This is a genomic window from Streptosporangium sp. NPDC023615, from assembly GCF_040640155.1.
GTDB lineage: Bacteria > Actinomycetota > Actinomycetes > Streptosporangiales > Streptosporangiaceae > Streptosporangium.
On sequence record NZ_JBFABE010000003.1, the window covers coordinates 137,775 to 253,117 of the forward strand.

Annotated in this window: 89 protein-coding genes and 2 pseudogenes (1 of these 91 only partly in view); 41 read left to right on the plus strand and 50 right to left on the minus strand. The window is 73.1% G+C overall.

The window, feature by feature from the left end; translation table 11 throughout:
* Positions 1 to 118: 118 nt before the first annotated feature.
* Entirely contained in the window at positions 119 to 1,663 is a 1,545-nt protein-coding gene (purH, locus tag AB0G16_RS03560; protein WP_362797962.1) for a bifunctional phosphoribosylaminoimidazolecarboxamide formyltransferase/IMP cyclohydrolase, read from the minus strand.
* A gap of 46 nt (positions 1,664 to 1,709) precedes the next feature.
* On the minus strand, positions 1,710 to 2,330 hold the full coding sequence (gene purN / locus AB0G16_RS03565; RefSeq protein ID WP_362797965.1) for a phosphoribosylglycinamide formyltransferase: 621 nt from the start codon (positions 2,328 to 2,330) through the stop codon (positions 1,710 to 1,712).
* Positions 2,331 to 2,409: 79 nt separating this feature from the next.
* Here purN and AB0G16_RS03570 point away from each other — a divergent pair, with 79 nt between their 5' ends.
* Positions 2,410 to 2,820, plus strand: coding sequence for a hypothetical protein (locus AB0G16_RS03570; RefSeq protein ID WP_362797968.1), 411 nt, complete (start codon positions 2,410 to 2,412; stop codon positions 2,818 to 2,820).
* 140 nt (positions 2,821 to 2,960) lie between these two features.
* On the opposite strand, the gene AB0G16_RS03575 is transcribed toward AB0G16_RS03570, so the two are convergent.
* From AB0G16_RS03575 to AB0G16_RS03590, 4 genes are all read right to left on the minus strand, one after another.
* A complete protein-coding gene (locus AB0G16_RS03575; protein WP_362797971.1) occupies positions 2,961 to 4,622 on the minus strand; it encodes a DUF6350 family protein in 1,662 nt (553 codons plus the stop codon).
* Positions 4,623 to 4,962: 340 nt separating this feature from the next.
* Positions 4,963 to 5,838, minus strand: coding sequence for a succinate--CoA ligase subunit alpha (sucD, locus tag AB0G16_RS03580; RefSeq protein ID WP_362797974.1), 876 nt, complete (start codon positions 5,836 to 5,838; stop codon positions 4,963 to 4,965).
* Positions 5,838 to 7,019, minus strand: coding sequence for an ADP-forming succinate--CoA ligase subunit beta (gene sucC / locus AB0G16_RS03585; RefSeq protein ID WP_362797978.1), 1,182 nt, complete (start codon positions 7,017 to 7,019; stop codon positions 5,838 to 5,840). The genes sucD and sucC overlap by 1 nt, the downstream gene beginning before the upstream one ends.
* Before the next feature lie 305 nt (positions 7,020 to 7,324).
* On the minus strand, positions 7,325 to 7,732 hold the full coding sequence (locus tag AB0G16_RS03590) for a cobalamin B12-binding domain-containing protein (protein WP_362797981.1): 408 nt from the start codon (positions 7,730 to 7,732) through the stop codon (positions 7,325 to 7,327).
* Between the two features lie 340 nt (positions 7,733 to 8,072).
* Here AB0G16_RS03590 and AB0G16_RS03595 point away from each other — a divergent pair, with 340 nt between their 5' ends.
* The 3 genes from AB0G16_RS03595 (at position 8,073) to AB0G16_RS03605 (ending at position 11,662) form a co-directional block, all read left to right on the plus strand.
* Positions 8,073 to 9,173, plus strand: a complete 1,101-nt coding sequence (locus AB0G16_RS03595) for a hypothetical protein (RefSeq protein WP_362797984.1) — start codon at positions 8,073 to 8,075, stop codon at positions 9,171 to 9,173.
* Between the two features lie 310 nt (positions 9,174 to 9,483).
* The gene (locus tag AB0G16_RS03600; protein ID WP_362797987.1) at positions 9,484 to 10,362 is read left to right on the plus strand and encodes a hypothetical protein; all 879 of its coding nucleotides are present in this window, start codon (positions 9,484 to 9,486) and stop codon (positions 10,360 to 10,362) included.
* 346 nt (positions 10,363 to 10,708) lie between these two features.
* Entirely contained in the window at positions 10,709 to 11,662 is a 954-nt protein-coding gene (locus AB0G16_RS03605) for a hypothetical protein (protein ID WP_362797990.1), read from the plus strand.
* 213 nt (positions 11,663 to 11,875) lie between these two features.
* On the opposite strand, the gene pcrA is transcribed toward AB0G16_RS03605, so the two are convergent.
* On the minus strand, positions 11,876 to 14,131 hold the full coding sequence (pcrA, locus tag AB0G16_RS03610) for a DNA helicase PcrA (protein WP_362798283.1): 2,256 nt from the start codon (positions 14,129 to 14,131) through the stop codon (positions 11,876 to 11,878).
* 125 nt (positions 14,132 to 14,256) lie between these two features.
* Here pcrA and AB0G16_RS03615 point away from each other — a divergent pair, with 125 nt between their 5' ends.
* Positions 14,257 to 14,976, plus strand: a complete 720-nt coding sequence (locus AB0G16_RS03615) for a PIG-L deacetylase family protein (protein ID WP_362798286.1) — start codon at positions 14,257 to 14,259, stop codon at positions 14,974 to 14,976.
* On the opposite strand, the gene AB0G16_RS03620 is transcribed toward AB0G16_RS03615, so the two are convergent.
* From AB0G16_RS03620 to AB0G16_RS03640, 5 genes and pseudogenes are all read right to left on the minus strand, one after another.
* Entirely contained in the window at positions 14,966 to 16,018 is a 1,053-nt protein-coding gene (locus tag AB0G16_RS03620; RefSeq protein ID WP_362797992.1) for a CPBP family intramembrane glutamic endopeptidase, read from the minus strand. The two genes, AB0G16_RS03615 and AB0G16_RS03620, sit on opposite strands and share 11 nt — an antisense overlap.
* A 304-nt stretch (positions 16,019 to 16,322) precedes the next feature.
* Positions 16,323 to 17,036 (minus strand): annotated as a pseudogene (locus AB0G16_RS03625) (neutral zinc metallopeptidase); the annotation flags it as partial.
* A 52-nt stretch (positions 17,037 to 17,088) separates the two neighbouring features.
* Positions 17,089 to 18,558 (minus strand): glutamate--cysteine ligase, encoded by a 1,470-nt coding sequence (locus AB0G16_RS03630; protein ID WP_362797995.1) that lies wholly within the window; start codon positions 18,556 to 18,558, stop codon positions 17,089 to 17,091.
* A 67-nt stretch (positions 18,559 to 18,625) separates the two neighbouring features.
* Positions 18,626 to 19,264 (minus strand): response regulator transcription factor, encoded by a 639-nt coding sequence (locus AB0G16_RS03635; protein WP_362797998.1) that lies wholly within the window; start codon positions 19,262 to 19,264, stop codon positions 18,626 to 18,628.
* A gap of 37 nt (positions 19,265 to 19,301) precedes the next feature.
* Entirely contained in the window at positions 19,302 to 20,522 is a 1,221-nt protein-coding gene (locus AB0G16_RS03640) for a PspC domain-containing protein (protein ID WP_362798001.1), read from the minus strand.
* Between the two features lie 141 nt (positions 20,523 to 20,663).
* Between AB0G16_RS03640 and AB0G16_RS03645 the strand changes: the two genes are divergently transcribed.
* From AB0G16_RS03645 to AB0G16_RS03690, 10 genes and pseudogenes are all read left to right on the plus strand, one after another.
* Positions 20,664 to 22,445 (plus strand): PspC domain-containing protein, encoded by a 1,782-nt coding sequence (locus AB0G16_RS03645; RefSeq protein WP_362798004.1) that lies wholly within the window; start codon positions 20,664 to 20,666, stop codon positions 22,443 to 22,445.
* Entirely contained in the window at positions 22,435 to 22,641 is a 207-nt protein-coding gene (locus tag AB0G16_RS03650) for a hypothetical protein (protein WP_362798007.1), read from the plus strand. Before AB0G16_RS03645 ends, AB0G16_RS03650 begins: the two co-directional genes overlap by 11 nt.
* Positions 22,642 to 22,751: 110 nt before the next feature.
* Positions 22,752 to 23,210 (plus strand): annotated as a pseudogene (locus AB0G16_RS03655) ((2Fe-2S)-binding protein); the annotation flags it as partial.
* A gap of 143 nt (positions 23,211 to 23,353) precedes the next feature.
* The gene (locus AB0G16_RS03660; protein ID WP_362798009.1) at positions 23,354 to 25,768 is read left to right on the plus strand and encodes a xanthine dehydrogenase family protein molybdopterin-binding subunit; all 2,415 of its coding nucleotides are present in this window, start codon (positions 23,354 to 23,356) and stop codon (positions 25,766 to 25,768) included.
* Positions 25,765 to 26,697: a xanthine dehydrogenase family protein subunit M gene (locus AB0G16_RS03665; protein WP_362798012.1), complete on the plus strand. Its 933-nt coding sequence runs from the start codon at positions 25,765 to 25,767 to the stop codon at positions 26,695 to 26,697. The genes AB0G16_RS03660 and AB0G16_RS03665 overlap by 4 nt, the downstream gene beginning before the upstream one ends.
* 293 nt (positions 26,698 to 26,990) lie before the next feature.
* Positions 26,991 to 28,190: an SRPBCC domain-containing protein gene (locus tag AB0G16_RS03670; RefSeq protein ID WP_362798015.1), complete on the plus strand. Its 1,200-nt coding sequence runs from the start codon at positions 26,991 to 26,993 to the stop codon at positions 28,188 to 28,190.
* A gap of 192 nt (positions 28,191 to 28,382) precedes the next feature.
* Positions 28,383 to 28,910: an NUDIX hydrolase gene (locus AB0G16_RS03675; protein WP_362798018.1), complete on the plus strand. Its 528-nt coding sequence runs from the start codon at positions 28,383 to 28,385 to the stop codon at positions 28,908 to 28,910.
* A gap of 128 nt (positions 28,911 to 29,038) precedes the next feature.
* The gene (locus AB0G16_RS03680; protein ID WP_362798021.1) at positions 29,039 to 30,313 is read left to right on the plus strand and encodes a Fic family protein; all 1,275 of its coding nucleotides are present in this window, start codon (positions 29,039 to 29,041) and stop codon (positions 30,311 to 30,313) included.
* Positions 30,314 to 30,428: 115 nt separating this feature from the next.
* Positions 30,429 to 33,215 carry a CDP-glycerol glycerophosphotransferase family protein gene (locus AB0G16_RS03685; protein ID WP_362798024.1) on the plus strand — a complete coding sequence of 929 codons (2,787 nt, stop codon included), beginning with the start codon at positions 30,429 to 30,431 and terminating at the stop codon, positions 33,213 to 33,215.
* Positions 33,203 to 34,315 (plus strand): glycosyltransferase, encoded by a 1,113-nt coding sequence (locus AB0G16_RS03690; protein WP_362798027.1) that lies wholly within the window; start codon positions 33,203 to 33,205, stop codon positions 34,313 to 34,315. Before AB0G16_RS03685 ends, AB0G16_RS03690 begins: the two co-directional genes overlap by 13 nt.
* Here AB0G16_RS03690 and AB0G16_RS03695 read toward each other — a convergent pair.
* From AB0G16_RS03695 to AB0G16_RS03710, 4 genes are all read right to left on the minus strand, one after another.
* Positions 34,305 to 35,348 (minus strand): sulfotransferase, encoded by a 1,044-nt coding sequence (locus AB0G16_RS03695; RefSeq protein WP_362798030.1) that lies wholly within the window; start codon positions 35,346 to 35,348, stop codon positions 34,305 to 34,307. The two genes, AB0G16_RS03690 and AB0G16_RS03695, sit on opposite strands and share 11 nt — an antisense overlap.
* Before the next feature lie 2 nt (positions 35,349 to 35,350).
* Positions 35,351 to 36,361: a sulfotransferase gene (locus tag AB0G16_RS03700; RefSeq protein WP_362798032.1), complete on the minus strand. Its 1,011-nt coding sequence runs from the start codon at positions 36,359 to 36,361 to the stop codon at positions 35,351 to 35,353.
* A gap of 25 nt (positions 36,362 to 36,386) precedes the next feature.
* Complete coding sequence (locus tag AB0G16_RS03705) at positions 36,387 to 37,490, minus strand: CDP-alcohol phosphatidyltransferase family protein (RefSeq protein WP_362798034.1); 1,104 nt, start codon at positions 37,488 to 37,490, stop codon at positions 36,387 to 36,389.
* A gap of 158 nt (positions 37,491 to 37,648) precedes the next feature.
* Entirely contained in the window at positions 37,649 to 41,113 is a 3,465-nt protein-coding gene (locus tag AB0G16_RS03710; protein ID WP_362798037.1) for a bifunctional glycosyltransferase family 2 protein/CDP-glycerol:glycerophosphate glycerophosphotransferase, read from the minus strand.
* Between the two features lie 488 nt (positions 41,114 to 41,601).
* Between AB0G16_RS03710 and AB0G16_RS03715 the strand changes: the two genes are divergently transcribed.
* The 3 genes from AB0G16_RS03715 (at position 41,602) to AB0G16_RS03725 (ending at position 47,519) form a co-directional block, all read left to right on the plus strand.
* Positions 41,602 to 43,170 carry an NAD(P)/FAD-dependent oxidoreductase gene (locus AB0G16_RS03715; RefSeq protein ID WP_362798040.1) on the plus strand — a complete coding sequence of 523 codons (1,569 nt, stop codon included), beginning with the start codon at positions 41,602 to 41,604 and terminating at the stop codon, positions 43,168 to 43,170.
* Positions 43,171 to 43,431: 261 nt separating this feature from the next.
* A complete protein-coding gene (locus AB0G16_RS03720; protein WP_362798043.1) occupies positions 43,432 to 46,242 on the plus strand; it encodes a CDP-glycerol glycerophosphotransferase family protein in 2,811 nt (936 codons plus the stop codon).
* A complete protein-coding gene (locus AB0G16_RS03725) occupies positions 46,239 to 47,519 on the plus strand; it encodes a glycosyltransferase (protein WP_362798046.1) in 1,281 nt (426 codons plus the stop codon). Before AB0G16_RS03720 ends, AB0G16_RS03725 begins: the two co-directional genes overlap by 4 nt.
* A gap of 102 nt (positions 47,520 to 47,621) precedes the next feature.
* Here the strand turns inward: AB0G16_RS03725 and AB0G16_RS03730 are convergent, their stop codons facing one another.
* Positions 47,622 to 49,235 carry a hypothetical protein gene (locus AB0G16_RS03730; RefSeq protein WP_362798049.1) on the minus strand — a complete coding sequence of 538 codons (1,614 nt, stop codon included), beginning with the start codon at positions 49,233 to 49,235 and terminating at the stop codon, positions 47,622 to 47,624.
* A 259-nt stretch (positions 49,236 to 49,494) separates the two neighbouring features.
* On the opposite strand from AB0G16_RS03730, the gene AB0G16_RS03735 reads away from it, so the two are divergent.
* Complete coding sequence (locus tag AB0G16_RS03735) at positions 49,495 to 50,361, plus strand: polysaccharide deacetylase family protein (RefSeq protein WP_362798052.1); 867 nt, start codon at positions 49,495 to 49,497, stop codon at positions 50,359 to 50,361.
* A 157-nt stretch (positions 50,362 to 50,518) separates the two neighbouring features.
* Here the strand turns inward: AB0G16_RS03735 and AB0G16_RS03740 are convergent, their stop codons facing one another.
* The 3 genes from AB0G16_RS03740 to AB0G16_RS03750 all read right to left on the minus strand — a co-directional run bounded on the left by AB0G16_RS03740 (position 50,519) and on the right by AB0G16_RS03750 (position 54,551).
* A complete protein-coding gene (locus AB0G16_RS03740; RefSeq protein ID WP_362798055.1) occupies positions 50,519 to 51,829 on the minus strand; it encodes an acyltransferase in 1,311 nt (436 codons plus the stop codon).
* Positions 51,830 to 51,944: 115 nt separating this feature from the next.
* Positions 51,945 to 53,495, minus strand: a complete 1,551-nt coding sequence (gene guaA / locus AB0G16_RS03745) for a glutamine-hydrolyzing GMP synthase (RefSeq protein WP_362798057.1) — start codon at positions 53,493 to 53,495, stop codon at positions 51,945 to 51,947.
* Between the two features lie 222 nt (positions 53,496 to 53,717).
* On the minus strand, positions 53,718 to 54,551 hold the full coding sequence (locus tag AB0G16_RS03750) for an SDR family NAD(P)-dependent oxidoreductase (protein WP_362798060.1): 834 nt from the start codon (positions 54,549 to 54,551) through the stop codon (positions 53,718 to 53,720).
* Positions 54,552 to 54,668: 117 nt separating this feature from the next.
* On the opposite strand from AB0G16_RS03750, the gene AB0G16_RS03755 reads away from it, so the two are divergent.
* Entirely contained in the window at positions 54,669 to 55,415 is a 747-nt protein-coding gene (locus AB0G16_RS03755) for an SDR family NAD(P)-dependent oxidoreductase (RefSeq protein WP_362798063.1), read from the plus strand.
* Positions 55,416 to 55,423: 8 nt separating this feature from the next.
* On the opposite strand, the gene AB0G16_RS03760 is transcribed toward AB0G16_RS03755, so the two are convergent.
* The 4 genes from AB0G16_RS03760 to AB0G16_RS03775 form a co-directional block, all read right to left on the minus strand.
* Positions 55,424 to 56,962, minus strand: a complete 1,539-nt coding sequence (locus AB0G16_RS03760; protein WP_362798066.1) for a DUF885 family protein — start codon at positions 56,960 to 56,962, stop codon at positions 55,424 to 55,426.
* Positions 56,963 to 56,972: 10 nt separating this feature from the next.
* Positions 56,973 to 59,732, minus strand: coding sequence for an AAA family ATPase (locus tag AB0G16_RS03765; RefSeq protein ID WP_362798068.1), 2,760 nt, complete (start codon positions 59,730 to 59,732; stop codon positions 56,973 to 56,975).
* A 169-nt stretch (positions 59,733 to 59,901) separates the two neighbouring features.
* The gene (locus AB0G16_RS03770; protein WP_362798071.1) at positions 59,902 to 60,885 is read right to left on the minus strand and encodes a zinc-binding dehydrogenase; all 984 of its coding nucleotides are present in this window, start codon (positions 60,883 to 60,885) and stop codon (positions 59,902 to 59,904) included.
* Positions 60,886 to 60,920: 35 nt separating this feature from the next.
* Positions 60,921 to 61,493, minus strand: a complete 573-nt coding sequence (locus AB0G16_RS03775; RefSeq protein ID WP_362798074.1) for an NAD(P)H-dependent oxidoreductase — start codon at positions 61,491 to 61,493, stop codon at positions 60,921 to 60,923.
* 219 nt (positions 61,494 to 61,712) lie between these two features.
* Between AB0G16_RS03775 and AB0G16_RS03780 the strand changes: the two genes are divergently transcribed.
* Positions 61,713 to 63,107, plus strand: a complete 1,395-nt coding sequence (locus AB0G16_RS03780) for an MFS transporter (RefSeq protein WP_362798077.1) — start codon at positions 61,713 to 61,715, stop codon at positions 63,105 to 63,107.
* Between the two features lie 193 nt (positions 63,108 to 63,300).
* The gene (gene lanL, locus AB0G16_RS03785) at positions 63,301 to 66,381 is read left to right on the plus strand and encodes a class IV lanthionine synthetase LanL (protein WP_362798080.1); all 3,081 of its coding nucleotides are present in this window, start codon (positions 63,301 to 63,303) and stop codon (positions 66,379 to 66,381) included.
* Between the two features lie 173 nt (positions 66,382 to 66,554).
* Here lanL and AB0G16_RS03790 read toward each other — a convergent pair whose 3' ends face one another.
* Positions 66,555 to 67,961 (minus strand): pyridoxal-dependent decarboxylase, encoded by a 1,407-nt coding sequence (locus tag AB0G16_RS03790; protein WP_362798083.1) that lies wholly within the window; start codon positions 67,959 to 67,961, stop codon positions 66,555 to 66,557.
* 296 nt (positions 67,962 to 68,257) lie between these two features.
* Here AB0G16_RS03790 and AB0G16_RS03795 point away from each other — a divergent pair, with 296 nt between their 5' ends.
* Together AB0G16_RS03795 and AB0G16_RS03800 are read left to right on the plus strand one after the other, a co-directional pair.
* Positions 68,258 to 68,536 carry a hypothetical protein gene (locus AB0G16_RS03795; protein WP_362798086.1) on the plus strand — a complete coding sequence of 93 codons (279 nt, stop codon included), beginning with the start codon at positions 68,258 to 68,260 and terminating at the stop codon, positions 68,534 to 68,536.
* Between the two features lie 89 nt (positions 68,537 to 68,625).
* Entirely contained in the window at positions 68,626 to 69,039 is a 414-nt protein-coding gene (locus AB0G16_RS03800) for a hypothetical protein (protein WP_362798089.1), read from the plus strand.
* 90 nt (positions 69,040 to 69,129) lie between these two features.
* On the opposite strand, the gene AB0G16_RS03805 is transcribed toward AB0G16_RS03800, so the two are convergent.
* Entirely contained in the window at positions 69,130 to 69,645 is a 516-nt protein-coding gene (locus AB0G16_RS03805) for an ATP-binding protein (RefSeq protein ID WP_362798092.1), read from the minus strand.
* 388 nt (positions 69,646 to 70,033) lie between these two features.
* On the opposite strand from AB0G16_RS03805, the gene AB0G16_RS03810 reads away from it, so the two are divergent.
* The 3 genes from AB0G16_RS03810 (at position 70,034) to AB0G16_RS03820 (ending at position 71,439) form a co-directional block, all read left to right on the plus strand.
* Positions 70,034 to 70,855, plus strand: a complete 822-nt coding sequence (locus AB0G16_RS03810; protein ID WP_362798095.1) for a helix-turn-helix transcriptional regulator — start codon at positions 70,034 to 70,036, stop codon at positions 70,853 to 70,855.
* Positions 70,846 to 71,058 (plus strand): DUF397 domain-containing protein, encoded by a 213-nt coding sequence (locus AB0G16_RS03815; protein WP_362798098.1) that lies wholly within the window; start codon positions 70,846 to 70,848, stop codon positions 71,056 to 71,058. Before AB0G16_RS03810 ends, AB0G16_RS03815 begins: the two co-directional genes overlap by 10 nt.
* A gap of 105 nt (positions 71,059 to 71,163) precedes the next feature.
* A complete protein-coding gene (locus AB0G16_RS03820; protein WP_362798101.1) occupies positions 71,164 to 71,439 on the plus strand; it encodes a hypothetical protein in 276 nt (91 codons plus the stop codon).
* A 22-nt stretch (positions 71,440 to 71,461) separates the two neighbouring features.
* Here the strand turns inward: AB0G16_RS03820 and AB0G16_RS03825 are convergent, their stop codons facing one another.
* From AB0G16_RS03825 to AB0G16_RS03840, 4 genes are all read right to left on the minus strand, one after another.
* The gene (locus tag AB0G16_RS03825) at positions 71,462 to 71,941 is read right to left on the minus strand and encodes a MarR family winged helix-turn-helix transcriptional regulator (protein WP_362798106.1); all 480 of its coding nucleotides are present in this window, start codon (positions 71,939 to 71,941) and stop codon (positions 71,462 to 71,464) included.
* Entirely contained in the window at positions 71,934 to 73,196 is a 1,263-nt protein-coding gene (locus tag AB0G16_RS03830; RefSeq protein WP_362798109.1) for an NAD(P)/FAD-dependent oxidoreductase, read from the minus strand. Before AB0G16_RS03830 ends, AB0G16_RS03825 begins: the two co-directional genes overlap by 8 nt.
* A gap of 63 nt (positions 73,197 to 73,259) precedes the next feature.
* Positions 73,260 to 73,820 carry a dihydrofolate reductase family protein gene (locus AB0G16_RS03835; protein WP_362798111.1) on the minus strand — a complete coding sequence of 187 codons (561 nt, stop codon included), beginning with the start codon at positions 73,818 to 73,820 and terminating at the stop codon, positions 73,260 to 73,262.
* Positions 73,821 to 73,911: 91 nt separating this feature from the next.
* Positions 73,912 to 74,553 (minus strand): NAD(P)H-dependent oxidoreductase, encoded by a 642-nt coding sequence (locus tag AB0G16_RS03840; protein WP_362798114.1) that lies wholly within the window; start codon positions 74,551 to 74,553, stop codon positions 73,912 to 73,914.
* A gap of 93 nt (positions 74,554 to 74,646) precedes the next feature.
* Between AB0G16_RS03840 and AB0G16_RS03845 the strand changes: the two genes are divergently transcribed.
* Both AB0G16_RS03845 and AB0G16_RS03850 read left to right on the plus strand, forming a co-directional pair.
* Positions 74,647 to 75,174, plus strand: coding sequence for a MarR family winged helix-turn-helix transcriptional regulator (locus AB0G16_RS03845; protein ID WP_362798117.1), 528 nt, complete (start codon positions 74,647 to 74,649; stop codon positions 75,172 to 75,174).
* A gap of 70 nt (positions 75,175 to 75,244) precedes the next feature.
* Positions 75,245 to 75,988 (plus strand): MerR family transcriptional regulator, encoded by a 744-nt coding sequence (locus AB0G16_RS03850; RefSeq protein WP_362798120.1) that lies wholly within the window; start codon positions 75,245 to 75,247, stop codon positions 75,986 to 75,988.
* A 164-nt stretch (positions 75,989 to 76,152) separates the two neighbouring features.
* Here AB0G16_RS03850 and AB0G16_RS03855 read toward each other — a convergent pair whose 3' ends face one another.
* Positions 76,153 to 77,847 (minus strand): GMC family oxidoreductase, encoded by a 1,695-nt coding sequence (locus AB0G16_RS03855; protein ID WP_362798123.1) that lies wholly within the window; start codon positions 77,845 to 77,847, stop codon positions 76,153 to 76,155.
* 6 nt (positions 77,848 to 77,853) lie between these two features.
* Positions 77,854 to 79,419, minus strand: coding sequence for a succinic semialdehyde dehydrogenase (locus tag AB0G16_RS03860; RefSeq protein ID WP_362798126.1), 1,566 nt, complete (start codon positions 79,417 to 79,419; stop codon positions 77,854 to 77,856).
* Between the two features lie 133 nt (positions 79,420 to 79,552).
* Here AB0G16_RS03860 and AB0G16_RS03865 point away from each other — a divergent pair, with 133 nt between their 5' ends.
* Positions 79,553 to 82,018, plus strand: coding sequence for a beta-propeller domain-containing protein (locus AB0G16_RS03865; RefSeq protein WP_362798129.1), 2,466 nt, complete (start codon positions 79,553 to 79,555; stop codon positions 82,016 to 82,018).
* A 201-nt stretch (positions 82,019 to 82,219) separates the two neighbouring features.
* A complete protein-coding gene (locus AB0G16_RS03870) occupies positions 82,220 to 85,126 on the plus strand; it encodes a M36 family metallopeptidase (protein ID WP_362798132.1) in 2,907 nt (968 codons plus the stop codon).
* A 169-nt stretch (positions 85,127 to 85,295) separates the two neighbouring features.
* Here the strand turns inward: AB0G16_RS03870 and AB0G16_RS03875 are convergent, their stop codons facing one another.
* The gene (locus AB0G16_RS03875; protein WP_362798135.1) at positions 85,296 to 87,038 is read right to left on the minus strand and encodes a glycerol-3-phosphate dehydrogenase/oxidase; all 1,743 of its coding nucleotides are present in this window, start codon (positions 87,036 to 87,038) and stop codon (positions 85,296 to 85,298) included.
* Between the two features lie 206 nt (positions 87,039 to 87,244).
* On the opposite strand from AB0G16_RS03875, the gene AB0G16_RS03880 reads away from it, so the two are divergent.
* The 4 genes from AB0G16_RS03880 (at position 87,245) to AB0G16_RS03895 (ending at position 90,515) form a co-directional block, all read left to right on the plus strand.
* Positions 87,245 to 87,874: a sigma-70 family RNA polymerase sigma factor gene (locus tag AB0G16_RS03880; RefSeq protein WP_362798138.1), complete on the plus strand. Its 630-nt coding sequence runs from the start codon at positions 87,245 to 87,247 to the stop codon at positions 87,872 to 87,874.
* Positions 87,858 to 88,673, plus strand: coding sequence for a hypothetical protein (locus AB0G16_RS03885; protein ID WP_362798141.1), 816 nt, complete (start codon positions 87,858 to 87,860; stop codon positions 88,671 to 88,673). The genes AB0G16_RS03880 and AB0G16_RS03885 overlap by 17 nt, the downstream gene beginning before the upstream one ends.
* 143 nt (positions 88,674 to 88,816) lie before the next feature.
* On the plus strand, positions 88,817 to 89,647 hold the full coding sequence (locus AB0G16_RS03890; protein ID WP_362798143.1) for an ABC transporter permease: 831 nt from the start codon (positions 88,817 to 88,819) through the stop codon (positions 89,645 to 89,647).
* Position 89,648: 1 nt separating this feature from the next.
* Positions 89,649 to 90,515: an ABC transporter ATP-binding protein gene (locus AB0G16_RS03895; RefSeq protein WP_362798146.1), complete on the plus strand. Its 867-nt coding sequence runs from the start codon at positions 89,649 to 89,651 to the stop codon at positions 90,513 to 90,515.
* A gap of 158 nt (positions 90,516 to 90,673) precedes the next feature.
* Here AB0G16_RS03895 and AB0G16_RS03900 read toward each other — a convergent pair whose 3' ends face one another.
* Complete coding sequence (locus AB0G16_RS03900; protein ID WP_362798149.1) at positions 90,674 to 93,802, minus strand: hypothetical protein; 3,129 nt, start codon at positions 93,800 to 93,802, stop codon at positions 90,674 to 90,676.
* A 142-nt stretch (positions 93,803 to 93,944) separates the two neighbouring features.
* Here AB0G16_RS03900 and nagA point away from each other — a divergent pair, with 142 nt between their 5' ends.
* On the plus strand, positions 93,945 to 95,081 hold the full coding sequence (nagA, locus tag AB0G16_RS03905; RefSeq protein WP_362798152.1) for an N-acetylglucosamine-6-phosphate deacetylase: 1,137 nt from the start codon (positions 93,945 to 93,947) through the stop codon (positions 95,079 to 95,081).
* A gap of 127 nt (positions 95,082 to 95,208) precedes the next feature.
* Here nagA and AB0G16_RS03910 read toward each other — a convergent pair whose 3' ends face one another.
* Together AB0G16_RS03910 and guaB are read right to left on the minus strand one after the other, a co-directional pair.
* Positions 95,209 to 96,327: a GuaB3 family IMP dehydrogenase-related protein gene (locus AB0G16_RS03910; protein WP_362798155.1), complete on the minus strand. Its 1,119-nt coding sequence runs from the start codon at positions 96,325 to 96,327 to the stop codon at positions 95,209 to 95,211.
* A 72-nt stretch (positions 96,328 to 96,399) separates the two neighbouring features.
* Positions 96,400 to 97,881, minus strand: a complete 1,482-nt coding sequence (gene guaB / locus AB0G16_RS03915; protein ID WP_362798158.1) for an IMP dehydrogenase — start codon at positions 97,879 to 97,881, stop codon at positions 96,400 to 96,402.
* 527 nt (positions 97,882 to 98,408) lie between these two features.
* Here guaB and AB0G16_RS03920 point away from each other — a divergent pair.
* Complete coding sequence (locus AB0G16_RS03920; RefSeq protein WP_362798162.1) at positions 98,409 to 99,455, plus strand: helix-turn-helix transcriptional regulator; 1,047 nt, start codon at positions 98,409 to 98,411, stop codon at positions 99,453 to 99,455.
* Between the two features lie 301 nt (positions 99,456 to 99,756).
* Positions 99,757 to 100,134, plus strand: a complete 378-nt coding sequence (locus AB0G16_RS03925) for a DUF5319 family protein (protein WP_362798165.1) — start codon at positions 99,757 to 99,759, stop codon at positions 100,132 to 100,134.
* Here AB0G16_RS03925 and AB0G16_RS03930 read toward each other — a convergent pair.
* The 4 genes from AB0G16_RS03930 to groES form a co-directional block, all read right to left on the minus strand.
* Positions 100,095 to 100,265, minus strand: a complete 171-nt coding sequence (locus AB0G16_RS03930) for a hypothetical protein (protein WP_362798168.1) — start codon at positions 100,263 to 100,265, stop codon at positions 100,095 to 100,097. The genes AB0G16_RS03925 and AB0G16_RS03930 overlap by 40 nt on opposite strands.
* A gap of 142 nt (positions 100,266 to 100,407) precedes the next feature.
* Entirely contained in the window at positions 100,408 to 101,046 is a 639-nt protein-coding gene (locus AB0G16_RS03935) for a sigma-70 family RNA polymerase sigma factor (RefSeq protein ID WP_344889898.1), read from the minus strand.
* A gap of 291 nt (positions 101,047 to 101,337) precedes the next feature.
* A complete protein-coding gene (groL, locus tag AB0G16_RS03940) occupies positions 101,338 to 102,960 on the minus strand; it encodes a chaperonin GroEL (RefSeq protein WP_362798171.1) in 1,623 nt (540 codons plus the stop codon).
* Between the two features lie 92 nt (positions 102,961 to 103,052).
* The gene (gene groES, locus AB0G16_RS03945) at positions 103,053 to 103,364 is read right to left on the minus strand and encodes a co-chaperone GroES (RefSeq protein WP_362798174.1); all 312 of its coding nucleotides are present in this window, start codon (positions 103,362 to 103,364) and stop codon (positions 103,053 to 103,055) included.
* Positions 103,365 to 103,607: 243 nt separating this feature from the next.
* On the opposite strand from groES, the gene AB0G16_RS03950 reads away from it, so the two are divergent.
* Positions 103,608 to 104,774, plus strand: coding sequence for a class I SAM-dependent methyltransferase (locus AB0G16_RS03950; RefSeq protein WP_362798177.1), 1,167 nt, complete (start codon positions 103,608 to 103,610; stop codon positions 104,772 to 104,774).
* A gap of 249 nt (positions 104,775 to 105,023) precedes the next feature.
* Positions 105,024 to 106,259, plus strand: coding sequence for a hypothetical protein (locus tag AB0G16_RS03955; protein WP_362798180.1), 1,236 nt, complete (start codon positions 105,024 to 105,026; stop codon positions 106,257 to 106,259).
* On the opposite strand, the gene AB0G16_RS03960 is transcribed toward AB0G16_RS03955, so the two are convergent.
* Positions 106,227 to 106,769 (minus strand): MarR family transcriptional regulator, encoded by a 543-nt coding sequence (locus tag AB0G16_RS03960; protein WP_362798183.1) that lies wholly within the window; start codon positions 106,767 to 106,769, stop codon positions 106,227 to 106,229. The two genes, AB0G16_RS03955 and AB0G16_RS03960, sit on opposite strands and share 33 nt — an antisense overlap.
* A 108-nt stretch (positions 106,770 to 106,877) precedes the next feature.
* Between AB0G16_RS03960 and AB0G16_RS03965 the strand changes: the two genes are divergently transcribed.
* Complete coding sequence (locus tag AB0G16_RS03965; protein ID WP_362798186.1) at positions 106,878 to 107,945, plus strand: alkene reductase; 1,068 nt, start codon at positions 106,878 to 106,880, stop codon at positions 107,943 to 107,945.
* Positions 107,946 to 108,084: 139 nt separating this feature from the next.
* Here the strand turns inward: AB0G16_RS03965 and tsaD are convergent, their stop codons facing one another.
* The 9 genes from tsaD to AB0G16_RS04010 form a co-directional block, all read right to left on the minus strand.
* Positions 108,085 to 109,116: a tRNA (adenosine(37)-N6)-threonylcarbamoyltransferase complex transferase subunit TsaD gene (gene tsaD / locus AB0G16_RS03970; RefSeq protein ID WP_362798189.1), complete on the minus strand. Its 1,032-nt coding sequence runs from the start codon at positions 109,114 to 109,116 to the stop codon at positions 108,085 to 108,087.
* On the minus strand, positions 109,109 to 109,540 hold the full coding sequence (rimI, locus tag AB0G16_RS03975; RefSeq protein ID WP_362798288.1) for a ribosomal protein S18-alanine N-acetyltransferase: 432 nt from the start codon (positions 109,538 to 109,540) through the stop codon (positions 109,109 to 109,111). The genes tsaD and rimI overlap by 8 nt, the downstream gene beginning before the upstream one ends.
* Before the next feature lie 17 nt (positions 109,541 to 109,557).
* Positions 109,558 to 110,247 carry a tRNA (adenosine(37)-N6)-threonylcarbamoyltransferase complex dimerization subunit type 1 TsaB gene (gene tsaB / locus AB0G16_RS03980; RefSeq protein ID WP_362798192.1) on the minus strand — a complete coding sequence of 230 codons (690 nt, stop codon included), beginning with the start codon at positions 110,245 to 110,247 and terminating at the stop codon, positions 109,558 to 109,560.
* 154 nt (positions 110,248 to 110,401) lie between these two features.
* A complete protein-coding gene (locus AB0G16_RS03985) occupies positions 110,402 to 110,956 on the minus strand; it encodes a class F sortase (RefSeq protein ID WP_362798195.1) in 555 nt (184 codons plus the stop codon).
* 6 nt (positions 110,957 to 110,962) lie between these two features.
* Positions 110,963 to 111,577 (minus strand): hypothetical protein, encoded by a 615-nt coding sequence (locus tag AB0G16_RS03990; RefSeq protein WP_362798198.1) that lies wholly within the window; start codon positions 111,575 to 111,577, stop codon positions 110,963 to 110,965.
* Positions 111,578 to 111,797: 220 nt separating this feature from the next.
* Positions 111,798 to 112,223, minus strand: a complete 426-nt coding sequence (gene tsaE / locus AB0G16_RS03995; RefSeq protein ID WP_362798291.1) for a tRNA (adenosine(37)-N6)-threonylcarbamoyltransferase complex ATPase subunit type 1 TsaE — start codon at positions 112,221 to 112,223, stop codon at positions 111,798 to 111,800.
* Between the two features lie 104 nt (positions 112,224 to 112,327).
* Entirely contained in the window at positions 112,328 to 113,461 is a 1,134-nt protein-coding gene (locus tag AB0G16_RS04000; protein WP_362798200.1) for an alpha/beta hydrolase, read from the minus strand.
* 20 nt (positions 113,462 to 113,481) lie between these two features.
* Positions 113,482 to 114,609, minus strand: a complete 1,128-nt coding sequence (alr, locus tag AB0G16_RS04005; protein ID WP_362798203.1) for an alanine racemase — start codon at positions 114,607 to 114,609, stop codon at positions 113,482 to 113,484.
* Positions 114,606 to 115,343: the end of an NAD(P)H-hydrate dehydratase gene (locus AB0G16_RS04010; protein ID WP_362798207.1), read on the minus strand. Its footprint extends 753 nt past the window's final position; 738 of the gene's 1,491 nt are visible here — the last part of the coding sequence; its start codon lies off the right edge, out of view — the gene reads right to left on this strand; its stop codon occupies positions 114,606 to 114,608. The genes alr and AB0G16_RS04010 overlap by 4 nt, the downstream gene beginning before the upstream one ends.

Genomic DNA, 115,343 nt, shown 5'->3' on the forward strand with positions numbered 1-115,343 from the left:
GGCACGGTCGTCACCGTCCGGACACGGTCGCCCCTTCGAGGCACGGCCGCCACGATCACGCGGCGGCCGTACCCCCGGCCCGGCTCCCGGTCCGGCCCCTGGCCCCGGTCGGGGAGGGTCAGTGGAAGAAGTGGCGGGTGCCGGTGAAGTAGAGCGTCACCCCGGCGGCCTCGGCCGCGGCGACGACCTCCTCGTCCCGGATCGAGCCGCCCGGCTCCACGATCGCCTTCACCCCGGCCTCGATGAGGATCTGCGGGCCGTCCGCGAAGGGGAAGAACGCGTCGGAGGCCGCGGCGGCCCCCCGCGCGCGCTCCCCGGCCCGGGAGACCGCGAGCCGCGCCGAGTCGACCCGGTTGACCTGGCCCATGCCGACGCCGACGCTGGCGCCGTCCGCGGCGAGCAGGATCGCGTTGGACTTCACCGACCGGCACGCCCTCCAGGCGAACGCCAAATCTGCGAGGACCTCGGCGGAGGCCGCCGGTCCCGCCTTCAGCTCCCAGGTGGACGGGTCGTCCCCGGGCGCGTCGACGCGGTCGGCGGCCTGCACCAGCAGCCCGCCGTCGATCCGGCGGAACTCCGAGGGGTTGGACGGCCCGCCCGGGCAGGCGAGCAGCCGGATGTTCTTCTTGGCGGTGAGCGTCGCCAGCGCCTCCTCGGTGAAGGAGGGGGCCACCACGACCTCGGTGAACACCTCGGCGATCTGCGCGGCCAGCTCCCCGGTCACCTCGGCGTTGACCGCGATCACGCCGCCGTACGCCGAGACCGGGTCGCAGGCGTGAGCCTTGCGGTGCGCCTCGGCGACGTCGGCGCCGATCGCGACGCCGCACGGGTTCTGGTGCTTGATGATCGCCACGGCGGGGCCGCCGAAGTCCCACGCGGCCCGCCAGGCCGCGTCGGCGTCCAGGTAGTTGTTGTAGGACATCTCCTTGCCGTGCAGCTGCTCGGCCGCGGCCAGGCCGTCCTTCTGGTCGGTGTACAGGGCCGCGCCCTGGTGCGGGTTCTCGCCGTAGCGCAGCGACGAGCGCAGCTCCCACGCGGCACCCATGTAGCGCGGCCAGGCACCCTCCTCGGCCGCGTACACCTCGGCGAACCAGGAGGCCACCGCGGTGTCGTAGGCGGCGGTGTGGGCGTACGCGGCGGCGGCCAGGCGGCGGCGCTCGGTGAGGGTGAAACCGCCCGCCTCGATCGCGGCGAGCACGTCGCCGTAGGAGGCGGGGTCGACCACGACCGCGGCGGTGGCGTGGTTCTTGGCCCCGGCCCGGATCATCGCGGGGCCGCCGATGTCGATCTGCTCCACGCACTCGGCGTCGGAGGCGCCGGAGTCCACGGTCTGCCGGAACGGGTAGAGGTTGACCACCACCAGCTCGAACGGCTCGATCTCCAGCTCCTCGAGCTGCTTGACGTGGGAGGGGTTGCCGCCGTCGGCGAGCAGGCCCGCGTGCACGCGCGGGTGCAGGGTCTTGACCCGGCCGTCGAGGCACTCGGGGAAGCCGGTCAGGGACTCGACAGGAGTGACCGGGACGCCGAAGGAGGCGATCCTGGCGGCGGTGCCCCCGGTGGAGACGATCTCCACACCCGCGGCGTCGAGGCCGCGGGCCAGTTCCTCCAGCCCGCTCTTGTCATACACCGCGATCAACGCGCGCCGGATGGCGATGCGGGTCACTTCGTGCTCCTCCTGGTTGTTTCCGGTTCTCTCCGGGGGGTCCGGCTCATTCGCCGGTGCGTCCGAATCGGACGGTCCTGCCGGTCACGGTCCAGCCCTCACGGGCCATCCGGCCGACGGTGTCGACGAGCAGGTGGCGCTCGACGGTCTTGATGCGCTCGTGCAGGGTGGGCTCGTCGTCGCCGTCCAGCACCGGCACGGCCTGCTGCGCGATGATCGGCCCGGTGTCGACGCCGGCGTCGGCGAGCATCACCGTGCAGCCGGTGACGCGCACCCCGTACGCGAGCGCGTCCCGTACGCCGTGCGCGCCGGGGAAGGAGGGCAGCAGCGCGGGATGGGTGTTCAGGACCGGGAAGGCCCGCAGGGTGGGCGTGCCGAGGATCTTCATGAAACCCGCGCAGACCACCAGGTCGGGCCGGTACCCGGCGATCCGGTCGGCCAGGGCCAGGTCCCACGCCCCGCGGTCCGGGTGGTCGGCCAGCCTCTCCACGAAGGTCGGCAGCCCGGCGCGCTCGGCGCGCGCCAGCCCCTCGATCCCGTCGCGGTCGGCCCCCACCGCCACCACGCGGGCGCCGTAGGTCTCGTCTGCCACGGCGTCCAGCAGGGCCTGTAGGTTGGTTCCAGAACCGGACACGAGGACCACAAGCCGAACGGCCTGGGATGACACCGACGCTCTCCATTCGGACGGGGACTCACGCCGCTGCAAGGGTATCGGCCTGTCCGTACGAACGATACAAGGAGGTCAGGTGACACTACCGGTCCAGGTGCGGCCCGCCGAGAGTGCCGGTCGCAGGGCGCTGTGGCTCGCCGTCGTCGCGGTGGTGATGACGCTGGTGCTCCCGCTGGCGGGGGTCTTCATGGCGCTCTTCGCCCTGGTCGCCTCGATCCGCGCGATCCGGACGCTGCGTACCGTTCCCAAACCCGTCGGCATCGCCGTGACAGGCGTCGTGCTGTCGGCCGGCGCGCTGGTGGTGTCGCTCGCGATGGCCGCGATGCAGTTCTACTTCAGCGACGAGCTGACCGCCTATGCCGAGTGCGGCAGGGGCGCGGGCACGGTCGCGTCGCAGAACGAGTGCGTCGAGCAGCTCGAACGGGCCATGGAGAAGAAGATGCCCTTCGTGCGGCCGGGCCAGATGCAGTTCCCCTTCCCGCCCTGAGAACCGCCCTGCAACCCCGCGGAGAGCCACCCGGGGATCCGCCCGGAGCGCTCACGGGAGATCTCTCGGACGACCGCGCCGCCCGCACCCGGTGACGGGTACGGGCGGCGGGGAGCGGCCGGCCCCGGGGTACCGGTGGTTCAGTCGCGGTCCCAGGCGTAGGGGTCGACGTAGATGACGTGACCGCCCTTGTCGTCGGTCTCGTCGACGATGTCGCGCCGGGGCGGGCGCGGGGGGTCGGGGCGCCGTGGGGTGGGCGGGCTCTCGGCGGCGGCCGAGGCGTGCTCGTCCTCCCAGTCGTCCCTGATCACGGGGATCGGCTGGGTGTCGCACTCGGTGGCGTCCAGCCAGTGGCCGGGGAGCCTGCGCAGTTCCTCCGGCTCGGCGAGACCGGCCTTGCCGGCCACGGAGCCGGCGGCCCGCGCGAGCTTGACACCGGCCTTGCGGACCGGGGCGGTGGCCGTGCCGACCTTGTTCGCCGCCTTGGTGACGGCCGTCCCGTGCCCCCGGAAGAGCAACCACCAGTTGGCCAGCCCGGCCGCGATCCCGGCCGCGACGCCCACCTCCAGCGTCACCGAGAGCATCACCTCCCAGGCCGCCGGGCCCACCGTGGAGAGCCGCGCGCCGCCGAGCGAGCCACCGGAGAGCGCCGCCAGCAGGCCCGCCGCCGCCCCGGTGACCAGCCCGCAGGCCAGCCCCCACAGCGGTGCCCCCTCGTACGAGGAGGAGGGCGAGATCCGGACGACCAGCACGCCCGCCACGGCACCGGCCACGAACGGCACCGCGACCACCGTCATCAACCAGGCCGGGGTCGGCCCCGCGTCCGGCAGCGCGCCCAGGATCGGCAGGCTCGGCACCGTGCCGAGCTGCACCCCGGTCGGCGCGACGAGCGTGCCGGTGCCGACCGCGAAACCGGGACCGGCGATGTAGGCCATCCCCCAGACGAAGGCGTTGAGCAGGTAGAGCCCCTGGATCAGCAGGAGCAGCAGCCCTCCCACGAACCCGGGGGCCAGGATGCCCGACAGCTCGCCGACCTGCTCGAAATTGGCCACGATGGCACCGACCACCAGGACGGCACCGGCCACGAGCATGATCGTCAACGCGGCCGACGTGCCGACCACGACCGAACGCAGCCGCTCGGGCAGCAGGCGCAGCATGGACCGCCAGGGCCCGATCGTCCTGGCGACGGCCACCGAGCCCGCGATGAAGGCGAGCACGAGATGGCTGATCAGCACGTCGCCGAGGAAGGGCTGGGTGATCTCGTTCCTGGTGACCAGCGCGATGAGGCCGGCCAGCAGCGCGTACGGCGCCGCCAGCGAGATGCCCGCCTGGGCGACCAGGACCAGCTGGGCCCTGCGGCGCGCGTTGGACACCTCCCTGGGGGTGTTCTTGGGCAGCCTGGCCGGGAGGCGGAGCCGCAGGTCCGCGTCCCGGGCCATCCACGTCCCCGCCCGGTACAGCAGGAACGCGGGCAGGACCGTCAGGCCGAGCGGGAGCAGTCCCACCGAACCGCCCGGGATCGCGAAACCCGCGTGATGGGCGGCGAGCCAGAGCTGGGACGCGGTACGGAACACCGCCGGCAGGCCGGCGCCGAGCGCGCCGCGCGGGGTGGCGATCCAGCCGACCAGCGTGAGCGTGGTGAGCACCGCCAGTCCCACGCCGAGCGTCCAGGCGGCGGCGAGCATCCCGGAGACGGGAAGCGGCCGGCGGACGTCGTCGTCGTCACCGGTGAGGCCGGGCAGGGGGATGCGGCTGAGGACGTTGCGGGGAGCCGTCCGTAGCTGATCGAAAAGGGCCGTCACAGTAGTCGATGGTCTCAGCATCTCCGGCGTGGAAGTGACTCCCGCGCCCCGCGTGTCGCGCACCGCTCCGCGGGACGGTCGTGTGGTATCCGGCTCCCGCCCGCTTGCCGTCCGGCTCCCGCCGCCCTCGCCGGGTCTCCGTCCGGTTCTCGTCGGGTTCCCGCCCGGTTCCCACTCGGTTCTCGTCCGGTGCTCGCGCGGCCTTGACAGGGGCCGGACGGCTCGGACCGGGAACCGGACGGCCGAGGGCGCCCGGCGAGACGCCGGACGCCCTCGGTGGTGCGTGGTCCTCGTGCGGCGCTCTCACCGGGTGCGGCGAGAGCGAGCCCTCCGGATCCCGTCAGAGGGCCTGGACGACCTCGCGCATCAGCCGCGCGGTCTCGCTCGGGGTCTTGCCGACGCGGACGCCGACCTTCTCCAGGGCGTCCTTCTTGGCCTGGGCGGTGCCGGCCGAGCCGGACACGATCGCGCCCGCGTGTCCCATGGTCTTGCCCTCGGGAGCGGTGAAGCCCGCCACGTAGGCGACGACCGGCTTGGTGACGTGCTGCTCGATGTAGGCCGCGGCCCGCTCCTCGGCGTCGCCGCCGATCTCACCGATCATCACGATCGCGTCGGTGGCCGGGTCCTCCTGGAAGGCCTTCAGCGCGTCGATGTGGGTGGTGCCGATGACCGGGTCGCCGCCGATGCCGACCGCGGTGGAGAAGCCGATGTCGCGCAGCTCGTACATGAGCTGGTAGGTCAGCGTGCCCGACTTCGAGACCAGGCCGATACGGCCGGCGCTGGTGATGTCGGCCGGGATGATGCCCGCGTTGGAGGCGCCGGGCGAGGCGATGCCGGGGCAGTTCGGCCCGATGATCCGGGTCTTGCCGCCCTTGGCCACCGCGTAGGCCCAGAACTCGGTGGTGTCGTGGACCGGGACACCCTCGGTGATCACCACGCAGAGACCGATCTCCGCGTCGATGGCCTCCCTGACGGCGTCCTTGGTGAACGCCGGGGGCACGAAGACGACCGACACGTCGGCGCCGGTCTCCTTCATGGCCTCGGCGACGGTGCCGAAGACGGGCAGGCCCTCGTGGACGGTGCCGGCCTTGCGGGCGTTGACCCCGCCGACGACGCGGGCGCCGGAGGCGAGCATGCGCCGGGTGTGCTTGGTGCCCTCACCGCCGGTCATGCCCTGGACGATGATCTTGCTGTTCTCGGTCAGCCAGATGGCCATTACGCACCTACCGCGGCGAGTTCGGCGGCCCGCTTGGCCGCATCGTCCATCGTGTCCACCAGTTCGACGCCCGAGAGCCCGGCGTCGGAGAGAGTCTGACGCCCGAGTTCGGCGTTGTTGCCGTCCAGCCGGACGACCAGCGGGCGGCTCACGCTCTCGCCGCGGGTCTCCAGCAGCTTGAACGCGGAGACGATGCCGTTGGCGACCGCGTCACAGGCGGTGATCCCGCCGAACACGTTGACGAAGATCGACTTGACGGCGGGGTCGGAGATGATGATCTCCAGGCCGGCCGCCATCACCTCGGCCGAGGCGCCGCCGCCGATGTCGAGGAAGTTGGCGGGCTTGGGCTTGCCCGGGAACGCCTCACCCGCGTAGGCGACGACGTCGAGGGTCGACATGACCAGGCCCGCGCCGTTGCCGATGATGCCGACGGAGCCGTCCAGCTTGACGTAGTTGAGGTCCTTGGCCTTGGCCGCGGCCTCCAGGGGGTCCTCGGCCGCCTTGTCCTCGAACGCCGCGTGGTCCGCCTGGCGGAAGACCGCGTTGTCGTCGAGGGTGACCTTGCCGTCGAGGGCCTTCACCTGGCCGTCGGCGGCCAGGATCATCGGGTTGACCTCGACGAGGGAGGCGTCCTCGTCGACGAAGGCGCACCAGAGCTTCTCGATGAGCTCGGCGGCACCGTCGAGCGCCGCCTCCGGCAGGCCACCGGCCTGGGCGATCTCGCGGGCCTTGGTTCGGTCGACCCCGTCCAGCGGGGAGACGGGGACCTTCGCCACCTTCTCGGGCGTGCTGTGCGCGACCTCTTCGATGTCCATGCCGCCCGCGGCGGAGCAGATGGCGAGGAACGTGCGGTTGGCGCGGTCGAGCAGGAAGGAGAAGTAGTACTCCTCCGCGATCGCGCTGGCCTCCTCGATCAGGACCTTGTGGACCGTGTGGCCCTTGATGTCCATGCCGAGGATGTCGGTGGCCTTCCGCTCGGCGTCGGCCGCGTCGTCGGCGACCTTCACGCCGCCGGCCTTGCCTCGACCACCGGTCTTGACCTGGGCCTTGACGACGACACGGCCGGTCAGCTGCTCGGCTGCCGCCCGGGCCTCCTCCACGGTGTGCGCGACGACGCCGCGCGGCACCGGGATGCCGTACTCCGCGAAGAGCTCCTTCGCCTGATGTTCGAACAGGTCCACGAGGGTCCGTCCTTGCTTGTCCGGCTGGTGTACAGATGTGAGCGGGCCGGCTCCACGATCCAAGGGGGAGCCCGGCGGTTTTGCGCCAATGAAGCCTAGCCCGCCTGGCGGCATGGCCAGGCAACCGGGTCCCTGATCACCCGGCCGAATGTTGTTCGTGACGCCCCGGCGGACCGTCGCACCGACCCGCCGGAGCTTCCGCCGGCGCCCCGGCGGAGGTGTCCGCACCGATTCGCCGGCGGTCCGCTACCGCCTCGGCCGGCGGTCGGGTACCGCCTCGGCCGGTCGCCCGGCGCCCGGGGTCGTCAGACCGGCGAGGGGATCGCGCTCCGGACCCAGTCGACGATCTCCTGCGTGGTGGCGCCCGGGGTGAAGACCCGCGCGACGCCCATCTCCCGCAGGGCGGGCATGTCGGCCTCGGGGATGATCCCGCCGCCGAAGACCACGATGTCGGTCGCGTCGTTCTCCTTCAGCAGCTCCAGCACCTTGGCGAAGAGCGTCATGTGCGCGCCGGAGAGGATGGACATGCCGATCGCCGCGGCGTCCTCCTGGATCGCGGTCCGCACGACCTGCTCGGGTGTCTGGTGCAGGCCGGTGTAGACGACCTCCATCCCCGCGTCCCGCAGCGCGCGCGCCACGATCTTCACTCCCCTGTCGTGACCGTCCAGCCCCGGCTTGGCGATGACGACGCGGATCCTCTGCACGGCATCCATCCAGACCTCCTTGTCTGCGCTCCCCCGCAACGTGGGAGCTGTCGGCAGCGTAACCGGCCCCGTCCCGGCGCGGCCTCCCGGCTACTTCGATTCCGCCCGGGACCCCCTTCCCCGGCCGCCTCGATTCTCCCCCGGAGCCTCCTGTCCGCACACTCCGATCTCCCGGGCGCCGCTCCCCGGGCCGTCGCCCTCTCAGGTACCGCCTTCCCCGCGCGGGTGACGCGTGGCCGGGACGGCTCACACGCGCGCAATCGGCGGGCGCGAGTTGTTGGCGCACGCCATAGCCCGGGGATCGGGGGTTGGCTAGCTTGGCGGATCCTGACTCCTGGGAGGGCATCCGATGAGACGGTGGGTCACTCTGCTCGCGGTCGTACTGGCCGGTTCGGTGCTGCCGATGCCGGCGGCGGAGACGGCGGGCGCGGCCACGGACTCGGGCGCGGCCACGGGCTCGGGCACGGTCACCGGCGCGGACGCCGGCTCCGTCTCGGGCTCCGTCTCGGGTTCGGGCTCGGGCTCGGGCTCGGGCACCGCCGAGGTGCCGGGGAGGGCGGCCGGAGCCCGGACGGCGTTCACGAGGCTCGCGGGGTTCACGGGGTCGTCGGGGCTCGTGGCGGTCCCGAGGTTCACCGGGTTCCCCGCGACCGCCACGTCCCCGGCGGCGGCGGTGTCCCCGGTGACGGCGCTGAGGAGGCAGTTCGGCGAGCACGTGGGACTGCGGATCTCCGACCTCGGACGGGTCTACCGGGCCGGCAAGCCGATGGTCACCATCTGGCGCAGGGGCCGGGTCGAGTTCGACGCCACCGGCGTGTACGGCACCGACACGACGGGGCGGACGGAGCTGGGCAGGGGGGCGGTGAAGGAGATGGAGAACCTGCTGGGACGGCGGCTCGGCTCGACCCGGGTGATCTGCTTCCCGGACGAGGCCTACCTGTCCGGTCCCGGCTACGAGACATGGCTGCCCGAGGGGAAGACCTGGCTCGGGCTGATCGGGCCGGCGAACATCAAGCAGACCGCGGCCCTGCCGCAGATCGTCGACATCTTCGAGCCCTCCACCCTGGGAACGCTGCTCTCGCACACCGCGGTACGCAGGAAGCTCCGCTCCGGCACCTACCTGCGGGGCACCGTGACCCTGCGCACCCTCTACCGCGCCTCCCCCTCCCTCCGGGACCGGCTGGCCGGACCGCCCAGGGGCAGGAGCGCCACGACCCCGGTGGGCTTCAGGCTGTGGCTGGACCGCTCGAACCTGGTCCGCCGGCTGAGCACCACCTGGAGGCAGCCGCTGCCGGGCGGCCCGCAGAAGTACACCACGACGCTGGTGGACACCCGCTACACCGGCTGGGGCTCCTCCGTCACCCTCGCCCCGCCGCCCCCGGAGGACACCGCCGACGCCGGCCGGGTGGGCGCCGACATTCCCCCGCCCGCGGTCCTGCCTATCGGCTGAACGCCCGCCGGGCACCGCATCGCTTTTCCCGCCCCGCCTCGCCGTTGAATTCCCGGAACGGCGGAAGAGAAAGCCCGACCCCGGCCGCGTGCGAAAACAGGAAAACAACGTTCCGTGACCGATCGGAAACAAGAATGGCCGTTCCGGCCTTCTTGGTGACGCCGGAAGTTCAGGGAGGATTCCTGCACCGAATGTGCACGATTAATTCAAGGCGACCCTCCACATGCGCTATCTTTTCGTGATCTCACACTGCGAGAGTGTGCTGATCCCTCGCCGTCAGGGCGCAGGGGACCACCAGGAGGATTTTCCCTTGAAGCGATACATCGCCGGGCTGGCGTGCGCCGCAACGGCCGTGCTGAGCGTCCCCGCGCTCGCGTCGACCGCGCACGCGCAGGCCGCCGATCCGATCACCGCGCTGAAGAGCCAGTTCAAGAACGGCCGTGGTGTCGCCTTCGTCGACACCACGAAGGTGCGCTACAACGGCCAGGGTGCGGTCATGGCTCAGCGCAAGGGGGCTCTCCAGTTCGGCGCCTCCGGAATCAGCGCGTCCGACCAGACCACCAAGCTGCGCATCAAGGCCAGCGACGTCGCCCAGATGTCCGAGGGCCTGGAGGAGGAAGAGGCGAAAGTGCTGGCCGGGCTGGCCAAGCCCGAGCGGGTCATCCGCGTGAAGAACACCTCCTACACCTCCGGCGGCATCTTCGGCGAATTCCTGCCCGAGGGTAAAACGTGGCTGCAATTGCCGGGCGGCATGATGGGCAACACCGCCAGGTTGAGCCAGCTCGTCAACCCCGCCGAGCCCGTGACGCTGAAGGCGCTCCTCGCGCACGCCACGACCAAGACCAGGACGGCGTACGCCGGAAAGATCACCTTTGGTGAGCTCTACAAGGTCTCACCGTGGTTCCGCGCCGGTGTCTTCCTCAAGCCGACCGCCAAGCAGGCCAAGAGCGTGGTGACCTGGAGGCTGGCTCTCGGCTCCGACCTGCTCCCCAGGCGCCTGACCACCAGCTACTCCGGGAGCGCGCTGGGCGCCGCCGGCGGGCCGACCCTGACGGTCGAGACCCGCTACACCGGCTGGGGTTCCAGGGTCAGCGTCAAGGCTCCGCCCGCCGACCAGGTCGCCAAGCCGGGCGAGCTGGAGGAAGGCGTGGAGGCCGACGCCCCCATCCCCCTGCTCGGCGGCAAGTGATCCTCCGGCGCTGAGCGCGCCCCGCGCTCCGGTACGCGCCCGGCGGCTCCGGCCCCGGGCGCGACCGCCCGCGAGAGGTGGGTCGCCCGGCGCCGCCCGGTCGCCCCGCACCCCGCCCCCCGGCAGACGTCACCCGCCGGGGGCGGGGTGCTCCCGTGCGGCATCGACGGGTCACGGACGACCGGTCCGGCTCCCCCGCGTTCACGGGCTCCCCGACCGGCCGTCGTTTCCGGCGCGTTCGACGGCTCCGCGATCGACCTCCGGTTCTTGATCCGTTGTTTCGCCGTACAGGCGAGAATCTTTTCCCTCCGCGACGACGCGCGGACACCTATGGGAGGACCCCCCGATGAGGCGAACGCTCGCCGCCCTGACCGGCGCCACCCTGGCGGCCCTGATCGCCCCCCTGCCGGCTCTGCCCGCCCCGGCCGAAGCCGCGAGCGGCCCGGCCACGGCGGCCCCGGCGACCCCGGCGGCCGCAACGGCCCCGGCGGCCGACCCGGTCGCGGCGCTCACCCGCCGGTTCAAACCCCACCGGGGCGTGCGGCTCGCCGAGAACACGAAGATCGTCGGAGAGGGGAAGAAGTACCGGGCGATCTTCACCCGGCGGGCCGGGACGCTGGAGTTCGGCTCCAAGGGCCTGGTCGCCTCGGACCTGACCACCCGGTTCACCGTTCCCGCGAAGAGCGACGGCGGGCTCGGACTCGCGGGGGTGTTCGCTCCCTCCCGGACCATCTCGGTGAGGGGAACGGCCTACACCTCGGGCGGCCTGTTCACCGACTCGATGCCCGAGGGCAAGAAGTGGCTGCGGACGCCCGGCGCCCCGAGCTCCCTGGTCAGCGCCGTCCAGCAGATCATCAGCACCGTCGAGCCGGGCACGCTGCGGGCGACCCTGGCCCGCACCGCCGCCAGGCGCCCGGGAGGGACCTGGGACGGCACCCGGACCACGGTCCACTCGGGCACGATCACGCTGGCCGAGCTCTTCAAGGTCTCCCCGGCCGTACGCGCGATGCTCGGCACGAGGCCGACCGGCAGGTCCGCCACGCTCCCGGTGACCTGGAAGATCTACCTCGGCTCCGACCAGCTGGTCCGCCGCGTCGTGTCGTCGTACACGGAGTCCACCAGGGGCCTGAACAGCACCGAGCTGACCTACGTCAACGACACCCGCTACACCGGCTGGGGCAGCAAGGTCACGATCAAGGCGCCGCCCGCCGACCAGGTGGCCGACTTCGACGAGCTCGCCATCGGCGCCGACGAGGCCCGGGACGCCCAGGACCCGGTCCGCGGCTACTTCGAGGACTGATCGGCTCCCTCGGGTCCCCCTGACCGTCCCGGCCGACCCGATCGTCCGGGCCGACCCGATCGCTCCGGGCGGTCCGGGCGGTCCGGGCGGTCCGGGCGGTCCGGCTCGCGCGGAGGTCCGGGGCGAGCCGGTCCACGTCGAACCCCCGGGCGGTCCGGCTCGCGCCGGACCCCCGGGGAGCGGAAACGGCCGCTCCCCGGGCCCGCGGAATCCTCAGAGCTTCTCCAGCGGCGCGTACGCCAGCAGCAGGGTCTTCTCCCCGCCGCCACCGAAATCGATCTTCACCTTGGTCTTCTCGGCGACGCCGTCCACGGACACGACCGTGCCCAGGCCGAACGCGTCATGGGTGACCCGGTCCCCCGGGGTGAGGTTGGGGATCGCCCTGCCGCCGGGCTTGCGGGCCGGGGCGGGGCGGGACTCGCGGCGGGTGGCGGCGCTCCAGGCGCTCTTCTCCGGGTCGCTGCGCCACTCCACCAGCTCGACCGGGATCTCCGAGACGAACCGGGAGGCCGGGTTGAACGCGGGCGAGCCCCAGGAGCTTCGGACCGCCGCCCGGGAGAGGTAGAGGCGCCGCTCGGCCCGGGTGATGCCCACGTAGGCCAGGCGGCGTTCCTCCTCCAGCTCCTTGGGCTCGCCGAGCGAGCGGGTGTGCGGGAAGACGCCGTCCTCCATGCCGGTGAGGAACACCACCGGGAACTCCAGGCCCTTGGCGGTGTGCAGCGTCATCAGCGTCACCACCCCCTGGCCCCCGTCGGCCGCCGGGATCTGGTCGGCGTCGGCGACCAGGGAGACCTGCTCCAGGAACTCCACCAGCGTGCCCTCGGGGTTGGCCTCCTCGAACTCCGAGGCGACCGAGATCATCTCGTCGAGGTTCTCCAGGCGGCTCTCGTCCTGCGGGTCGGTGGAGGCGGCGAGCTCCAGGCGGTAGCCGGTGCTCACCAGCACCTCCTGGGCCAGCTCCGAGGGCGACAGGTCGTCGGCCTTCACCATCAGCTCGTCCATCAGCGCGACGAAGTCCTTGATCGCCTTGAGCGAGCGGGTGGCCATGCCCGGCGCCTCGTCCGCCCGGCGCAGCCCCTCCCAGTAGGGGATGCGCTCCCTGGTGGCGAACGCCTCGACCATCGCCTCGGCGCGCTCGCCGATGCCGCGCTTGGGCACGTTGAGGATGCGGCGCAGCGAGACCACGTCGTTCGGGTTGGACAGGAACCGCAGGTAGGCCAGCAGGTCGCGGACCTCCTTGCGCTCGTAGAAGCGCACCCCGCCCACGACCTTGTACGGCAGGCCGGTCCGGATGAAGATCTCCTCGAACACCCGGGAGGCCGCGTTGGTCCGGTAGAACACCGCGACCTGGCCCGGCACCACGTCCTCGTCGTCGGTGAGCCTGTCGACCTCCTGGGCGACGAACATGGCCTCGTCGTGCTCGTTGTCGGCCACGTACCCGATGATCTTCGGCCCGGCGCCCTGGTCGGACCAGAGGTTCTTGGGCTTGCGGCCCTGGTTGCGCGAGATCACCGCGTTGGCCGCGGACAGGATCGTCTGGGTGGAGCGGTAGTTCTGCTCCAACAGGATCGTCGTGGCCTCGGGGTAGTCGCGCTCGAACTCCAGGATGTTGCGGATCGTCGCGCCGCGGAAGGCGTAGATCGACTGGTCGGCGTCGCCCACCACGCACAGCTCGGCCGGGGGCAGGCCGCCGCCGCCCTCCCTGACCGGCTCGCCGTCGGCGGTGAGCGGCTCGGCCCGGCCGGTGAGCTCGCGGATCAGCGTGTACTGCGCGTGGTTGGTGTCCTGGTACTCGTCGACCATGATGTGACGCCAGCGGCGCCGGTAGTGCTCGGCCACGTCGGGGAAGATCTGGAACAGCGTCACGGTCAGCATGATGAGGTCGTCGAAGTCCATCGCGCCGGCCTCGGTGAGACGCTGCTGGTAGTTCCGGTACGCCTCGGCGAGCTTGCGCTCCAGGTGGGTGGAGGCCTGCTCGGACGCCGTCTCGTAGTCGATCAGCTCGTTCTTGAAGTTGCTGACCTGGGCGGAGAACGCCCTGGGCGGGTAGCGCTTGGGATCGAGGTCCATCTCCCGGCAGACCATCGCCATCAGGCGCTGGGAGTCGGCCTGGTCGTAGATGGAGAACCCGCCGGGGAAGCCCAGGCGCTTGGCCTCGCGGCGCAGGATCCGCACGCAGGCGCTGTGGAAGGTCATCACCCACATCGCCGCCGAGCGGGGGCCGATGAGCCGGTCGACCCGGTCCTTCATCTCCCGCGCCGCCTTGTTGGTGAAGGTGATCGCCAGGATCTCCTGCGGGTGCACGCCCCTCTCGCCCAGCAGGTAGGCGATGCGGTGGGTCAGCACCCGGGTCTTGCCCGACCCCGCGCCCGCGACGATGAGCAGGGGGCTGCCGTGGTGCACGACGGCCTCGCGCTGCTGGGGGTTGAGCCCGTCGAGCAACGGGTGGGTCACGGAGGAGGCTGGGATCGACACGCCACCTAGGTTAGAGCGACCGGCCGACAACCGGGTCCGCCGGCCGCAAGGAATGCGGACGGACTCCCCGGCGGTTGTGGTGATCGAGCGATACGCGCAAGCGACGGAAAGGCGTTCCCATCGTGTCCGAGGACCAGATCAACCGCGTGCTGGTGGTCACCGCGCACCCGGACGACGTCGATTTCGCCGCCGCGGGCGCGATCGCGCGGTTCACCGATCGCGGCGTCGAGGTGACGTACTGCGTGATCACCGACGGCGACGCCGGCGGTTTCGACCGGGAGCTGGACAACGGCGGCATGGCCGAGCTGCGCCGGGCCGAGCAGTCCAACGCCGCCAAGGTCGTCGGCGTGACCGATCTGCGTTTCCTCGGCTACCGGGACGGGACCGTGGTGCAGAGCCTGGATCTGCGGCGCGACATCACCCGGGTCATCCGCCAGGTCAGGCCGGACCTGGTGATCACCCACAGCCCGGAACGCAACCACCGGTTCATCGCCCCCAGCCACCCCGACCACCGCGCGGTCGGCGGCTGCGCGCTGGACGCCGTCTACCCCGACGCGCGCAACCCCTACGCCTTCCCCGAGCTCCTGCGCGACGAGGGCCTGGAGGCGTGGACCGTCCGCGAGGTCTGGCTGAACGGCAGCCCGGCGCCCGACCACCACGTGGACGTCACCGACACCTTCGACCGCAAGCTCGCCGCGCTGCGCTCGCACGTCAGCCAGGTCGGCCACCAGGACGACTTCGAGGAGTCCCTGCGCGGCCACTTCTCCCGGATCGCCGTCGAGGCGGGTTTCGGCGAGGGCCGCTACATCGAGTCCTTCCAGCGCGTCGTCACCCTCTGACCTTCCCGCCCGGGGCGGGCCCCCGTCGCCCGGGTCCCTGTGACGCCGGGACGGGTCCCCGGGGCGGCGGGGCCGTCTCCGACGGGGTCGTCTCCGGCGGGGTCGTCTCCGGCGGGGCCAGGCGGGCGAAGAGGTACCCGAGGGAGTTGGTCGCCACGTGGAACATCGCGGGCGCGGCCAGTCCGCCCCTCCTGCGCAGCTCGGTGAAGAGCACCCCGGCGAGGCCCGTCGCGACCACCGAACCGGCCACGACGCGCGCCACGTGCCGGAGGGGAACGCCCGGCGCGATGGACCCGGCTGTGACCGGGGCGGTGGTCCCGGCGGCGGCTCCGGCGGTGCCTCCGGCCGCGGTCTCGACGGCGGAACCGGCCGTGGGACCGGCGGCGGACGCCTCCGCGGAGGTCGGCGCGGGCTGGACCGCCTCGCCGGAGGCCAGGCCGCTCAGGGCGGGGTTGGCGGCCATCATGTCGATGGCGGGCAGGACGTGCCAGAGCCCGAACAGGGCCGAGGAGACGGCGGTCGCCGTACCGTGGCCGTGGGAGCGGGCGACCAGGGCGTGCACCACCCCGCGGAAGCCGACCTCCTCCAGCAGGACCGTGCCGACCGGCACCTGGAGCAGGGCCTCCTCGATCGCGCGGCCACGGGAGAGCGACAGGGCCCGCTCGTCGCGGAAGAAGCGGCGGGTGGCCGGGATCGCGATGCCCGCGGCGTAGGAGACGGCCACCGCGGAGGCGAGCGCCCCGCCGATCCGCAGGCCGCGCGCCCGCTCGTGGAACCCCAGCTCGGCCCAGGAGAGCCCGGAACGGCGGGCCATCACGAGCAGCGCGCCGACGGCCGTGGCCGAGGTGAGCGGCGCCAGCCTCGGGGCCAGCCGGTTGTTGAGCACGTTGGCCGCCACCAGCACGGCCACCGCCCCGGCCTGGACGGCGACTCCGGAGGGGTCCCGCCCCGAGGCCGCGCGCGGGAATCCGGCCCGTGCCATACCGGCGGCCCGTGTCGTGCCGGCCGGCCGGGGCCCGCTCCCTGCCAGGTCGTGCTCCATGGTCGCGACTCCCTCGGACGTCGTCCCGCGTCCCGCATGCCGGGGCGCGCCGGGAGCCGCGCGGGCCGGAGGACCTTCCGGCCGCGCCCGACCCCGCACCTCTCGAATCCGACTAGAGGTTACGTGATCGCCGTTCAGCCTGCTGCGGCCCGGCGCCAGCCGCGGGGAAAGCGCAGCCCCCCGCGTTCCCTCACGGTCAGGCCACCCCAGATCCCCCCGATGGCCGCCGGCCCCGGACCAGGCGGGGCGTGCCGCCGGGGCATCAGCCTTCGGAGGGACGGCCGGGTACGCGTCGCGAGGTGTCTCAGCAGGCGGAGGTCCCCCGGTCGTAGCCCTTGGCGAACATCGCCTGGCGCTGTTCGGCCGTGCCGTGGGCGTCCGGGCGCAGCCAGTCGTCGGTGGGGTCGCCCGCCGCGGCGAGGTTGACCAGGAGCTCGTCCTCGTCCCCGGGCTCGGTCTGCAGCGAGCCGCCCTTGACCAGCGCCCCCAGTGTCCCCCCGGCGTAGCAGTCGGCCTGGAGCTCCCGCTCGACGTTCAGCCGGAAGGCGGTGTTCAACTGTGCCTGGACGGCGTGCCCGAACTCGTGCGGGATGATCACGTACACCGAGCCGTCGCCCATCCGCCGGTAGAGCTCGCGCATCCAGTTCTCGTCGTAGGCGATGAAGTGCCCGGCCGGGCAGTAGAAGGCGTTGTTCGGCACGGCCCGCTGCTCGCCGCAGGCGGGACCGTCGTCCCCCCGGTAGGCGATGAAGTCGTTGACCGGCCGGTAGGTCAGGCCGGACGCGGCGAACGTCCGGCTCCAGTACGCCTCGGTGAACTCCCTGGCCAGCTCGACGTCCGAGGCGAACGTCTGGCCTCGCGCCTCGGACGTGGCGATCCCCCCGTCACCCCGGGCACCCCCGCCGTCCTCGGCCGGATCGCCCTGCCCGCCCGGACCTCCGACCACGACCCCGCAGGCGGTGAGGGCCGCCGTCACGAGCACCAGGACAAGGAGGAGCGCTCTTCTCATGCCTCCATCGTGGCCGAAGGCGTTTCCCTCCGCGCGGGGGGACCCCCGCGGAAACGACGCGTCAGAGGGACGGCCAGGTGTGGACGGGCTCGTTGGTGTGCATGTGCTCGATGTAGCGCAGCGTCATCCGGCGCAGCGCCTCGTGCCTCTCGATGCCGCCGAGCGCGTCCACGGCCGCGATCTGCCAGCTCGCCCCGGTCGTACCGGTCAGGCAGCGCTGCTCGACGATGCCCAGCAGCCGGTCCCTGGACCCGGGATCGACGCCCCACAGGTCGAGCCCCTCGTGGGCGAGCGGCAGCAGGCGGCGCAGGATCAGCTCCGAGGCGGTCACCTCGCCGAGTCCGGGCCAGTAGAGCCGGGCGTCCAGGCCGTGCCGGGCCGCGGCGTGCAAGTTGTCCTCGGCCGCGGCGAACGACATGCGCGTCCAGATCGGGCGTTCGGCGTACGGCAGGACGCGCATGAGCCCGTAGTAGAACGCGGCGTTGGCCGCGACGTCGGCCACCGAGGGCCCTGCGGGCAGCACCCGGTTCTCCACCCGCAGGTGCGGGGTGCCGTCCACGACCGCGTAGACCGGCCGGTTCCACCGGTAGACGGTGCCGTTGTGCAGGGTCAGCTCGCCGAGCGCGGGGATGTTCCCCCGGGACAGTTCCTCGCGCGGGTCCTCCTCGTCGCAGAGCGGCAGCAGCGCGGGGAAGTAGCGGGCGTTCTCCTCGAAGAGGTCGAAGACCGAGGTGATCCACCGCTCGCCGAACCACACCCTGGGCCGTACGCCCTGGGCCTTCAGCTCCACCGGGCGGGTGTCGGTGGCCTGCTCGAACAGCGGGATCCTGGTCTCCTGCCAGAGCCTGCGGCCGAACAGGAACGGGGAGTTGGCCGCCAGCGCCACCTGGGGTCCGGCGATGGCCTGGGCGGCGTTCCAGTTGGCGGCGAACGCCTCGGGGCTGACCTGGAGGTGGAGCTGGAGGCTGGTGCAGGCCGCCTCGGGGGTGATGCTGTCGGCGTAGGTCTCCAGGAACTCGTCGCCCTCGATCGACAGGTGCAGGTCCTCGCCCCTGGCGGCGAAGATCTGCTCGTTGAGCAGTTTGTAGCGGGGGTTGGCCGAGAGCGTGCCCTCGTGGACGTCGCCCTCGCGCAGCGTGGGCAGGATGCCGACCATGACCATGTGCCCGCCGACGGTGTTGGCCCGCTCCTCGGCGTGGTTGAGGCGGTCCCTGATCACTTGCTCCAGCCGGGCCGCGCCGTCGCCCTCCAGGGACTGGGGCAGCACGTTGATCTCCACGTTGAACTGGCCCAGCTCGGTGGCCCAGTCGGGCTCGGCGATGGCCCGCAGCACCTCGCTGTTGCGCATGGTGGCCTCGCCGCGGTCGTCCACCAGGTTGAGTTCGATCTCCAGCCCGGCCTTGGGCCGGTCGAACTCGAACCTGGACTCGCGGAGCATCTGCGCGAAGACGTCGAGGCAGCGGCGCACCTTGTCCCGGTAGCGTCGCCTGTCCTCACGGCTGAACACCATCGCCGGTACATCACGTCCCATACTTCGCAGAGTCGCACATAAGTCACTACTCGTACAGGCGAAACCGGTCGATCGGACGGTGAGAATCTCAGACCAGGCGCCGCGCCGTGGCCCAGCGGGACAGCTCGTGGCGGTTGGAGAGCTGGAGCTTGCGCAGCACGGACGAGACGTGGGTCTCCACGGTCTTGACCGAGATGAAGAGCTCCTTGGCGATCTCCTTGTACGCGTAGCCCCGGGCGATCAGGCGCAGGACCTCGCGCTCGCGCTGGGTCAGCGAGTCGAGCTCGGGGTCGATCGCCGGGGCCTCGCTGGAGGAGAACGCGTCCAGCACGAACCCGGCCAGTCTCGGCGAGAAGACCGCGTCTCCCTCGGCCACCCGGCGGATGGCGTCGGTGAGCTCGCGCCCGCTGATGTTCTTGGTCACGTACCCCCTGGCGCCGCCGCGGATCACGCCGATGACGTCCTCGGCCGCGTCGGAGACCGACAGGGCCAGGAAACGGACCGCCGACCCCGAGCCCAGGACCTTGCGCAGCACCTCCTGGCCGCCGCCGCCGGGCATGTGCACGTCCAGCAGGACCACGTCCGGGCCGAGCTCGGCGATCGCCCTGACCGCGGAGTCCACGTCCTCGGCCTCCCCGATCACCTCGATGGAGTCGCCCAGCTCGGCGCGCACTCCCGAGCGGAACAGGCGGTGGTCGTCGACGATCAGTACCTTCACCGGGCTCATCGCGTCCCCCGCAGCCGTGTCATGCCTCGCCGCTCGTTCACGCCTTCTCCAGTTTCATGGTCAGCATCACTTCCGTACCCTCGCCGGGTTCGGTACGCACCCGGGCGCTGCCCCCGTGGCGCTCCATCCTGCCGACGATCGACTGGCGGATACCCATACGATCCTCGGGGACGGCGTCCATGTCGAACCCGGCCCCCCGATCCCTGACGAAGACCACGACCTCGTCCGGCTCGGTCTCGGCGTAGACGGAGACGACCTCGGCCCCGGAGTACTTGGCGGCGTTCACCATGGCCTGCCTGGCGGCCTGCATCATCGCGGTCAGCTCGGGGGTCAGCGGGCCGTCTCCGACGCAGACGACCTCGATCGGCACCCCGTGGGCGTCCTCCTCCTCGGCCGCGACCCGCCGCACGGCCGCCGCCACCGAGGCGTCGGCGTCCTGCTGGGGCTGGTACAGCCAGTTGCGCAGCTCCCGCTCCTGGGCGCGGGCCAGCCGCATCACCTCGCGCGGGTCCTGGGCCCTGCGCTGGATCAGCGTCAGCGTGTGCAGCACCGAGTCGTGCACGTGCGCGGCGACCTCGGCGCGCTCCTCCTGGCGGATGCGCTCGCGGCGCTCGCGCTGCAGCTCCTTCCACAGGGCGGCCAGCCAGGGGGTCGCGATCAGCGCGACGCCGCCCACCACCACCAGCGTGAACACGATGCCGGGACGCGCCTTGCCGAGCTCGTCGTTGGCCGCCAGGAAGCCGACCGCGCCGACCACCACGAGCACCAGCCCGAGGAACGTGCGGACCCGGTTCTGACGGACCTGCCCCACCGTGTGGCTCATCCAGCGCTGCCGCCGGTCGGGGTCGGCCTGCTGCCACAGGATCAGCGAGCCGATGCCGCCGACCGCGAGCGGCCAGGCGCCGAGCCCCGCCCCCGAGGTCCCGGTGAGCCAGCCCAGCGCGACGAGCGCCAGCCCGATCGCGCCGTACGCGGCGATCTGGCTCCAGTCCCTGGCGGGCTCCTTGCCCTCGTGGGGTTCGCGCGAGGTGAACATCCACAGGACGGCGTAGGCCACGGCGCCGAAACCGCCGTCCACCACGGTGAGCAGCACGAAGGTCAGCCGCAGCACGACCGGGTCGAGCCGGAGCTGGGCGGCGGCCCCCTGGGCCACCCCGGCCACCAGCCGCCCCTGCACCGGCCTCACGAGGCGGGGCAGGGGCGCCGCGTCCTTGGACGTCACGGGCGCCGTGTCGGGAAGTGTCTGTCGGTCAGCCATATCGTCAGCATCGTCACACGGACCAGCCTGTCACGCATCAGGCGTTCCCCTGAGGCGACCCTGAGGCGAGGGGCTCCCCTCCGGGGTGACTCAGGGGTCTCCCGGATGCGGCGGGGAGCGGGAAAGGCCACGATGGGGTGCATGAACGACACCGGCCGGGCCCAGGATCAGACGAGTGGCGTGCCCGGCCCCGAGCCCGCCTCCCCCGCGCAGGAGCGGGGTCTGCTGGGCCGCAGCGACCAGGGCCGCATGCTCACCGGCGTCTGCGCCGGTCTGGGGCGGTACGCCGGGGTCGACCCGGTGCTGGTGCGGGTCGGCTTCGCGGTGCTGGTGCTCGGCTCGGGGATCGGCATCATCCTCTACATCGCGGCCTTCCTGCTGATGCGCGAGACCGACGGCGGCCCCGGCCACCTGGAGCAGTGGACCAAGCGCGACTTCGACGGCGAGACGGTCCTGACCCTGCTGACCGGCGTCTTCGCCCTCGGCCTGGTGATCAACGTCTCCTCGGACGGCGTCGGCACCGGGACGATCGTGGTCGGCACCGTCCTCGCCATCGCCCTGCTCGCCGCCCACGCCCGGGGGGTCGACCTGCTGGCCGTGGCCCGGTCGCTGCCCGACCGGCTGCGCCGCGGGGAGCAACCCCACCGGAGCGGCTCCTGGCGGCCCTCGCCGCCCTCGCCCGCCTCCCCGGTCTCGCCCGCCTCCCCGTTCCCACCGGCCTCGCCGTTCCCACCGGCCTCGCCGGTCCCGCCGGACGCCCGGCCGGAGACGGGCGGGCGCTCCCGCCCCCTGGCCGAACACGACCACGTCACCCGCGCCACCTCGGCCACCGGGTACGCGGCCCCGCACGCGCCCGGAAGCATGTCCGGCGGCGGGCCCGCGAACACGGCCGGGAGCATGCCCGGGGACACGTCCGGGAACGCGCCCTGGAACATGCCCGGAAACGTCACCGGTGCCACCGGGGGGACCGTGGCGGGGGACACCGTGCCCCCCGCCTCCGAGGACGCCGCTCACCCCCCGGCCCGAGCCGTCGCCGGGCCGGGTGGTGAGACGGCCGCGGAACCGCCCACCCCCGGTTCCCCGGACGGGTACGTCCCCCACCCGGACGACCCCGGCCCGGGTCCCATTCCGTACGAGGACGTCCCGCCGGCCCCGTACCGTCCCCTGAGCCCGTCGTTCGACTCCTCGGGCGAGCCCTTCTCACCGTACGGGCCCTACCGGCCCCTGGACCCCCGCAGGCGGGAGCGGCTCCACTCCCCCTACGCCCCGCCCGGGTACGGCGCAGCGGTGGAGGCGCCGCCCAGACCCGGCCGGCCCCGATCGTTCGTCGGTGCCGTCACCATCGTCCTGGCCATGATCGTCGGAGGGGTCACCGTGGCGATCCAGTCCACCTCGGGATCGGTCGACATGACCGTCGCCGGGGGTGCCGCGCTCGCCGTCATCGGCACCGGCCTGCTGGTCGCCGCCTGGTTCGGCCGGGGAGCCGGCCTGGTCGTGATCGGCGCCGTGCTGTCGCTCGCCCTGATCGCCGGCTCCCTGCTGGGAGGGATGCCGAAGAAGTTCGGCAACTACCACTGGGAGCCCGCCGCCCTGTCGGAGGTGATCGCCGGCTACGAGGTGGGCGTGGGCGAGGGCGTCCTGGACCTGAGCGAGCTGGCACTGCCGCCGGGCTCGCGGACCGTCCTGGACGCGTCGGTCACGGTCGGGGAGATCAGCGTGGTCCTGCCGGCGACGGCCCGGGTCGAGGTGAACGGCTCCACCAGGTTCGGCGACGTCAAGATCGACCACACGGTGGAGGGCGGCGCCGACATCCGGTACAGCAGGATCCTGGAGCCCGAGGTGCCCCCGAAGGGGGACGTGGCGACCATCGTGCTGAACGTCAAGGCCGGTGTCGGGGACGTGGAGGTGCGCCGTGCGGCCTGACCTGGAGCGGCCCGCGCGCCGCCGCGCCCACCGCACCGACTGGATGGCACTGCTCAGCGGCATGCTGTTCGTCTCGGCCGGGATCGTGTTCGTGAGCCGGCCGTCCGTCGAACCGCTGATCATGCTCGTGATCCTGGTCGGCGGCCTGGGTGTGGCCGGTCTGATCACCATCCTGGCGAGGGTGATCCGGCGCTAGCCGAACGGCGCGTCCGGGCGTGGAGAGGTTGACCGGAAACGGCAGGAGCGTACGTTCACTTCTGTCGGCTTCCACAGTTCCATGCCCACCGGGTGCCACCGGGAGGACGTATGCCTCGAACATCCCTCACCGTCGACGGGGTCCGCTACGAGGAGGAGGTCGAACCGCGCCTCCTCCTCGTCCACCTGCTGAGAGACCGGCTGGGCAGGACCGGTACGCCCGTCGGCTGCGACACGAGCAACTGCGGCGCCTGCACCGTGCTGCTGGACGGGGTGAGCGTGAAGAGCTGTTCCGTCCTCGCCGTACAGGCCGACGGGAGCGACGTCGTCACCGTCGAGGGCCTGGCCGAGGGCACCGAGTGGCACCCCGTGCAGCGGGCCTTCCACGAGGAGCACGGCCTGCAGTGCGGGTACTGCACCCCCGGCATGATCATGGCCGCGATCGACCTGCTCAGGGACGACCCCGACCCGACGGAGGAGGCCGTCCGCGCGGGCCTGGAGGGCAACCTGTGCCGGTGCACGGGCTACTCCAACATCGTCCGCGCGGTACGGCGCGGCGCCCGGGAGATGTCACGGCCCGAGGCGGAGCGGACGGCGTCCGGCACGTCCGGCACGTCCGGTCCGGGCGCGTCCGACCCCGGCACGGCCGGGCACGGCACGGCCGGGCACGGCACGGCCGGGCGTGAGACGGCCGGAGGGCAGGTGCGGACGCCATGACCGAGCAGCTCGACGCGGGCATGGTCGCCGGGCGGATCGCCGAGAGCGACCAGCTCGGCACCCCCTCCGCCGGCCACGAGGTCGGCCGGGCGCGCAGGCGCAAGGAGGACGCCCGGCTGGTCACCGGCCGCACCACCTGGACCGACAACATCCAGCTCCCCGGCATGACGTACGTGGCCTTCCTGCGCAGCCCGATGGCCCACGCCAGGATCACCCGGGTCGACACCTCGGCCGCGCGCGGCCTGTCGGGCGTGGTCGCCGCCTACAGCGGCCGGGACCTCGCCGGCGAGCAGGGCAGCCTCCCGTGCGCCTGGCCGGTCAGCGAGGACGTCCTGATCCCCGACCACCCGCCGATGGCGGTCGACGAGGTCCGCTACGCCGGCGAGGCGGTGGCCTGCGTGGTCGCCGTCGACCGCTACCGGGCGGCCGACGCCCTGGAGGCGATCGAGATCGACTACGAGCCGCTGGAGGCCGTGCTCGACATGACCGAGGCGCTCACCGAGGGCAGCCCGAAGGTCCACGAGGGCGCGTCCGCCGGGAACCGGGCGTTCACCTGGAGGTTCTCCGGCGGCGACGTCGAGGAGGCGTTCCGCGACGCGCCGGTGGTGATCGAGCGCGCCTACGTGCAGCAGCGGCTCATCCCCACGGCCATGGAGCCCCGCGCGGTGGTGGCCACCACCGACGGCGACTCCTTCACGCTGTACTCGTCCACCCAGATCCCGCACGTGCTGCGCGTCATGCTCGCGCTGACCACCGGCATCCCCGAGCACCGGCTGCGGGTGATCGCCCCGGACGTGGGCGGCGGCTTCGGCTCCAAGCTCCAGGTCACCGCCGAGGAGGTCCTCGCCCTGCTGCTGACCCGGCGGCTGGGCAGGCCGGTGAAGTGGACCGAGTCGCGCTCCGAGGGCAACCTGACCGCGCACCACGGCCGCGACCAGCTCCAGCGGATCCGCCTCGCCGCCGACCGGGACGGGCGGGTGCGGGGCGTCCAGGTGAACCTGCTGGCCGACATGGGCGCCTACCTGATGCTGATCACGCCGGGCGTGCCGCTGCTGGGCGCGTTCATGTACAACGGGATCTACAAGATGGACGCCTACGACTTCACCTGCACCGGCGTCTTCACCACCAAGGTGCCGACCGACGCCTACCGGGGCGCGGGGCGGCCGGAGGCGACGTTCGCGATCGAGCGCGCCATGGACGAGCTCGCCCACGAGCTGGGCATGGACCCCGTCGAGCTGCGCCGCCGTAACTGGATCACCCACGAGGAGTTCCCGTACACCACGGTCTGCGGGCTGACCTACGACTCGGGCAACTACGAGGCCGCGACCGAACGGGCCCTGGCCCTGCTCGGGTACGACAGGCTCAGGGCCGAGCAGGCCGACCGCCGCGACCGGCGTGACCCGGTGCAGCTCGGCATCGGCGTCTCCACGTTCACCGAGATGTGCGGGCTGGCCCCCTCCCGGGTGCTGGGCAGCCTGAGCTACGGCGCGGGCGGCTGGGAGCACGCCTCGGTGAGGATGCTGCCCACCGGCAAGGTCGAGGTCGTCACCGGCTCCTCGCCGCACGGCCAGGGGCACGAGACCGCGTGGAGCCAGATCGTCGCCGACGCGCTGGGCGTGCCGTTCGAGGACGTCTCGGTACTGCACGGCGACACGGCCGTCTCCCACAAGGGCATGGACACCTACGGCTCCCGCTCCCTGGTGGTGGGCGGTGTCGCCGTGCTGGCCGCCTGCGAGAAGGTCAAGGACCGGGCCAGGCTGCTCGCCGCGCACATGCTGGAGGCCTCCGCCGACGACGTCGAGTTCGCCGACGGCACGTTCACGGTCCGCGGCACCGGGGTGGGGAAGACCATCCAGGAGCTGGCGCTGGCCACCTTCGCCGCGCACGACCTGCCCGAGGGGTTCGAGCCCGCGCTGGACGCCGACGCGACCTTCGACCCGGACAACTTCTCCTTCCCGCACGGCACCCACCTGTGCGCGGTCGAGGTGGACACCGAGACGGGCGCGGTGCGGATCCGGGCCTACGTGGCCGTCGACGACGTGGGGTCGGTGGTGAACCCGCTGATCGTCGAGGGGCAGGTGCACGGCGGCATCGCCCAGGGCGTCGCCCAGGCCTTGTTCGAGGAGGCGGTCCACGACGCCGAGGGCAACCTGCTCACCGCGACGATGGCCGACTACCTCATCCCCGCCGCGTCCGACCTGCCGGTCTTCGTCACCGACCGCACGGAGACCCCGTCGACGACCAACCCGCTGGGCGTCAAGGGCGTCGGCGAGGCCGGGACGATCGCCTCCACGCCCGCGGTGGTCAACGCGGTCGTCGACGCGCTGCGTCCCTTCGGGGTGGACGACGTGCGGATGCCCTGCACCCCCGAGCGCGTCTGGCGCGCCGTCACCGAGGGAGGCGACCGATGATCCCCGCGTCGTTCGACTACGTCAGGCCCGAGTCGCTGGAGGAGGCCTGCCGGGTGCTCGGCGAGGCCGCGGACTCCGGCGACGACGTCAAGGTGCTGGCCGGGGGGCAGTCGCTGCTGCCGCTGCTGCGGCTCCGGCTGGCCTACCCGTCCACGCTGGTGGACCTCGGGCGCCTGCCCGGCCTGCGCGGCGTCGAGGACCGGGGCGACCACGTGTTCGTCGGCGCGCTCACCACCCACGACGAGGTGCTGCGCTCCGCCGTGATCAGGGAGCGCGCCCCGCTGCTCGCCCTGGCCACGGCCACGGTCGCCGACCCCGCCGTACGGCACCGCGGCACGCTGGGCGGCTCCCTGGCCCACGCCGACCCCGCCGGGGACCTGCCCGCGGTGGCGCTGGCGCTCGGCTGCGTCCTCGTCGCCCGCTCCGGCGACGGCGAGCGGGAGATCCCGGCGGCGGACTTCTTCGTCGACTACCTGGAGACCGCGCTGGGGCCCGGCGAGGTGCTGACCGGCGTCAAGGTGCCCGTCCTCGGAGCGGGCTGGGGCTTTCACTACGAGAAGTTCCACCGCAGCGCGCAGGCGTGGGCGATCGTCGGCGTCGCCGCGGCCGTGCGGCGGAGCGACGGGGTCGTCGAGGAGGCCAGGATCGGGCTGACCAACATGGGTCCCGCCCCGGTGCGGGCCCGGGCCGTGGAGGAGGCGCTGCGCGGTGTGGAGGTCACGTCCCCCGGTCCCGGACTCGGTCCCGGTCCCGGTTCCGGTCCCGGTTCCGGCGGCGGCCCCGGCGGCGCGGCCGATCCGGTCGCCGAGGCGTGCGCGCGGGCGGACGAGGACACCTCGCCCCCGGCGGACCTGCACGCCAGGCCCGACTACCGCCGTCACCTGGCCCGCGTGCTGACCCGGCGGGCGATCAGGAGCGCGATCGGCTGAGCCCCGGCCGATCAGGCCCGGTGCCGGACCGGGCGGTCCGCCGATCCGGCCCGGATCACCATCCGGCCCCGATCACCGGGCGCCGAGGCATCGTCCACGCCCAGATGGGCAGTACCAGGGATACGGACACCGTCCGGCTCGGACCGTTACGAGCCAGCATGGTCCGCTATATAGACATAAATACAATTATGGTTTGCGTTGGGTCATTCGTCCGCTTCCGCAGCGGTGTACTGGAATACGACCCCGTGTAGTCGTAATGTCGCAACAGCGGCCGATCGACAAGGAGCGGATCGATGGCGATGCGATTCGAGCACGAGTTCACGATCCCGGTGCCGGTCGAGCAGGCCTGGCCGGTACTGCTCGACGTCGAGCGCGTCGCGCCCTGCCTGCCCGGCGCCACCGTCGACAAGGTCGAGGGGGACGCCTTCACCGGCAAGCTGAAGGTGAAGGTCGGGCCGATCACGGTCACCTACCAGGGGCGCGCCTCCTACGAGAAGGTGGACGAGGACGCCCGCTCCCTGACCCTCGCCGCCTCCGGCAAGGAGGCCAGGGGGCCGGGCACCGCCGGCGCCACGGTCGTCGCCCGCCTGCACCCCGAGGGCCGCACGACCCGCGTCACCGTCGAGACCTCCTTCACCGTGACCGGCCGCCCGGCCCAGTTCGGCCGGGGCGTGATGACCGAGGTCGGCGGGAAACTGATCGACAGGTTCGCGGCCAACCTCTCCCGGCTGCTGGGCGAGAGCCCCGGCGTGGAGACCGCCGCCGAGACGCCCCTGGAGACGGGCGGCGTGGGCGGCTGGAGCGCTCCTGCGACACCGGAGGCGCCGTCCGCCGGGCAGCCGGACTCGGCGCCGTCCGCCCCGGAAGGCCAGGAAGGTCCAGAAGACGCGGCCGGTCCGGCGGGCACGAAGCCCGCGACGTCCACGAAGCCCGGCAGGGACTCGAAGGGCCCGAAGGAGTCGACGCCTCCGAAGAGCTCGGAGGCCCCGAAGAGCTCGAAGGCCCCGGAGGCCCCGGGGAGCCCGGAGGCGCCGGCCCCCGGCCCGGCGGGCGCCACGGCCCCCGCCGCGGGGGGCACGGACGACCCCGGCGGCGCGGGCGCCACGCCCCCCACCACGCCCCCCACCACGCCCCCCACCACGCCCCTCGCCTCGCACGACACCGACCCGGCGGCCTCCGGGCTGGGCGGACCGGACGGACCGGAGGGGACGAACGCCCCGGCGGGGGCACCCGTTCCCGGGCCGGCCGGCGCCACGAGGCACCTCAGCGCGGTGCCGACGCCTCCGGACCTGGTCCTCGACGAGGAGTCCGGCACGCGCCGGAGCCACCCCGCCGGCACCTCGCGCACCTCGCTCAGCCCCGACGAGGAGGCCCTGAACCTCCTGGAGGTGGCGGGCCTGCCGCTCCTCAAGCGCGTCGCCCCGGTGGTCGCGGCCCTGACACTCCTCGTCCTGGTCACCTGGCTGATCCGCCGGTCCCTGAACCGGCGCTGAACGCACGACGACGAACGGTCGGGAGGCCGGGACCGGGCCGGGCCGGCCGCAGACGTGTGCCCGTCGCGCCTCCGGCCGGGCGGGAGCGGGCCGCACCCCGGAGAGGCCGTCCGGAATCCCGCCCGAAGCCCTGGAAGGCCCACCGGCGGCGGGGACGTCCCGGGTCCCGGCGCCCTCCGTTACGGTCGGTCCATGAGCGTCGAAGATTACTTCCGCGGTCTTGCCCGCCATCCCACGGCGGCCGCGTTGTTCGTCACCGACGAGGCCGACCGGGTCCTTCTCGTCCGGCCGACGTACAAGGAGGGGTGGGAGTTTCCCGGCGGGACGGTCGAGGAGGGGGAGACGCCGTGGGAGGCGGCCACGAGGGAGGCCGCCGAGGAACTCGGGCTGACCCTCTCGCCCCCCGTCCCGGTGCTGTTGTGCGCGGACTGGACGCGCCCTCGTGACGGGCGGCCCGGCGGGTTCCGGATGCTCTTCGACGGCGGCGTCCTGGACGAGCGGGAGCGGGCGGCGATCCGGCTGCCGCCGGAGGAGCTCAGCGCGTGGCGGATGGTGGGTCCGGCGGACGCGGACGCCTTCCTGCCCCCGGAACGGGCCCACCGGCTGCGGGCCTGCCTGTCGGCCCGCCGCACGGGGCGGACCGCTTACCTCCAGGACGGACTTCCTCTCACGCGGGCCACCACATGGACACCCCGCTCTCCGCGGACGGACGCGCCTTAGAAAAGGACCTCCGGGCGTTCCCGTGTCACTTCCCAGACACGGAAGGCATGTCCCGCGAAGTTCACACCCGACGGATGTATGAACGGTTAACATCTAAGCGTTCATACAAGCGGGAGGACTTAACCCCTGTGGCCGAGTACATCGACGCGTCGTGGCCGGGCCTGTCGAACGGCGCGACCCGTGCGGAACGCCGGCCATGCGACTACAGAGCCTACGTCCCGGACCCGCTCGTCGGCCGTCCTTTACGGCTGAGCGGGCAACGCTCCGCGGATATCGGCGACGTGGAACGCCGACTCCTGGTGCTGAACATGTCCGAACGCCCCCTGGTCGGTCTCGAAGCTCTGGCCAGGCTCCTGCTTCGGGCCGAGGCCGTGGCGAGTTCCTTCATCGAAGGTCTGCAGATCGACGTACGGTGCCTGGCCAAGGCCGACGTCGCGGCGCGTTCGGGTGTGGAGGCACATGACGACACCGCGCGCGCGGTCCTCGGAAACGTCCGGGCCATGGAATCGGCCCTGAAGCTGGCCGACGCCTCGTCCATACGCGTCGACGACGTACTGGAACTTCATCGAAAGCTCCTCGAAGGAACCCGTGACGCCCCCCTCGGGGGCCTGATCAGAACGGAGCAGAACCGGGTCGGCGGGACCGGCATGTCGCCATGCACCGCCGACTTCGTGCCACCGCCGCCGGACAGGGTCCCCGACCTCCTCGAAGACCTGTGCGCCTACATGTCAGGCGACGACCACCCCGCCCTGGTCCAGGCCTCCATCGTCCACGCCCAGTTCGAGACCATCCACCCTTTCGTCGACGGCAACGGCCGTACCGGGAGGGCCCTCATTCACCTGATTCTCCGTCGACGGGGTCTCGCCACCCGTTTCGTACCGCCCATCAGCCTGATCCTGGCATCACACGCCAACGCGTACATCGCCGCTCTCACCACCTATCGGTACGAGGGTGATGCGGATTCACCCGAAGCCCAGGAGGCGATCGGCATCTGCATCGACCGTTTCATCGCCGACACCGCTCGCGCCATCGCCGACACGGATCGCTTCGGCATGGAACTCGACGCCCTTGAGGCGGAATGGCGCAGGAAGGCGGGAAAGGTTCGCGCGGCGTCCTCGGTGGACCTGCTCCTGCGGATGCTTCCCTCCGCGCCCGTCCTCACCGTCACCACCGCCGCCGAGCTCATCGGAAGGTCCGTTCAACGAGCCAACGACGCCATCAACCACCTGGTGGCGGCGGGCGTGCTCAAGCAGACCACCATCGGCAGACGCAACCGCGCGTTCGAGACTCCCGATCTCATCAAGGCGCTTACCGGATTCGAGCGAGCACTCGCCGGTCCGCTCGGCGACACCCGGCAGGCACCACCCACCCGTCCCGTTCCCTACAGGGACCGAAGGGCATAGCCGGGAAGCCGGGCCGGGACCCCGCCCGCCCAGGTAGTGTCACACAACCCCAAAAACAGTGTCATCACTGCACAAGTAGGACAAGTGCCTACTTTTCTCGGGAATACCTCAGAATGTGATCAATATCCCTGAATGCAGCGTTGTGGTCATCACCTACAACGACGCCACCCGGCTGCCCAGGGCCGTACGATCCGTGCTCCGGCAGTCGCTGCGCGGTGTCGAGGTGATCATCGTCGACGACGCCAGCACCGACGGCACCGAACCCGTCGCCCGCGCGTTGCAGCGCGAGGACCCCCGGGTGCGCTACCTGCGCGCCGAGGTCAACAGCGGGGGGTGCGGCACCCCGCGCAACAGGGGCGTGGCCTCCGCGCGCGCGCCGTACGTGATGTTCCTCGACAGCGACGACGAGCTGACCCGGCACGCCTGCAAGAGCCTGCTGCTGGAGATCGAACGCACCGGCGCCGACTTCGTCACCGGGCAGATCTCCCGGCTGTACGAGCGGTCCGGCAAGACCGCCCGCTACTACCCGGCCCTGTTCGCCCGGCGCAGGACCGTCGAGGGGATCGCCCAGGAGCCCGAGATGTTCCTGGACTCCTTCAGCACCAACAAGCTCTACCGGGCCGAGCTGCTGCGGCGGGTGCCGTTCCCGGAGGACATCCACTACGAGGACCACGTCTTCAGCACCGCCCTGTACTGCGCGGCGCAACGGTTCGCCGTGGTCCCCTGGGTGGTCTACCTGTGGCACCGGGCCGCGGCCGGGGGCGAGACCCGGCCGTCGATCTCGCTGAGCCTGACCGAGATGGCCAACGTCCGCTCCCGGATCCGGGCGGCCCGGATGAGCGACGACATCCTGCGCGAGAACGGCCTCGGCCACCTGGTGCACGAGCGGCAGCGCCGTTTCGTCCGCCAGGACCTGCGGGTCTACCTCAACCCGCTGCCCGCCCGCGCCCCGGAGTGGATCTCCGAGTTCGTCTCGGTGGTCCGTCCCTACCTGGCCGAGCTCGACCCGGTGGTGTTCGAGACGATGGACCCGCTCATGCGGGTCTGCTGCAGCTTCATCACCGACGGCCGGCCCGACGAGCTGCTGGTCGCCGCCCGGTCGCTGAACGGGCCCAAGGCCCCGCCGCGCGCCGCCCTGCGCCGGGACGGACGCACCTACTGGGGCACGGAGGCGGACCCGAGGCGGGACATCACCCCGCTCCGCATGGCCGAGCTGCCCTACACCGCCTCCCGGCTGCGCCACGAGGCGGCCGTCACCGGCGAGGGCGCGGTGATCAGGCTGTCGATCGGCACCTACGACCCGTTCGGCGTCCTGGACGCCACCCCCGGGTGGAGGGCGTTCCTGCGGTTCAAGGACCACCGGGTGCCGCTGACGCCGCGCGCGCGGCCCGGCGGCGGGTACCTGAGCGAGGCGACGGTCGACCTCTCCGGGATCAGGCACGGCCGCCTGGGGTTCGACGGCCGCTACGACCCGGTGGTCGAGATCGTCCGTCCCGACGGGAGGGTCACCTCCGACCGGCTGCTCGTCGACCCCTCGGCCGGGCCGTTCCGCGTCACGGTCGCCCACCACGACATCACCGTCAGGGCCGAGGGCGCCGCCGCGGTCATGCGGGTGGTCTGGCGCCGCCGGGGTCCGCTGCGGCGGCTTCCCCGGCTGCGGCGGGCCGCCACCCGGCTCCTGCGCCGGGTCGGCGGCCCGGAGGTGAAGCTCCGGGTCTACAAGGGGCTGATCTCGGTGCTGCCGCCCCGCCGGGACCTGGTCCTGTTCGAGTCCGACGTCGGCGCGGGCTACACCGGCAACCCGCGCTACGTCTACGAGGAGCTCCGGCGGCGGCGGGCACCGCTGCGGACGGTGTGGTCGGTGTCCAGGAACCGCCGCAACTTCCCGCCCGGCACCCGGCTGGTGCGCCGGATGAGCTGGCGCCACGTCTGGACCATGGCCCGCGCCGGTCACTGGGTCGACAGCCACGGCATGCCACTGGCCTACCCCAAGCCGTCCGGCACCCGCTACCTGCAGACCTGGCACGGGCAGGGCATCAAGTCGGTCGGCTTCGACGCGCCCGACCTGCGCGCCGACTTCGACGGGCCCCGGACGGCCTGGCGGGCCGCGGTGGAGCGCTGGGACGCGCTGGTCTCGCCCAGCGCCGAGTTCGAGCGGGTCTTCGTGCCCTCCAACGGCTACCGGGGACCGCTGCTGCGCCACGGCTCGCCCCGGTGCGACGTGCTCGTGCGCGGCGACCCCGAGGCGGCCGGGCGGGCGCGCGAACGGCTGGAGATCCCGCCCGGCTCCCGGGTGCTGCTGTACGCCCCCACCTACCGCGACCGGGCCAAGGGCTCGGGCCGGTCGGTCCGGGCGGACCTGACCGCGATGGCCGAGGCCCTGGCCGGTGAGTGGACGATGGTGCTGCGGACCCACCCGGTCGAGCGGTTCCGGGTGCCCGAGCACCTGCGTCACTTCGTCCGGTCGGCGGGGTCGTACCCGGAGGTCAACGACCTGATGCTGCTCTCGGACGCGCTGCTGACCGACTACTCGTCGCTGATGTGCGACTACGCGGTCACCGGGCGGCCGATGATGTTCCTCATCGACGACTGGGACGAGTACCGCCACCTGGAACGCGGCGTCTACCACGACCTGCCGGCCATCGCCCCGGGCCCCTGCCTGACCACGACCGGGGAGCTGATCGAGGTCCTGCGGAACCTGGACGCCGTGTCCGCGTCGTTCGCCGCCCGCTACCGGGCGTTCCAGGAGCTGTGGTGCGCCGACGAGAAGGGGCACGCCGCGGCGGGGGTGGTGGACGACTTCTTCGGCCCCTTCCCCGACCGCGGGACCGGGCCGCGCGGGACCGGGCCGCGTGCCCGGCCCGCGCCGGTCCGGCTCCCGATGCCGGGATGGTTCAGGTGAGCCGCGGCGGCCGGGGGGCGGTCGTGTTCGCCTGCCTGGACGCCGACACCCTGGGCGGCGTGCAGCGGGTCACCCACACCGTGGCGCAGGGACTGGCCGAGCGGGGCCGCGAGGTGCACGTGATCGGGCTGCACCGGGCCGAGAGCCCGTTCCGGTACGTGGAACGACCGCGCTACACCGCCCACGTGGTCCACCGCGCGCCGGTGGGCCGGCTCTCACGGACGGCCGCCCGGCGCGAGCGCAGGACCCTGGAGCGGCTGCTGCGCGACGTGGGGCCGGGGTTCGCCGTGCTCGCCTCGCCCAGCGTGGTCACCCGGATCAGGCGGCTGCTGCCCGAGCGGTTGCTGCCGATCGGGCAGTACCACGGGTCGTACGAGCACGCGCGGGGGTCGTGGCACCTGCGCTCGGTCCGCGGTCACTACGGCACCCTGGAGAAGGCGGTCTTCCTCACCGAGGAGGACGCCTGGTTGTTCTCCGAGCACGCGCTGCTGCCCAACACCTGGTCCATCCCCAACCCGCTGCCGGTCTGGCCGTCGCGGACCGCGGACCTGGGCGCCCGCCGGGTGCTCGGGATCGGCAGGCTGGGGGGCGTGAAGCGGTTCGACCGGCTGATCTCGGCGTTCGCGCGGGCCAGGGGCCAGGCGGACGAGGGCTGGGAGCTGCACCTGATCGGGGAGGGCCCCGAGCTGGACCGTCTCCGCTCGCACGCCGCGGCGTGCGAGGTGAGCGACCGGGTGGTGTTCCGCGGCCCGGTACCGGCGGCCCTGATGGGACGGGAGTACCTGGGCGGTTCGGTGCTGGCCCTGTCCAGCGACCACGAGGGGCTGCCGCTGGTGGTCGGCGAGGCCGCGTCCTACGGGGTGCCCGCGGTGGCGTTCGACGTGTCGGACGGGCTCAGGTCGCTCATCCGCGACGGGGAGACCGGTCTGCTGGTGCCCCCGTCCGACGTGGGCGCGCTGGCCGGCGCGCTGGCGGGGCTGATGACCTCGGCCGGGAGGCGGCGGCGGCTGGGCGCCGCCGCCCGCGCGCACGTCGAGACGTTCCGGCCGGACCTGGTGCTGGACCGGTGGGAGACGCTGTTCGAGGAGATCACCCGCTGACCGTGGCGGGCTCGGTGCGCGGCATCGGCACCCCGGCCAGCACGATCTGGGCCGCGGTGAGCCGCGCCGCCAGCGGGTTCGGCTCGCGGAGCCGGATCAGCCGGTCGAACGTGACCCGCTTGACCCGGGCCAGCTTCCGCTTGGCCGCGGTCCTCTCGTAACCGACGATCCGCGAGGTCTCCGCCTTCGGCGCGCCGGTGAGCTCGTAGCCGTAGGTCTCCAGGCGGTCGGCGAGCACGCTCTCGCAGAGCGAGATCTCACCGGCGTCGAGCCGCTCGCGCCAGGATCCGGCGCGGGCGGTGGTCACCTCTCCGTGGGTGAGCGCGTGCCAGGTCTTGCGCGCGGGCACGGCGACGTCGGCCATCGCGGCCGGGTCGCACATGGCCTCGTCGAACTCCTCGCCGAGGAACTCGCACAATCTGCGCAGGTGGGCCTCGGGGTCGGCGGTCAGGTCCTCGTAGCGCAGCTCGTGGTAGCTGCCGCCGGGGAGCTTCGGCGCGCCGTGCCTGGCGAAGTCGATCGCCTCGGCCCAGGCGGAGACCGCGCTGTTGAGGCTCCCGTTGTACCAGGGCATCTCCTTCAGCGACGCCACGCAGTCGCGGCCGTCCCTGATCAGGTGCACGAACTGCGCGTCGGGGAAGAGCCGCAGCAGCACGTCGGTGTACTGGAAGTACGAGGGCCGCTTGTCGCCCCAGCGGGCCTTGCCGTGCCCGGCCGCGTAGGCGCGCAGCACGATGCCCAGCGCCGAGCCCAGGGTCGGCGGCCCCGCCACGATCTGCCCGAGCACCTCGTCGCGGTCCAGGTTCAGCTCGTGGAAGCGCGTCTGGGGCCGGTCGACCACCCACTCGGCCAGCTCGCGCCTGCGCCCGGCGTCCTCCAGGTCGCCGAACCGGAGCCTGCGCTGGTACGCGGAGATCATGAAGCGGGTCTCCGGCGGGATGGCGACGCGCGGGTGGGCGTGCAGCATGAGCTGCAGCATCGTCGTCCCCGAGCGGGGACAGCCCAGGATGAAGATCGGGCGGTCGGGCTTCATGGTCAGACCTTCGCCAGCTCGCCGAGCTGCCGGCTGGTGAGCCGCGCGGCCACCGGGCTCGGCTCGCGCAGCCGGTTGACGCGGTCGCGGAGCTCCTTGCGCCTGCGCGCCCAGCGCCGCTTGGAGGCGGCCTTCTCGCAGGCCGCGACGTGGGCCTTGCTCGCCTTGGGCGCGCCGCTGAGCTCGTAGCCGTTGGCGGTCAGCCGCTCGGCCAGGACGGTCTCGCACACCGCGATCTCCCAGGGGTCCAGCCTGGCCTTCCACGAGCCCGCCCTGGCGGTGGTGACGTCGCCGTGGGTGTTGCTGTGCCAGACCTTGTGCTGCGGGATCGCCACCCTGGCGACGTGGTACGGCTCGGTCATCGCCGGGTCGTAGTCCTCGCCGAGGAAGTCGCAGAGCCTGCTCAGCTCGGTCTCCGGGGAGGCCGTCAGGTCCTCGTAGCGCAGCTCGTAGTAGCTGTCGGCGGGGAGCCTCTTGGCGTGCCGGCGACCGTAGTCGATCGCCTCGCTCCAGTTGACCACCGCGTGGAAGACGTCCTTGGTGTACCAGGGCATCTCCTTCAGCGACGCCACGCAGTCGCGGCCGTCCCTGATCAGGTGCACGAACTGCGCGTCGGGGAAGAGCCGCATCAGCAGGTCCACGTGGTGGTAGTAGCTGGGCCGCTTGTCGCCCCAGCGGCTCTTGTCGTACCGCTCGGCGTAGGAGCGGAAGGTGATGCCCATCGCGGAGCCCAGCGTCGGCGGGCCGGCGACGATGTCCTCGATCAGCTTCTCCCCGTCGAGCTTGAGCTCCTTGAACTTGGTGTCCTTGTCGCCCACGATCCACCGGCCGACCCTGCGCCGGTTGCGCTCCTCGCGCAGGTCGCCGAAGGAGAACCTGCGGTAGTAACCGGGCACCACGAACCGGGTCTCCGGCGGCACCGCGATGCGCGGATGCGAGTGCAGCATGAGCTGCAACATGGTGGTGCCGGAACGCGGACAGCCGATCACGAAGATCGGGCGGTCGGACTGCATGACAACGAACCCCCGTAACGCTTGCTCAGACGGATACGCGCGGCGCCTTCTCCACGAGCGGCACGACGGGCGCCACCCGGGCGAAGAGCCACATTCGGTAGATCAGGAAGATCTCGTTCAGCAGGAGCAGCGCTCCCGCCCCGACCGCGACGGGCACCAGCGCGGCCGTGCCGATCAGCGGGGCGACCACGAACACCGCGGCGTGGAACTCGATGCCGCTGATCAGGTGGGTGCGCACCCGGTGGCGGGCCAGCAGGCGGCCGACCCGGCGGGGCAGCCTCGGCCGCCTTCCCTGCCGCGGCGCCGACGGGACCGGCCGCGGCTCCCGCGCCCCCCCGCCGTCGAAGCCGCCCCCGAAGCCGCCGTCGGGTCCGTCGTCGAGCCCGCCGTCGAACTCGTCGTCGAACTCCGCCTCCCGCAGCGGCTCGCGCGGCGTGATCGGCTCACGGAAGGGGGTGGTCTCACGGGGCGTGAGGGACTCGCGCGGGGTGATGGGCTCGCGGAGCATGACGATCTCGGCGTCCCCGGTGTGGCCGGTGTGGGCGGCGCGCCCGTTGTGCCCGGCCTGCCCGTTGTGACCGGCCCGCCCGGCGCGGACGCCGGTCCCCGGCTCGATCGAGCCGACGGCCGCCGGTCGCCCGAGCCGGTTCTCCTTGACCGTCTCGCGCACCCGTTTCATCTGCGGCGCGTTCACGTAGCGGAACAGGTCGAGCACGGCCACCCCGGCGCCGAGCAGGATGTAGGAGACGTCGCCGGTGACGGCGTACTGCCCGGAGGCCAGCCCGGCCGCGCAGCAGACGACCCTGATGCGGTCGCCCACGTAGTCGAGCCAGAGGCCGAACGCGGTACCGGTCCCCTTCAGGCGGGCGATCTTCCCGTCCATGCAGTCGACCGCGAAGCTCACGTAGAACAGCACGGCCCCGGCGACCAGCCGGCCGCCCGCGAAACAGATCGCCGAGCACATGCCGAGGATCAGGGAGAGGCGAGTGAGGCCGTTGGGGGTGACGGACGTGTGGTTGGCGACGAGCAGGGTGAGCCTGCACGCCACCGGGTCGACCAGGAAAACGGTCCACCAGGAGTCTTTTCGTTTCCGGGTCGCGTGAACGTCGTCCAACGAATAGGCCCTCATGCGTTCCAGCATGGCCACGCCGTGTCCCCTTTCATCTACGCTCTGTAACTACTAGAAGATCTCCATGCCACTTCTTGACCGGCCCCCGCCAGAGCGATCGGCCGCTTTGAGGGCACGAAAGGCCGGGGAGAGGGCTCCCCGGCCTTCGGACGGCGCCGCTACGCGAACAGCCGGTCCACGGCCCGCGCGGCCGCGTGACCGTCCTCCAGCGGGCAGAACCTGGCGGTGAACGCCTCGTAGGCCCTGCGGTACTCGACGTGCGTGTCGCCGGCGTCCCGCACGGCCGCGATCAGCTCGTCGGTGGTGCGCAGCAGCGGGCCGGGGGCCTCGGCCTCGAAGTCGAAGTAGAAGCCGCGCACCTCGTCGCGGTAGCGCTCCAGGTCGTAGGTGTAGAACAGCAGCGGCCGGCCGGTCACCGCGAAGTCGAACATCGCCGACGAGTAGTCCGTGACCAGCATGTCCGCGACCAGGTAGAGCTCCTGGACGTCCGGGTACACCGAGACGTCGCGGACGAGGTCCGTGCCGGTCCGCGGCACCCGGTCGGTCACGGTGGGGTGCTTGCGCAGCAGGAAGACGTACTCCCCGCCCAGCTCGTCGGCCATCCGCTGCAGGTCCAGGTGCAGGTCGAGCCGGTAGCGCCCCCTGCTGTAGAACTTGTCGTCCCGCCACGTCGGGGTGTACAGGACGACCTTCCTGCCCTCGGGCAGGCCGAGCCGCGCACGGACCCGCGCCGCCCGCTCGGCGACCGCCTCGGCCCCGCCGCGGATCAGGAGGTCGTCGCGGGGGGAGCCGATCTCCAGGATCTCCCCCTGGAAGCGCAGGGCGCTGTCCAGGATCGAGCTGCACCAGGGGCCCGGCGAGATCAGGTGGCTCCACTGGGCGACGGTCCTGGCCAGCCGCTCGTGGTGGTCGGGCCGGGCGAACGGCACCTTCTCCACGTCGAAGCCGACCCGCTTGAGCGGCGTGCCCCGCCAGGTCTGCACCACGGTCTGCCCGGGCCTGCGCTCGAACCAGGCGGGCAGGTCGCTGTTGGTGACGACGTACCGGCAGCGGGCCAGCGCGTCGTAGAACTCGCGCCCGTAGCGGCGGACCGGCACCACCCCCTCGGGCACCTCCACCTGCCCGTCCCGGACGAGCCACATGAACTCCAGGTCCGCGCCGCGCCCGCGCAGCTCCTCGTAGATCGCCCTGGGGCTGTCGGAGAACTGCCTGCCGCCGAAGCTGTCGAACAGGACGGCGGGCCGGAGCGGCTCGGCGCGGCGCGCGGGGTAGAAGTCCTCGCGCAGCAGCCGCTGCTGCTTGGGCCTGCCCGAGGCGCGCAGGTCGTCGCCGACGGTGAACACGGCCTCGGACATCACGTCGGTCTCGAAGGTGAACGTCCGGGTGGCCGAGATGTGCTCCAGCGGCGCGGACGGGCGGAACTCCACCCGCATGTCACCGAGGCCGGTGCGGACCGAGAAGCCGTGCGTGCCCGCGGGCAGCGGCAGCCGGCCGGCGAGCGTGTCGCTCCCCTCGGGCGTCACCGTGACCGTGCCGTCCACCAGCGGGAACAGCCGCTCGGTGAACCGGTTGCGGGAGGTGACGACCAGCCAGGCCGGGCCGTCGATCGGGCGCATCGGCGCGCCGGTGAGCCGCAGGTGCCCGTGCTCGTCCCACTCCACCCGCTCCACGTAGAAGGTGGGCCGCTGCTCGCGCAGCACGAACCCGCCCCGCTGCGAGCGGTCCAGCACCACGTCGCGCCCGCGGAGCCGGTACAGGCCGCGCTCCACGGCGGCGCCGACGATCAGCGGCCGGGCCGGGCCCTCTGCGGGGACGACGTCGAAGTGCCACTCGGCGCCGGGGTGCAGCGCGCTCATCTCCAGGCTCGCCGGGTCGAGATCGGGCCAGCGTTCCGAGAGCACGTCGTCCAGCGCGATCACCGCCTCGAAGTCGTCACCGGTGACGGTCATCGGGTAGCGCCGCTCACGGCCCCCCTGGGGCCGGGTCAGCCGCAGCACCGGCGCGGTGCCCGAGCCGGCGGATCCGGTGGCGGATCCGGCGCCGAGGCCGGCACCGCAGCGGCCGGTGATCCGCAGCGTGCCCTCGGCCACCCGGTGCCCGGTGACCCGCCCGCCCGGCCGTTCCACCCTGAGCCGGAACTCCTCCCCGGCCGTCCACTCCGTCCAGGCGACGGTCCCGGAGTCGCGTTCGGAGAACTCCAGCCGCCGCGCGGCCGGGCTCGGCTGGGCCAGCGCGCCCTGCCGCAGCAGGCCCCGGGAGAGCACGCGCAGCTCGATCCGCCAGGTCGAGCCGGCCGGGAGCCGGTCCGGGTCGATCGACAGCCGGAAGCCGCACCAGTCCTTGCGCCGGCGCGGACCGGTGTCCACCAGCGACAGGCTCCGCCGGACCGTCACCGGGAGCCGCATCCTGCGCCCCGGCCCCTCGGGGACCAGCCAGGCGAAGACGTGCTGCTGCATCCGCCTGCGGGTCCGCAGGTAGCGCACCGACACCCGTCCCTCGACGACCAGGGCGTCGCCCTTCCAGTCCAGCGCGTCCACCCGCTGGCGCAGGTCCAGCTCATCGCGCATCCGGGTGAGGGACCGCCCGACCTGCACGGGACTGTTGAGGTGGTAGCCGCGCACCCCGCCGCCGACGACGCGGGCGGTCGGCTTGACGGTCCTGTCCCACTCCAGCACCTGGACGAGATCCTCCAGGCGGCGCTCGCGCACCAGGGCCCACTTCACCCGCCGCTGCGCCGGGATGAGCGAGAGGACCTTGGGCCCGGCCTGCTCCAGGTAGGCGCACGCCAGGTCCAGGAAGCGGTTCTGGAACGCCTCCCCGGCCCGGTCGAAGACCTGAAGGAAGTTCGGCAGGTCGCCGTCGAGGACCATCCGGTCCCACGCCGCCAGGTGCGCGGTCCTGCCGGTGCCGGCCAGGAACTCCCGCACCGAGCCGACCGCGGCGAACCGGTCCTCGATGCCCTTGACGTGTCCCCGGTTCTGGGTGATCGAGACGCTCTCCCCCTCGCGCTCGCGCCAGAGGTAGACCGGGGTGGTGAGCACGTCCACCGCCCGCGCCAGGAAGTGCGCGGGCAGGGAGACCGCGATGTCCTCCCACAGGACGCCCTCGGGAAAGCTCATGCCGTGCTCGTCCCAGAACGAGCGGCGCCAGAGCTTGTTGGTGACCAGCCGGTCCCTGAGCAGGGCCTGGGCGCCGGTCACGTGGGTCCGCCGGGCCGGGCCGGTGAAGATCGTCCTGTGCATCGGCGACTGGCGCACCCCCTGGCCGCTGAAACGGAGGACGTTGCCGGTCGCGAGGTCGGACCCGCTGTCGGTCAGGCTGCACACCATCGTCTCGACGGCCGTCAGCGGGAGCATGTCGTCGCTGTCGACGAACGCGAGGAACTCGCCCGTCGCGTGCCTCACACCGGTGTTGCGCGCGGTGCCCAGACCCCCGTTCTCCTGACGGATCAACCGGAACCGGGCGTCGCGCGCGGCGAAGGTCTCGGCGATCTCCGCGCTGGAGTCGGGGGAGCCGTCGTCCACCATGACGACCTCGATGTCGGCCCAGGTCTGCGCGACCAACGACTCCAGACACGCCTCAAGGTACGGTTCCACGTCGTAGATGGGCACGATGATGCTCACTGGGGCCACGGTCGGTCCTCCGGTAGTCGAAAGCTCACGGTCCGGTCCATCGGCTCGAACACCGGAGACGGCACGCAGGTGAAGATCCACTCATCGTGGACGACGTCCCGGGCGGGGAGACGGGGGCCGGACGGCCGCCCGGGAGCGGCGGCGGAGGCCCGTCCACCCGCCGGTACCACCCGGCGGCCCCGAGCCCGAGGTGGACGTCACGTCAGAAGCATGGCCGCGCGGCGGGACGGGACGAGTCCGAAACGGGACGGCCATGAACGGAGCTGACCGAGTCTTGACCGTCCCCGGCCCCCGGCCGGACGGACCGCGGGGCCCCTCCCCCCGCGGCGCGGCAACGCCTTCCCCATGCCGTGGTCAAGGCTGGGAATGCACACGTCCTGGTAAGTCGTAATGACCCCTCGATCCCCCCGGGGCGTCCGACACGATCGGTGACCGAGACGGGCGAGATCACAGCGAACGGCATTCGCGGGGGGAGACGCATGGAGTCAACGGTCGTCGTGGGGGCGGGGCCCGCCGGGCTCACCGCGGCCTACGAGCTGGTCCGGCGAGGACGTCCGTGCGAGGTCTTCGAAGCCGACCGGGTGGTCGGCGGCATCAGCCGTACCGAGGAACGCGACGGCTGGCGCTTCGACATCGGCGGTCACCGGTTCTTCACGAAGGTGCCGAGGGTCGAGCGGCTCTGGCACGAGCTCCTCGACGAGCGGGACTTCCCGCTCCGGCCGAGGATGAGCCGCATCCACTACCGGGGCCGTTTCTACGACTACCCGCTCAAGGCGTCCAACGCCCTGTCCAACCTCGGCCTCGTCGAGTCCGTGCGGTGCGTCGGCTCCTACGTCCGGGCCCGCGTCCGGCCGCCCGCCGACCAGTCCACCTTCGAGGGCTGGGTCACGGCCCGTTTCGGCCGGCGGCTGTACGGGATCTTCTTCAAGACCTACACCGAGAAGGTCTGGGGCGTCCCGGCCGACACCATCCAGGCCGACTGGGCCGCGCAGCGGATCAAGAACCTCTCGCTGGGCAGGGCCGTCGCCGACGCGCTGACGCCCGGCAGGAGGCGGAAGGAGGTCACCAGCCTCATCGAGGAGTTCCACTACCCCCGGCTGGGGCCGGGCATGATGTGGGAGAGCTGCGCCGAACGGGTCCGCGGGCTCGGCGGTGCCGTGCACCTCGGCACCCGGGTCGAGCGCATCCGCCGCCACGGCGACCGGCTGGCCGTCACCGTCCGCCCGGACGGCGTCCACGGCCCGGACGGCGTCCACCGCCCGGACGTGCCGCCCGGCTCGGGTGACACCGTCCGCGAGGTGCTCTGCGACGACCTGATCTCCTCGATGCCGCTCGGCGCCCTGATCCGCGCGTTCGGGCCGGACGTGCCCGACATCGTCGCCGAGGCCGCCGCGGGGCTGAGGTACCGCGACTTCCTCACCGTCGCGCTGGTCGTCCCCGAGCGGTTCTCCTTCCCCGACAACTGGATCTACATCCACTCCCCCGAGGTACGCCTGGGCCGGGTGCAGAACTACGGCTCCTGGTCGGCGGACCTGGTGCGGGCCGGACGGACCTGCCTGGGCCTGGAGTACTTCGTCACCGAGGGCGACGACCTGTGGCGGATGCCCGACGACGACCTCGTCGCGTTCGGCACCCGGGAACTGGAGCACCTGGGCCTGGTCACCTCGGGCTCGGTCGAGCGGGGCTACGTGGTGCGGATGCCGAGGGCCTACCCGGTCTACGACGCCGGCCACGCCCACAACGTGGAGGTGCTCAGGAAGTACCTCGACGTGGAGTGGCCGCGGATCCACCCCGTCGGCCGCAACGGCATGCACCGCTACAACAACCAGGACCACTCCATGCTCACCGCGATGCTGACCGTGGAGAACATCGCCGAGGGCGCCCGGCACGACGTGTGGCAGGTCAACGTCGACGCCGACTACCACGAGGAGTCGGCGGCCCGCGGACCCGGCAGAGGCTCCGGCAGAGGCTCCGGCGGGCACCCGGGCGGGGGCTCCGGCCGCGACGCCCCCGTCCCGCTCGGGGTCTCCGCCGCGTCCCGCCCATGACCCGCTGACCGGACGGGTCCGCACCACCCCCGTCCACGCGCCCACGCCCGTCCGTCCACCCGTCCCGCCCCCGCACCGCACCGCTCCGTTTCCACCCGTACCGTCCGGAGTCGCCCAGGACCACCCGGGGTCGTCCCCGATGCGACCCGGCCCTCCGGGCGGGCGGTCCCGTCACGCCCCGCCCGGCTCCCGCCCACCTGTCGCCACCTGGGAGCCGGACGGATCAAGGCTCTCCTCCCAGCCGCTCTGGAGTCGCACACCATGACACAGCCCTCAACGGTCCCCGACGTCAGCGTGATCGTCATCACCTACGACGACGCGCCCCGTTTACCCCGGGCCGTACGGTCCGTTCTCGGCCAGACGCTCAAGAACCTCGAAGTGATCATCGTGGACGACTGTTCCGGCGACGACACCCCGACGGTGGCCAGGGCGCTCACCGAACAGGACGGCCGGGTCCGCTACGTGCGGCTCCCGGCCAACAGCGGCGGCTGCGGGGCACCCCGCAACGCCGGCATGGACGCCGCCCGCGCGCCCTTCCTGATGTTCCTCGACAGCGACGACGAGCTGCCCCGGCACGCCTGCAAGAGCCTGCTGCTGGAGGCCGAGCGGACCGACGCCGACTTCGTCATGGGCACCGTGGAGCGCGTCGACGAGGCGACCGGGGCCGTCACCCTCTGGTACCCGCAGCTCTTCGCGGAGCGGCGGACCGTGGAGGGCATCCGCGCCGAGCCCGAGCTGCTCTTCAACTGCCTGGCCACCAACAAGCTGTACCGGCGGAGCTTCCTCGACGGCACCGGCATCCGCTTCCACGAGGACATCCACCACGAGGACATCGTCTGGTCCACCGAGCTGTTCTGCCGCAGCAAGCTCTTCGCCCTCGTCCCGTGGCCGGTCTACCGCTGGCTGCTCGCGGCCACCCCGGCGACCAGGTCGATCTCCTCCCGGCGGCACGAGCTGGAGAACGTGCGCCAGCGCGTCACGGCCGCCGAGCTGAGCGACCGCGTGCTGGCCGACACCCACTCCCTCGACCTCAAGGGGGACAAGGACTACCGCTTCCTCTCCCACGACCTCCGCCTCTACCTGGGCGACCTGCCGCTGCGCGACCCCCGGTGGATCGACGAGTTCGCCGACCTCGTCATCCCGTACGTGGACACGCTGGAGGAGGCCGCGATCCGGCGACTGAGCCGGGCCGAGCGGGTCTGCATCCAGCTCGTCCGCGAGCGGCGCGGCGCCGAGGCGGCGCTCGCCGCCGTCGAGCTGGGCGGCGGCTCGTCGATCCCGCCCCGCCGGGTCACCGAGCACGGCGGGCGGGTGTTCTGGGGCGCGACGCTCCCCACCGGCGAGCGGGGCCGGAGCGAGCTGGACGTCACCGAGCTGCACCTGGCCGAGCAGCCGTTCGCCGGCGCGCTGCTGCGGCACGAGCTCGTCGACCTGCAGGCGTCCAGGGACCGGGTGGACCTGACGGTGCGGACCTACGACCCCGGCGGGGTGCTGGAGGGCCGGACGGCGTCCGTGTGGCTCCGCGTCGGCGGCAGGAAGAAGACGATCGCCTCGATCCCCTTCGAGCCGGCACCCGCGGCGTCATCGGAGAGGCCCGGCGTCCCGGAGGGGTCCGGCGTCCCCGGGGAGCCCGGCGTCCTGGAGGGCAGGGTGTCGATCTCCCTGCCCGACCTGGAATGGCCGGACGGTGTCGTACGACCGCAGGCCGTCATGATCGCGCTGCACGAGGGCGAGCACCGCAACGTCAGGCACCTGCTGGCCTCCCCCGGCCTGTCGTTCACCTCCGTGGGCGCGGTCGGCCCCGGACGGCTGGTCCTGGAGGCCTCGCCCGACGTCCCGTTCCGCCTCACCGCCCGCAGGCTCGGCCCGGTGCCGGCACGACGCCTCCCCAAGGCGTCCGAGCTCTGGCGGAGCCTGCTCGCCGACCTCGCCACCCCCCGCAACCTGGGCCGTTTCTACCGGTTCCTCAGCGCGGTCGTGCCGGTGAACCGGAACCTGGTGCTGTTCGAGTCGGCCGAGGGGAGCGACTACACCGGCAACCCGCGCTACGTCCACGAGGAGCTCGGGCGACGCGCCACCGAGCTGCGGGCGGTCTGGTCGCACGCGGGCGTTCCCGAACGCTTCCCCGAGGACGTCGACCTCGTCCGGCGCGACACCTTCCGCTACGCCTGGACGCTGGCCCGCGCCGCCTACTGGGTGGACAGCCACAACCTGCCCTACTGCTACCGCAAGCGCCGGGCCACCCGCTACCTGCAGACCTGGCACGGCCAGGTGTTCAAGAAGATGGGTCTGGAGGAACCCCGGCACCGGGCGCAACCCGCCCTGGCCAGGAGGTACGCCGAGGCGGTGGCGCGCTGGGACGTGCTGCTCACGCCGGGCCGCGACTTCCGGCGTGACTTCGCCGAGGCCAGCGGGTTCGGCGGCGAGCTGCTCCACGCGGGCTACCCGCGCAACGACGTGCTGGTGCGGCACGCCGAACCCGCGCAGCGCGAGCGGGCGCGGCTGGTGCGGGAGTTCTTCGAGATCCCCGCGGGCAAGCGGGTCGTCCTGTACGCGCCCACCTACCGCGACGGCGGGCGGTTCAGCGGCGACTCGATCCGGCTGGACCTGCCCGCCCTCGCCGGGGCGCTCCCCGCGGACTGGGTGATCCTGGTCCGGGCCCACCGCTACGACCGTTTCACGGTGCCGGACCCGCTCGGTTTCCTCGTCCGTGACGCCTCGGCGTATCCGGAGGTGAACGACCTGATGCTGGCCTCGGACGTGCTGGTGACGGACTACTCCTCGATCATGTTCGACTACACCTGCCTCGGCAGGCCGATCCTCTACTACGTCGACGACCACGAGCGCTACGCCGCCGCCCAGCGGGGCGTCTGCTTCGACCTGGCCGACGTCGCCCCCGGGCCGCTGCTCCGCGACACCGGCGAGCTGACCGGCGCGCTGGCCCGGCTGGAGGAGATCACCGAGACGTACGCCGAACGCTACGCGCGGTTCCGCGAGCGCTGGTGCGCCCTCGACGACGGGCAGGCCGCCGCCAGGGTCGTGGACGCGTTCTTCGGGGAGGCCCTGCGATGACGGCGCACCCCACCGCGAGGCCGTACGACGACGACGCCTCCGACGTCGAGGCCCACGGCGGGATCCACGACGGGATCCACGACGACGGCACGCTCGCGCCGAGGCCGCGTTCCGGCGGCGTACCCCACGCTCCCCAGAAAGGTCAGGCGATGAGAGCCCGCGACGTCTTCTTCCTGAGCACCGACGCCGACTCGATGGGCGGGTCCCAGCGGGTGATCCACACCCTGGCCCAGGGCCTGGGGGCGCGCGGGCACCGGGTGACGCTGGTCGGCATCAACCCCTCCAGGCAGCCGCAGACCTACGTCACCGACCCCGTCTACCGGCACCTCACGCTGTACGACACGCCCGCCCCCGAGGCGTCCCCCCGCTCGCTCCCCTGGCGCAGGGGCAGGCCCCGGCGCGCCCCCCGGGAGGTGGCGGCCGCCAGGACGAGGCTGCTGCGGCTGACCGACCAGGTCCGCCGCGGCTACCTGGTCGTCGCCTCCCCCTGGGCCGCCCACTGGATCGCCGACCTGCCCCTGCCGCACATCGCCAAGGTCGGCCAGTACCACCAGTCGTACGCCGAGGCGGTGGACTCCCCGAACCTCCGGCTGATCAAGAAGTACTACGCCCACTTCGACAAGGCGCTCTTCCTCTGCGACGACTACGCCGCGGCCTTCGCCGGTCACCGGCTCGCCAACTGCGGGACCATGCTGAACCCGGTCGGCATCTTCCCCGAGCGCGCGGCCCCGCTGCGCAACCCCCGGATCGTCTCGGCGGGGCGGCTGGTCCGGGTGAAGCGGATCGACCTGCTGATCGACGCCTTCGCCGCCGCGGCCCCCTCCGTCGCCGAACGGTGGGAGCTGCACATCATCGGCGACGGGCCGCTCCGGGCGGCGCTGGAGGCGCAGGCGTGGCAGACCGGTCTCGGTGACCGGATCGTCTTCCGGGGGCAGGTCGCCGACGTGGAGGCCGAGTACCTCGACGCCTCCATCGTGACGCTGAGCAGCGACTTCGAGGGATGGGGGCTGGTCCTGGCCGAGGGCGCCGCCTGCGGCCTGCCCGCCGTGGCCAGTGACGCCTCGGCGGGCGTGCGGACCCTGGTCCGGGACGGGGACAACGGCGTGCTGGCCGAACCCGGCAACGCCGGGAGCTTCGCCGCCGCGCTGGAACGCCTCATGTCCGACGCCGAGCTGCGCCGCGCGATGGGCGCCAGGGGCAGGGAGCGGATGGGGGAGTACCGGCTGCCCCGGGTGCTGGACCGGTGGGAGGCGCTCTTCGACGAGATCGACCGCTGACCGGCCCGGCCGATCCCACCGGCCCGGCCGATCCAGCCCGGCCGGTCGGTCCGATCCGTCCGATCCGTCCGGTCCGGCAGAACGGACCGGCCGGTCCCCGGGTCAGCGGCGGGCCGCCAGGATCCGCGCCTCCCGAGCCAGCAGCGGGACCAGCACGATCCCGACGAGGATCGGCGTCACCATGAACCGGAAGTCCGGCGCGGTGTTGGTGAGGATCACGCCGAGCTGCTGGCCGGCGACCACGGCCGCCCCGGCGAGCGCCGCCCTGCTTCCGGTACGCCTCCGGGCCAGCACCGCCGCGGCGTAGCCGAGGTAGCACCAGAAGGGCGCCCGCCAGAGCAGCCACTCGAACTGCCTGACCGTGGAGGCGTCCAGCGCGGTCAGGCCGGCGGACCGCAGGGCCGGGAGGAAGGGCCGCTGCCGCATCACCGAGGCCACGCGGGTGCCCTCCCAGGCAGAAGGCAGGCGCGGGTCGTGCAGGGAGAAGCGGTAGAGCTCGCCCCCGGGTTCCCCCGCGGTCGAGTCGATCTGCCAGGCCAGCGCGGCGCGGCAGATCCGGGTGCCCAGCATCAGGCCGGGCGCGCGGGCCAGCAGTCCCCGCCAGAGCCGCAGGACGTCGGAGATCCGCCGCTCGGCCTCGGCGTGACCGAAGGCGGGGTCGAAGAAGATCCGCGCCATGGTGTGGCAGGTCGCCCCCCGCCGCCAGGCCTCGGGCGGGGCGATCGCCTCCAGCAGGGCGCGTTCCTCGCGCCCGAAGAGCTCGGGGCGTTCCCCGTACGCCACGGCGAGGTCGCCGAAGACCGTCTGGTAGGCGAACGTGCGGGAGGGGGGCGTGATGCCCAGCGCCGGATAGCCGGCACCCAGCATCAGCGCCGGCACCGTCACCGCGGTGGCCGCCACGACCGCCAGCCGGCGGCGGGCCGCGGGCAGCAGCAGCGCCAGCAGGACGGCGGCGATCAACGCGACCAGGAAGCCGTTGTGGCGGAAGAGGCCCAGCCCGAGCAGCTCGGCGCAGAAGACCGGCAGACGCGGGTCCCGGGCCGTCACGCCCCGGGACCGCGCGGGCCTGCGCCGCCGCCGCGCCCCGCCCCGCCGCCGCGCGGACGCGATCCCGGACGTGGTCGTGGACGTGGTCGTGGAGGCGGTGCCGGACACGGTGCCGGACACTGTGCCGGACGGGGCCGGGGCCCCGGTCCCTGACGAGACCGGGGAGGCGAGCCTGATCGCGGTGCCCGCGGCCAGCACGGCGCAGATCGTGAACGGCACGTCCTTCCAGATCGCCACGGTGAAGGCACCGAGCGGCGGCGACAGCGTGGCGCAGCCGACCGCGACGAGCAGCCACCGCCCCCGCGCGCCCAGCGCCCTGACCGCGCCCGCCAGGTGGGCCAGCGCGGCGGCCATCCCGGCCGTCTGCAGCAGGGTGACCGCGGACACGTCACCGGTCAGCCACAGGCAGAGCCCGAGCAGGGCGTCGTAGGCGACCGACTGCCCGGCCACCCAGGGCCCCGTCGTGACGTGCTCGACGTAGGTGACGGAATCGGGGCTCATCAGGCCGGGGTGGAAGGCGAGCCACCAGCCGAGCAGCACGAGCTGGCCGGTCGCGTAACAGGCGAGCGCGAACCGCCGGCCGGCGTCGGGGGAACCGGGGTCCGGGGAACCGGGGCTCTCCGGCCGCTGCCGCGCGGCCGTGCTCGGCTCCACCGTACTGATCGTCATGGTCTTCCCAGCGGGTTCTGGCAGCGGGCGGGTGCTCATCATCGGGCACCGGCCGGGAACGCCCGCGCCGACTATACGCAGCCGTGACCTGGGGAATCACCAAGCTTGCGACACGTCGGCGGGAGCGGGTGCCGGAGCGCCCCGGCCCTCGGCGGGGCGGGGTTTCACAGAACATCGTGACTCTTCCGCCCCGGAAGGCCTCAGCCGTCTCGATAGGATGCCCCTTCGACCGACGTCGATTTGACCCGGAGCTCCCCTCATGAAGTCTCCTGTCCGAATGGTGCTGGCCGCGTCCTGCGCGGTAGCCATGATTTCCGTCCCGACCACCGCGTGGAGTGCGGACAAGCCAGAAAACACCCCCAAGGCGGCGGCCACGCCCAAGGCGACGGGCAAGGCCAAGCCCGCTCCCAAGCCCGTGCCCGCTCCCAAGCCCGTGGACTGCGCGAAGGTCAAGTGCATCGCGCTGACCTTCGACGACGGCCCCGGCAAGTACGCCGACAAGCTGCTCGACACCTTCAAGAAGTACAAGTCCAAGGCGACGTTCTTCCTCGAGGGCCAGTACGTGAAGTCCCGGCCCGCGTTCGCCAAGCGGATGGTCGTCGAGGGCCACGAGATCGGCAACCACAGCTACACCCACCCGCACCTGCGGGAACTGTCCGAGGACAAGATCCGCGAGGAGCTGACCTCGACCCAGGCCATCGTCAAGAAGGTGACCGGCAAGTACCCGACGACGATCCGCCCGCCCTACGGCGAGCTCGACGGGCGTGTCTCGGCGATCGCCAAGGAAATGGGCATGCCGATCATCCTGTGGAACGGCGGCTCGCGGGACTGGGCGACCAGGAACGAGAAGGCCATCCACGACGAGGTGCTCAAGAACGCCAAGCGTGACGGCGTGATCCTGATGCACGACTGGGTCGAGCAGACCGTCAAGGTGATGCCGAAGCTGCTGGTCGCGCTGCAGAAGCAGGGCTACCACGTGGTGTCGGTCTCCTCGCTGCGCGGAGCCAAGGCCACCGTGGCCGGGGACGTCTACCCGGTCGGCTCCGAGAAGGACGACGACCTGAACTCGGACTCGCCCACCGGCGACCCGGACGCCTACGCGCAGTCGCCGGAGGACAGCTTCTGAGCCTCGTCCTCCCAGGACGGCTCCCGGGCTCCCTCACCCGAGGGCGGCTCCCGGGCCCCGTCGTCCGGGGACGGCCCTCCGGCCCCGTCGCCCGAGGACCGCTCCCGAGCCCCGTCTCCCGAGGACGGCGGCTCGGGAGCGGCACCCCCCGCGCTCCTCACACCGTCCCTGTCCCCGGCGTCCTCAGCGTTCCCGGCGTCCCCGGCGTCCCCGGCGTTCCCGGCGCCCTGGGAGCCGTCGGAAGCCCCGGCACTCCCGGACCCCCGGCGCCGTCCGTGCCCGGTGTCGCGTCCCCGGCCGATCTCCGGGCCAGCCGCCTGCCCAGCCGCTGCATGGGAAGTTCCACGTAGCGGTAGGTCAGCAGGCTCAGGCCGAGCACCGACAGCACGAACACCGCGCTGAGCGAGAGCTGCACCGCCTGCCCCGCCGCTCGCACGTCCCCGGCGACGGCGTGGAAGATCCGCAGCATCGGGTGGTGCAACAGGTAGACCGAGTAGCTCACCAGGCCCAGCCAGACGAGGAACCCGGGCAGCCGGCGCTCGCGCAGGGCCATCCCCCCGGCGAACGTCGCTCCCGCCAGCGCCATGGTGGCCAGCCACGGCCCCGGTTGCACCCACCACCAGCCCGCCTGGGGTGCCCAGACCGGGGTGACGCCCACCAGGACGGCCGTCACCGCGACCGGGGCGAGCCCGCCCGCCCCCTCCTCCCAGCGGCGGATCGCGGTCCCGGCGAACATCACCGCGAGGATCACCGCCCCCAGCCACGGCACGAAACCGGAGAAGAGCAGCAGCACCACGGCCATCACGCCCAGGACGTAGGCGGCGCTCCTGCGGAACCTGCCGCCGAGAAGACAGGCCAGACCGGCGAGGAACACCGGGCCCGACACGTAGGCGGGCCAGGGCCCGTCCAGCAGCGGCCCGGTCAGCAGGAGCCCGGCGACGACCGCGACCACCCCGAAGACCACCGCGATCGTCCCGCTGGCCCGGTGCGCCCCGCCGACGAACAGCGCGGTCACGACCAGGTAGAAGACCATCTCGTACGAGAGCGTCCACATGGTGTCGGCCAGGCCGCCCCGGTGCACGACGTCCAGCAGCATCGTGGCGTGCGCGGACACCGACGACAGGTCCCTGGGCACCTGCTCGCGGACCGGCATCCAGATCGCCGCCACCAGCACCCCGGCCACGACCAGCAGGTAGATCGGGTACAGCCGGAACACGCGGCTGATCCAGAAGGCCCGCACGTCGCCGCGCCGCTCCAGCGACACCGGGATGATGTAGCCGCTGACCAGGAAGAAGACCAGGACGCCGTACATGCCGAGGTTGAACCAGTACGGCCTCAGGGAGGGCATGAACCAGGGCAGCAGGTGCTCCAGCATGACGGCGACCGCGCCGAGGCCGCGCAGCGCGTCGAGCCACGCCAGGCGGGCGGCGGGGGCCGGGGCGGCACCGATCGAGGAGGTGGAGGACACCCGCCCCAACCTACCGTCCGGCACTTTACGAAGCCTTGCCGTCGGCGGCGAACCGGCCCGGGACACCGCACGCGGGACGCGACGGGGACGTCCCGGCCGGCCTACCGGCGGAGGGTCACTCCCACTCGATGGTGCCCGGCGGCTTGCTGGTCACGTCGAGCACCACGCGGTTGACCTCGCGGACCTCGTTGGTGATGCGGGTGGAGATGCGGGCGAGCACGTCGTAGGGGACGCGGGACCAGTCGGCGGTCATCGCATCCTCGCTGGAGACCGGGCGGAGCACGATCGGGTGGCCGTAGGTGCGGCCGTCGCCCTGGACGCCCACCGAGCGGACGTCGGCGAGCAGCACGACCGGGCACTGCCAGATGTCCCGGTCGAGGCCGGCGCGGGTGAGCTCCTCGCGGGCGATGGCGTCCGCCTCGCGGAGGATCTCCAGGCGCTCGCGGCTGACCGCGCCGACGATGCGGATGCCCAGGCCGGGGCCGGGGAACGGCTGGCGCCAGACCATGGCGGCGGGCAGGCCCAGCTCCTCGCCGGCGCGGCGGACCTCGTCCTTGAACAACGCGCGCAGCGGCTCGACCAGCGAGAAGCGCAGGTCGTCGGGGAGGCCGCCGACGTTGTGGTGGGACTTGATGTTGGCGGTGCCGGTGCCTCCGCCGGACTCGACCACGTCCGGGTAGAGGGTGCCCTGGACGAGGAAGTCGACGGGCCCGTCGGCCAGGATGGCGCGCTGCTCGTCCTCGAAGACCCTGATGAACTCGCGGCCGATGATCTTGCGCTTCTCCTCGGGGTCGGTGACCCCGTCGAGCGCCTTCAGGAAGCGCTCCTGGGCGTCGGCCACCCGGAGCTTGACGCCGGTGGCGGCCACGAAGTCGCGCTCGACCTGCTCGGCCTCGCCCTTGCGCAGCAGCCCGTGGTCGACGAAGACGCAGGTCAGCCGGTCGCCGATGGCCCGCTGGACCATGGCGGCGGCCACCGCGGAGTCGACGCCGCCCGACAGGCCGCAGATGGCGCGCCCCTCGGGGCCGATCTGGGCGCGGATCGCCTCGACCGCGTCCTCGACGATGTTGAGCATCGTCCAGGAGGGGCGGCAGCCCGCGGCGTCGAGGAAGCGCTTGAGCACGGCCTGGCCGTGCTCGGAGTGCAGCACCTCGGGGTGGAACTGGACGCCGTACAGCCCCAGCTCGGGGTGCTCGAAGGCGGCCACGGGCGTCTGGGCGGTCGCGGCGGTCACGGTGAACCCCTCGGGGGCGGCCGAGACGCTGTCGCCGTGGGACATCCAGACCGACTGGCTCCGGGGCAGCCCGGCGAAGAGCACGCCCTGGCCGCTCACGTCCAGGGCGGTGCCGCCGTACTCGGCCGTGCCGGTCCTGGCCACCTCGCCGCCGAGCTCCTGGGCCATGACCTGGAAGCCGTAGCAGATGCCGAAGGTGGGCACGCCGGTGCGGAACAGGCCCGCGGGGGCGGCCGGGGCGCCCTCGGCGTACACCGACGACGGGCCGCCGGACAGGATGACGGCCTTGGGCTTCTTGGCCATCATCTCCTCCACCGGCATCGTCGAGGGGACGATCTCGGAGTAGACGTGGCATTCACGCACCCGTCGCGCGATCAGCTGCGCGTACTGCGCGCCGAAGTCGACGACCAGGACCGTGTCGAACTCAGACACCAAGACCCCCAAAAGGACCCCCGAAGGGAACAGAGCGGTCGTCCCAGTCTATCGGCGCCCGCCCGCACGCCCGCTCGCGGACGGGAAAGCACCCGCTCACGGGCGGGGAAACGCTTGATCACGAGCGAGGAGACGCCCCCTCACGGACGGGGAGACGCCCCCTCACGGGCGGGAAGCGGACGGGAAGCGGACGGGAGAGCGCCGGTTCGCCGTCGGGAGAACCTACTCGTGGACGGGGAAGGGGGGCAGCGTCCCGGACAGGAGGGCCTCGGTCTGCCCGCGCAGGCCCTCGGCGTAGCCGGGGTGGGTGAAGACCAGGAAACGCTCCTCGCGGATGGCCTCCACCGTCGCGCGCGCAACCTCGGCCGGGTCGATGCCCCGCTCCAGGAGCCCGTCGATGATCTCCATGGAGGCCGCCTCGTCCTCGGTGCGCCCGGCGGTCCGCAGGTTCTCCGGCCGGACCCGCTCGGAGCGGTTGATGCCGGTCCGCACCCCGCCGGGGCAGAGCGCCGTCACCCGGAGCCTGGAGCCGGCCGTCGCGAGATCCTGGGCGAGGGACTGCGACGCCGCGAACGCGGCGTACTTCGAGACCGAGTAGCCCCCGGAGTACGGGGCGGCGAACAGTCCCGCGACCGAGACCGTGTTGACGATGTGCCCCTCGGTGTCCTGGTCGATCATGCGGGGCACGAAGGCCCGGATACCGTGCAGCACCCCCCACAGGTTCACCCCGAGCAGCCAGGCGAAGTCCTCGGGCTCCCTGGTCCAGATCCGGCCGCCCTGGAAGACGCCCGCGTTGTTGCAGAGCACGTGCACGGCGCCCAGCTCGCCGAACGTCCGGTCGGCCAGGTGCTCCACGGCCACCGGGTCGGAGACGTCGGTGATCTCGGTGAGCACCTTGGCCCCCTCCACCAGCGAGGCGGTCTCCGCGAGCGCCGAGGGGTCGACGTCGGCGAGCATCAGCGTCATGCCCTCCGCGGCCAGGCCCAGCGCGAGCGCCCGCCCGATCCCGCCGCCCGCCCCCGTGACGACCGCGACCTTGCCCGACAGTTCACGCATCGCGCCTCCCTGAGCCTGACATCTCACGCCCGCGCCGCGGCGGGCCGTGGCGTACCTAGCGACCGATTGGCCCCCAAGCTAACGTTGAAGGTCACCACCAGTCGAGGAGGGGACCCCATGGCGGGCACCGGAGTCGTCGTCACCGGCGGCGCGTCGGGGATCGGGCGGGCCTGCGCGCTGGCCCTGGCCGAGGCCGGGCGGCCGGTCGCGATCTGGGACGTGGACGGGCCCGGCGCCAAGGAGACCGCCTCGTTCGTCGCCATGAACGGCGTCACCACGATCGCCGTGACCGTCGACGTCACCGACGCCTCGGCCTTCCCCGCCGCGATCACCGCGAGCCGCGACGCCCTGGGGTCGATCGGGGGCCTGGTGCACGCGGCCGGGATCGCCGCCCCCCTGGCGCTCGGCGACCTCACCGAGGCGGCCTGGGACGCGGTGCTCAACGTCAACCTGCGCGCGCACGCCCTGCTGGTCAAGGCCCTGCTGCCCGACCTGCGCGCCCACGAGGGCGCCGCGGTCGTCGGCGTCTCCTCGATCGAGGGCCTGGTCGGGCAGGCGTTCATCCCGGCGTACTGCTCCTCCAAGGCCGGCCTGCTCGGCCTGACCCGCTCGATGGCGCACGAGCTGGTGCCGATCCGGGTGAACGCCGTCTGCCCGGGCTACATCGACACCCCGATGCTCGCCCGGGCCACCGGCGGCGACCCCGGCTACCTGGAGTCCTTCAGGACCAAGTCGCCCCTCCGCCGCCTCGGCCGTCCCGCCGAGGTCGCCGCGGCCGTGCGGTTCCTGCTGAGCGACGAGGCGTCCTTCGTCACCGGCGCCCACCTGGTCGTCGACGGCGGGGCGACGGCCGTGGACCGCTGACCGCGCTCTCACGCGGGGCGGCCGGGCGTCCCCCCGAGGGCGTGGCCGAGCAGGCCCAGGGGCGGGGAGCCGAGGTCGAGCATGGCGGTGTGGAAGCGCTTGAGCCCGAAGCCCGGGCCCCATTCGGCCCCGGCGCGCTCGCGCAGGTCGAGGATCTCCAGCTTGCCCCAGGTGTAGCGGCCGTAGGTGGGGTCGAAGGTGGCCCGCGCCGCCTCCGACAGGGCGGCGGGACCGGCGATGTGGGTGTCGGCGGCGAAGCGGCGGGCGCCCTCCTCGACGGTCATCGCACCGGAGTGCACGCCGATCGCGCAGGCCAGCCGGGTCACCCTGATGAGCGCCTCCAGCCACACCCCGATCTCGAAGCGCGGGTCGCCGGGCGCGAAGTCCTCCTCCACGCACAACTCCTCGGCGTAGTGCGCCCAGCCCTCGGCGAAGGCCAGCGACATCAGCGTCCGCCGCACCTCGGAGCGCGCGTGGCGCAGGGCGCGGCCGTGCGAGAAGTGCCCGGGGGCGACCTCGTGCACGTTGATCGCCGGGAGCGTGGTCTCGCTGAAGACCTCCAGCCACTCCTCGATGTCGCGCTCGGGCCAGGAGGGGTCGGGCGGGGTGACGTGGTACCAGGAGGGGCCGTCGGGCTCGCCCGGCGCCGCCCAGCTCATCATGGCCATCGCCCACCGGCGCGACTCGGGCGCGATGCCGACCAGGCACTCGCCGTCGTGGTAGGGCACCAGGTCCTTCTCCCTGGTGAACGCGATCGCCCGCTCGGTGCCGATCCTGGCCGCCTCGATCACGCCGTCCGGGCCGGGGTGGTCCCTGACGAGCTCGCGCGCGACCTCCAGCGGCTGCCGTCCGGCGAGGCCCAGGGCCGCGCAGGACTCCGTCAGCCGGGCCATCAGGCGGTCGCGTTCGGCGTCGGCCCGCTCGGCGAGCCGCCCCAGGTCGACCGGGAGGCCGTCGCCGGCGCTCATCAGCCGGGCCAGGCCGCCGGCGCCGAGGGAGGCATCCGGGTCCCCGGAGCGGGCGGCCTTCTCGACGTGTTCCACCAGCCGGGCGTGCGCCCTGAACGCGGCCTCGCGCGCGCTCTCCTTCGCGTTCGCGGGCACCCCGGCCGCCAGGCCGCGCACCGCCCCGAGCAGCGCGGCCGCGACGGGGGCGCTGAGCAGGTCGAGGGAGGCCACGGCGTTGTCCACCGCCTCGGGCCAGAGGGCCAGGTGGGCGTGCTTGGCGGCCTCCCGCTCGGCCTCGGGGGCGTACTCGCGGTCGTAGGTGGCCAGGTCGAGGTTGCCCAGGTGCTCCAGGGGGTTGCGCCGGTGCAGTTCCAGCTCGCCGAACTGCACCCGCACGGCCTCTTCGAAGATCTGCAGGTGGGCGGCGTCGTAGGGGTCGGCGGGCAGCGGCCCCCGGCCCAGCGCGGCCAGCCCGGCGCGCACCCCCTCCGGTGACAGGTCCTGGATCATGCCGTCGTACTCGTGCCGTCCGGCCATTTCCCTGACGCCGGACACGGTGAGGTCGCACACCGCACGAAGGCGGCCGTCGAGTTCGGTCATGACCGTGACGCTACAACGCGGAACGCCGGTCGGGGCCGGCCGAGAGGTCGAGACGGGCGAGCTCACCGCGGGAGGCGACGCCCAGCTTGGGATAGGCGTTGTACAGGTGGTGGCCCACGGTTCGCGGGCTGAGGAAGAGCTGGGCGCCGATGTCGCGGTTGCTGAGCCCCGTCGCGGCGAGCCGTACGACCTGGAGTTCCTGCGGGGAGAGGCGGCCGAGCGGGCCGGTGCCGCGGTCCGGCCCGCCCGCGGCGACGCTCTCGCCCGAGGCGCGCAGCTCGGTGCGGGCGCGGTCGGCCCAGGGCCGGGCGCCGAGCCGCTCGAAGATCTCCAGGGCGGAGCGGAGCGGCGGGCGGGCCTCGGCCCGGCGGCGGGAGCGGCGCAGCCACTCGCCGTGCAGCAGTTCGGTCCGGGCGCGGTCGAAGGGCCGCTCACCGGCGCGGTGCAGCCGGACCGCCCGCGCGTAGTGCTCGCCCGCCTCCTCGTCGTCACCGGCGAGCAGCGCCCGGCACCGCAGCGCGATCGCCTCCGCCCACGGCCGGCGGACCTGGTCGGCCCAGCCCTGGTACCAGCGGTACGGCTCCTCGGCGCGTTCGGGCCGCCCGAGACGGACCGCGGCCTCGACGAGGTCGGGCAGGCTGGAGAGGACGTCCAGCCGGTTGGGGCCGGCCGTGAGGTCCTCCAGCCTGCGCAGGACGGCCTCGTGCCGGCCGAGCCCGAGGTCGAGCAGGGCGAGCGCGCACCCGGCCCACACCACGTTCGCCCCGGTCCCCCGCGCGAGCACCTCCCCCACCAGGCCGGCGCACCGCTCCCGGTCGCCCTCGACGGCCGCGAGCTGGGCCAGGACGACCGAGTGGTAGCCCTCCTGGTCGCTCTGGCCGGTGTCGTGCGCGACGCGCCGCCCCTCGACGGCGCTCTCCAGCGCGTCGCGATGCCGTCCCTGGAGGGCCTGCGCGCGGGCGAGCAGCGCCAGCGCGCGCGGCAGCACGCCGACGGCTCCCTCGACGCGGCAGTCCCGCACCAGGGCGGCGGCCAGGTCGTGGGCCGCGGTGTACTCGCCGAGCATGAGGTGCCACCAGGTGATCCGCGCCCGTTCCCTGAACGCCTCCCGGTGCGGTCCGGCCTCCGTGAGGGCGATCAGCTCGCGCAGCGCCGGCAGCCCGTCCCTCACCTCGTCGGCGGCCAGGCCGGTGAGCCCCCGGGCCACGCGGGTGAGGACCCGTACGCGGTCGCCCGGGTCGAGCCCCAGGTCGCGGGTCCGCTTCACGACGTCGGCGAGCGCGGTGAGATCACCGGCGAACCAGGCGGTCTCCACCGCGTCGAAGAGCATGTCCGCCGCGGTGCCGGGGTCGTGCCCGGCGGTGGAGAGCACCGCCCCGACGAGGATGTCGTGGGCCGCCCTCGGCCGTCCCCGCTCGCCGGCCACGGTGGCCCGGACCCGCGCGACCTCCGCCGTCGTCGCCGGGTCCGTGGCGTGCGGGGCGGCCTGGTCGGCCAGGGTGGCCGCCCGTTCGAACTGCCCGGCGTCGGCGGCGGCCCGCGCCGCCGCGGCCAGGCGCCGCCCCCTGTGGTGCCGTCCGGGGCTGAGCGAGGCCGCGCGCTCGTAGGCCGCGGCGATCGCCGCGTGGCCGCCGCGCGTGCGCGCGTTCTCGGCGCTCCGCTCCAGCGCGGCGGCGACCCGCTCGTCGGGGGACGTGCTGGCGGCGGCCAGGTGCCAGGCGCGCCGGTCGTCGTCGCCCCGCGCCCCGAGGGCGTCGGCGAGCGCCCGGTGCACGGCCAGGCGCCGGCTCAGCGTGGCCCCCCGGTAGGCGGCGGCACGGATCAGCGGGTGCCGGAAGACCAGGCGGCCCTCGGTGATGAGCAGCAGGCGCCTGTGCTCGGCGGGCTCCAGGTCCTCGACGGCCGCGCCGAGCCGCGCGGCGGCCCCGAGGACGACGGCCGGATCGCCGGTGTCGTCGGCGGCGGCGACCAGCAGGAGCGTCCGGGTGCGCTCGGGCAGCGTGCCGATGCGGTCGGCGAAGGTCTGCTGGATCCGGCCGTGGGTCGGCAGCGTCCCGAGGTCGTAGGGGTAGGCGGGCAGTTGTCCCTCGCGCTGCGCCGCCGACAGCTCCAGCAGGGCCAGCGGGTTGCCCTGCGCCTCCCGCAGGATCTGGTCCCGGACGTGCCGGGGCAGGTCGGCGGCGTGCCCGGCCAGCAGGTCGGCGGCGGCCGCGGCGTCCAGGCCGGGCAGGCGCACCTCGGCGAGGCCGGGTGCCGGGAAGGCGGGGGCGTGCAGGTCGCGGGCGGCGAGGACCAGGGCGACGCCCTCGGCGTCGAGGCGGCGGGCGGCGAACAGCAGGGCCTCGGCGGAGGCGTGGTCGAGCCAGTGGGCGTCGTCGACCAGGCAGAGCAGCGGGCGCTCCTCGGCCAGGTCCGCCAGCAGGGTCAGGACCGCGAGACCGGTCAGGAAGCGGTCGCCACCCGCCGCGGGCGCCGTCCCCAGGGCTCCGCGCAGGGCCCGCGCCTGCCTGTCGGGGAGGGCGTCGATGTGGTCCGCGACCCCCCGCAGGAGCAGGTGCAGGCCGGCGAACGGCAACTCGCTCTCCGCCTCGATCCCGACCCCGCGCAGCACCCGCATGTCACCGGCCGCCGCCTCGGCGGCGTGGTCGAGCAGGGCGGACTTCCCGATCCCGGCCTCCCCGCGCACGACCAGCGCCCCGCTGCGGCGGCGGCGGGCGTCCGCCACCAGCCGGTCGATGGCCGCCCGTTCGTCGGCCCGCCCGTGGAACATGACTAGAAGCTACTCAACAGACATCTCTGGCACATGGGCGGTGGGTTCGGGAGGTCGGGGAGCGGGGGGCCGGGGAGCGGAGGGCGAGGGGCCGGGGGCGGGGACGGGAAGGCCCGGGGCGAAGGGAAGGCCGGAGGCTCCGGAGGGCCGGGGCCGGAGCTCCGGAAGGTCAGGGGATCAGGACGACCTTGCCCACGGTGGCGCGCGTCTCCAGGGCCGTGTGCGCCGCCGCCGCGTCCGCGAGCGCGAACCGCTGGACCTCGGGGGCGAGCCTGCCGGACGCCGCCTCGGCGAGCGACCGCTCCTCCAGGCCGCGCAACCCCCCGGGCGCCTTGAGGATCCGCGGGCCCAGGGCGACCGAGGCGGTCAGGCAGCGGGCGTAGAGGTCACCGGTGGACAGCTCGGTCGGCTTCCCCGCCGACCAGCCGAACATGACGAACCGGCCGCCGACACCGAGCAGTTCCAGGGCGGTGCGGCCCGGGGCGCCGCCGACCCCGTCGAAGGCCACCGTCACCTCGCGCCCGTTCAGCGCCTCGCGCACCCGGCCGCCCCAGTCCGCCGTGTCGTAGTCCACGGCGATCGTCGCCCCCAGCCGGCGGACCCGCTCGACCTTGGCCGGGCCGCCCGCCACGCCCACGACGGTCGCGCCGATGTTCCGCGCCGCCTGGACGAGCAGGTTGCCGATCCCGCCGGCGGCCGCGGTCACCAGCACCACGTCGTCCGGAACGATCTGCCCGACGTCGAGGATCCCCATCGTGGTACGGCCGGTGCCGATCATCGCCACCGCGACGTCGTCCGCCAGTTCGTCGGGCAGCGCGTGCACCGCCTCGGCCTCGCGGACCGCCAGCTCGGCGTAGCCGCCGCTGGCCAGGCCCAGGTGGGCGACGACCCGGCGGCCCAGCCAGCTCTCCTCGACGCCGGCACCCACCGCGTCGACGACGCCGGCCACCTCGCGGCCGGGAGTCATCGGCAGGTCCGGGAGCGGGAAGGGCAGCTCGTCGGCGGAACCGGCGCGGATCGAGGTGTCCATGAGGTGGACCCCGGCGGCCCGGACCGCGATGCGGACCTGTCCCGGGCCGGGAGAGGGGTCCTCGACCTCCTCGTGGAGCAGGTTCTCGGCGGGGCCGAAGGCGTACTGCCGGATGGCGTGCATGACGATCTCCTGAGTCGGTTCGGTGAGGGGACGGATCAGCCGGTGTAGGGCTGCCTGGACTTGGCCTCCCGCAGCGCGCGGCCCCACCAGGCGAGCTGACCGAGCATGGCCTTGGCCGCCGCGTCGCACCCTTCCGGCCGCCTGGCCCGGCCGTCGGCGTCGAACGCCTCGTGCACGCCGTGGAAGCTGACCGTGTCGCGGACGGTCATCGCGTGCAGCTCGGCGAACACCTGCCGGAGATGCTCCACCGCGCGCAGCCCGCCGGCCATCCCCCCGTAGGAGACGAAGCCGATCGGCTTGGCCTGCCACTCGGCGAAGTGCCAGTCGATGGCGCTCTTGAGCGACGCGGGAAAGCTGTGGTTGTACTCGGGGGTCACGATGACGTACGCGTCGGCCGCGGCCAGCCGCGGGGTGAGCGCGGTCACCTCGGGCGGGGGCTCGTTCGTGAGCCTGGCGGGCGGCGGGGCCTCGGCCAGGTCCAGGACGTCGACGTCCATGTCGCCGTGCTCCTCGGCCCGGCCGGTGAACCACCGGGCCACGGTCGGGGCGACGCGGCCCTCCCTGGTGCTGCCGATGACGATCGCCAGACGCAGCCGGTCGTGGGACATCGTGATCTCCTTCGTGCCTCGTTCGGTCGACGACACCGACGGTAGGAGGATCCGGGACGGCGCCGCATGAGTCATGTGACTGGCGTCCGGCGGCGGCCGGCGGCCGGTACGGCATCCGGCCACGCGACCCGCGCGACCCGCGCGACCCGCACGTCCGGACGTCGGCACCAGTCGATCGACAGAAGCGCGCCGCGGGCGCCCCTTCCTAGCGTCGGGGCCATGAAGAGGAACGAAGCAGGGACGACCGGTCAGGCCGGGACGGTGGAGCGCACCAGGTGGGGGCCGGTGGTGGCGCTCGCCATGGCGATGCTGGTCGTCTCGGTCGAGATGAGCCTCGCGGCGGTCACCCTGCCGGTCATCGGGGCCGAGATGGGCGTCGGCCCGGCCGCGACCGCCTGGGTGCTGCTGGCCTACGTCCTGCCCACGGCGGCCCTGGCCGTCCCCGCGGGCCGCTGGGTGGACCGCGCCGACCCGCGGTCGGTGCTCATGTTCGCGGTGACCGGGGTGGGGTTGACGAGCCTGCTGGCGGCGTTCGCCCCGGCGTTCTGGGCGCTCCTGGTCGCCCGCGTGCTGCAGGGGATCGCGGGGGGCCTGGTCGTCGCGGTCTACATGCCCGTCGTGGGGGCGAGCGTCCGCGCCGAGCACCGCGGCCGCGCCCTGGGTTACATCGCCACGATCATGCCCCTCGGCACGATGGCCGGCGCCTCGCTGGGAGGGCTCGTGGCCGGGGCGTACGGGTGGCGCCCGGTCTTCCTGCTGAAGCTCCCGGTCCTGCTCGTCGTGCTGTGGCTGGGACATCGCACCGTTCCCGGCGGCCGGGGCGGGCTGCCCGCGCCGGACCGGTCGCTGCTGGGCGAGGTCGCGATCCTGGGGGGCGCGGTCGCCGCGCTGCTCCTCGCGTTCGACCGGGCCGGCGGCGGCGCGGTCGTCGTCGTGCCGCTCGCGGTCGCCGCCCTGGTGCTGGCGGTGGTGTGGAGCAGGCTCCCCGCCTCCCGGCCGGTGGTCGCGCTCGTCCGCCGCCGCGCGTACGGCCTGCCGCTGGCCGCCCTGCTGCTGATGAGCTCGGTCGTCGGCCTGTCCCTGTTCCTGCTCCCCTATCTCGTGGCCGACGTGCTCCGGGGCACTCCCGGGACGACGGGGGTCGCGCTGCTGTTCTTCGTCGGCGGGACGGCGGCGTGCTCACCGGTCGGCGGAGCGCTGGCCGACCGGTACCGTCCGGACGTGGTCGCCGTCGCGGGCGGCGCGGTGACCCTGGCCGGGACGCTGAGCATGCTCACCCTGGGCCCGTCCGCGGGACTCGTGGACCTGGCCTGGCGGCTGGCGCTGGCCGGTGCCGGTCAGGGGTTGTTCAACGCCCCCAACAACGCCGCGTTGCTGGCCGCCGCGCCCCCCGGCATGACGGGCACCGCCGGAGGGGTCGGCGCCACCGTCCGGACCCTCGGCTTCACGGTGGGCCCGGCCGTGACGTCCCTGGCGTGGAACCTGGCCGGGGGCGGGGCCGACGGCTTCCGCGCCGGTGTGATCGTCCTGGCCTCGGCGCAGGCCGCCGGGCTCGCCGTTCTCGCGACCGTCCGGGCCCGGCGGCCGGACGGGGAGGAGACCGCCGCCAATTAAATATATGTGAATACGAAAAATGCGCATTAAAGGCTTCCAGAATGGCGGGGCGGGCCACGGATGCGTATTTTTACCTGGCACTCCCGCCGTCCGGCGTGTTCTCTGGTGCGAGCGCCGAAGGGCGAGGGAAAGCGGCGGGCCCGCCGCCTCGAACACGCGGGAATGCGAAAGCAGAAGGGCGGGACGATCGGTCGTGAAAAGCACCCCGGATGACGGCGGCCTCCTGCGTGACATCGCGATCGCCGAGATCGGGCGGGCACCGGCCCGCGCCTGGTCGATCGTCGACGACGCGTTCTGGTGCCGGATCTCCCCCGTGGGAGGAGCCCTGCCCGCGCAGGGCTGGAAGCTTCACGTCTCCGCGACGATGCTCTCCGCTCCCGTCGTGCTCTCCCGGGTCGTGCGGGTGCTCTCCGCCGAGGGGTGCGCCTTCAAGTTCCCGGCGCGGCTGGACGACTACTGGGAGCTGCTGATGCCGCACTGCCCCCGCGCGCAGGCGGGGAAGTTCGTCACCGCCTACCCCTCGGGCGACGTCGAGGCGGCCCGGCTGGCGGCGCTGCTCGACGAGGCCACCTGGGGGCTGCCCGGCCCGGCGATCCTGTCGGACCGCCCCTGGCGGCCGGGCGGGATCGTCCACTACCGGTACGGGGCCTTCGGCGGGCACCGGGTGCTCGGCAACGACGGGTTCTACGAGATCCGGCTCCGCACGCCGGAGGGAGGGACGATCCACGACGAGCGGCTCGCGAGGTTCTCGCCACCGCCCTTCGCCACCTCCCCCTTCGCCGTCCCCCCGGCCGCTGCCTCCACCCGGAACGGCCCCGCCTCGGGCACCTCCGCCTCGGGCACCTCCGTCTCGGGCAGTCAGGCCGGTGAGGCGCGCCCCTCCGGCGCCCGGGCCACCGAGAACGGGAACGGGAACGGCGGGGCGAAGCCGGCCGCCGTGATGCTGAACGACCGCTTCGTGGTCCGCGAGGCCGTGCGACACGCCAACAGGGGCGGCGTGTACCTGGCCCGGGACACCGTGAGCGGCGCCCAGGTGGTGATCAAGGAGGGGCGCCCGCACGCCTCGTCCGACCTCGCGGGCCGCGACGCCCGTTCCCGGCTGGCGGCCGAGCGCTCCCGTCTGGAGGCGCTGGCCGGGACCGGCCTGGTGCCCGCCGTGGTCGACTTCTTCGAACAGGGCGGGCACACCTTCCTCGTCGAGGAGCACGTTCCCGGCACGACGCTGCGGCGCTGGTCGGAGGAGAACGCCGGACCCGTGGGGCACGACGGTTTCGGGAGCGCGGCGGCCGAGGTCCTGCCGATCGTGCGGCGCCTCGTCGAGGCGCTGCGCGCCGTCCACGCGTGCGGGTACGTCTTCCGCGACCTCTCGCCGGACAACGTGATGCTCCTTCCCGGCGGCGACCTCCGGCTCATCGACCCCGAGCACGTGGCGGTGCCCGGCGAGATCGTCATGATCGGCGGGACCCCCGGCTACCTGGCCCCGGAACTGGTGCCGCACAGCGGCAGGTTCCGTCCCGCCCCGGGTGAGGCGGCCGACCTGTTCGGGCTCGGCGCGCTGACCTACTTCCTCGCGGTGGGCGCGGGGCCCGAGCTTCCCGACGACGGCGTCACCGGTCCGGCCCGCGGGCGGCGGCTGCTCGACCACGTCGCCGCGGTGTCCGCGTCCAACCCCGCCCTGGCCCTGCTGCGGCCCCTGGTGGAAGGGCTGCTCACCGAGCCGGAGCGGCGCTGGCCGCTGGAGCGTTGCGCCGCCTACCTGGAGGGGCTCGCCACGGACGACCCGCTCCCCGCGGAGCGGACGTCGTCCCCGGACCGGGCTCCGGCCGCCGGCCGTCTCCCGTTCCGTACCGTGACAGGCGGCCGGACGGAGTCCCCGGCCCGCACGGAGGCGGGCGCGCGAGCCGATGCGGAGAGGAGCGCTCGGACGGACGACCTGGTGGCGGACGGCCTGGCGTGGCTGGTGGAGACGGCGGACACCTCGCAAGACGCCTCGTCGCCGTGGCCGAACGTCCACGGCGGCGTCGAGGCGGACCCGTGCTCGGTGAACGGGGGCGTACCGGGCGTCCTGGGCGTCCTCACCCTCGCCTCCCGCGCACGGCCCGGCGCCGCAGAGCCCCGGGAGGGGACGGGACGCGCCAAGGCGGCGCGGGGCTCGAAGGGCACCGGGACCGAGGGCGCGGAGGTCGCCGGGACGGCGGCTCGTGTGACCCGGTGGCTCCGCGCCCGCCTCGCCACCGAGGACCTCTGGCCTCCCGGCCTCCACTTCGGCCGCTCCGGAGCCCTCTGGGCCCTGTACGAGGCGGCCGAGGCGGCCGGTGACGGCGAGAGCATGGACGCGGCGCTGCGATCGGCGGCCCGGCTGCCGACCGCGTACCCCAACTCCGACGTGACGCACGGGCTGGCGGGCGCCGGCATGACGGTGCTCCGCCTCGCGGTCCGCTCGGGTGACCCCGTGCTCCGCGAGCGGGCCGCCAGGACGTTCGAGAACCTGCACGCCGCGCGCTCCTACCGGCGCGGGCACCCGCACTGGCCGGTGCCGGCGTCGTTCGACTCCGGCCTGGCGGGCGCCGACCACCTCGGCTTCGCGCACGGGATCGCCGGGATCGGCACGGCGCTGCTCTACGGAGCCCTCGCCCTGGACCGTCCGGAGTGGACGGCGACCGCGCGCGAGATCGCCCGCGCCCTGGAGGAGTACGCCGACATCGACGGCGACTGCGCCTGGTGGCCGACCCTGGCCGGGGAGCCGCGCACGCTCCGGCCGCGACGGCCGCACTGGTGCAGCGGGTCGTCGGGAATCGGCTCGTTCCTCGTCCGTCACTGGCGCGCCACCGGCGACGACGGCGCGCTGCGCCTGGCCCGGCGGGCGGCGGTCGCCGCCCACCGCACCCGGTGGCGGTCGGGGACGGTTCCGTGCCACGGCCTGCCGGGCGAGGGCGAGTTCCTGCTCGACATGGCCGACTTCACCGGCGAGGACCGCTACCTGCGATGGGCCGGGGACCTGGCCGGGTGCCTGCGGGCACGGGCCGTCTCCCGCTCCGGCAGGACGCTCGTGCCGGACCCGTTCTCCACGGTCCTGCCGACGTTCCTCGGCGGTACGGCGGGCGTCGTCACCTTCCTCCTGCGGCTCCGGCACGGGCACGCCCGGCCGTGGACGCTCGACGACGTCATGGGGGACGCCTGGCGCTCCCCCCCCACAGGCTCGCCGCCCGGTCCCGGGCGGTGGAAGGAGAACCGGCCCGCCGCAGGCGTGGCCACGAGATCGACGGGGAGGTGAACACCATGTCCTTCGACGTTGAGGACCTCCAGGGTCTGCAGGAGCGCGAGCCGGCCGCCGACGAGGCCGGGCGGCTGACCAACTGCCGCATCCACATGTTCTGCACCGACAACTGACGAACGCGGCCCCCTGCCCTATCCGCGGCCGGGCAGGGGGCCCGTCGCCCGCGGGTGTCACCCCGAGGCCACCCCGCCGCTCACCCCGTCGCTCACCCTGCCGCCCTCCCGGCCCTGCGGCTCGGCGATGCGGTCCAGCAGCGCCTCCAGCGTCTTGTCGTCGGTGGAGGGGGACATCACGGTCACCCGCAGGTGCCGGACGCCGCCGATCTCGGCCGAGGTGAGCTGGAACGAGCCGTCCTCCATCAGGTGCTCCCGGATGGCCGCCTGGTCGCCGGTGCCGTACCGGAAGCAGACGATGTTGCTCTCCGGCTCGTACGGGCACGTGAAGCCCGGCCGTCGCGCGGCCAGCTCCCACAGGCGGTGGGCGGTGGCGTACCGGCGCGCGACGTACTCGCCCAGGCCGCGCTCGCCCCGCCAGGCCAGGTTGAGGAAGATCTTCAGGCCAAGCTCGGCCTTGCTGCACTCCACGGTTCTGCCGATGAGGTCGAAACCCTGGTCGCCGTAGAACAGGTAGCTGGCCTTCTGCCGGAAGGCCGCGTCCAGGTCGCCCTCCCTGCGGGTCAGCACCGCCGCCGCCAGGCTGGAGGTACGCAGCATCTTGTGCGCGTCCCAGATCAGCGAGTCGGCGAGCTCGACCCCGTCCAGCAGGTGGCGGTGCTCCTCCGACAGCAGCGCCGAGGCGCCGTGGGCGCCGTCCACGTGGAACCAGATCCCGTTGGCGGCGCAGAACCCGCCGACGCCGCGCAGGTCGTCGTACAGGCCGGTCCCGGTCGCGCAGGCGTTCGCCACCAGGGCCATCGGCCGCCGCCCGGCCCGGCGTACCCGCGCCAGCGCCTCGGGCAGGCGCGCGACGTCGATCCTGCCGAGCCCGTCCACCTCCAGCGGCACCACGGCGCGCTCCCCCAGTCCGAGGATCGCGGCGGCGCGGGTGAGCGAGTAGTGCGTGGAGGCCGGGACCAGCAGGGCCAGGTCGCCGGGCACCCCGTCGGTCCACGCCTCCGGGGCCACCGCCGCCCGTGCGGCCAGCAGGGCGGTGAGGTTGGCCAGCGATCCCCCGTGCGTCAGCACCCCGCCGCCTGCCTCGCCGAACCCCACCGTGGCGAGCATCCAGCGGAGCACCTCGAACTCCACGGTCGCCGCCGAGGCGCCCATCTCGTAGATCGCCATCGGGTTGTTGCTCACCCCGTGGACGAGGTCGGCGAGCGCCGCCGGGAAGTCCGGCACGGCGACCTGGTGACCGAGGTAGGCGGGGTGGTGCAGCCGGGTGCCCTCGGCGAGGTAGACCCGCAGGAACTCCGCGTGGTCGTCGACGGTCATCCCGCCCTCCCGGATCCACCGGGCCAGGCCGAGCCGTTCGGCCAGCTCGCGCGGGGGCCTGCGCCGGATGACGGGCGGCACGCCCCGCTGGCTCTCGTCGACGTAGGCGGCCAGCTCGCCGACGGTCGCGTTCGCCGCGTTCACGAATTCCTCAACGTTCCACATCACACGGGGATACTGGTGGAATTCACGGCGACCCGCCATTCTGTCCGAATCCCGGAGGAGCGAACCCGACGGTCGTCCGGCGGGGTTCGGCGGGCGGTGGACTCCCGGATGTCGTGAGCCGCGGAAGAGGACTCCGCACGAGCCCGCTACGGAACCCCGGCCGGGCTCGGATCCCGATCGGCTGCCGGCTCACCGGGGCCCGCCCCTCTCCGGCCTGATCGCCCGCGCCTACGCTGATCGGCGCCGCCAGGCCGCAGAAGCCCCCGGGAGGGTCAGTGTCACGTAGCCGGATCGCCAGAGTCCTTGTCGCCCTTCTCCTCTTCGGCTTCCTGTTCTACTGGTCGCTTTTCTTTGCCTTCCTGACGCAATGGAGCATCGTCCCCTCGGGCCGTTCCCACCTCGAAGACGCCTTTCCGGGCCTGCTCTGCTCTCTGGCCGCCGGCGTCGCCGCGTTCGCCGTCTTCCGCTGGGTCATGGGATGGGCGGCGCGGTCGTGGTGGCTGCTCCTGGCGTTCGCCGTACCGCTGTGGCAGGCCGTCATGCTCGTCCTCTGATCTTCCCTCCCGCCGGGCAGGGGCACGAGCCGCCTTTCCCGCACCGGGCCGGTCCTTCCGGCCCGTGGCGCCGACCCGAAAGAGAACCTGTGATCAGATGCTCTTCCGCCTCATGGGCGGCGTCGATCCTCCTGTCCGCCGTCGTGCCGTACGCGGCCATGTTCCCGACGGGGATGGACGTCGACCTGTGTGTTCATCGGGTCGGCCCCGATCCCGCCCCCCTGGGGCTGTCGTTCGCGGCGATGGCGACCGCTCTTCCCCTCGTCCTGGTGGCGCTCGCCCTGGCGGCCCGCGGCCGGACGACACGGCGACGCCGCCTGTCCGGGGTGGGCGCCGTCGCCGCTCTCGCGACGGGCGCCTGCCACCTGCTCTCCCGCGCGTTGTTCTCCCCGTACTGTCCGGAGGGGTCGCTGCCCGCCTGGTTCGTGGTCGCGCCGTACGGGGCGGTCGCCGTGCTTCTCCTGCTCTCGGGTGCAGGGCGCCGCCACACGGGCACCGCGTGACGCCGGTGCGGTGGCGCCTCCCCCGCTGTCACGGGGAGACGACCTCACCCTGACCCCGGGGCCTTCGGACGCGCCGGTCGGCTCCCCGGTTCAGAGCGGCGTCCGGGTGGTCGTGTGAGCCGTTCGGGAGGGAAGCCGCCAGAGGGCCCAGACGGTCTTGCCGGGGTGGTCGGGCAGCGGGACGACGCCGGTTTCGTGAGAGAGGGCCTCGACGATGGTCAGGCCACGGCCGTGCAGGGCACCGGTGTCGAGACGAAGGTGCCGGGGCCGCCCCGGCCCGTGGTCGGTCACCTCCATGCGGAGCTCACCGGTTCCGGCGCGCAGGGAGAGGGTCGCCGGGGCGTCACCGTGGACGACGGCGTTGGCGAGCAGTTCCCCGGCCACGAGGACCACGTCGTCGGCGAGGTGCCGAAGCGTCCAGACGGTGAGGGTGTCGTCCACCAGAGCGCGAACCTTGGCGATGGCCGAGGGGTCGTGGGGCACGTCCCAGCAGGCGGTTCGGACGTACGGGGGATGTCCGCACCAGCGGCAACCGAGCGGCGTGGGCGGCCGGTCGGCGTCCCGGTGAACACCGATCGGCCCGGGGTCTCCGGTGGAGTCGTGCATCGGATCGGACCTCCGTGTCCGTTCAAGGGGCTCGTCCTGACGGGCGGCGCCCTTACCTGTCGTGGCGCGCCCGTCGCCGTAGGGGTGGCGAGCGAGTTACATGTCCATGTCCCGCGAATGCGGGAATCGGTCACCGGGGGTGGGGACGCCGACGGTCAGGCGCCCTCTCACCACCTTCCGGACATTTCTGATATCAATTCATGAAGGACTTCCCCGGCATGGAGAAAAAAGCCCTTCTTGCGATTCCGCTGCTTCCGGAAGCACTTCACAGAGTGCCCCCAGGAGGGCTACGTTGAATAGTGAAAGGTCAGCACATCGTTAGAACAGCTTGTGTTCTACGGTGCTTTTCTGTGCTTCCCGAGTGCTTCCCCCGTCGGACGGAGATGAAATGTCCGCATCCCCCGAGCCCGGTCGAGTCGCGAGATCTCTGGTCGTCTTCGGCGCCGAGGTGCGCAAACATCGAAAGCGGGCGGGGCTGTCACAGGATCGGCTGGCGGACATCATCCAGTTCAGTCAGAGCCTGATCGGCTTCATCGAAAGGGGTGAGCGCACCCCCAGCCGGAACTTCGCCCAGCGCTGCGACGACGCCCTGAAGGCGGGCGGGGAGATCATCAACCTGTGGACGCACATCACCCGCGCGGCCAGCCCTCAATGGTTCCGGGGCTGGCTGGACATCGAACAGCAGGCGCACACCCTGCACACCTGGCAACCGCTCGTCGTGCCGGGTCTTCTGCAGACCGAGGAGTACGCCCACGCGGTGATCAGCGGCGAGCCCGGCATAACAGTCGAGCAGACAGAGAAGGCAGTAAAGGCGCGAATGGAGAGACGGGAGATTTTTTCTCGATCGGCTCGCCCGATGCTCCGGGTCGTGCTCGATGAAACCGTCCTGCTTCGCCCGATCGGCGGTAAGGAGGTCATGCGCCGACAGCTCGAACACCTCCTGGAAGTAACCGATTCACCGCGAATCGGCATCCAAGTTGTTCCTCTCGCTCTCGGAGCGACCACAGGAGTCTCAGGCGGTTTTGTCATCGCCCAACTTCAAGGAAACACGGATACGGTGTATATCGAATCCGCCACCCATGGACACATCTCAGATCGAACAGAGGACGTCGAGGCCATCTACGCCCGATATGACACCATTCGATCTGAGGCGCATCCTCAGCATGTCTCGATCGAGTTGATCAGAGAGGCAGAGAAGTCATGGACCTGAGCGAGGAACTGAAGACGGCGGTCTGGCGCAAGGCCACGAAGAGTGCGTCCAACCAAGGCGACTGTCTTGAGGTGGCTCCGCTGTCCGGCGGGAGAGTCGCCCTGCGCGACACCGAGGCCCCGGAGAAGGCTCCCTTCGTGGTGAGCGCCGGCGTCTGGGACGCCTTCATCGACGGAGCCAAGAAGGGCGAGTTTGACTTCTAGCCTCGGCTCCGGAAATACGAGAACCTCCTGGTAGACGACCAGGGGTTCTTCCCGAGCGGTGCCCACATGGGGTCGGGAACGACCTGTCGGAGGGAGACCGGTCCCGTGACCGTTTACAGTTTCGAGCTTCACTTCACGGCCCCGAGCGGTGAAGCGGTCATCGACGCTCTGTACGAGGCCGGATGGGGCGACGCCGTGGTGTCGTTCGACCCCATTGTGGGAGGGCCTGGAATCGCCACGTTCGACCGCGAGGCCCGCTGGGCGGCGGAGGCGATCGCGTCCGCGATCGCCCAGGGGCGTTCGGCGGGAGTCGAGGTGACCGGGGTGAGGGAGGACCTCGGGAGCGCCTGCACCACGCGGCGGCCTGACGCCGGCCCTTGATCGTCGACTCGGCACCGCGTGATCACTCAGAGCCGGGACCGCCCCCTGAGGACAGGGTGTTCCGGACGGCGCGGAGCATCCGGATCAGTTCGGCGGCGTCCGTGTCCGACAGCCCCATGACCCGCGGGGCGTTGAAGGCGAGCACTCCGGGCAGGGCGCGGCCGAGGAGCGTCCGGCCCGCCTCGGTGATGCGCAGTGCCGCGCGGCGTCCGCGCCCGCCCGGCCCGTCGCGCTCGACGAGGCCGCGCTCGATCAGGGAGGCGGCCACCTCGCCGAGGCTCTGCGGCCGCACCATGATCGCTCGGGCGAGCTCGGCCTGACTGAGGTCGTCGCCGTCGGCGAGCGAGGCCAGCACGCCGAACTGGGCGGGGGTGAGCCCGACGGCGCCGAAGACCTCGGTGAAGCCCCGGGCGACGACGTAGGAGGTCTGGATCAGCTCCCAGAGCGGCAGGTCGGGTTCTCCCTCGGGCCGTGTCCCCCCGTCGGGACGCGTCTCAGGCACCGTGGGCCCCGGTGAGGGTGCGGCCGAGCCGTGCGGCGGCGGCGACGGTCGGCAGCGCGATCCGGGAGGCCCGGTTTCCCGCCGGTGTGGCGAGCCGGTGGATCCATCGCAACGGTTGCATCGACGTGCGCACGGCCTCGCCGGCGTAGCCGGCCATCCGGTTCTGGAAGCGGTGCACCGCCAGCGGGATCGTGGACCGCCCGTCCCGTACCAGGAGCAGTTCCTCGGCGAGCACGTCGGCGTCGCGGATCGCGGTGGCCGCGGCCATGCCCCCGGTGGGGGGCATGGCGTGCACGGCGTCGCCCAGCGCGGTGACGGCACCCGCCGGCCACGGGGTGAGGTCGGCGCCGGGGTCGGCGGTGTGGAAGGCGAAGAAGGCCGCCGTCGTGGGGTCGGCCGCGCGCACCAGCGCGCGCACGGTCCCGTCCCAGCCGCGCAGGAGTGAGGCGGCGAGCCGGACCAGCGCGGCGCCGTCGAGCTCCCGCGACCGCCCGGGGTAGGCCCTCTCCGGTGCCAGCGCGCCCCAGATCAGGGTGGGCGGCTCGGTGATCGCCGCGACCTCCGTGCAGGTCGCGGGGTCGACCGCGGGGTCGGCGTCGGGGTCGTGGACGGTGAGGAACAGCCCGACGCCGCCGGGGCCGAACGCCAGGGCGGGCCCTCGTGCCAGCAACACGGGGATCAGGGGCCGGGTGGCGGCGGTCAGGGCGGTGCGGCCGGCGATGCCGCTCACCCCGGCCGGGAGGGACGTCGGACGCCCGGCCAGCGCCCGTGCGACGCGCGACCCCACGCCGTCGGCGCCGACCAGCAGGTCACCGCGGTCGGTGCCGCCGTCGGCGAAGTGCGCGGTGACCGTGCCGTCGGGGTGGGTACGGTGCCCGGTGAACTCCGATCCCAGCCGCAGCGCGTCGTCCAGGCCGTGGGCCAGCAGCCGCCGCAGCGGGATCCGGCCGATCATCAGCGTCTCCGACGCCCGCCCGCGCGGTTCGGCGAACAGCAGCCGCATCCTGTGGTCGGCGACCGCGAACCGCGTGAACGCCCGCGGCCCGGCCGAGCTGGCCAGCAGCGCCTGGTAGTGGGCCGGCGCGAGACGGCGGCGCAGTGCCGCGCAGGCCCGATCGTCGAGGTGCAGCCGGTAGCCGCCGGTGGCCTCCACGGCCCGGTCGCGCTCGTGCACGACCACGTCGATCCCGTTGCGGCGCAGCGCCTGGGCCAGCGTCAGCCCGCCCATCCCCGCCCCGATGACCAGAACCCTCACGACCCACCCCTGTTATCAGGCACCTGATAGTCGTCTATAAGGTACCTGATAACCGGGGAACCGTCAGAGGGCGTATCTGGTGAGGGTCACCCCGCCGGAGAACGTCCGCTGCTCGATCAGGCTCAGGTTCTCGGCGCGCCACCCGTCCGGGAACAGGCGCCGGCCCCGGCCGAGCACGATCGGGTAGGTGAAGAGGCGCACCTCGTGAACCAGCCCGGCCCGCAGCAGGGAGTGCCCGAGCGTGATGCTGCCGGTGAGCACGATGTCGGTTCCGTCACCGTCGGTCAGGGCGCGGATCTCCGGCTCCAGCGCGTCGCCGCCTCGCAGGACGGTCGTGCCGTCCCATCCCGGGTCGTCCAGCGTGGTCGACACGACGTACTTCCGCACCCGGTTGAGGTGGTCGGTGACTCCGGTGCGGTCGTCGAGCTGCCGGGGCCAGAATCCGCGCATCGCCTCGAAGGTGGTCCGGCCGACCAGGAAGCCGTCCGACGCGGCGGCGTGTTCGGCCGTGACCGCGGCCAGCTCCCGTCCCTGCTCGGTGTCGGCGGTGACGTCGAACCAGGACTGCTCGGCGTCGACGACCCCGTCGAGCGTGATGTTCTGTGTGATGACGATTCGTCGCATCCACGCACGCTAGAGGTCCGCCGGAGCTCCGGTCCACCGGCCGGCAGGCCGGGGACGCGCCCGACGATTCAGGGGCGGCGTGCCGGGCGGGTCAGGCGGCGTGCCGGGCGGCGAGCGCCCTTCCGGCCTCGGCCGCCGCCTCCTCGGCGGTCTTGTGCATGATCGCCGCGATCTCGGTGAACTCGTCGAGGGCCGGGTTCACGCCGACGAGCGTGAACTCGCGCTCGACCACCGTGAGGTCGGCGCCCCAGATGTCGGCGAGGATGCGGCGCAGGTAGTCGATGTTGTGGTCCCATCCCTCGCGCGGGGTGCCGGGACCGTAGGCGCCGCCGCGGGTGGTGACCAGGACGGTCGGCGTGCCGTCGAGCAGGCGGGTGCCGTGCGGCGCTCCGGCGAGCGTGAGGTCGATCCACGTCTTCGCGTGCTGCGAGACGCCGAAGTTGTAGAGCGGCAGTGCGAGCACGGCGCTCGTCGCCTGCCGCAACTCGGCGGCGAGCCCCTCGGCCGTGGCGAGCGCCTCGCGCTGCGCGGCGGTGCGGTCCGCCTCCGGGAGGTAGCTGCCGGAGATCGCGGTCTCCCAGGCGTGCGCGGGCAGCGGGTCCCGGCCGAGGTGACGCCGTACCACCGGCACCCCGGGGTGGGCGGCGGCGAACTCGCCGAGGACGCGGTCGGCGAGTGCGCTGCTGGCGGAGCGGTCACCCTGGATGGAGGCGTCGACGCGGAGCACGGACATGGGATTCCCCTGACGAACGAGTCGGCTTGAATGTTCAAGTCGACGATATGCCGAACGACTTGAATGTTCAAGTCACCAGGTAGGGTTGAGTGTGTGAGCCCCGATACCCCTCGCGAAGACACCCCCGAGCCCGACCCGCCGTGGCTGTCGCCCGACCAGCAGCGCGAATGGCGGGCACTGGTCGCCCTGTTCATGACCCTGCCCCCCGCACTGGACGCGCAGCTCAAGCGCGACGCCGGCATGAACTCCTTCGAGTACCAGGTGCTGGCGGCCCTGTCCGAGGCGCCCGGCCGCACGGTGAGGCTCAGCGACCTGGCCGCGCTGTCACAGGGGTCGCTCTCGCGGCTCTCCCACGCGATCACCCGCCTTGAGCGGTCCGGCTGGGTCGAACGGCACAGCGAGGCCTGCCGCGGCGGCCGGCGCACGCAGGCGCGGCTCACCGACGCCGGCTTCGCCAGAGTCGAGGAGATCGCCCCCGGCCACGTCCGCGAGGCGCGCCGGCTCGTTGTCGACGTGCTGACGCCCGAACAGCTCGCCGCGCTCGGCGACGCCGCCCGCGCGATCACCGCCGTCGCGATGGCCGACGCGCCCGAGGCGTGCCGGGAGGCCCGCGGCTGCTGACCCGGCGGACCCGTTCGCGGAGGGTCGACGGGTTGACCTTGTCGCAGGGACAGGGGGTCTACTGGTCGCCATGTTGCTGATAGGCGAGATCGCCAAGCTCGTGGGCGTGACCCCGCGGACCGTACGTCACTATCACCGGATCGGGCTGCTCGCCGAGCCGGAGCGCACCTCCGGCGGCTACCGGAGCTACGGCATGAGCGCGCTGAGCCGCCTGCTCCAGATCCGCAGGTTCACCGCGCTGGGCATGGGACTCGGCGAGGTCGCCGACGCCCTGGCGGACACCGGCGGGGTGGACAGGAGGGAGATCCTGGCCGAGCTGGACGCGGAGCTGGCCGGCAGGGAGGCGGAGATCCAGAGCCGCCGCGCGGTGATAGCGCGCCTCCTCGAACACGGGGACGACCCGACGCTGTCGCCCGAGCTCGCCGCGGCCGTCCGCGGCCTCGACGTGCCGGAGGACGAGGTCGGTTTCCTCCGGGCGGCCGAGGTGGCGGCGCCCGAGCTCGTGGACCCCTATCTCGCCGGTGCCGGGCAGGAGTCACCCTGGCAGGCGTGGAGTCTGAGGCTGGCCGCGCTGGCGGACGCCGGCGCGGACGACCCCCGCGTCGAGGAGATCGCGGGTGAGCTGTACGCGATGCTGCCGGACCTGCTGCCCCCGGACGTGCCCGCCGGGCTCACCGAGGAGCAGGCGTCCGCCGTCGCCGGCACGGCGCGGTTCGGGCAGATGATGGCGACCGACCTGAGCCCCGGCCAGCGGCGGGCCCTGGAACTCCTGGTCGAGTACGGGCGACGGGAACCGGAGAAGTGGGGACAGTGATCTCTCCCGCGACGGACCGGAGCCGTTCGTGAACCCCGCCGGGACGACGCACGCGCCCGAGGACGGAGTGACCTCTCCCCGTGGCGGACCGGGCCCGCTCGGGGGCACACCACGGTCGGCGGACGCCCTGCCGTGCCCCGGCGCGGGGAGGTCGGCGCCTCCCGTCAGGTGATCTCGACGATGGGCAGGCGCAGAGCCCCGGGAGCGGCCGCCGGGACGACCGGGTTCCCGGGAACGACGGGCGCCAGGCGGACGTACGGGGAGCCGAGGGCGGGGCGGGGGTCCGGCTCGCCCCGGTTGGGCCACAGGGCCATGGCGCGCTCGGCCTGGGCGGTGATGGTGAGCGAGGGGTTGACGCCCGGGTTGGCCGAGACCGCGGAACCGTCCACGACGTGCAGGCCCTCGTGGCCGTGGACGCGGTGGTAGGGGTCGATCACCCCGGTCTCCGGCCCGGCGCCGATGGCGCAGCCGCCCAGGAAGTGGGCCGTCGCCGGGATGTCGAACAGGTCGAGCCAGGAGCCGCCCGGCACGCCGCCGACCTCCTTCGCCGCGTGGCGGACGAACTCATGGCCCGCGGGCAGCCAGGTGGGGTTGGGCTCGCCGTGCCCGCGCCCCGAGCGGAGCCGCCGCCCGAACGGTCCCCGGCGCGACGACAGGGTGATCGAGTTGTCCTTGGCCTGCATGACCAGGGCGATGATCGCGCGTTCGGACCAGCGGCGGTGGTCGAACAGCCGCGCCACCAGGTGGGGCCTGCGCACCGCCTCGCCGAGGAACCTCAGCCAGCGCGGGGCGCCGCCGCCGTCGACGAGCAGGGTGCGCAGCATCCCCATGGCGTTGGAGCCGTCGCCGTAGCGGACGGGCTCGATGTGCGTGTGGGCGTCGGGGTGGATGGAGGAGGTGATCGCCACGCCCCGGTTGAGCTTGTCGCCGTTGACCGACAGGCGCTCGAAGCCGAGCAGCGCCTCGGAGTTGGTCCTGGTGAGGGTGCCCAGCCTCGCGGAGACACGCGGCAGGGTGCCGTCCGCCCTGAGCTTGTGCAGCAGCCGCTGGGTGCCGTACGTCCCGGCGGCGAAGATCACCTGTTCGGCGGTGAGCACGCGGCGGCGCCAGGGCGTGCCGGTCCTGCTCACCTCGACCCGGTAGCCGCCGCCGTCCAGCGGGGCGACCGAGGTGACCGTGGCCTCGGCGAAGACCCTGGCGCCGGCCCGCTCCGCCAGGTGCAGGTAGTTCTTGACCAGCGTGTTCTTGGCGCCGTGGCGGCAGCCCGTCATGCACTCGCCGCACTCGGTGCAGCCGCTGCGGCGCGGCCCGGCGCCGCCGAAGTAGGGGTCGTCGACCTCGACGCCCGGCGTGCCGAAGAAGACACCGACCGGGGCCATGTGGAAGGTGTCGCCCACGCCCATCCGCTCGGCGACCGTGCGCATCACCTCGTCCGCGCGGGTGACGGTCGGGTTGAGCGTCACGCCCAGCATCCTCTTGGCCTGGTCGTAGTACGGGGCCAGTTCGGCCTTCCAGTCGGTGAGGCCCGCCCACTGGGCGTCCCGGAAGAACGCCTCGTGCGGCTCGTAGAGGGTGTTGGCGTAGACGAGGGAGCCGCCGCCGACCCCCGCGCCCGCCAGGACCATGACGCCGGTGCCCTTCTCGCCGCGGAGCACGTGGATGCGCTGGATGCCCTTCAGGCCCAGCGCGGGCGCCCACAGGAAGTCGCGGACCCGCCAGGAGGTCCTGGGCAGCGTGCTCTCGTCGAAGCGGCGCCCGGCCTCCAGCACGGCGACGCGGTAGCCCTTCTCGGTCAGCCGCAGCGCCGAGACGCTGCCGCCGAATCCCGATCCGATCACCAGCACGTCATGGTCGAACACGGGGCCTCACTTCAGCCGGAGCGCCTTGAGCGTCTTGAAGACGCCCACCAGGGTGTCGGCGTACCGCTCGTAGGTCATGCCGAGGACCGGCTCGAAGCCCAGCCAGGACGCCTGGCTGGAGACGGTCTGCGACTCGGTGTACTTCAGCAGGCCCTCGGTCCCGTGGCGGCGGCCCAGCCCGGAGGACTTCATGCCGCCCATGGGGGCGTCGTAGGAGGCGTAGGCCGAGCCGTACCCCTCGTTGACGTTGACGGTGCCCGCGTCGATGCGGGCGGCCAGGGCGCGCCCGCGCGCCACGTCGCGGGTCCAGACCGAGGCGTTGAGCCCGTAGGCGGTGTCGTTGGCCCGCTCGACCGCCTCGTCGTCGTCGCCGAAGGCGTAGAGCGCCACGACGGGCCCGAAGGTCTCGGCGTGGCAGAGCTCCATGCTCTCGTCCACGCCGGTCAGCACGGTGGGCTCGTAGAAGAACGGCCCCAGGTCCGGACGCGCCCGGCCTCCGGCGAGCACCCGGGCGCCCTTGGCCACGGCGTCGTCGACCTGCGCGGTGACCGCCTCCAGCTGCCGCCGGGAGGAGAGCGAGCCCATCTGCAGGTTCCAGTCGAACCCGGCGCCGATCCTCATGTTGCCGACCTGGCGGACGAACCTGTCGGCGAACGCGTCGTGGACGGAGTCGTGGACGTAGAGCCGCTCGACCGACAGGCAGAGCTGCCCGGCGTTGGTGAAGCAGGCGCGCAGCGCGCCCTGGGCCGCCAGGTCCAGGTCGGCGTCGTCGAGCACCAGCATCGGGTTCTTGCCGCCGAGCTCCAGCGAGCAGCCGATCAGGTGCCTGCCCGCCTGCTCGGCGATCCGGCGCCCCGCCTTGGTGGAGCCGGTGAACGCCACGTAGTCGGCGTTCTCGATCAGCGGGTCGCCCACCTCGGCGGGCTCGCCCAGGACGACCTGCCAGATCTCCCTGGGCATGCCCAGGGAGACCATCAGGTCGATCGTCCAGAGCGTGGAGAGCGCGGTCCGGGTGTCGGGCTTGTGCACCACGGTGTTGCCGGCCAGCAGCGCCGGGACGACGTCGTTGACGCCGAGCGAGAGCGGGTAGTTCCACGGCGAGACCACCGCCACCGTCCCCTTGGGCCGGTGGTTCTCCACCGTCCTGGTGGCCAGCGGCATGAAGGGGATCCGCCGGTCGGGCTCCAGCAGGCCGGGGGCGCGCCGCGCGTAGTACAGGGTGCAGCCCGCGACGTCGAGGACCTCCTCGAAGGCGTGCCTGCGCGCCTTGCCGGTCTCCCACTGCAGGATGTCCAGGATCTCGTCGCGGCGGTCCAGGATGGCGCCGTGCAGGCGCAGGAAGGGCTCGGCCCGCTCCCGGGCGGGCAGGGCCGCCCACGCCCGCCGCGCCTCGTGCGCGACCCGGTAGGCGTCGTGGACGTCCTCGGCGGTGGAGACGGGCATCTCGGTGAGGACCTCGCCGGTGAACGGCGCGACGATCTCCTCCGTCTTGCCGGCGGAGGTCACGTGCCGGACGACGCGTTCGATCATGCGGGGGGAGAGGACCCGCGTCAGTTCGGGGGGAACGACCATGTTCGCAGGGTAATCGGCGAAGACCGGCCATGGCTACCAACCGGTAGCAAGGCGTCGAACCGCCCGCCCCGCGATCCGACGACGTGTTGAACCGCTCGGCCCCCCGATCCGTCGTAGGGGCATGAGGACATCGATGCGCACGGCCGGCGCGGCCTGCGCGGCCGCCCTGGCCGCCGCCCTGCTCGCCACCGCGTGCACGCCGTCGGGGACCGGTGGCGGCGCGGGGCGTACGGAACCGGCCGGGCCCGGCACCGTCAGGCTGGGCGCCGTCAAGCTGGTCGCCTACGGCGGCTGCGACGACATGCTGGCCGGGCTGCGCGCGGCCACGGTCAGGAACGTCGGCCCGTGGGGCATCGGCGCCCCGCCGGTCCTGTACGCGGAGGCGCGCGACGCCGCCGGCTCCGCCAAGCGCGGGGCCGGGGCGCCCGAGCACTCCACCACGAACGTGCACGAGGCCGGGGTGGACGAGCCGGACCTGGTCAAGACCGACGGCGAGCGGGTGGTCACCGTGAACCGCGGCGTGCTGCGGGTGGTGGACGCCGCGACCAGGAAGATCACCGGCACGCTCAGGCTGGTGAACGCCGAGCAGGCGTGGGCCCCGGCCGATCTGCTGGTCGACGGCGACCGGGCGCTGGTGCTGTTCTCCGGCGGCGGGATCGTCCCGCTCGGCGCGACGTCCAAGCGCGCGGCGACCGGCGGGCCGCACTACGTCCTGGTGGACCTGTCGGGGAAGCCGAAGGTGATCGGCTCGCTCACCCCGGACGGCTCCCACGTGGACGCCCGCATGGTCGGCTCGACCGTGCGGCTCGTGGTGCGCAGCCAACCGCGGATCGAGTTCCCCGACCACGGCGACGTGCCGGAGAACGAGCGGACCCGGCGGAACGCGGAGGTCGTCGCCAAGGCGCCGATCGAGGCGTGGCTGCCCCGCTACGAGCTGACGCCCCCCGGCGGGACGGCCTCCAAGCGCACCGTGGGATGCGAGCGGGTCAGCCACCCCGCCGAGTACACCGGCACGTCGATGCTGACCGTGCACACCCTCGACCTGGCGGGCGCGCTCACCGACACGGCCCCGATCAGCGTGGTCGCCGACGGCGACACCGTCTACGGGACGGGCTCCAGCCTGTACGTGGCCAGCAACCCGCGCTGGTGGTCCCCCCTGCCGATCGAGCCGATGATCGTCGACGACGCCTCGATGGCCCCGGACACCACCACTCCCACCGCCGCCCCGGCCACCCCCGGCACACCGACCGCGTCCCCGGCGTCCCCGGCGTCCCCGGCGTCCCCGGCCACTCCGGCGAGCTCGACGGCCGCCACCGGCACGCCGGACGCCCCGGCGGTCCCGGGCGCCGCCGGCGGCCTCGACCCGCAGCCGACCCTGCTGCCGGAACCGGTCCCGAGCGCGTCCGCCGCCTCCCCGGCGCCGGCCCCGAGCGCGTCGGTCACCTCACCGGTCCCGGCCGAGCCCCCGGCCGTCACGCCGGGCCTGTCCGTGACGCCGGGGACCCCCGGCCCCTCCCTCACCGCCACCGTGACGCCGCCGGTCGAGCCGACCGGGCCGGTGGAGCCGCCCGAGGAGACCGAGATCCACCGGTTCGACGTCACCGCGGCCGGCGCGCCGCGCTACGTCGCGTCGGGCAAGGTGCCGGGCAGGCTGCTCAACCAGTACTCCCTGTCGGAGCACGAGGGGCACCTGCGGGTCGCCACCACCCTGACCCTGCCGTCCACCGCCTCTCCCGCCACCCCGTCCACCACCCCGTCCACCGGCCCGTCCACCGGCCCCTCCACCGGCGCGTCCACCGACCCGGCCGCCACCCCCGCCACCCCCGCCACCCCCGCCACCCCCACCACCACGGCCCCCGACCCCGCCGTCGACCCGGCCGTCGAACCGCCGGGCGCGCCGAACACCTCCAGCGCCGTCTACGTGCTGAACGCCGACACCCTGGCCAGGACCGGTGAGGTCGGCGGGCTCGGGCGGGGCGAGCGGATCTACTCGGTGCGCTTCATCGGCCCGGCCGGCTACGTGGTGACGTTCCGGCAGGTGGACCCGCTCTACACGCTCGACCTGCGCGACCCGGCGGCGCCGAGGACGACCGGCGAGCTGAAGATCACCGGTTACTCGGCGTACCTGCACCCGGCGGGCGAGGGACGGCTGATCGGCGTCGGCCAGGAGGCGAGCGAGCAGGGCCGCACGCTCGGCACCCAGGTCTCCCTGTTCGACGTCGGCGACCCGGCCGCCCCGCGCCGCCTGTCGCAGATGTTCCAGAAGGACTCCGGCTCCGAGGCCGAGTGGGACCCGCACGCCTTCCTGTACTGGCCGAGGACGGGCACGGCCGTCCTCCCGCTGAGCTCCTGGAAGGCCGGCGAGCCGACCACCGGGGCCGCCCTGGTCCTCGACATCGACGACACCGCGATCACCCGGGTCGGCACGATCCTGCACCCCGGACCCAAGAAGGCGAACGACACCCGCTTCGTCCCCTACGACCCGGGAATCCGCCGTTCGGTCGTCATCGGCGACGACCTGTGGACGCTCTCCGACCTCGGCCTCAAGGTCAACACCCTGGACGGCCTGGCCGAACGGGCCTGGATCCCGTTCTCCTGACAGGCGCTCCGAACCGTGGGACCGCGCTCCGGCCCGCCCGCCGGGGCGCGTCTCACCCGTCCCCATAAGGCCCCTATTACACCCACATACCCCTCTTTACAATATCTTGTCATGTCACTTGAATAGGTGTTACCTCTTGCGCAACACACGCGTGCCGCGTGTGCCATGGCCAACGACGGCCATCTCTGCGCAGGAGGATCGGTGCCGACCAACCCCCGGTTACGCCTCACCGTCGTCGCAGCAGCGACGGCGGCGCTTTCTCTCTCCCTTCCGGGAATCGCCCAGGGCGAGCCCGGAGGGCAGCCCCCCAAGGCTCTCGACTTCCAGGCCGAACACGGCGCCAAGCCCGACCTGGACAACCGGCGCGGCAGCGTCGCGCCCCCGTCGGCGTCCGCCCGATCGATGGCGAGCACCGCGACGGTCCGTTGGAACGCTCTCGGCACACCCGCCGTCGTCACCGGTTCCGCCCCCCTCGCCGAGGGACTGGGCGCCGACCCCGAGCGCGCCGCGCGCGCCTACCTCAAGGCGAACGAGAACCTCTTCGGCCTCTCCGGCGAGGCCGTGGACGCCCTGGAGAAGATCGCCGCCAACCCCGTCGGGGGCGGGCACGCCGTACTGCTCAGGCAGAAGTTCGGCGGCCTGCCCGCGGGCGTGGACGGGCAGGTCGTGGTCGGCGTGAAGGACGGCAAGGTCCTGCACGTCACCTCCACCCTCTCCCGCTCCACGCAGGCGCCCCCCGCCGCCCGGATCACCGAGCAGCAGGCGCTGGAGGCCGCGGCCAGGGACGGCGGGATCGACCTGGCCACGGCCACGGTCAAGAAGGCCACCGCCGTGGCGGTGCCCGCGCCGGACGGGACGCACAACGCGTTCCAGGTCGTCCTGATCGGCGGCGGCAAGGGCGACCCCGCCGCGTACACCACGCACGTGGACGCGGTCAGCGGCGAGATCCTCACCCGCGAGAACCTGGTCGACCACCACTCCGCGCCCGACGACCCCCGCTGGAAGGCGTTCCCGGCCAACCCCCCGGCCGACTACTCCTCCACCGACACCCGCGCCACGTGGTGCTCCATCGCCGGCCCCGGCTGCGACGTGATCGGGGCCGACCCGGCCACCGGCAAGCCCTGGGACTTCGACCACGTCGCCGGCACCCCCACGTTCACCAGCATCGGCAACGCCGCCAAGACCGTGGAGAACCGCGCCAGCGCCGACCCGTACAGCGTCGGCACCCGCAGCAACGTGAACACGCCCAGCCGCGAGTACGCCTACCCGTGGACCAACAAGTGGTACACGGCCAAGTGCGACCCGGCGTCGCTGGACCAGCCCGGCGAGGCCGACCTGGAGGCGGCCATCACCAACCTGCACGTCATGCACAACCGCATGCACGACTGGTCCTACCGGCTCGGCTTCACCGAGACCGCGTGGAACATGCAGCAGGAGAACGGCGAGCGCGGCGGCCTGGACGGCGACCCCGAGCAGGGCAACGCCCAGGCGGGCGCCAGGGACCTCAGCGTGCGCGACAACGCCAACCAGATCACCGGCCCCGACGGGGTCGCCCCCATCACCAACATGTACCTCTGGCAGCCGGTCGCGGGCGCGTTCTACCCGCCCTGCGTCGACGGCGACTACGACATGTCGGTCATCGGCCACGAGTACACCCACGCGATCTCCGGCCGCATGGTCGGCGGCCCGAACGCCGGATGGAGCGGCGCCCAGGCCGGGGCCATGAACGAGAGCACCTCGGACCTGCTGGCGATGGAGTACCTGGCCGAGTACGGCTTCCGCCCCGCGGGCGACACCCCGTACGTCACCGGCGGCTACGTCACCGGCGACAAGAAGGCCGGAATCCGCAACTACGACATGTCCAACTCGCCGCTGAACTACAGCGACATCGCCTACGACCTCGTCGGGCAGCAGGTACACGCCGACGGCGAGATCTGGTCGGCCACCCAGTTCGACGTGCGCAAGGCCTTCGTGCAGAAGTACGGCCAGGGCACCCCGGCCAGGCAGAAGGCGTGCGCCGACGGCGCGACCCCGCTCGACCAGTGCCCCGGCAACCGGCGCTGGGCCCAGCTCTCCTTCGACGCGCTGCTGCTGATGGCCTCCGGCGCGGTCAGCTACGTCGACCACCGCGACGCGCTGCTCGCGGCCGACGCCATCCGCTTCGGCGGGGCCAACCAGGGCATCATGTGGCGGGCCTTCGCCGAGCACGGCCTCGGTGAGGGCGCGGCGAGCGCCGGGGCGAACGACGCCGACCCGACGCCCAGCTTCGTCAACCCGTCCGGCAAGAACGGCGAGCTCCAGCTCAAGCCTCTGCTGGAGGCCAAGGGCGCCGCGCTCCGGCTGTACGTGGGCCACTACGAGGGCCGCGTGGTGCCGGTGGCCGACACCGACCCCGCGACCGAGCTCGGCGACACCGTGAAGATGACCCCGGGGATCTACGACTTCGTGGTCGCGGGCAAGGGCTACGGTCACACCCGGCTGAAGTTCGCGGTGCTGCCGGGCGTGAAGCTGCCGCTGCCGGTGTCGGTGCCGAAGAACGTCGCCTCGGCGGCGCTGGGCGCCACCGCGGCCGGTGACGGCGTCAACCAGGCCCTGCTGATCGACGAGACCGAGGCGACGAACTGGGCCTCGCTCACCGCGCCGGTCAAGGGCAAGGCCGTCACCGTGGACCTGGCCGGGACCGCCCCGGTGAAGGTCCGCCGGGTGCAGGTCAGCGCCATGCTCCGGCCCAACACCGGCGACACCGCCGACCCCGGCGCCCAGAACCGGTTCACCGCCCTGCGCGCCTTCGAGGTCCTGGCCTGTGACGCCACCAAGAAGGACTGCTCCTCGCCGGCGTCCTTCTCGGTCGTCTACACCAGCCCGTCCGACGCCTTCCAGACCCGCCGGCCGCGTCCCCGCGGCGCCGACCTGATCATGAAGTCCTTCAAGATCCCGACCACCACGGCGACCCACCTGACCCTGCGGGCCGTCTCCACCCAGTGCACCGGCAACCCGCTCTACGCCGGTGAGCAGGACGCCGACCCCAACTCCTTCACCGACTGCGCCACCGCCAACCCCGCCAGGGACCAGCTGCGCGCCGCCGAGTTCCAGGCGTTCACCCGCTAGCCCGTACGGGCACCCGCCACCGTGGCGGGTGCCCCCGCGAGACGGGTGCGGCCCCCGCCTCCCCGGCGGGGGCCGCCTCCGTTCCTCACGTCCTCACGCGCCGGACGCGGGCGCGTTCCCGGCGCGTCGGACCGGGCGCGTCCCGAGGACGAGCGGTTCCCGATCCCGGTCAGACCGGGTGCGTCTCCGGGGTCGCCACCGGCACGATCTCCGGGGCGCCCAGGCGGATGGCGTCGGCCTCCTGGTCGGTGTCCTGCTCCTGGGAGAGGCGCTCGGACTCCACGCGCTTGGTGTAGTACTCCACCTCGCGCTTGACCTGGTCGTCGTCCCAGCCCAGCGGCCCGGCGAGCAGCCGCGCGGCCTCCTCCACCACGGCCAGGCCCCGGTGGAAGGTCTCGATCGAGATGTGCGTGCGCCGGGTCAGCACGTCGTTCACGTGCCGGGCGCCCTCGTGGGTGGCCGCGTAGACCACCTCCGCCCGCAGGTAGTCGTCCGCCCCGGTCAGCGGCTTGCCCAGCGAGGGGTCCTCCTCGATCAGCGCCAGCACCTCGTCGATCATCGACCCGTACCGCTGGAGCAGGTGCTCGATCCTGGCCACGTGCAGGCCCGAGGAGTGGGCCAGCCGGTGGCGGGAGTTCCACAGCGCCTGGTAGCCCTCGGCCCCGGCCAGCGGGATGCGGTCGGTGCAGGAGGGCGGGACCCGGTAGTCCAGGCCGTGCGCCACCGCGTCGACCGCGTCCTTCGCCATGACGCGGTACGTCGTGTACTTTCCTCCGGCGACCATGACCAGCCCCGGCACCGGGTGCGCCACCACGTGCTCGCGGGAGAGCTTGGAGGTCTCCTCCGACTCCCCCGACAGCAGCGGGCGGAGCCCGGCGTAGACGCCCTCGACGTCCTCGCGGGTGAGCGGGACCGCGAGCACCTCGTTGACGTGGTCGAGGACGTAGTCGATGTCGGAACGCGACGCCGCCGGATGGGCCCGGTCCAGCTCCCACGCGGTGTCGGTGGTGCCGATGATCCAGTGACGGCCCCAGGGGATGACGAACAGCACCGACTTCTCGGTGCGCAGGATGATCCCGGTGAGCGAGTGGATCCGGTCGCGCGGCACCACCAGGTGGATGCCCTTGGAGGCCCGTACGTGGATCTGCCCCCGCCCGCCGACCATCTCCTGGAGGTTGTCGGTCCACACCCCGGTGGCGTTGACCACCTGGCGGGCCCGGATCTCCAGCTCGCCGCCGCTCTCCAGGTCGCGCACCCGGACGCCGGTGACCCGCTCCCCCTCGCGCAGGAAGCCCATCACCTGCGTCCTGGAGGCCACACTGGCCCCGTACATGGCCGCCGTGCGCAGCGTGGTCATCACGTGCCGGGCGTCGTCGATCTGGGCGTCCCAGTACTGCACGGCGCCGGTGAGGGCGCTCTTGCGCAGCGAGGGCGCCAGCCGCAGCGCCCGCTTGCGCGACAGGTGCCGGTGACCGGGCATGCCCCGGCCGGACCCGAAGGAGAAGCCCATGGTGTCGTACAGCACCAGGCCGGCGCCGACGTAGGGCCGCTCCCAGCCCCGGTGCTTGAGCGGGAACAGGAACGGCACCGGCCGCACCAGGTGCGGGGCGATCCGCTGCAGCAGCAGCGAGCGCTCCTGGAGCGCCTCCCTGACCAGGTCGAAGTTGAGCTGCTCCAGGTAGCGCAGCCCCCCGTGGATCAGCTTGGACGACCTGGAGGAGGTGCCGGAGGCGAAGTCACGCGCCTCCACCAGCCCCACGGACAGTCCCCGGGTCGCCGCGTCCAGCGCGACCCCCGCCCCGACGACCCCACCTCCGATCACCACCACGTCGAGTTCCTCGGCGCTCATCTGCGCCAGTGCGGCGGCTCGCTCGGCAGGACCGAGCCGTCCGGTGCCCATTCGCGCCGTCATGTGCAACCCCCTGGGGTGCGGCTTGTCGCCTTACGTGATGTATCTACCCATCTACCCTAGGCACCACTACCGGCCAGTAGGAAACGCCGGGCGAGATTCCCGTCACAACCACGGTGAACAGCGCGAATCCGCCTTCGGGGACGTCTCCCAGGGGTCCCGGCGAGATCACGTGAACCTCCGGCCACGGTGGTCGCTACCCACCCGTCATGAACAGGGGTGCCGAGGAGATGACGCCGCGCCGCTCCGGTGACGCGGGACGGCCCGCCGGCGACACGGGACGGCCCGCCGGTGACGTGGGACGGCCCGCCCGGAGCCGGGAGGACGCGCGCCTCCTGGCCGGGGTCGCCGACGGCGACGCGGCCGCGCTGACCGCCCTGTACGAGCGGTACGCCAGGCCGCTGTTCTCCTTCCTCTACCGGCTCGCCGGCGACCGGGGCACGGCCGAGGAGATCCTCCAGGACACGCTGCTGGCCGTGTGGCGCTCGGCGGGCACCTACCGGAGCCGCTCCAGCGTCAGCACCTGGCTGTTCGGGGTGGCGCGCAGGCAGGCGCACAACCGGCTCCGCGGCGCCCCGCCTCCCCCGGCCGCCGAACCGCCCGACGCCGCCGACCCCCTGCCGGGCCCCGAGGAGCTGGCGGTCGGCGAGGAGCGGGTACGGGCGGCGCTGGCACGGCTGCCGCTGGCCCAGCGCGAGGTGGTCGTGCTCGCCTTCCTCGGCGACCTGGGCCACCGGGAGATCGCCCAGGTGCTGGAGATCCCGGTCGGAACGGTCAAGAGCCGCCTGCACCACGCCCGAGCGACCCTGAGGGGGTACGTCGATGAACGAACGTCCTGAGCCGTGGCGGCCCCCCGACCCGCCCGAACTGCGGGGGTTCCACGAGGGCATCCCCGATCCGCCCGGCCCCGGGATCGTCTCCGCCGTCCTGGCGCGGTCGGCCCTGTCCCGGCCCGTGCCGGGCGACGCGGAGCCGGCCGGGCCGCCGGACGCGGTCCCCGGGCCGTACCGGGCGTGGGCGCTGCTGACGATGGAGGCCCGGCTGCTGCATCCGGCGATCTGGCCGGCCTCCGCGCTGATCATGGTGGCCGGTGTCCTCTTCGTCCTGGCCCAGGGACGGGCCGCGGGGGCCGTGCTCTCGCTCGTCGTCTCGCTGGTCGCCATGGCGGGCGCCGCCATGGCGTACGGCCCCGAGAACGACGACGCCTTCGAGGTGGTCGCCGCCACGCCCGTCTCGCCGCGCGTCGTCCTGCTGGCCCGGGTGACGCTGGTGTTCGGCTACGACCTGGCGCTGGCGCTGCTCGTCTCTGCGGCGATGACGGCACTCCCGGAGGGCCCCGCCGCGGGGGGACTGGTGCCGCTGATCACCACCTGGCTGGGTCCCATGACCGTGCTCGCGGCGCTCAGCCTGCTGCTGTCGGTGTGCTGGAACCCCACGGGCGCGATGGGTGCCGGGCTGGCCGTCTGGATCCTCCAGGCGCTGGCCGCCGGAGGCCTGCCCCTGCCGGACGGCCTCCGCGGTCTCTGGACGACCGGCCCGGCCACGATGGGGCTCGCCCTGGCCCTGACGCTCGCCGCCGTGGCCGCCGCCGGTGCGGGTGAACCCGTCCGGCGCGCCCGCCCGGCCCGCAGACCATGAACCCCAACGACGCCCCGCCCCGCGCCCGGCGCCCCCGGGCCACCCGCCCCCGCCCGGCGGCCCCGGGCGGCCCGCGGATCGCGAGACCCACGGTGGTCCACCCCGTCCGGCGCCCCCGGGCGACGTCCCGAAGACGAGAGAGCATGATCGCGACCTTCCGCTACGAGTTCCACATGCAGATCCGCCGTCCCGCCCTGTGGATCGTCTACGGGCTGGCCTACGCGGCGACCGTCGCGGGCTTCCTCCCGCTGTACCTGAACCCGAACCTGGGACAGCTGGGGGACGCCCCGAAGACGGCCGTGGTCGTGTCGACCTCCCTGATCATGAGCCTGCTGCCCATGGTCTACGGATGCCTGATCACCGACCGGCTCGTCCGCGACCGGTGGCTCGGCGTCGGCGAGATCCTGAACGCGACCCCGGCCGGCCGCACCGGCCGGCTGATCGGCAAGTACCTGGGCGTCTGCGCGGCCACCGCCGTACCGCTCGCGCTCGTCCACACCGGCCGGGCCGTGGTCTACGCGATCACCGAGGGCGAGCCCGCCGCACTGGGCTGGGCGGGGGCGATCCTCGTCCTGGCCGTCGTCCCCGGGCTGCTCATGGCGGGGGCGCTCGCCCTGACCGGCCCCCTGCTGATGTCGTCGGTGCCGTTCCAGATGCTGTTCGTCGCCTACTGGTTCTGGGGGAGCGTCGTCCCGGCCAGCGTCATGCCGACGCTGAGCGACAGCGTCCTGTCGCCCGGCGCCGAGTACGTGGTCTTCGGCCTTCTCGGCTACGAGCCGGTACCGGAACCGGCCCCCCACCTCATCGTCCCGCCCGGCCACGGGCGCTACCCTCCCTGGCCCGACGCCCCGCCGGACTTCCTGCGGCCCGAGGCCGGCCCCGCCGTCGCGTGGCTGTGGATCGGCGTGATGCTCGGGTTCGCGGCGCTTCTCCTCCTCCTCGCCCGCCTGCACGCCATCCGGACGGAGTCCTGACATGCGCATCGAGATCTCCCGCCTGACCAAGACCTACCGGGGCGGCGTGCGGGCCCTCGACGGGCTCGACCTCGACGTGCCGACCGGCATGTACGGCCTGCTCGGCTCCAACGGGGCGGGCAAGACCACGCTCATGCGGATCCTGGCCGGGCTGCTCAGACCCACCTCGGGGACGGTCCGCGCCGGCGGGCACGACCTGGCCACCTCCGGCGGCCGTCTCGCCGTGCAGCGGACGCTCGGCTACCTCCCCCAGGACCTCGGGGTCTACCCCGACCTGACGGCGCGGCGGTTCCTGGACTACATCGCGCTGCTCAAGGGGATGGACTCCCGCACCGCCCGCCGCCGCCGGATCGGTGAGCTGCTCGACGTGGTCGCGCTCACCGAGGACGCCGACCGCAGGCTCAAGGGCTTCTCCGGCGGCATGCTGCGCCGGGTCGGCATCGCGCAGGCGCTGCTCGCCGACCCCCGCCTGCTCGTCGTGGACGAGCCGACCACCGGCCTCGACCCCGAGGAGCGGATCCGGTTCCGCATCCTGCTCTCCCGGCTCGCCGGTGACCGCACGGTCCTGCTCAGCACGCACATCGTCGAGGACGTGGCGCAGACCTGCCGGTTCCTCGCGGTGCTCGCCCGGGGACGCCTGGCCTTCACCGGGGACGTCGGCGCACTGGTCTCGCGGGCCGACCACAGGGTGTGGACGCTGACGACCGCCGGCCCCGCCCCCGCGACCGGCAGGGTCGTGGCCGCCGTCCCCGAGGGCACCGGGACGCGCTACCGCGTCATCGCCCCCGCCGCCCCCGGCCCCGCCGCCCTCCCGGCCGAACCGACCCTGGAGGACGGCTACCTCGCCCTCATGGAGGACGGCCGCTGAGCCCTTCCTCGCGAAGGGACGCGGGCCGGACCGTGGACCACACGACCGGTCAGGCCGCCCACCGGGAGGATCGGACCGACCGGCCGCCCACCGACGCGAAAGGCCCGGCCACGGCCCGGCCACGGTCCGGCCACGGTCCGGCCGAACCCCGGCCACGGTCAGCGGAGGCGGTCGCGCAGGCGTGCGCACTCGCGGGCGAAGCGGCTGCCGCGGCCGCTCGCCGCGTGGGCCGACACGGCCGGGATCTCGCCACGAGCCCCCGCCCAGGCCGCGACGTCGGCCGCGAACGCCACCGCCTCCGAGTGGACGACGGTGGGGCGCTCCCCCTCGCCGGGCAGCAGCACCGGCAGCATGCCCGCCAGGATCGTCCAGACCCGCTCGTGTCCTCCCCGGCGGGCGGCGTCGTCGAGGGCAGCCAGCACCGGACGGGTCGTGAACCAGGCGCGGCGGATCAGGAGCGCGAGCTGGCGGCCGACCGCCTCGGCGGGCAGGTCCCCGCGGGCCGCCATCCGCAACAGCGACGACACCGCCTCCGGATGCCCCCCTGCCAGGAAGTAGGCCAGGACGAGCGCCGTCGCCTCCCCCGGCGGGCCTTCCGCCTCGGCCAGGGTCCCCAGGTGGGACGGACGCACCCCCGGCCGGTCCCACCGGTGGAACAGAAGGGGCAGGTAGTTGACGGAGACGACCTCACGGTGCGACGGCAGGATCGCCGGCCACCAGCTCATGGTGCGCCCGTGCCCCTCCCCGCACCACCTCGGCGGCGCGTGCAGCAGCTCGTCGACGAGGTCGTGCCCGGTCGGCTCCGCCCGCAGCACCGGCACCGGCCGGACCTCGCGGGTCTGCCGCACCTCGTGACCCTCGAGGCCGGCGGGGTCGTGCCCGGTCGATCCCGTCCGCACCACCGGGACCACCCGGACCCGGCCGGGCCGCCACACCTCGTGATCCTCGAGGAGGTGCTCGCGGGCGTCCTTGACGTACGCCCACCTCACCCCCGCCTCCGGGTCGGGCAGGCCACCCGCGGCCAGCCAGGCGGCGAGCGACGCCGCGGCCCGTGAGCCCACCCGCGCGGCGCGCCCGGCGGCGGCGGGGTGACTCCCCCTCGGCAGTCGCAGCAGCGCCTGCCCCAGATCGGCGGCCGGCGGTTCGACCCCCGCGGCCGCGCACGTCTCCAGCCGGTCCACCAGCGTGCCGGGGTCGAGGTGCCCGGTCGTCGTCGTGGGCGTCGCCAGCAGGACGGGAGGCAGCGTCCCCTCCCTCAGCGCCACGTGGAGCTCGCTGAGCCGACGCAGCAGGAACATGTGCGGCGGCGACACCGACCCGGGCTCCGGCAGCCGTCCCCGCCGGCGGGACCCCGCCGCGGGGCCGGGCGCCCCGGACCCGCCGAACGGCGAGCGCGAGCCCATGAAGCCGACCTCCATGCCGAACTCTCGTTCGCCGAGGCCGGACAGGAGCGCGGAAAGCCCGCTGCGCATCACCCTCACCCCCTCGACGGAGACCTCGGCCTCCTCGAGCCGGTGGAAGATCTCCTCCCGCGCCCGGCCGGGAGACCCGCCGGACATCCCTCCGGGCTCACCTTCCCGCTCCCGCTGCCCCTCTTCCCGCTCCTCGCCCTGCTCCCCGGCCGACACGGCCAGGGCGCTCACCGGGAAACCCGCCCCGGCCCGGGGATCGACGGGCTCCGGATCGGGCACGCCGGGATCCGACCCGGGGGCGATCACCTCCTTGGCGAGGGCGACGATCCAGAGGTAGGGGTCGAGCCACCGCTCCGTCGAGTACAGGTGGGGGTGAGAGGCACCGAAGACGGGGAGCAGCCTCTCGCGCAGGGTCCGGCGGTCGCCCGCCGCCTGCTCGACGAAGCCGGCGAGCCACCGCTCGCACGCCACCCAGCCGCACGAATCCCATCCGCCCACGTCCAGGGTGGGGGCCGGGAACCGGCCGGGCTCGGCGAGGGCGGGCAGCGGCGCGGGGATGAACCGCTCCGGCGCCTCCTCCCGGGCGGTCTCGCCCCCGAACGTCGCGGCCACCCGCGCGCCGAGCGCGGCGGGCAGCAGGGGGACGGCCTCGGCGATCACCGCCGAGCCCGTGCCGAAGGCGGCGGCGTGCTTGACGGCGAGCCGGGCCGCGCGCCCCTGAACCTCGTAGGAGGCGTGCGCGAACGCCGCGGCGAGCGCGGGCGCCAGCCCGTCGGCGCGGGCGGGCGCCCGCCTCACCTCCTCGGCCAGCCAGCTCAGGCCCGCACGGGCCAGCTTGACCTCGGCCCGGAAGGTCAGCGCGCCGATCGCCTCGGCGACGTCGGCACCGCCGACGCCCTCGGCACCGCCGGTACCGCCGGTGCCGCCGGTGCCGCCGGTGCGCGGGCCGGTACTGCGTACCCGCGCGAGCGCGAGTTCCGCGACCGTGCCCGGGGCGGCGGGGAGCAGCCGCAGGTAGTCGCGTGTCCGCGCGGCCGCCTCCTGGGGCGTCGGGTCGATCATCTCGTGCAGCCGTACGAAGAAGCGCAGGTCGACGGCGTCGCCTCCGCGCAGGAAGCGGCTCACGCAGCCGTCGAGAAGTTCCTCGCGCGACACCCGGCCGGTCGCCAGGAGCCTCCGGATCAGGGAGAGCCACCGGGTGGGCGCGGGCGTCAGGCGTTCCTCCCACAGGACGCGGCCCGCCCCCTCCGCCTCGAAGATCCTCGGAAGCAGGGGGCCGATCAGCGGGTCGCCGTTCACCGGCCCGGCGGAGAGCCAGGCGACCACGAGCGGGTCGTGCCCGGGCGGCTCGCCGCCGCAGGCCCGCAGCAGCGCCAGCGCCAGCGGGGCGGTGCGGTCGTTCGCCCTGCCGATCCTCCGGCAGAGCCGGCTCGCCACGTCGGCCCGCCAGGCGGCGGGACGGCCGGCCGTCACGCGGATCACGTCGGCCGGATCGGGCTGCGGCGCCCAGCGGGGGTTGAGCTCGCGGCGGGTCAGCCAGGCGACCACGGCGGCGGGGCCCGAGATCGTGCCCGCCCCCACGACGCGCAACGGCGCCACGAGCCCGGCGAGCGCGTCGCCCACCGTCTCGCGGACGATCGCCTCTTCCTCCGCCCGTTCCCAGGCGTCCGGTTCACCCTCCTCGTCCGCGTCGCGATCGGCCCTCCACCCCTCACGGGCCGCCCGCGCGGCGGTGTCGCGCAGTTCCCCGAGGAAGTCCGGCAGCCGCCCCGCCACCTCGGCGCGCTCGGCCTCGGTCAACGCGGCCACGCGGCCCGCCAGCGCCCCGGTCCGGCCTGCGACGACCAGGTCACGTACCTCCTGCCAGGCCGTCACGGGGCCGTCTCCACGGCGGTACGGGCGAGCGCCGCCCGGGTCACACTCGTCATGGGCCGGAGACTAGAGATCGTCCCCGACAAAAGCGCCCCGCCGGGCGGGCCGGGAACGGGTCCGTTCGCCGACCCGGAAGGATGGGGCCATGAGCATCACACTCGCCGGCGCCCGCGTCGTGACCCCCGACGGTGTCCACGAGGGCTGGCTGACCATCGAGGACGGCCGCATCACCCACGTCGGTCAGGGAGGCGCCCCCGGGCCGGGGCTGGACCTGGCCGGCCGGTACGTCGTGCCGGGCTTCGTCGACATCCACAACCACGGCGGGGCGGGCGGCTCCTTCCCCTCGGGGGACCCCGCGCAGGCGCGGCTGGTGGCCGACCTGCACGCCCTGCACGGCACCACCACGCTCGTCGCCAGCCTGGTCACCGCCACCCTGGACGACCTGGCCTCGGCGGCGTCGGCGCTCGCCGGCCTGTGCGAGGACGGCCTGCTGGCCGGGATCCACTTCGAGGGGCCCTACATCTCCTCGGCCCGGTGCGGGGCGCACGACCCGGCCCTGCTGCGCGAGCCCTCGCCCCGGGAGCTCACCTGGCTGCTCAAGGCCGGACGGGGCCATGTGCGGATGGTCACCCTCGCCGCCGAACTGCCCGGCGCGCTGGACACCGTGCGGGAGGCGGTGGCGAACGGCGTGATCGCCGCCCTCGGCCACAGCGACGCGAGCTACGAGCAGACGATCGCGGGCATCGACGCGGGCGGCAGCGTGGCGACCCACCTGTACAACGCGATGCCCCCGCTGCACCACCGCGATCCCGGGCCGATCGCCGCCCTGCTCCAGGACGAGCGCGTCACGGTCGAGCTGATCAACGACGGCGTCCACCTGCACCCGGCCATGACCCGCCTGGCCTTCACGACGGCGGGTCCCGCGAGGACCGCGCTGATCACCGACGCGATGGCCGCGGCCGGGATGGGCGACGGCGTCTACGGGCTCGGCCCGATGAGCGTGAACGTGGTCAACGGGGTGGCCCGGCTGGCCGAGGGCGGCGCCATCGCGGGCAGCACCCTGACCATGGACGTCGCGTTCCGGCGCGCCGTGCGCGAGGTGGGGCTCTCGCTCAACGAGGCGGCCGAGATCTCGTCCCTGACGCCGGCCAGGGTGCTCGGCCTCGACGACCGCCTGGGCTCGGTGGCGGTCGGCAAGCAGGCCGACCTGGTGGTGCTCTCCGGTGACCTGGAGGTCTCCGGGGTGATGCGCCGGGGCTCCTGGATCACCGAGCCCCGCTGACCCGCCGGGCCGCCCGCCGGGTCACGGCCCGGCGGGCACGGGCCGGTCCCCGGCCGGCGTGCGGGCGCCCAGGTGGGACGGGGCGCCCCCGGAGGCGTCGCGGGGACGGGCCGGGGGCGTGGGCGGATCAGGTGACGTAGGGGGCGACGACCACCTCGACGCGCTGGAACTCCTTGAGGTCGGAGTACCCGGCGGTGGCCATGGTGCGCCTGAGCGCGCCCATCAGGTTCATCGAGCCGTCGGCGACCGAGGAGGGGCCCTGCAGGATCTGCTCCAGCGTGCCGACCGTGCCGAACTCGACCCGCTTGCCCCGGGGCAGTTCCGGGTGCTGCGCCTCCGACCCCCAGTGGAAGCCCCGGCCGGGAGCCTCGGAGGCCCTCGCCAGCGGCGAGCCGACCATGACCGCGTCCGCGCCCACCGCGATCGCCTTGGCGATGTCACCGGAGGTGCCCATGCCGCCGTCGGCGATGACATGGACGTAGCGCCCGCCCGACTCGTCCATGTAGTCGCGGCGCGCCGCGGCCACGTCGGAGATCGCGGTGGCCATCGGCACCACCACGCCCAGCACCGTGCGGGTGGTGTGCGAGGCGCCGCCGCCGAAGCCGACGAGCACCCCGGCCGCGCCGGTCCGCATCAGGTGCAGCGCCGCGGTGTACGTGGCGCACCCCCCGACGATCACTGGGACGTCGAGCTCGTAGATGAACTGCTTGAGGTTGAGCGGCTCGGCCCTGCCGGAGACGTGCTCGGCCGAGACCGTGGTGCCGCGGATCACGAAGATGTCCACGCCCGCGTCGATGACGGCCTTGTGGTACTGGACGGTGCGCTGCGGGGAGAGCCGGACGGCCGTGGCCACCCCGGCGGCGCGGATCTCCTCGATCCGGCGGCCGATCAGCTCCTCCTTGATGGGCGCGTTGTAGATCTCCTGGAGCCGCTTCGTGGCCGGGTCTCCCTTGAGCGCGGCCACCTCCTCCAGCAGCGGCATCGGGTCGTCGTACCGCGTCCAGAGCCCTTCGAGGTCGAGCACGGCCAGACCGCCGAGCCTGCCGACCTCGATGGCCGTCCGCGGCGAGACCACGCTGTCCATCGGGCTCACCACGACGGGCAGCTCGAAGCGGTAGGCGTCGATCTGCCAGGCGATCGAGACCTCCTCGGGGTCGCGGGTCCGGCGCGACGGGACGATGCCGATCTCGTCGAGCGCGTAGGCACGACGGCCGTTCTTGCCGCGGCCGATCTCCACCTGAGTCATATGCCTGTCTTTCCCGTTCATGCGGACAGGGCGCGCGTCGTGACTCCCACGCGCGCCGTGCCCGCCGCTGCTCTAACGACCGTGGTAGTTGGGGGCCTCGACCGTCATCTGGATGTCGTGCGGGTGGCTCTCCTTCAGGCCCGCCGACGTGATCGGCATCAGCTCGCACCGCTCGTGCATGTCGGCGACCGTACGGCAGCCGGCGTACCACATGCCCTGGCGGAGGCCGCCGACGAGCTGGTGGGCCACCGCGGCGACCGGGCCCCGGTAGGGGACCTGGCCCTCGATGCCCTCGGGGATGAACCTGTCCTCGGTGCCGACGTCGGCCTGGGCGTAGCGGTCCTTGCTGAAGGAGGTGCCGCCGCGCTCGCGGTTGCGGACCGCGCCGAGCGACCCCATCCCCCGGTACGACTTGAACTGCTTGCCGTTGATGAAGATCAGCTCGCCCGGGGACTCCTCGCAGCCGGCCAGCAGCGACCCGAGCATGACCGAGTCGGCCCCGGCCGCGATGGCCTTGACGATGTCGCCCGAGTACTGCAGACCGCCGTCGCCGATCACCGGCACCCCGGCCGGGGCGGCGGCCAGCGACGCCTCGTGGATGGCCGTCACCTGCGGGGCACCGACCCCGGCGACCACGCGCGTGGTGCAGATGGAGCCGGGGCCGACCCCGACCTTGACCGCGTCGGCTCCGGCGTCGATCAGCATCTGGGCGCCCGCGCGGGTGGCGATGTTGCCGCCGATCACGTCGACCCGGCTGTTCGCCTTGATCTTGGCGATCATGTCGGCGAGCCCCTTGGAGTGACCGTGCGCGACGTCCACCACGATCACGTCGACCCCGGCCTCGATCAGCGCGGACGCCCGCTTGTCGGCGTCGCCGCCGACGCCGACGGCCGCCCCCACGACCAGCCGGCCGTCGGCGTCCTTGGTCGCCATCGGGTACTTCTCGCTCTTGGTGAAGTCCTTGACGGTGATGAGCCCGCGCAGCCTGCCGCCGGCGTCCACCAGCGGGAGCTTCTCGATCTTGTTCTGCCTGAGCAGGTCGAACGCGTCGTCGGTGGAGACCCCGACCGGGGCGGTGACCAGCGGCATCGGGGTCATGACCTCGCGCACCGGGCGGCTCTGGTCGGTCTCGAAGCGCATGTCGCGGTTGGTGACGATGCCGACGAGCACGCCCGTCCGGTCGGTCACCGGCACGCCCGAGATCCGGTACGTGGCACAGAGGCGCTCGACGTCGGCGAGGGTGTCGTCCGGCGAGCAGGTGACCGGGTTGGTGACCATCCCGGCCTCGGAGCGCTTGACGAGGTCGGCCTGCTGGGCCTGGTCCTCGATCGAGAGGTTGCGGTGCAGGACGCCGATGCCGCCCTGACGGGCCATCGCCACCGCCATGCGGGCCTCGGTCACCGTGTCCATCGCCGCGGAGATCAGCGGGATCCTCAGGGTGATGCCCCTGGACAGGCGGGTGGTGGTCTCGGCCTCACCCGGTTGCAGGTCCGAATAGGCGGGGACCAGGAGCACGTCGTCGTACGTGAGCCCCGGTTCGGTGAACTTGGCCATCAGCAACCCTCCTGCCACGGCGCTCTCATGACGGGGAAAGGCGCCGACCCCCGGCTCACAGTTTAGAGTCTGGCACCTGCCCGGCCGCCCCCGGGGGAAAAGCACGCCGCCGGGAGGGTTGAGCGGGCGGCGGGGAGGGGAGAGACGGCCTTTCCGGGGGCGGAGGGAGATCTTTCCGGGGGACGGGGAGATCGAGGAGGGACCTCGGGCGAGAAGGGGCCGGGAGCGAGGAGAGGTCGGGGGGCCGAGCGGTCGGTGACCCGCTCGGTCCCCCGGATCACCGGTACCGTCGCGAAGCGCCTGGGCGCCACCGGACCCCCCTCCGTATCCGGGTGGCGGCGTCGTCCGCGCCGGTACCGACGCTGCGTCAAGGGTGCGTCACGGTGGGTTCGCCCGGCAATGGGGAAATGTGCAATTGCACGAAGTTGCACACGGCGGCATGCCGGTAGGAGCAACGCCCGGACAGGGATGATTCACCGGGCTATTCTCGCCAGACCCCCGTGTCATTCTGCAGGAGTCCCTCACTGATGCGTCCTGACACATCCACCCCGCCCGCCCTGTCCGCACCACCCGGTCCACCGGGTCCTGCCGGTCCGCTGGAGACGCTGGGGCTCACCCCGGCCCAGACGACCCTGTACAACGCGGTCCTGCGCCTGCACCGCGCCACCCGCGCCGACCTCGTCCAGGCCACCGACGGCTCACCGGAGTCGACCGCCCGCGAGCTGGCCACCCTGGTGCGGCTGGGCGTGGTCGACGAGCAGGGCGGCGAGTACCTCGCCCGTCACCCGGCCGCCGCCCTCGGCCACCTGATCGCCGAGAGGCTGGACCGGCTGGCCGCCGAGAGCCGCGGGATCGACCGCGTGCTCGGGTCGATCCGCGGTTTCATCCACCAGTACGACGCCGGGCACGACTACCAGAGCGGCCGGTTCCCGGTGGAGGCCGTCGGCGGCGCCGACGAGTTCTACGAGAGCGTGATCGGGATGGCCGTGCAGGCCCCGCCGCTGACGCTGGTGTCGGCCATCCCGGACGGCCGGACGATGAGCGACTTCGCGCACCGCTACGCCGACCAGTGGATCGGCGCCCAGCACGCGGGTCTGCTCTCCTGCCGGGTCGTGATCCCGGTCCACACGCTGGAGATCCCCGGTCTGCGCGACAAGCTGGACCGGTTCGAGCGGGCCGGCGCCCAGGTGCGCACCCTCGACGCGGTGCCGAGCTGGTTCCTGGTCGCCGGCGAGGACGCCGCCGGCATGCCGTCCCAGTGGGGCGGCACGCTCGCGGAGAACGCCTACAACTTCCACCTGGTCCGGGCTCCCGTCGTGGTCGCCGCGCTCGGCTCGTTCTTCGAGGAGCTGTGGGCCCGCGCGTCCCCGCTGCCCTGGACGTACCGCGACGACGTCGTGATCCGGGTGCTGCGCCTGGCCGGTCAGGGCGTCCCGGACGAGACGATCGCCCGGCACCTGGGCGTCTCGGTCCGTACGGTGCGGGCCCGGTTCGCCGACGCCATGGCCGAACTGGGCGCGCAGTCACGCTTCCAGGCGGGCGTGGAGGCGGCCCGGCGCGGCTGGCTCTCCTAGACCTCTCCCGGGCCTCTCCCGGGCCTCTCCCGCCCCTCTCCCGGGCGGAGGACCTCAGGCCCGCCCGTCCCGGGTGCGCGGGCCGTCCTGCCGGTCGGAGCCCGCGGAGCGTCCGGCCGGCTCTCCCGGGCCCCGGGGTCCCCGGCTCCCCCGCGCCCGGGAGCCGCCCCCGCCGGGACGGGAGCCGCCCTGGTCAGGACGGGGCCCGCGCCCTGACCAGGGCGGGGTCCGCCCCGCCCGGGAGCGCCGTACTCGTGCAGTTCCATGCCTCTCTGTCACATCCAGGCCATAAGGTGGGATCGTGCTCGACGATGTCCCCCGCGACCCGTTCGCGGATGACCCCGACGACCCGGCGGCGGCGCTGGGCGATCCCGACGACCCCGAGCCGCTCACCACGGACGAGCGCGACGAGGCCATGACCGACCTCGCCGACGTGGAGGTCTTCCGCTCGTTGCTGGAGCCGCAGGGCGTGCTCGGCCTGGTGCTCGACTGTCCCGAATGCGGTGAGCAGCACTACTTCGACTGGGAGCTGCTCCGCGGCAACCTGCGCCAGATGATCGAGAACGGCCAGCCGCAGGTCCACGAACCGGCCTACGAGCCCAACCCCACCGACTACGTGAGCTGGGAGTACGCCCGGGGTTACGTGGACGGTGTGATCGACACCGAGGAACACCGCTGATCCACGTCGTCGGCCAGGGCGGCCAGTAGCGCGATCGCGGCGTCCGGGGTCCTCGAGGTCCTCGGGGTCTGCGGACCGGGGACCGGCGCCCTGCGGGAGAGCGCCTCGATGACGGCCTCGGTCTCGGTCACGGCCGGATCCTCGTCCGGCCCGTACCGGCGAGCCGGACGGCGCGGGTGAACCGTTGTCATGATCGTTCTCGCTCCGGGTCCTCGCGAGCCCCGTCCCGCGGTTCGGGTCTCCGCTCGCGGCCCCTGCTCAGCGGCTCCGCGGTCAAGCTATCGACTCCAGCTCCGCCATCGCCCGAAGCCTGGCCAGCGCCCTGTGCTGGGCGACACGAACCGCACCTGGTGACATACCAAGTACATTACCGGTCTCCTCGGCGGAAAGGCCCGACACCACCCGGAGCATGAGCAGTTCCCGCTGGTTGTCCGGCAGCCTCGACAGCAGCCGGCGGGCGTGCTCGGCCTCGATGTAGCGCACCACCGTCTCCTCCGGCCCGGGCCCCTCGTCGGGCCCGTCCGGAAGGTCCTGGGTGGGCACGGCGGAACGCACGGAGCTGCGCAGCGCGTCGGCCACCTTGTGGGACGCGATGCCGAAGACGAAGGACGCGAACGGTCGCCCCATGTCACGGTAGCGGGGCAGTGCGGACAGCACCGCGATACAGACTTCCTGGGCCACGTCGTCCGCGATGTGATACTGACCGGAGACCCGGCCCAGACGACCACGGCAGTAACGGACGACCATCGGCCGCAGTTGCGCGATCAGAGCCTCGATCGCGGTGCGATCCCCCTGAACGGCGAGGCTTGTCAGATCCTTGAGATCATCCCTGTGGGCGACCCCATCGGACCTCGTCGCAAGCCTCACCCCATTTTTGGCGTCGGCGACGCATCCCTCGGTCACGTTAGGCATGATGCCCGCCCCGGTAGTGCCTGTCGTCATGGCAAACGGCTACGGATTGGTCACATTGATGCGGCGATAACCCCGCGTAATCAAAAGGCGACGATACCGACTACGGTATGTAGGAATATTTCCCTCGACCGCCAGAATGCGGCGACTATTGGCAGAAGTATTTTGGATCTTCCAAACCGGAAGACGCCCCGTGACGCTTTGAGGTCGCTTTCGGTTTACCACCGGACGGCGGAACACGAACGGCCCGCGCCCCCCGGAGGGGACGCGGGCCGCGCGGGAGCGGACGGCGGATCAGTGACCGTGGCCGTGGCCGTGGCCCTGGCCGCCGGCGGCCGGAGCCTCCTCCTCGGGCTTGTCCACCACGAGCGCCTCGGTCGTCAGCAGCATGCCGGCGATGGAGGCGGCGTTCTGGACGGCCGAGCGGGTGACCTTGACCGGGTCGATGACACCCTGGGCGATCAGGTCGCCGTACTCGCCGGTGGCGGCGTTGAAGCCCTGGCCGGCGGAGAGCTCGGTGACCTTGGCGGTCACGACGTAACCCTCGAGGCCGGCGTTCTCGGCGATCCAGCGGGCCGGCTCGACGAGCGCCTTGCGGACGATCGAGACACCGGTCGCCTCGTCCCCGGTCAGGCCCAGGTCGTCGAGGGCCTTGGAGACGTGGATGAGCGCGGAGCCACCGCCGGAGACGATGCCCTCCTCGATCGCGGCGCGGGTGGCCGAGATCGCGTCCTCCAGGCGGTGCTTCTTCTCCTTGAGCTCCACCTCGGTGGCCGCGCCGACCTTGAGCACGCAGACGCCGCCGGAGAGCTTGGCCAGACGCTCCTGGAGCTTCTCGCGGTCCCAGTCGGAGTCGGACTGCTCGATGGCGAGCTTGATCTCCTTGACGCGGTCGGCGATCGCCGTGGCCTCGCCGGCACCGTCGACGACGGTGGTGGAGTCCTTGGTGATCACGACGCGGCGGGCGGTGCCCAGCACCTCGACGCCGACGTGCTCCAGCTTGAGGCCGATCTCCTCGCTGACGACCTGGCCACCGGTGAGGATGGCGATGTCCTGCAGCATGGCCTTACGGCGGTCACCGAAGCCGGGCGCCTTGACGGCGACCGAGGTGAAGGTGCCGCGGATCTTGTTCGTGACCAGGACGGCCAGGGCCTCGCCCTCGACGTCCTCGGCGATGACCAGCAGGGCCTTCTTGGTCTGCGCGATCTTCTCCAGCAGCGGCAGGAAGTCGGCCACCGAGGAGATCTTGCCCTGGGTGATCAGGATGTAGGGGTCCTCCAGGACCGCTTCCATGCGCTCCTGGTCGGTCACCATGTACGGCGACAGGTAGCCCTTGTCGAACTGCAGGCCCTCGGTGAACTCCAGCTCCAGGCCCATGGTGTTGGACTCTTCGACGGTGATGACACCGTCCTTGCCCACCTTGTCGAACGCCTCGGCGATCAGCTCGCCGATCTTGGCGTCCTGCGCGGAGATCGTCGCGACGTGCGCGATCTCCTTCTTGTCCTCGACCGGGCGGGCGGACTCGATGAGCCTGTCGCTGACGGTCTTGGCGGCGATGTCGATGCCGCGCTTGAGGGACAGCGGCTGGGCGCCGGCGGCCACGTTGCGCAGGCCCTCGCGGACCATGGCCTGGGCCAGGACGGTCGCGGTGGTGGTGCCGTCACCGGCGACGTCGTTGGTCTTGGTCGCCACCTCCTTGGCGAGCTGCGCGCCGAGGTTCTCGTACGGCGCCTCCAGCTCGACCTCGCGGGCGATGGTCACGCCGTCGTTGGTGATGGTCGGCGCACCGAACTTCTTGTCGATGACGACGTTGCGACCACGCGGGCCCAGCGTCACCTTGACCGCGTCCGCGAGAGCGTTCACGCCGCGCTCGAGAGCTCGGCGCGCGTCCTCTTCGAACGACAGGATCTTCGGCATGACAATCCTCTCTATAAGTACGTCGGCGCATCAAAGCCCCGGGCGCTGTCGCGACCCGGGGCTCGATACGTCATCTTTTTGTGAAGCGAGATCTACTTCTCGATGATGGCGAGCACGTCGCGGGCGGAGAGCACGAGGTACTCCTCGCCGCCGTACTTCACCTCGGTGCCGCCGTACTTGCTGTAGAGGACCACGTCGCCCTCGTTGACGTCGAGCGGAACACGCTTCGAGCCTGCGTCGTCCCAGTTGCCGGGACCAACCGCGAGGACCTTGCCCTCCTGCGGCTTCTCCTTGGCGGTGTCCGGGATGACCAGACCGGAAGCGGTGGTCTGCTCGGCCTCAAGCGGCTGGACCACGATGCGGTCGCCGAGCGGCTTAACGGGAACCTTGGTGGCGGTCGTCACGTCGGACCTCCCCTTCAGATGTGAACGATCTAGAAGAGGCGACCAGCGGTCTGCCGTCGCGGGTGTCAGACCTGCCTCGTCGCATTGATTTGGCACTCTCACGGGGAGAGTGCCAATACGGAACAGTATGCAAGGAGGCCTTGACAGTCAACACGAAGCGCCCTTCTGCGCTTGGAGCGGAAGACGAACCAGGAGGAAAACCCCTCGTGAGGCCCGTGGGGGGAGGCGGTAGCGTCGGCCGGTGTGAATCTCGACGCATTCCGGGAACTGCTCACCCCGCGCGGCCAGGAGGCGCTCGCCGCCGCGGCCGGGACCGCCGGCGACGACCCGGTGGCGGCGGTGACCCGGCTGAGGCGGACCTACGACGCCGACCTGACGTCGGCGGCGCTCACCCAGGCCGCGCTCAGGGCACGCGCCGCGGAGAAGTTCGGCGCCGACGCCGGCCTGATGTACTTCACCCGGACCGGCCTGGAGCAGGCCACCCGCCGCGAGGTCGCCGACCACCGGGCCCGCCGCGTCCCGGCGGGCTCGCGCGTCGCCGACGTCTGCTGCGGCATCGGCGGCGACCTGCTGGCCCTGGCCAGGGCCGGGTGCACGGTCGAGGCGGTGGACGCCGACCCGCTCACCGCCGCGGTGGCGCGGGCCAACGCGGACGCGCTGGGACTGGGCGACCGGGTCACGGTCCGCGCCGCCGACGCCTCCGCGCTGGACCCGGCCGGCTTCGACGTGCTGTTCGCCGACCCCGCCCGCCGTACGGCCCGGGGCAGGACCTTCGACCCCATGGGGTACTCCCCGCCCTGGCCCGCGGTGCTGGAGATGGTCTCCCGAGCCCGGGCCGCCTGCCTGAAGGTCGCCCCCGGCATCCCGTACGATCTCGTGCCCGCCCGCGCCGAGGCCGAGTGGGTCTCCTGGCGCGGCGACGTCAAGGAGGCGGTGATCTGGTGCGGCGCGCTGGCGGGCACGGTGCCGCGCCGGGCCACGCTGCTGCCGTCCGGCGTCACGATGACGCCCGACCCCGCGCTCGGCGCCCCCTCCACCGGCCCGGCCGGCCGCTACATCTACGAGCCCGACGGCGCGGCGATCCGGGCCCACCTGGTCGCGGAGATCGCCGCCTCGGTCGGCGGGCGCCTGCTCGACCCGCAGATCGCCTACATCACCGCCGACGACGCGGTCGCCACGCCGTGGGCGTCGCGGTACGAGGTCCACGAGACGCTGCCGTTCTCGCTCAAGCGGCTGAGGGCGGCGCTCCGCGAGCGCGGCACCGGGAACGTGACGATCAAGAAACGCGGTTCCGCGGTGGACGTCGACCGGCTCAGGAAAGACCTCCGGCTCTCCGGGGGCGAATCCGCGACGGTCATTCTCACCCGGATCGGGGAGAGGCCGTTCGCCTTCGTGTGCACCCCCGGCTGACCAGCCAAAATAGTTGATTATTCCAGTCAACCGGCAATTCCCATCTTTTAGTCTCGCCGCTGGAAAACGTCGGCCCAGCGGCTAAGGTTTCCAGGCGGGAGTTCTCTCCCGCCCGTGGTTCCATCACGTTCATCAACGTTTGTCGGCACTTCTCGGTATTTATTGGCGTTCACACCGTTCCACATCGTTCCTCGCAAACTGACCACATACCACCGCGCGGCCGACCGTCGGCGAGTGAAGGAGTTCTCGGTGGATCACTCCGACCACGCCCTGCTCCAGGCGGGCAGCCAGACCGCCATCTCCGACCGGATGCGCGAGCTCCTCGCCCGGGCGGCCCAGGACCACGTCTACGAGCAGCGGACCCAGGGAGCCGTGCTCGACGAGATCCGGCAGCGCCTGGAGGGCATGGAGTGGCTCCTGCGCGAGGTCAGGGAACGCGAGATCGGCGGGCTGAACGGCACCCTCGAATCCGTCAACGGGCGCCTGGACGAGATCACCGCCCGGCCGCCCGTCTGGGCCGAGGGCCTGGCACAGCACGTCGAGGCGGTCCGCGACCACGTCGACGCCGTCGGCCGGCGTGTCGACGCGGTGCGCGACCGCGTCTCGGGCGTCGGGGAGCTGCCGGGCCTGTGGACCGATCTGGGCGCCATGGGCGAGGGCGTGGAGGAGGCCCTCGCCCGCCTGCGCGCGCTCTCGGACGGCACCCAGGGCGTCGACGAGCAGGTGCGCGCGCTGGCCGAGCACCTGGCCCGGCTCCAGGCCGACATGGGCGTCGCGGCGCACAGGTTCACCCGCCTGGACCGGGCGCTGGCCGACCTGGCCCAGCGCACCGGGCGCGTCGAGGCGGGGATGCTGGAGGCGTCGGCGAGCCTCCAGCAGGCCCTGGGCGCCGCCACCGACCGGATGCTGGCCGCGGTCGGCCAGGTCAACGCCAAGATCGACCAGGTGAGCGGCAGGGTCGATCAGATCGCGCCCAGGATCGACGAGCGGACCGCGGCCCTCGAGAACCGGATCGACCGCCTGGACGGCCACCGGACGGCGGCCGGCGGGCGCTTCGACACCCTGGAGGAGCGCCTCGACGACATCGAGGGCCGGGTCACCGGGCGGATGGACGTCATCGACTCCCGCCTGTCCACCCTGGACGGCCACGCGGAGAAGTCCGCCGAACGCCTGGAGAGCCTGGACGAGCGCGTCGGCTTCCTGCCGGCGATCCTCGGCCTGGACGTGCTCATCGGCGCCCAGGCCACCGAGCAGCGGGAGCGCTTCGACGCCCTGGACGAGCGCGCCAGGCGCGCCGAGGCCGCGCTGACCCCGCTGGTCGAGATGGTCCGCGCCCGCCCCGACCGCGCCCAGCTCTCGGCGGTGCTGAGCGAGACCGTGGAGCCCGCGCACGCCGACCTGACCCGCCGCCTGGGCGCCCTGGAGGAGACCATGCTGGCGCTGGCCGAGGCTTTACTGCGCCCGGTGAGAACCGACAAGGGCTGAGCGTTCCGGGGCGTACGTCTCGCGGCAGAGGTTGCCCTTGACCGTCTTGAGCAGGGACGAGAGCTGCTCGACCTGCTCGTCGCTCAGCCCCCGGGTCATCCGCTGGTGCAGCTCGGCCATGACCCGGTCCACCTCGGGCAGGAGCGCGCGCCCGGCGGGTGTGAGCTCGACCATGCTGATCCGCCGGTTGCCGGGGCAGGGGCTGCGGCTGACGAACCCGCTGCGCTCCAGGCGCTGGAGCGTCTTGGTCATCGTGGACACGTCGACGCCGACGATCCTGGCCAGCGCGTTCTGCGACCGGGGACCGTGCTCCCCCAGCGCACCCAGCACGCGTTCCTGACCGGGGTACAGGTCGATCTCCGCGAGGAGGTTCGCGAGCAGGACGCGGTGGTCGCGGCCGGTGACGACCATCAGGCAGTTGAGGCTCTCCGCCTCGTCGCCGCACTCCCCGCCCGCGTCCTCGCAGCTCCCGCCCGTCTCGTACACCGTGTCGATCCGCGGCTCCGTCATGTCCGGGTCCTTTCCGTCCCCGCCGAGACTACCCCTTGCATGTTGGCCGGCCAAGTTGTAGAAATGACCATTGGCTGGCCAAGTTGGTCGGCCAAGAAGGGAAACGTCATGCCTTTCTCATCGTTCACGCTCGGCGACCTCCGGCTCCCCAACCGGCTGGTGATGGCCCCGATGACCCGCTCACGCGCCTACGTCGACGGCGTGCCGTCCTCGCTGACCGCCCTCTACTACGCCCAGCGGGCCTCCGCCGGCCTGATCGTCACCGAGGGGGTGCAGCCCAGCCAGGCCGGCAAGGGCTACATGAACACCCCCGGCCTGCACACCGACGAGCAGGTGGCCGGGTGGCGGGAGGTCACCGACGCCGTCCACGCGGCCGGCGGCCGGATCTTCGCCCAGATCATGCACTCCGGCCGGATCGGCCACCCCGACAACACCGGCGCCGTGCCGGTCGGCCCCTCCGCCGTACGGCCGGCGGGGCAGATCTTCACGCCCGCGGGCATGCAGGACCACCTCACCCCGATCGAGCTGACCACCGCCGAGGTCGAGGCGACCGTCCAGGACTTCGCGGACGCCGCCGCCCGCGCGATCGAGGCCGGATTCGACGGGATCGAGCTGCACGGCGCCAACGGCTACCTCATCCACCAGTTCCTGTCGCAGAACGCCAACCTGCGCGAGGACCGCTTCGGCCGGTCGTCGGTGGACGACAGGATCCGCTTCGCCGTGGAGACCGCGCGGGCGGTCGTCGACCGGATCGGCGCCTCCAGGGTCGGCATCCGCCTCTCCCCCGGCACCGGCACCGGCGACCTGGTCGAGGACGACGCGCACGAGGTCTACCCGGCGCTGGTGGCCGAGCTCGCCGCGCTCGACCTGGTCTACCTGCACCTGGTGGGCGGCGCCTCCGACGAGCTCGACCAGGAGATCCGCAAGGGGTGGCCGAACGCCCTCATCCTCAACACCCCGTCGATCGCCGACCCGTCCGACAGGATCGCGCACTCCCTGGAGCGCGGCGCCGACCTGGTCTCGCTGGGCTCCTCGTTCCTGGCCAACCCCGACCTGCCGCTCCGGCTGCGGCTCGGCGCCGAGCTCAACGAGGCCGACTTCGCCACGGCCTTCGGCGGCGACCACCGGGGTTACACCGACTACCCGCTGCTGTCCCTGCACCCGGTGTCGGCGTAGGCCCCCGCCGGGCGGTGCGGCCGGTGACGACCGCCGGACGGCGGCGGGAACGGCGCCGGGGACGGGTCGGAACGGGAACCGGGACGGGGACGGGGACGGGACGGCCGGCGCGGGGACGGCGGGGGACGGCGCGGAGGCGTCAGACGTGGACGGTGGTGACGGGCAGCGAGGAGTCGGCGGGGATGTCCAGGAGCGACGGCGCGACGCCGGCCGCCACCAGATCCGACCCCAGGGCCGCCACCATGGCCCCGTTGTCGGTGCACAGCCCGGGGCTGGGGACCCTGAGCCGGACGCCCGCCGCGTCGCAGCGCTCCCGCGCCAGCGCCCGCAGCCGGGAGTTGGCCGCGACACCGCCGCCGATCAGCAGGTCCTGGACGCCGTGCTCGGCGCACGCGCGCAGGGCCTTGCGGGTCAGCACGTCCACGACCGCCTCCTGGAACGAGGCCGCCACGTCGGGCACGTGGACCGGCTCCCCGGCCCTCTGCCTGGCCTCGACCCACCGGGCCACCGCGGTCTTCAGGCCGGAGAAGGAGAAGTCGAGCGTCCCGTCCTCGTACTTGCCGCGGGGGAAGGCGATGGCGCTCCCGGAACCCTCGCGGGCCGCCCGGTCGATGTGGGGCCCGCCGGGGAACGGCAGGCCGAGCACCCGGGCCACCTTGTCGAACGCCTCGCCCGCGGCGTCGTCCACGGTGGAGCCCAGCGAGACGACCTCCCTGGCGACGTCGGGCACCAGCAGCAGGGAGGAGTGCCCGCCCGAGACCAGCATGGCGATGCTCGGCTTGGGCAGGGCGCCGTGCTCCAACTGGTCCACCGCGACGTGGGCGGCCAGGTGGTTGACCCCGTACAGCGGCACGCCCAGGCCCAGCGAGTACGCCTTGGCGGCGGCGACGCCCACGAGCAGCGCCCCGGACAGGCCGGGCCCGGCGGTGACCGCGATCGCGTCGATGTCGGCCAGGCGCAGCCCGGCCTTCTCCAGCGCCCGCTCCACGGTCGGGGTCATCGCCTCCAGATGGGCCCTGGAGGCGACCTCGGGCACCACCCCGCCGAAGCGGGCGTGCTGCTCGACGCTGGAGGCGATGGCGTTGGCCAGCATGGTGTGCCCCCGGACGATGCCCACGCCCGTCTCGTCGCAGGAGGTCTCGATGCCCAGGACCACCGGTTCGTCACCCATGGAGATCCTTCCTCATCATGATCGCGTCAGTGCCGTCCTCGTAGTAACGGCGGCGCAGGCCGATCCGCTCGAACCCGAATCTTTGGTAGACCGCCTGCGCGTCCGGGTTGTCCGCGCGCACCTCCAGGAAGACCGAGACGGCGTCCCGGCGCGCGGCCTCGGCCAGCAGCTCGGTCAGCAGGGCGCCGCCGACGCCCCTTCGCCGCCACCCGGCCAGCACCGCGATGGTCTGGACGTCGGCCTGGTCGCCCGCCGCGGCGAGCCCCGCGTATCCGACGATCACGCCGTCGGCCACGGCCACCACGTAGTGCCTGGTCCTGGGCTGGTCGTCCAGCTCGCCGCGGAGCATGCCCTCGCTCCAGGCGTCGGCCGGGAAGGTCGCGCGCTCGATCTCCAGGACCGCGGGCAGGTCGTCCGCGGTCATGACGCGCAGCGTCGCGGTCACGTGGAGACCTTCTTGGGTGGCGAGGGCACCCGGGCGTCGGGACGGCGCAGGTAGATCGGCAGGGGCGGCCCCAGCACGGGGTGATCGCCCGGCTCGGCGGCACCCGGTCCGGTGAGGCCCGGCCCGGTGAGCGCGGCGGCGGCCAGCGCGGCCAGCGCGCCGGCGTACGGGTACTCCGGCGCGTCCACCAGCCGGGAGGCACCGAGGACCTCGGCGTACATCCGCGCTCCCGCGCCGACCAGCGGGAGCTCCCCGGGCAGGTCGTGGGGCCGGTCCACCGCGGGACCCGACAGCCGGGTGCGCGCGTCGGCGTAGTGGCCCCAGAACACCTCCTTGCGCCGGGCGTCGGTGGCCACCAGGAACGGCGCGTCCAGACCGCTTCCGTAGGCCAGCGCGTCGAGCGTGCACACCCCGTACGCCGGGACGCCGAGCGACGTCGCCAGGGCCTGGGCGGTCACCAGGCCGACCCGCAGGCCGGTGTAGGGACCGGGCCCGGAGCCCGCGACGACGGCGGTGACGTCGCCGAGCGAGACCCCGGCCTCCCGCAGGACCGTCTCGATCGTGGGCACGAGCAGTTCGCCGTGGCGGCGCGCGTCGACCGTGGTCGACTCGGCAAGGACCCTCTCGCCGTCGTGCAGCGCTGCGGTGACGGCGGGGGTGGCGGTGTCAAAGGCCAGGACCAGCACGGAGAGTCAGCCTAGTCCGTTCCGCGAGGGCTCATGTCTCCCCGCCCCGCCGGGGAGCGGGTCTTCCGGTCCCGCGAGGGCTCGTGGTCCGTTCCGCGAGGGCCCGCCTCTCCCCCGTCCCGCCACGGAGCCGAACCCGTCGTCCCGCGACGGCTCAGGTCTCGACCAGGGTGGCGTAGACGATGAGGTTGTCCTCGTACTCGTTCTCGTCCCAGTCGAAGGTCCCGCCGCAGGTGATGAGCCGCAGACCGTCCTCCAGGTAGACCTTGTCGGCGGGGAAGCGGTTCTTGCCGATCTGCTCGATCGTGTCCACCCGGTACTGGGCGACCTTGCCGTCGCTCCGCACCACCTTGATGACCTGCCCCTGCCGCATGTCCTTGAGCCGGTAGAAGACGGCGGGCGCGGTCTTGGTGTCCACGTGTCCCAGGATCACCGCGGGCCCCTTGTCGCCGGGGACCACGCTGTCCTTGACCCAGCCCGCGACGTTCGGCTTCTCGTACGGCGGCAGCTCGACCCGGCCGTCGGTCACGCCGAGCTTCATCAGGGGCGCCTTGATGCCCAGGGACGGGATGTCGATGCGACTGGGCGCGACCGAGGCGCGGGCGGGCGGCTCCTCCTCCTCCTCGCCCCTGCCGTTGACCGCGACCATGACGATCCCGGTGATGACCCCGGCCAGGACGATCCTGGACCAGCGGGTGGAATCTGCCATCGGGGACTACGAGCGGCGGCGACGTACGACCGCGACGCCGATGCCGCCCGCCAGGGCCACGGCGAGCAGCACGCCGGTCGTGCCGATCGGGGCGCCCGAATCCGCGGGACCTCCGGCAGCGGTGCCGCCGCCGCCCGTGCCCGGCCCCTCGGTGCTGATGATCGTCCTGGTGGGCCTGGAGGTGGGCGTGGAGCTCGGCTCGGTGTCGGCCACGATCCGCAGGTTGGTCGTGCCCGTGTCGTTGGTCCCCTCGCACCTGGCGTTGATCTCGTAGACGCCCACGGCGGTGCCCGCGGCGACGGTGGCCTGGCCGCGCACCCAGGGGCGCGGCGTCGGGGTCGCGGTGGACGCGGGGTCCGGGGTGGGCGTCGCCAGGATCGGGTCGAGGGTCACCGGGGTGCGGAAGATCCGGGAGGAGGCGGTACCGCGGTGCTCGGGTCCTCCCTGCGGGATCGGGCAGTTCGCCAGGATCCATACCTTCTGACCGGCCTTGGCGCGGGCCGGCTGGAGCTGGACCTCGATGTCCTGACGGCTGATGCCGAAGTCAGGCCGGGTGGGGGTGGGCGTACCCGTCGGGCTGTCCCCGGAGGTGGCCTCGGCCGTGCATCCGGCTCCGGTCATCCCGAAAAGGACGATGGCTCCTGCAATCGCGACACGCTTGACGCTTGGCACCGTCGAACTCCGTTTCGCCCTCCGGCCGACGACCCTCGCCCGGCACGATGACCCACCTGTTCCCCATTAAACATGGGCAAACCCGCAACAGTCGATCACCAGGCCAGACGATCTAGACCGATGGGGAGTAGTGCCAGCGTGCCAGGGTTTCCCCGTCCCCGTAGGGGATTCAGATGACGCCCCTCCAGCGCGCGCCGACGCCGCGGAGCTCGACGGTACGCCCCTCGCCCGCCCGCTCGGAGGCGCCCCGGCCGATGACGATCTCCAGCCGGTCCTCGGCCAGCCCCTCCACCAGCCCCTCGCCCCACTCCACCACGGTCACCGACTCCTCCAGCGAGGCGTCCAGGTCGAGGTCGTCGACCTCCAGGTCGCCGCCGAGGCGGTAGGCGTCGACGTGGACCAGCGGCGGGCCGTCGGAGAGCGAGGGGTGTACCCGGGCGATCACGAAGGTGGGCGAGGTGATCGGGCCGCGGACGTCGAGCCCGGCGGCGATCCCCTGCACCAGGGTCGTCTTGCCCGCTCCCAGCGGGCCGGACAGCACGGCCAGGTCCCCCGGCCGTAGCAGCGCCGCCAGTTCCTCGCCCAGCTCCCGCATCTCCTCGGCGGTCGCCACGTCTCTCACTGCCCGTCACTCCCTGTCATGCCCGTCGTCCCTGTCATCCGGCGTCACCCGGCGTCCCCCGGCATCCCCCGGCACAGCTACCCGTCGCCGTCACCGTCGGTGTCCCCGCCGGTGTCCTTGACCCCGCCGGTCACGGCACCGCCCTCCCCGTCGCCTCCGCCGGTCACGGCGGCCCGCTTGAGCAGGTCGCGCAGCGCGTCGTTGACGGCGGTCGGCCGTTCCAGCTGGATCAGGTGCGAGCTGCCGGGAACCTCGGTGAAGCGGGCCTCCGGCAGGGCTTTGGCCATCTCCCTGCTGTGCTCGACCGGTGTCAGCCAGTCCTGTTCACCGACCATGATGGCGGTGGGCACGCCGTTCAGCACACCCAGCGCGTTCATCTTGTCGTGCGAGACCAGCGCCGGGTAGAACTCGGCGATCACCTCGAACGGGGTGGAGCGGATCATCGACTCCACGAAGTCGACGAGCGTGGGGCTGACGTTCTTGGGGTCGGCGAACCCGAGGTGGCGCAGCGCCAGGAAGGCCACGTCGTTGCCGACCTGGCGGCTCTTGTCCACCAGGGTGCCGCCGCGCCTCAGGATCGACACCGCGCCCGGCGTGACCCTGTGCACCGCCTTCGCCACCAGCGCGGGCAGGCCCAGGGAGATCTCACCGAGCCGTCCGGGCGAGGTGGAGATCAGCGCGACGCCCCTGATCCGGTCGCCGAACAGCCCGGGGTGCCGGTCGGCCAACGCCATGATCGTCATACCGCCCATGGAGTGGCCCACGAGCACGCAGGGGCCGGGCACCAGCGTCTCGATGATCTCGGCGAGGTCGTCGCCGAGCCGGTCGATCGAGCTGTCCTCGGTCGGCACGCGCGGCGAGCGGCCGTGGGAGCGCTGGTCCCACAGCACCAGCCGGTAGGAGTCGCGCAGGTCGCGTCGCTGGTAGTGCCAGGAGTCGAGGTTGAGCGTGTATCCGTGGCAGAGGACCACGGTCAGCGGCGCGTCCTCGGGGCCGTCGACCTCGGCGTACAGGGGGACCCCGTCGGAGGCGGAGATCATGGTGGGGCGGCCGCGCAGCTCGCCGAGCGGCTCGCTCGCCTCCAGGTCGGGGCGGAGCCTGATGCGGCCGACGGCGTACCGCTTGACGAGGGCCGCCGCGGCCACCCCGGCGGACGCCGCGCCGACGATCGCGCCCGCGACACCGGCCCTGCGCCGTCTGGTCGTACTCATGAGCCCCCCTGGAATGCCCTTCACCGGTGAACGCGCGGGACCCGCGGACCGATTCCGGTCACGATCTCATGCGTGATCGTGCCGAGGGAATCCGCCCATTCCTGGAGGGTCGGCTCGCCGTGCGAACCGTCACCGAACAGGATCACCTCGTCGCCCTCCGCCAGCGGATCGTCTCCCACATCGATCATGAACTGGTCCATGCAGACCCGGCCGGCGATCCGCCGCCTGCGGCCCCCCGCCAGCACCTCCGCCCGGTTGGTGGCGTGCCGCAGGACCCCGTCCGCATACCCGAGCGGGACGAGACCAAGCGTGGTTTCCCTATCCGTAACATAGAGATGTCCATAGGACACACCGGACTCGGCGGGCACCCGTTTCACCAGCGCGATCCGCGCCACGAGCGTCATCGCGGGACGGAGCCCGAAGTCCCCCAGCTCGGGCACCGGGCTCAGCCCGTAGGCCGCGATCCCGGGGCGGACCATGTCGTAGCGGGCCTTCGGCAGCGTCAGGATCGCCGCCGAGTTGGCGATGTGCCTGATCACGTGCGACCCGCCGGCGCCCGCCTTCTCCGCGATCCCCAGCGCCTCGTCGAAGGCGGCGAGCTGGCCCGCCACGGACGGGTGCCCCGGGACGTCCGCGCAGGCGAGGTGGGACCAGAGTCCGGCGATCTCGATCGTGCCCTCGGCCCGCCGGGCCAGCGCCCGGTCCAGGAGCGCGGGCCAGTCCCGCGCCGGCGCGCCGCCGCGGGAGGCGCCGGTGTCGGCCTTGAGGTGCACCCGGGCCCGCCGCCCGGCCGCGGCGGCGGCGTCGGCGATCGCGTCGACCGTCGCCGGATTGGACGCCGACAGCTCGACGTCCTGGCCGACGGCCTCCTCCAGCGGCTCCCCCGGAGGGATGATCCACGCCAGGATCGGCGCGGTGACGCCCGCGGCCCGCAGCGCCAGGGCCTCGCGGACGAAGGCGGTGCCCAGCCGCCCGGCCCCGCCCTCCAGGCAGGCCCGCGCCACCGGGACCAGGCCGTGCCCGTAGGCGTCGGCCTTGACCGCCACCATGATCTCGGCACCGGAGGCGTGGCCCGCGAGCAGCGCCAGGTTCTCGCGGATCGCCGAGAGATCCACCCGTGCCTCTGCGGGGGTCGTCGAGAAGCTCATCGCCTCAGTCTGGCAGGTGGCGCGGCCCTTCGAGGCCCGTTGACCAGGCCACGAGCCGCCTGGGGCAGGGCCTGGGCGACGTCGGCGGCGGCCAGGGGGCCGTTGCGCCCCGCGATCCCGTGCAGGTAGGCCGCGGCCGAGGCGGCGTCGTAGGCGTCCAGCCCGGCGGCCAGCAGGGCGCCCGCCAGCCCGGCCAGCACGTCGCCGGTGCCGCCGGTGGCCAGCCAGGGACTGCCCGTGGGATTGACGCCGACCGGCCGCCCCTCCTGGGCGACGAGTGTGGTGGAGCCCTTGAGGAGCACGGTCACGCCCAGCTCCGTCGCGGCCCGCCGTACGTTCTCCAGGCGGCACGCCTCGATCCGGTCGCGCGGCACGTCCAGCAGACGGGACAGCTCGCCCGCGTGCGGGGTGAGCAGGACGGGCGCGGGGCGGTGGAGCAGCGACCTGTCGGCGGCCAGCAGCGTCAGCCCGTCGGCGTCGACGAGCACCGGCACGTCGCTCGCCAGCACCGAGCGGGCCACGGCGTGCGCCTCGTCACCGGTGCCGAGCCCCGGGCCGAGCACCCAGGCCTGGACGCGGCCGACCCGTTCCACGCCCTCGCCGGGGACGAGCGTGGTGATCACGGCCTCGGGCCAGCGGGCCCGCACCTGGGCCACCGGCTCGGCGGTCCCGGCGTAGCGGACCATGCCCGTACCGCCCCGCAGGGCCCCGCCCACGGCCAGCACCGCGGCGCC

Coding starts and splice junctions, on each gene's coding strand:
- AB0G16_RS03700 (WP_362798032.1), bottom strand. CDS start 36,361: ATGCAGTCCGACCGCCCGATCTTCGTGATCGGCTGTCCGCGTTCCGGC.
- AB0G16_RS03755 (WP_362798063.1), top strand. CDS start 54,669: ATGGCGGGCACCGGAGTCGTCGTCACCGGCGGCGCGTCGGGGATCGGG.
- AB0G16_RS03765 (WP_362798068.1), bottom strand. CDS start 59,732: ATGTTCCACGGGCGGGCCGACGAACGGGCGGCCATCGACCGGCTGGTG.
- AB0G16_RS03835 (WP_362798111.1), bottom strand. CDS start 73,820: ATGCGACGAATCGTCATCACACAGAACATCACGCTCGACGGGGTCGTC.
- AB0G16_RS03640 (WP_362798001.1), bottom strand. CDS start 20,522: ATGGCTGACCGACAGACACTTCCCGACACGGCGCCCGTGACGTCCAAG.
- AB0G16_RS03910 (WP_362798155.1), bottom strand. CDS start 96,327: ATGACTCAGGTGGAGATCGGCCGCGGCAAGAACGGCCGTCGTGCCTAC.
- AB0G16_RS03850 (WP_362798120.1), top strand. CDS start 75,245: ATGTTGCTGATAGGCGAGATCGCCAAGCTCGTGGGCGTGACCCCGCGG.
- AB0G16_RS03750 (WP_362798060.1), bottom strand. CDS start 54,551: ATGCGTGAACTGTCGGGCAAGGTCGCGGTCGTCACGGGGGCGGGCGGC.
- AB0G16_RS03880 (WP_362798138.1), top strand. CDS start 87,245: ATGAACAGGGGTGCCGAGGAGATGACGCCGCGCCGCTCCGGTGACGCG.
- AB0G16_RS03705 (WP_362798034.1), bottom strand. CDS start 37,490: ATGAGGGCCTATTCGTTGGACGACGTTCACGCGACCCGGAAACGAAAA.
- AB0G16_RS03990 (WP_362798198.1), bottom strand. CDS start 111,577: ATGACCGGAGCCGGATGCACGGCCGAGGCCACCTCCGGGGACAGCCCG.
- AB0G16_RS03885 (WP_362798141.1), top strand. CDS start 87,858: ATGAACGAACGTCCTGAGCCGTGGCGGCCCCCCGACCCGCCCGAACTG.
- AB0G16_RS03665 (WP_362798012.1), top strand. CDS start 25,765: ATGATCCCCGCGTCGTTCGACTACGTCAGGCCCGAGTCGCTGGAGGAG.
- AB0G16_RS03815 (WP_362798098.1), top strand. CDS start 70,846: ATGGACCTGAGCGAGGAACTGAAGACGGCGGTCTGGCGCAAGGCCACG.
- AB0G16_RS03760 (WP_362798066.1), bottom strand. CDS start 56,962: ATGACCGAACTCGACGGCCGCCTTCGTGCGGTGTGCGACCTCACCGTG.
- AB0G16_RS03860 (WP_362798126.1), bottom strand. CDS start 79,419: ATGGTCGTTCCCCCCGAACTGACGCGGGTCCTCTCCCCCCGCATGATC.
- AB0G16_RS03895 (WP_362798146.1), top strand. CDS start 89,649: ATGCGCATCGAGATCTCCCGCCTGACCAAGACCTACCGGGGCGGCGTG.
- AB0G16_RS03630 (WP_362797995.1), bottom strand. CDS start 18,558: ATGGGACGTGATGTACCGGCGATGGTGTTCAGCCGTGAGGACAGGCGA.
- AB0G16_RS03875 (WP_362798135.1), bottom strand. CDS start 87,038: ATGACGGCGCGAATGGGCACCGGACGGCTCGGTCCTGCCGAGCGAGCC.
- AB0G16_RS03735 (WP_362798052.1), top strand. CDS start 49,495: ATGAAGTCTCCTGTCCGAATGGTGCTGGCCGCGTCCTGCGCGGTAGCC.
- AB0G16_RS03985 (WP_362798195.1), bottom strand. CDS start 110,956: ATGGCAGATTCCACCCGCTGGTCCAGGATCGTCCTGGCCGGGGTCATC.
- tsaD (WP_362798189.1), bottom strand. CDS start 109,116: ATGGGTGACGAACCGGTGGTCCTGGGCATCGAGACCTCCTGCGACGAG.
- AB0G16_RS03730 (WP_362798049.1), bottom strand. CDS start 49,235: ATGACGATCAGTACGGTGGAGCCGAGCACGGCCGCGCGGCAGCGGCCG.
- AB0G16_RS03780 (WP_362798077.1), top strand. CDS start 61,713: ATGAAGAGGAACGAAGCAGGGACGACCGGTCAGGCCGGGACGGTGGAG.
- AB0G16_RS03960 (WP_362798183.1), bottom strand. CDS start 106,769: ATGACGGAGCCGCGGATCGACACGGTGTACGAGACGGGCGGGAGCTGC.
- AB0G16_RS03590 (WP_362797981.1), bottom strand. CDS start 7,732: ATGGATGCCGTGCAGAGGATCCGCGTCGTCATCGCCAAGCCGGGGCTG.
- AB0G16_RS03865 (WP_362798129.1), top strand. CDS start 79,553: ATGCGCACGGCCGGCGCGGCCTGCGCGGCCGCCCTGGCCGCCGCCCTG.
- AB0G16_RS03805 (WP_362798092.1), bottom strand. CDS start 69,645: ATGCACGACTCCACCGGAGACCCCGGGCCGATCGGTGTTCACCGGGAC.
- AB0G16_RS03840 (WP_362798114.1), bottom strand. CDS start 74,553: ATGTCCGTGCTCCGCGTCGACGCCTCCATCCAGGGTGACCGCTCCGCC.
- AB0G16_RS03965 (WP_362798186.1), top strand. CDS start 106,878: ATGCCTTTCTCATCGTTCACGCTCGGCGACCTCCGGCTCCCCAACCGG.
- AB0G16_RS03720 (WP_362798043.1), top strand. CDS start 43,432: ATGACACAGCCCTCAACGGTCCCCGACGTCAGCGTGATCGTCATCACC.
- AB0G16_RS03675 (WP_362798018.1), top strand. CDS start 28,383: ATGAGCGTCGAAGATTACTTCCGCGGTCTTGCCCGCCATCCCACGGCG.
- AB0G16_RS03595 (WP_362797984.1), top strand. CDS start 8,073: ATGAGACGGTGGGTCACTCTGCTCGCGGTCGTACTGGCCGGTTCGGTG.
- tsaE (WP_362798291.1), bottom strand. CDS start 112,223: ATGCGGGAGCTGGGCGAGGAACTGGCGGCGCTGCTACGGCCGGGGGAC.
- AB0G16_RS03690 (WP_362798027.1), top strand. CDS start 33,203: ATGGTTCAGGTGAGCCGCGGCGGCCGGGGGGCGGTCGTGTTCGCCTGC.
- AB0G16_RS03605 (WP_362797990.1), top strand. CDS start 10,709: ATGAGGCGAACGCTCGCCGCCCTGACCGGCGCCACCCTGGCGGCCCTG.
- AB0G16_RS03890 (WP_362798143.1), top strand. CDS start 88,817: ATGATCGCGACCTTCCGCTACGAGTTCCACATGCAGATCCGCCGTCCC.
- rimI (WP_362798288.1), bottom strand. CDS start 109,540: ATGACCGCGGACGACCTGCCCGCGGTCCTGGAGATCGAGCGCGCGACC.
- alr (WP_362798203.1), bottom strand. CDS start 114,609: ATGAGCTTCTCGACGACCCCCGCAGAGGCACGGGTGGATCTCTCGGCG.
- sucD (WP_362797974.1), bottom strand. CDS start 5,838: ATGGCCATCTGGCTGACCGAGAACAGCAAGATCATCGTCCAGGGCATG.
- AB0G16_RS03770 (WP_362798071.1), bottom strand. CDS start 60,885: ATGCACGCCATCCGGCAGTACGCCTTCGGCCCCGCCGAGAACCTGCTC.
- AB0G16_RS03695 (WP_362798030.1), bottom strand. CDS start 35,348: ATGAAGCCCGACCGCCCGATCTTCATCCTGGGCTGTCCCCGCTCGGGG.
- AB0G16_RS03725 (WP_362798046.1), top strand. CDS start 46,239: ATGACGGCGCACCCCACCGCGAGGCCGTACGACGACGACGCCTCCGAC.
- nagA (WP_362798152.1), top strand. CDS start 93,945: ATGAGCATCACACTCGCCGGCGCCCGCGTCGTGACCCCCGACGGTGTC.
- AB0G16_RS03635 (WP_362797998.1), bottom strand. CDS start 19,264: ATGAGCCCGGTGAAGGTACTGATCGTCGACGACCACCGCCTGTTCCGC.
- AB0G16_RS03670 (WP_362798015.1), top strand. CDS start 26,991: ATGGCGATGCGATTCGAGCACGAGTTCACGATCCCGGTGCCGGTCGAG.
- AB0G16_RS03715 (WP_362798040.1), top strand. CDS start 41,602: ATGGAGTCAACGGTCGTCGTGGGGGCGGGGCCCGCCGGGCTCACCGCG.
- AB0G16_RS03620 (WP_362797992.1), bottom strand. CDS start 16,018: ATGGAGCACGACCTGGCAGGGAGCGGGCCCCGGCCGGCCGGCACGACA.
- AB0G16_RS04000 (WP_362798200.1), bottom strand. CDS start 113,461: ATGAGTACGACCAGACGGCGCAGGGCCGGTGTCGCGGGCGCGATCGTC.
- AB0G16_RS03920 (WP_362798162.1), top strand. CDS start 98,409: ATGCGTCCTGACACATCCACCCCGCCCGCCCTGTCCGCACCACCCGGT.
- AB0G16_RS03775 (WP_362798074.1), bottom strand. CDS start 61,493: ATGTCCCACGACCGGCTGCGTCTGGCGATCGTCATCGGCAGCACCAGG.
- AB0G16_RS03645 (WP_362798004.1), top strand. CDS start 20,664: ATGAACGACACCGGCCGGGCCCAGGATCAGACGAGTGGCGTGCCCGGC.
- groL (WP_362798171.1), bottom strand. CDS start 102,960: ATGCCGAAGATCCTGTCGTTCGAAGAGGACGCGCGCCGAGCTCTCGAG.
- AB0G16_RS03935 (WP_344889898.1), bottom strand. CDS start 101,046: ATGCCTAACGTGACCGAGGGATGCGTCGCCGACGCCAAAAATGGGGTG.
- AB0G16_RS03660 (WP_362798009.1), top strand. CDS start 23,354: ATGACCGAGCAGCTCGACGCGGGCATGGTCGCCGGGCGGATCGCCGAG.
- AB0G16_RS03810 (WP_362798095.1), top strand. CDS start 70,034: ATGTCCGCATCCCCCGAGCCCGGTCGAGTCGCGAGATCTCTGGTCGTC.
- guaB (WP_362798158.1), bottom strand. CDS start 97,881: ATGGCCAAGTTCACCGAACCGGGGCTCACGTACGACGACGTGCTCCTG.